Genomic DNA, 91512 nt, shown 5'->3' with positions numbered 1-91512 from the left:
CGCGGGCAAGCCCGCTCCCACCTTTGACTGCATTCCAATGTTGGAACTCGGTCAAATGTGGGAGATTTGCGGTGAATTCCGAGCCGTCTTCGCGGGCAAGCCCGCTCCCACCTTTGACTGCATTCCAGTGTTGGAACTCGGTCAAATGTGGGAGATTTGCGGTGAATTCCGAGCCGTCTTCGCGGGCAAGCCCACTCCCACCTTTGACTGCATTCCAATGTTGGAACTCGGTCAAATGTGGGAGATTTGCGGTGAATTCCGAGCCGTCTTCGCGGGCAAGCCCGCTCCCACCTTTGACTGCATTCCAATGTTGGAACTCGGTCAAATGTGGGAGATTTGCGGTGAATTCCGAGCCGTCTTCGCGGGCAAGCCCGCTCCCACCTTTGACTGCATTCCAATGTTAGAACTCGGTCAAATGTGGGAGCTGGCTTGCCTGCGAAGAGGCCATCAGCAGCGCTGAAAAACTTACTTCTTCTTACGCGGCCCGGTATTGAACACCGGCACCTTGCGCACCGGCTTGATCGACGGCTCAGCCGGCGCGACGTCGCCGCTGTCCACCCACTTGCCCAGGTTGCGCTTACCGCCCCCACCCGACGCTTTAGGCTTCTTCGGTTTTTTCGGTTTCTTCACCACCTGCCCGCTGGCATCGGTGTCCGGCACACGATGCTCCGGCTCGAAGTCCGGCTCCATCTTGCGGGTCAAGGTCTGGCGCGTCAGCATTTCGATGGCCGACAGCATGTTGACTTCATCGGCACACACCAGGGAAATCGCTTCCCCGGTGTTACCCGCACGCCCGGTACGGCCGATGCGGTGGATGTAGTCTTCGGCCACGATCGGCAAGTCGAAGTTGACCACCAGCGGCAGGTCTTCGATATCCAGGCCACGGGCCGCCACGTCGGTGGCCACCAGGATCTGCACTTCGCTGGATTTGAAGCGGTCCAGCGCACGCTGGCGCGTGGCTTGCGGCTTGTCGCCATGGATGCCGTCGGCATTGATGCCCAGGCCCTGCAACTTATCCACCAGCGCATCCACGCCGTTACGGGTCTTGGCGAACACCAGCACCTGCTTCCAGCGGCCTTTGCGCATAAGGTGCACAAACAGCTCCGGCTTGCGCTTCTTGTCCACCGGCACCACCCACTGCTTCACGGTGTTGGCGGCGACGTTGCGCGGGCTGACTTCGATGCTCAGCGGGTCGTTGAGCATCTGCCCCGCCAGCAGGCGTATGTCATCGGAGAAGGTCGCGGAGAACAGCAGCGTCTGGCGCTTTTTCGGCAGCATGCGATAAATGTTCGCCAGCTCTTCGGAGAAGCCCAGGTCGAGCATGCGGTCGGCTTCGTCCAGCACCAGGGTTTGCAGCTGGTTGAGCTTCAGCGCGTTCTGGCGGAACAGGTCGATCAGGCGGCCAGGCGTGGCGACCAGAATGTCGACGCCCTTGCGCAGCTTCATCATCTGCGGGTTGATGCTCACGCCGCCGTACACCGCGTAAGTGGTCAGCGGCAGGTGTTGCGCGTACTCGGCAACGCTGGCGTGAACCTGCTCGGCCAGCTCGCGGGTCGGGCACAGAATCAGCGCGCGCGCTGAGTTGGCGGCGACTTTCGGCCCTTCCATCGTCAGCAGCTGCAGCAGCGGCAAGGCAAAACCGGCGGTCTTGCCGGTGCCGGTCTGGGCCGCAGCCATCAAGTCGCGACCGGCCAGCACTGCCGGTATGGCTTGCGCCTGCACCGGCGTAGGGGTCTGGTAGCCAAGCGTCTCAAGGGCGCGCAGCAAGGGTTCGATCAGGCCAAGGGTGGCGAAAGTCATGTGTTTACCGTAGGAAAAATTCAGCGCAAGGGCGTAATGCGCCGCAGTTTACCTTATTTCCGGCTTGGGCTTGCGCCACTGGGGCAGGCTGATCAACAGCACGGCGCTGATGATCACCAGCATGGCCAACGCCTCTTCCAGGCCGATGGTCTCGCCGATGAACACGATCCCCAGCAACACCGCGACCGCCGGGTTGACGTAGGCATAGCTGGTCGCCGCCGCCGGGCGCACGTGCTTGAGCAGGTACATATAGGCGTTGAAGGCGATGATCGAGCCAAACACCGTCAGATAGGCCAGGGCCAGCCAGCCTTCCAGCGGCGGCGTGGCCTGCAGGCGTTCACCGGAAAGCGCGCTGACGAACAACAGCGCCACACCGGCGACCAGCATCTCCGCAGCACTGGCCATGGCGCCCTGGGGCAACGGCAATTGCCGGCTCCACACCGAACCAAACGCCCAGGAAGCCGCCGCCACCAACAGCAACACAGCACCCATCGGGCTCGACTGCAACGTGCTGCCCATATTGAGCATGGCGATGCCGATGATCCCCAGAATCACCCCCGCCCACTCCAAGCGAGTGTTGCGCGCGCCCCAGAAATACCCACACAGCAAGGTGAACAACGGCACCGTCGCCACGGCCAGCGCCGCCACGCCGGACGACACCCCCATGTGTTCCGCCACGCTGACACCGCCATTGCCCACGGTGAGCAGCAAAAGACCAATCATCCCGGCTGCTTTCCACTGCGGCCACGTCGGTGCCGGCACCCCACGCCAGCGCAGGAAGCCATACATCAACGCCCCCGCCGTGCAAAACCGAATCCCCGCCAGCAACAACGGCGGCCAGTACTCCACGCCGATGCGAATCACCAGATAGGTGGAACCCCAGATCACATACAGCGCAAAAAAGGCGGCGATCAACGGTAAGGGAAAGCGACGTGGGCCAGGCATTGGGCGGCTCTATGGCAGGAGATGGGAGGCTTATTCTAAAAAGACAGGTCGTTAAACATAAGTTACAAAACCTGTTTAAAACGCCAATACACTTTTCAAAGCATGGTTGTGAAGGCTATAAACCGTGTTTTCGAAAGCCACGCGCAACTGGAGCCTTCTCATGGACAAATACGACCGCATGCTCCTCAGTGCCCTGCTCGAAGACGGCCGCGCGTCCTACGCGCAACTGGCGCGCACGGTAAACCTCTCCGCCCCCGCCGTGGCCGAGCGCGTGGCCAAGCTGGAGGCCAGCGGCGTGATCACTGGGTATCAGGCCAAGGTGGACCTGTCCAAAGTGGGGTTGCCGATCCAGTGCGTGATTGAACTGCGGCTGACCAATCATGGCAGCCAGAAGGTGTATGACGCGTTGGCGGAAATTCCCGAGCTGACAGAGTGCCATCGGGTGACCGGCGACCCGTGCGTGATCATGCAGGCAGCCGTGGGGTCGATGCCGGAGTTGGAGAACCTGATCAACCGGGTGGCCAAGTTCGGGTTCAGCAAGACCTCGATTATTTTGTCGAGTGCGATAGCGCGGCGGGTACCGTTGGGGCAGTTGGAGGGCAATGGGAAAAATGGTGGCTGAACCGCCGCCATCGCAGGCAAGCCAGCTCCCACAGTTGAAATGCATTCCAACGGTGGGAGCTGGCTTGCCTGCGATGACGTCAGTTGCATCAAAGCCTGCGCCCCGGATGCGCCCCATTTCATTCTGAACGACAACCTGAGCTTCGAAGACGCCCTCGCCCATGCGGCCGATTTGCTGCATTGCGCGGTGGAGACGGCGCATGCGTCGAGTGAGGCGATGAAGGCGCAGCAGCGGGCGGTGATGCATTTGGTGGGGATGGCGAAGGGCGTGGTGGATCGGGCGTTGGAGTGTGTGCAGCCACACTAGCTTTGTGGTGAGCGGGCTTGCCCCGCGCTGGGCCGCGAAGCAGCCCCAATTAAGGGCGCCGCGTTCTTTCAGTTAGAACGGAGTGTCAGGTTTTGGGGCTGCTCCGCAGCCCAGCGCGGGGCAAGCCCGCTCACCACAGAAGCCCGTTCACCACAGAGAAGACCGGGCCCACAGGAGATTGTGGCGAGGTCAGAACCCGCGATGCTTCTCCAGGTGCTCATTGATCTTCGCCGCCGGCACTTTCTGCAAGGTGCACAGCAACTCATGGGACAGTTCGCGCAAGCCGTGGGTGCGGCGCAGTTCCTGGGCCAGGTGGGCTGTGAGGTTAGCTGCCATTTCCGCATCTGCCATCGCTCGGTGAGCCTTGCCGGTGTGGGGCAGTTGCGCGTAGGTGTTGAGGGTGCCGAGCTTGTGGTTGGGTGCAGCCGGCATGAGGCGGCGTGCAAGAAGCAGGGAGCAGGCGAATTTTTGCAGGCGGGTACGGCGGATCAGGCCCAGTTCGTAGTCCCAGAACTTCTGGTCGAACGCGGCGTTGTGCGCCATCAGTGGCGTGGTGCCGACGAACTCGTTGACCTCGTTCATCACTCGCTCGGCCGGCGGCGCGCTGCGCAGCATGGCGTTGCTGATGCCGGTGAGTTGCTCGATAAAACCCGGCACGCGCACGCCGGCGTTCATCAGGCTCTGGTAGCGGTCCACAATCTGGCCACGTTCGAGGATGACCACCGCGATTTCAGTGGCCCGGCAATGGCTGCTCGGGGTGATGCCGGTGGTTTCAAAGTCGATGACCGCTATACGTTCCAAACCTGTTCCAACTCCGTCTTAGCATTTATTTGAGCAACAACGCGCCTTCAATCGGCACGTAGCGGCTGGCGGCGCGTATCAATGAATTGGCCGTCAGCCCCGGTACACCATAGGCCACGGCCTCGACGCCATGCTTGTGGATAACCCGGTCGAGCAACATGTCGAAATCACCGTCACCGGAGGCCAGCACGATTTCGTCGACGTGGTCGGCGGCGTCCATGATGTCGATGGTGATCCCCACGTCCCAGTCGCCCTTGGCCGAGCCGTCGCTGCGCTGGATGTAGGGCTTGAGTTTTACCGTGAAACCCAGGTTGCGCAGGATCTGCTGGAATTGCTGCTGTTTGCTGTCGCCACGGTCGATGGCATACGCGTACGCCTCGACGATCTGCCCGCGCGCGCTGATATCAGCCCACAACGCGGCGTAGTTGAAGTGGCAGCCATAGGCCTGGCGAACGGTGTAGTAGAGGTTTTGAACATCGGCGAACACTGCAATTTTCTTCACCGCACTTCCTCATGACAGCCAGGCGCCAGGGCCCGGAAAGGGTGCCAGTATGCCAGCCGCGAGAACGTTTCCGGGAAAAATCAGACCGGGGCGGCGAAGCGCCCCGGCCGAGGTGGGTCAGACGAAGGAATCGTCGTCGCCGAAGGAAGAAGAATCGTCGGAATAATCGCTGTCGGTGAAGCTGTCCGAGTTGTCACTGCCCCAGCTGTCATTGCCGGCGTACTTCTGGTCATCGCCGCCCCAGCCGCCCTGGTCACTGGCGGGCGCCGGCTGTTCGATGATTTCCTCGACCACCTGCGGTTGCTGGTTGTGATGGAACAGGCTGCTGATGCCTTCGGCCAGCAACACACCACCGGCCACGCCGGCTGCGGTTTTCATCGCGCCGCCGAGGAAACCGCTACCTATCGGGGCTGCCGGCGCTTGTTGCGGCTGTTGGTAGTTCTGCTGGGGCGCGCCGTAGTTCTGCTGCGGCGCAGGCTGGCTGAACCCAGGCCGCCCCGGTTCACGCCAGCCGCCACCGGAAGACGGCGGGGCGCTCTGCGCAGATTGGGGGTCGCGGGAACCACCGCCAAAGATGCTCGACAAGAACCCACCGCTGCTCGCCGGAGCGGCTGGCGCGGATTTCGCCCGCTGCAGCTCATCCTGCAACTGCTGGATCTGCTGCGCCTGCTCCTTGTTTAGCGCGTCGAGACTTTTGAGCGCGTGCTCTTGCACCAGGATCGACTGGGTCATGTAGTACCCGGCTGCCGGTTGGCGAGTCATGTGCTCCTTGATCCGCGCTTCGGCCTGGGCGTCGCGGGGGGCTGAGTCCGTTTCGGCTTGTTGCAACCGTGAAAACAGTCCATCGATCAGGGTTTGCTCTTCGCTGTTCATGGCGACCTCGTTAGATTGCCGGTAGAAATCGTGGTCTCGCCTGTGATCAGGCGCCGCTCTAGTTATGGGGGTGTTACGAGTTGTTTCAATGGTCTTTACTCAAGGTTTACGTTTGCTTACCGCCCGTGATGATCGGTTAAAGTGTTGCCCTTGCTTTCAGGCCTGCGATGAACTCGATGAATCCGTTAGACGTGCTGCGCGACTCCTTCCGTTTCACCCAACGCAACCTGGGCGCTATCGTCCAGCTGTGTTTGCCGTTGGTGATTTTCGAGGCCCTGCTGCAACAGGTGCTCAACCACGTGGTGGGCCCGGATGCATTCCCTGGCTACAGCGTGGTGGTGGGGTTGCTGGTGTACCCGCTGTACACCGGCGCGTTGATCCTGTTTCTGGATGCCCGCACCCGTGGCGAGTCACCGACTACCAAGGATGTATGGGCCATGGCCCTGACCCTGTGGCCGCGCTTCGCCCTGCTGACGGCCATGAGCACGCTGCTGATCCTGCTGGGGCTGTCGCTGTATTTCCTGCCGGGCCTGTGGCTGATGGTGGTGCTGGCCTTTGCCGAGTACCTGCTGGTGCTGCGCGGCATGCCGGCGCTGGAGGCGATGAAGGAAAGCTTCCGCCTGAGCCGTGGGCATTTCTGGCTGATCCTGGTGTGCCTGCTGTGCGTGATGACGCCACTGTGGCTGCTCAAGGGCGCCAGCGTTGCGGCCTACCCCACGCCTGCGCCGCTGCTGGGCCTGTTTCTGGACAGTGCCCACAGCTTCCTGCAACTGTTTACCAGCGTGGTGCTGTTCCGGTTATTCATGCTGATCGGTGGCGATGCCGACGCGCGGTGATATGCTCCGTGCCACTCCTGAAACGCTATAAGCCGAGCCGATGACCCGTTTATTGCGCATAACCCTGCTGGGCCTGCTGATCATTGCAGGCCTGCTCGCCGCCCTGATCTACAGCCTGACCTGGCGCCCCGAGGCGAAGGAAACCCTGCCGGTGAGTTGTGTCGCGCCCCGTGCGCCCACGCTGCTGCCCGGGCAGGCGCTCAAGGTCATGACCTGGAACGTGCAATACCTGGCCGGCAAGAACTACGTGTTCTGGTACGACACCGCCGACGGCAGTGGCCCGGACGACCGCCCGACCGTGGAAGACATGGCCGCCAGCCTCGACGAAGTGGCGCGGGTGATCCGTGACGAACAACCCGACATCCTGCTGCTGCAGGAACTCGACGAAAACGCCAAGCCCTCCCATTACCAAGACCAGCTTGCCCTGTTGCAAGAGCGCCTGGTCGACCTCTACCCCTGCAGTGCCCAGGCCTTCGACTGGAAAGCCGACTTCGTGCCCGACCGGCATATCTTCGGCAGCGTCGGCCGTAAATTGGCGACCCTCAGCCGTTACCAGATCGAACACGCCGAACGCCTGCAATTGCCGGCCCCCGAGGCGAACTTCATCAGCCGCCAGTTCCAACCCAAGCCGGCCTTGCTGTTGACCTACCTGCCGCTGAGCGACGGTGGCCAACTGGCCGTGCTCAACACCCGCCTGGACGGTGACGCCCCTGGGCGCAGCGCGGTGCAGGAGCAGGTACAAACCACGGTCAAGCTGCTGGATAAATTCGAAGGGCGCGGCACACCCTGGCTGATCGGCGGCGACTTCAACCTGCTGCCCCTGGGCCAATTCCTGCGGCTGGACGCCGGCAAGCGTGGGCAATATTCGCCGGACAGCGAGCTGCATTTGCTGTGGGACAAATACCCGATGATCCCGAGCAACAGCCAATCCAGCGGGATTGACCGTGAGAAGTGGCTGACCCACTTCCCCAACGACCCGAGCGTCGACGGGCCGGACCGCACGCTCGATTACCTGTTCTACAGCCCGCGAATCAAGCGGGTGGAGGCGAAAGTGCGGCAGGAGGACACGTTGCGCATTTCCAACCACCTGCCGGTGATCGCTCGGTTCCTGCTGCCCGCCGCACAATAATCCCTGCCATGGGAGCACGGGCTGTGCGCGTTTATTCGACTCTTTTTCGGTACTCGGTGGTGGTGATTCCCGCGTAGCCCCAGTTATCCGTATCCACCTCTTCGATGACGATGTGAGTAAGGTGCGGGTCCTTATTGAGCACGGTTTGCATGGTGTTGGTTATTTCGGCGATGACCTGGGCTTTCTGCTCCTGGGTCACGCCATCACGGGTAATACGGACGCTGATGAAAGGCATGGAAAAGTCTCCACTTCGCCCCTCATCGACATGATGAGGCGGCAAGTGTGGAGACTTTAGAATGTTGCCTAGGGCGGATAAATGCGGCGGCGGGAACATCATTTGTGATGCCGCGTAATGAATAAAGGCACATCCTGGGGGCGCTGATTATTTACGCGGTTTGATTCGCGCGGTTGCCTCGGCCACCAGCGGGTCATCCGGCCAGTAATGCTTGGGGTATCGCCCTTTCAAATCCTTTTTTACCTCGGCGTAGGTACTGCGCCAGAAGTTCGCCAGGTCCTGGGTCACTTGCACCGGCCGGCGTGCCGGGGACAGCAGATGCAGCTTCACCACCTGGCGCCCGCCGGCAATGCGCGGGGTGTCGGCCAGCCCGAACAGTTCTTGCAGGCGCACCGCCAAGATCGGCGGCTGTTCGCTGTAGTCCAGGCGCACCGACGAGCCCGAGGGCACTTTCACATGCTGTGGCGCCAGTTCGTCCAGGCGCTGGGGCAGCGGCCAGGGCAGCAGGTTGTGCAGGAAGCTGGAAATGTCCAGGTTGGCGAAATGGCTCAAGCGCGAGACTTTGCCCAGGTAAGGCATCAGCCAATGTTCAAGGCTGGCGAGCAACGCCTTGTCGCTGATATCGGGCCACTCGCTGGTTTTGCCGGCGTCGAGGTGCCGCAGCAGCATGACCCGCGCCTGCCATTGGCGCAGCTCGGGCGTCCACGGCAGTAGCTCGAGGCCTTTGCGGCGCACCAGATTGACTAGCGCCTGGCTGCGCGCGGACTCGTCCAGGCCGGTCAGGGGTTCGCGGCTCAGTACCAGCTCGTCGACTTTGCGCTGGCGCTCGGCGCGCAGTACGCCTTCGCGTTCGTCCCAATCCAACTGGTCGACGTTGCGCACTTGTTCGGCGAGCACCGTGTCGAACAGCGCCGGATCAAAGTCCGCCGCCAGGTAGATGCGTTCCTCACGCTGGCCCTGGCGGCTGCCCAGATCGGCGATGACCAACCAAGGCTGTTTCATCAGACTGTCGGCTTCGGCGAACAGCGCCGCGCGGCCGTTGGCCAGGCGGTATTCAGCGCCGCCGGCGCGACGCTGTTGAGCGACACGGTCCGGGTAAGCCAGGGCGAGCAAGGCGCCGAGCCAGCGCGAGTGGTCGGGGTCGGCCACCGGTTGCGTGGCCTGGCCTCTCAAGTAGCCGCGATACTGTCGCGCCAGTTGCTTGGCCCGCTGCACCCCGCCTTGGGTGCCACGCGCACGTGCTTCGCCGGACAACAGCGCCAGGCGACTGTGCAAATCCGCGCCGCCGCCGCGCAGGATATCGCGCTCGCCCAGCAGGGCCGCGACATCGCAGGCGGTGGCAGCCAACCCCAGGTCCTGCCCGCGCAACAGCAGGTGCGCGATACGCGGATGGGCCGGCAGTTCGGCCATTTTCTGCCCGTGGGCGGTCAGTTTGTCGTCGTCCAATGCGCCGAGGCGCACGAGCAGATCCTGGGCTTGGGCATACGCGGCGGTGGGCGGCACGTCCAGCCACACCAGCTGCGTGGGCGTAACGCCCCAGCGCGCCAACTGCAGCGCCAAGGCGGCCAGGTCGGCCGCAAGGATTTCCGCACTGCCGTAGGCGGCCAGGCCTTCATGCTGGTCCTCGGACCACAAGCGATAGCAAACGCCCGGCTCCAGCCGCCCTGCCCGACCGGCGCGCTGAGTGGCGCTGGCGCGGGAAATGCGTTGGGTGTCGAGACGGGTCATGCCGCTGCCCGGGTCGAAACGCGGCACCCGCGCCAACCCGGCGTCGATCACTACGCGCACGCCGTTGATAGTAAGACTGGTCTCGGCGATGTTGGTCGCCAGCACCACTTTGCGTGTACCTGCGGGCGCCGGGTCGATGGCGGCGCGCTGGGCGGCAAGGTCCAGCTCGCCATGCAGCGGGCACAGCAGCACATCACTGCGATCGCCCAAGGCCTCGGCCAATTGCTGGTTGACCCGGCGAATCTCCGCCTGCCCCGGCAAGAACACCAGCACGCTGCCGGTTTCGTCATGCAGGGCCTCAAGGATGGTTTGCACCACACGCGGCTCGATGAATTCACCGGGCTGGTAAGGCCGGCCCCAGCGCATCTGCACCGGAAACATGCGCCCTTCGCTGCGCAGGATCGGCGCGTCATCCAGCAGGCTGGCCAGGCGCTCGCCTTCGAGGGTGGCGGACATCAGCAGGATTTTCAGCGGCTGCTCATCGCGAAACAGCTCGCGGCCGTTCAGGCTCAGAGCCAGCGCCAGGTCGGCGTCGAGGCTGCGTTCGTGGAACTCGTCGAAGATCAGCAAGCCCACGCCGTCCAGCGCCGGGTCGTCTTGCAGACGGCGGGTGAGGATGCCTTCGGTGACCACTTCGATACGGGTGTTGGGGCCGACTTTGCTGTCGAGGCGAATGCGATAGCCGACGGTTTCTCCGACCTTCTCGCCCAACTCACTGGCCAAGCGTTCGGCCGCTGCCCGGGCTGCCAGACGGCGCGGTTCGAGCATCAGGATGGTCTGCCCGGCCAGCCATGGCTCGTTCAACAACGCCAAGGGCACACGGGTGGTTTTACCGGCGCCGGGGGGCGCTTCCAGAACGGCTTCATGGCGAATCGCCAAGGCGTCACGCAGGGCGGGTAAAACTTCATCAATCGGCAACGAATTCATACTGGCTCCAAAGCAGAGCGGCGAGTATAACGGCGAACTGCCAAGTGCCGACGATGGTCTCAGAAACGCCACCCACATCAATTGTGAATGCAATCAAGGGTGGGAGCTGGCTTGCCTGCGATAGCGGCGTGTCAGCCAATGCACTGTTGGCTGCTCCACCGCTTTCGCAGGCAAGCCAGCTCCCACGTTGGACCGGCGTTGTTCAGCTGATCTGGCTTATAGTCCTCTTTAAATCGTGTTCAGGAGAATGTTATGCGTATCGCTTCCCGTGTCATTGGCGGTGTCCTCGCCGTCACCCTGCTGAGCCAATTGACGGCCTGCGGTTCGATCTTCTACCCGGACCGCCGTGGCCAGATCGACGGCAAGATCGACCCGACCATCGCTGTGCTCGATGCCATCGGCCTGCTGTTCTACGTCATCCCCGGCCTGATTGCCTTCGGCGTGGACTTCGCCACCGGCGCGATCTACTTCGAGCCGGGCAAGACCGCCCAGGTCGACCCGCAAAAACTCCACGAAGCCATCGGCGCCGACGGCCAGGTCGACAATGCCAAGCTGCAAAGCATCATCCTGAAAGAAACCGGCCGCAGCCTGCCGCTCGACGACCCGCGCATGATCCAGTTCAAAGGCAGCGTGCAACAACTCGCCACCCTGGGCCTGCAACCCGCCGCTTAAGGATTCGACCCGCCTATGACCAGCAGCCCCGAACACGCCAGGCTCTTGCGCCTGGCCACCCGCGCGTCGGTGGGCGTGGCCTGTGTGCTGATTGTCACCAAGGCCATCGCCTGGTGGTTCAGTGGCTCGGTGAGCATGCTCGCCGGCTTGACCGACTCCCTGCTGGACGGCGTGACTTCACTGCTGAACCTCGTCGCCGTGCATTACGCCCTGCGCCCCGCCGATGACGATCACCGCTATGGACATGGCAAGGCGGAGTCGCTGTCGGGCATGGCCCAGGCGCTGTTCATCGGCGGCAGTGCGGTGTTGATCGCGTTCCAGGCCTACGAGCGCCTGCAACATCCGGAACCGGTGGGCGCGCCGTGGTTGAGCATCGGCGTGATCATCTTTTCCCTGGTGTTGACCGTGGCCTTGTTGATGCTGCAACACCGGGTGATCCGCGAAACCGGCTCCAATGCCGTGCGCGCCGATTCACTGCACTACCGCTCGGACTTGATGCTCAACGGCAGCATCCTCGTGGCGCTGGTGCTGGCGGGCATGGGCTTTCACCAAGTCGACGCCTGGTTCGGCCTGGGTATCGCCGCCTACATTTTGTGGAGCGCGATCCAGATCGCCCGGGAAAGCTTTGCGGTGTTGATGGATGAAGAGCTGCCGCCAGACGTCAGCCAGCACATGCTGGAACTGGCGCGTGGTGTACCGGGGGTGTTGGGTGCGCATGATTTGCGCACGCGCATTTCCGGCAGCCACTGGTTTGTGCAGCTGCATTTGGAATTGCCAGGGGAATTGACGCTGTCAGTGGCCCACGGCATCAGCGACCAGGCCGCCGATGCCATCCACAAGGCCTACCCGCGCGCCGAAGTGCTGGTGCACGCCGACCCGCGGGAAGTGGTCACAGGCAACAAAACCTAGTACTGCACCTGATAACCGCGACTGCTCAGGCAGTTGCCCTGGGCCTGACGGTAGGTTTGCACCACCGCCGGGTCGGGGGCGTAGGTGACTTGCTGCGGGTCGAAACCGCTTTGCTGCACAGCCCAGCGATAACAGTCGTAGCCGTCCTGCTGCACCTGGGCCGGTGACTGGCCGTTGGCGGGGTACGCGACCACGTCATAGCCATTGCCTTGCGGCGCGGGCTGCGGTGCCGGTACGGCGGCCGGCGGTTGCACCACCACGTACTGCTGGGAGCTGCTTTCGTAGGTGTAGTAGGAGCCCGCCGCGAGGAAGAACAGCGCACTGCCTATCCACACTTCACGCGCGTAGTCCGGCAGGTAATGCACGCGGATGCCGTACGGCGGCGTCACCACCACGTAGCGCGGCCCTTGCGGACGGTACCAGTAGCCGCCGGAGTAGAAGTAATCCTGGCCACGGTAAGGCACGCGGTAATTGCGGTCGGGGAAACGGTCGATCACGTAACCCGGACGATGTTGCGGGCCTGGGCCCCAGCCATTGCCATGGCCGTCGGGGCGACCTGGCCAGCGGTTGTCGCCGGGATGGCCATTGTTGAACCCGCCGCCATTGTTACCGGGCCGAGAGCCTGGGCCGCCGGCTTCCCAATGCTGGTTGCCGTCGTTGCGTCGCGGGATGTCACGGTAATAGCCCTGGCGCGGTTCCTGGGTCTGGCGCACGGTGTCGGGGCGACTCTGGATCGGCAGGTTGTTAGACGGCTGTGGTTGCGGTGGCTGCACGGGTCGCCCCTGCTCATTACCCTGGGGACGTCCCTGCCATTGGCCACCCCCGTTCTGGCCTCCGCGATCGAAGTGTTGGTTCTGTGGGCGCGGCTGATTGTTTTCCGGCCTTGGCTGGTTATTCTGCGGACGCGGTGGGTTGTTCTGCGGGCGTGGCTGTTCACTTCCCCCTGGCCGTCCGCCCTCCGGCCCTCGTTCATGCTGACCACCGCCTTCACCGCGCGGCGCATTTTCACGCTCGTCGGCCACTGCCTGGGCGCCAACGGTGACCATCAGCAAACCTACACCTGCCAAACGCCAGATGCGCTTCATGCTATTCCTCACTGCGGATTAGGGCCTGTCCATGAGACTGGAAAAGCAAGGCCCGGTTCTCGCACAGGTTATCAGCAGGCAAAAGAAAAGGGGTGACCCGTCGGCCACCCCTTGAGAACTTCGTCCTGGCTCAACGCTTTTGACGTTGGCTCACCTCACGCCGTCTTGTGGACAGTGTGCAGCCTGGAGGCCGGCTCAACCCTGCTGGGGTGGCGGCCGCTGCGGGCCTGATTGGGCTCGCTGCAAGTGGACTGTTGTCCAGGCGGTGATTCTGTTGATAAAGATACCCGCCAGCGCCCGACAGATGATTGCGAAGATTGCGTCAATAAACAGTGCTTGCGCAATTTTTAACCCTTCATGGATAATTCACCGCAATAGTTACGACAAAGGCCAACCCAATGAGCAAGCTTGACCGATACGACCTGAGTATTTTGGCGGAATTGCAGCGCGACGCGAGGATCTCCAACCAAGAGTTGGCCGAACGCATCGGCTTGTCGCCATCGCCGTGCTCGCGCCGCGTCAAGCAGTTGGAAGACGACGGCTACATCGCGCGCCAGGTCGCCTTGCTCGACCGCAAGATGCTCGGCCTGAGCCTCACGGCCTATGTGCTGATCGGCATGGACCGCCACACCCCCGAGCGTTTCGAGAACTTCGAAGCGGCCATCCGCACCCTGCCCCAAGTGCTGGAATGCAGCCTGGTGACGGGGATGGATGCTGACTATCAGTTGAAAGTGGTGGTGCCAGACATGGATCACTACCAGAAACTGCTGCTGGGCCACCTGACCCGCATTGAAGGCGTGACCAGCGTGCGTTCCAGCTTTGTGTTGAACCAGGTACTCAACAGCACCGAGTTGCCGCTGACTCACCTAAGAACCTGAGATCACCACTCAACAATGTGGGAGCTGGCTTGCCTGCGATGCAGGCAGCTCGATGTGTCAGCAAAACCGAGGTGATGCCATCGCAGGCAAGCCAGCTCCCACATTGACCGCGCCGACTCAGGTCAATGTTGCGCCTCAGACGCTGCCTTATACTGCCCGCCTGCCTTTGTCGGAAAATTCGCCATGAACAACATCGACCCCGCCCTCTTTGAAGAATGGATGATGACCGGCCTGGTCACTGTCCTGATCATTTTCATGGGCTTTATCGTCTGGGACCTGGCAAAGAAGTCCAAGGCCGGGCGCTTTGGCTCGTTCATCCTGTTCTTCGTGCTGGGCCTGGGCGTGGCCGCGTTCATCATCAAGAGCGTAGTGATCGGCCTGATCGAGTCCGGCGCTTTATAAGCGCGCCGGCACTTCCTTCCACTGGCCTTGATCCAGGCCATCGATTGTCCAATCGCCAATCCGCACGCGCACCAGCCGCAACGTGGGCAACCCCACGGCGGCGGTCATGCGCCGTACCTGGCGGTTGCGCCCTTCACGAATGACCAGCTCCAGCCAGTGCGTCGGGACGCTTTTGCGAAACCGCACAGGCGGGTTACGCGGCCACAACTCGGGCTCACCCAACGGCCGCGCTTCGGCGGGCAAGGTCTTGCCGTCGTTAAGCTCCACGCCCTCGCGCAAGCGTTGCAGCTGCTCTTCGGTCGGCTCGCCTTCGACCTGCACCCAGTAGGTTTTCGCCAGCTTGTGCTTGGGGTCGGCAATTCGCGCCTGCAGCTGGCCGTCATTGGTCAGCAGCAACAGGCCTTCGCTGTCACGGTCCAGGCGGCCCGCCGGGTAGATGCCGGGGATGTCGATGAAATCCTTGAGCGTCGCACGCCCGCCTTCGTCGCTGAACTGGGTCAGTACGTCGAATGGTTTATTGAACAGGATCAGCTTCGGCTCGGCAGGCGGTGCCTTGGCGACACGCCGCGCAGCGGAATACGGGGGTTTCACGCCAGGGCGGCGCGAATCGGGACGGGTGGGACGGGACATGGCAAAGGAACATCTAACGGTCAGGACCGACAATGCTAGTGGCCTGACCGTTAAATGACCATCCCAACCGCTTAGCGGAACGGCGGCTCGTCGAAGCTGCGCAGTTTGCGCGAGTGCAGCGAGTTGAGTTCGGTGCGCAGCAAATCCACCGCTTCGATGCCGATCTTCAAGTGCTGGCTCACCGCACGCTCATAGAACGCGTTGGCAGAGCCTGGCAGCTTGATTTCGCTGTGCAGCGGTTTGTCCGACACACACAGCAAAGTGCCGTACGGCACCCGCAGACGATACCCCTGGGCGGCGATGGTGCCGCTTTCCATATCCACGGCCACCGCGCGGGACAGGTTGATCAGCGGGCGTTCCTGGGCCCAGCGCAGTTCCCAGTTGCGGTCGTCATAGGTCAGCACGGTGCCGGTGCGCAGGCGCTTTTTCAGCTCTTCGCCTTTTTCGCCGGTGACGTTGGCGGCTGCCTGCTGCAGCGCCAGCTGCACTTCGGCCAGCGCCGGGATCGGGATGTTCGGCGGCACCACGCGGTCGAGAATCCCGTCGCGGCGCATATAGGCGTGCGCCAATACGTAGTCGCCGATGGTCTGGGATTGGCGCAGGCCGCCGCAGTGGCCGATCATCAGCCAGCAATGCGGACGCAGCACGGCCAGGTGGTCGGTGATGTTCTTGGCATTGGATGGGCCAACACCGATGTTCACCAGGGTCACGCCGTGGCCATCGGTGGCCTGCAGGTGATAGGCCGGCATCTGGTAGCGGTGCCACACCACGCCAGCGGCAATCGCCGAGGCCTCGCCGTGGTCCATGCTCTTGTCGATCACCACGTTGCCCGGCAACACCATGCGGATAAAGCGCGGGTCGCTGCGCAGTTGTTCCAGGCCATGCAGGATGAACTGGTCAACATAGCGGTGGTAGTTGGTCAGCAGGATCCACGGCTGCACATGGCGCCAGTCGCTGCCGGTGTAGTGCACCAGGCGACGCAGGGAAAAGTCCACGCGCGCCGCATCGAACAGCGCCAGGGGCAGCGGGTCGGTGTTTTCCCAGTCGTAGAGGCCATCGGCGATGCCGTCGGTGGCCGCCGACAGGTCGGTGCTGGGGAACACACGGGCCAGGGTCGCGGCAGTTACACCGGAACCGGCCAGCTCATCGCCCTGCTCCACCACGTAGGGGTACGGGATGTTTTGCTGGCTCACACCGACTTCCACCGTCACGGTGAAGTCGTGCATCAGCGGCACCAACTGCTCCAGCAGGTATTTACGGAACGCCGCAGGATGGGTGACGGTGACGCTGTAGGTCCCCGGCAACTGGACCTTGGCATATGCCCGGGTAGTCTGTGGGACTTCGCCGTGGCAGTGGTAGGTCAGGCGCAGTTCCGGATAGCGGAACAACGCACGTTGTTCGGCGTCAGGCTCGACGCGGTCTTTGAGGTATTGCTTGAGGGCTTGATTGAGCGCGCCCGTGGCACGCTCATGCAGGGCCGCCAGCCGGTCCACGGCTTCTTCAGCGGTTTGAACGACAACAAAAGCTTCGGTCACGGTAAGCATCCTGTGTTCTGACGTGCAGGCCTTTATCTTGCCTGTATCCCCGTCAGACGCAAACTTTGAATGCAATCAACAAGGTGTGGACCTGGCGACAATCGCCGCCACGTCCACGCCACGCGGCAGGGTGCCATACACCCGACCGGACGCGTCGCCCAACCGGCTGGCGATAAACCCATCGCTCACCGCCGCATTCCCCGCCTCCAGTAGCAACTTGGCCTGCAACGCCACGGCGATGTCTTCGGTGAGCTGCCGCGCGCGGTATTGGATGTCCTGGGTGTCCATAAATGCCGACTTCAGTTGCTCGATATGCCGCGCCAGCAGACGGTCGCCATGCCCATCGCCCAATTCGACAAACAGTGCCTCCAACACACCCGGCTCTTTGGACAACGCCCGCAGCACGTCCAGGCACTGCACGTTGCCCGAACCTTCCCACGTCGAGTTCACCGGTGCCTCACGGTACAGACGCGGCAGGATGCTGTCCTCGACATACCCGGCACCGCCCATGCACTCGGCGGCCTCGTTGATCATCGCCGGGGCGCGCTTGCAGATCCAATACTTGCCCACCGCCGTCACCAGCCGGGCGAACTTGGCTTCCTGCTCATCCCCCAGATGATCCAGCGCCCGGCCCATGCGCAGGCTCAGGGCCAGCGCGGATTCGCTTTCCAGTGCCAGGTCAGCCAGCACGTTTTGCATCAGCGGTTGCTCACTGAGCACGCGGCCACCCACGGAACGATGGGCACAATGATGGCTAGCCTGGGTCAGCGCCTGACGCATCAGCGCGCTGGAGCCGACCATGCAATCGAAGCGGGTCATGGCGACCATCTCGATGATGGTCGGCACACCACGGCCTTCTTCGCCGATCATCCAGGCCAGGGCGCCACGAAACTCCACTTCGCTGGAGGCATTGGAGCAGTTGCCGAGCTTGTTTTTCAGGCGCTGGATATAGAACTCGTTGCGCGTGTCATCCGGGCGGTGCCGGGGCAGCAGGAAACAGGTGAGGCCCTTGTCGGTCTGGGCCAGGGTCAGGAACGCATCGCACATCGGCGCCGAGCAGAACCACTTGTGGCCCACCAGCTCATACGCCTGGCCCGGGCCGCCGGCGCCCACCGGATAGGCGCGGGTGGTGTTGGCGCGCACGTCGGTGCCGCCCTGCTTCTCGGTCATGGCCATGCCGATCGTAACGCCGGCCTTGTGGGCGATGCCGACGTTGCGTGGGTCATATTGGGTGTTGAGGATTTTCGGCAGCCAGGTGTCAGCCAGGTCCGGCTGCAAACGCAGGGCGGGCACGCAGGCGAAGGTCATGGTCAGCGGGCATCCGGTGCCGGCTTCGGCCTGGCTGTGCAAGTAGGTCATGGCGGCGCGGGCCACATGGGCACCAGGCTGCGGGTGCGCCCAGGGCAGCGAGGGCAGACCATGTTCGACGGCAGCGCGCATCAGTTCGTGGTAAGCCGGGTGAAACTCCACCAGGTCGATGCGATGGCCATAGCGGTCATGGCTGCTGAACACGGGTTTGTTCTGGTTTGCCAGGAACCCGGCTTCCATCAACGGCCCGCCGGCCAGTGCACCGTAGGCATCGATGCGTTCCTGCGCCCAGCCGGCGCCAAAGCGGCGCGACCATTCCTGCAGAGGCAGATCGATACGGTACAGGTTGGTGCCATCCAGGGACGGCGGCTGGTTGGTGACGTCGTGGGTTTCGGCAAACTGATGCAGGTTCATGACGGGCCTCCTGAAAAAAGGCCACGTTCAGTTGAGGCCCGAATTTCAGTTAAGCACCGTCATACGGCTTAAAAAAGTGGCATACCCGCCGAATGTCCGGCGCTTTCGCCCTCTACCGGCCCCAGCAACCGGCGCTCCAACACCGCCTGCAGTGCCTCGAAACGCACCGGTTTGGCCAGGCGGTCCGAGACACCGACGCCGTGACAATGCTCGCGCTCCGACACATTCAGCGAGGTACTCAAGGCGATCACCGGCAGCTCACCGCAACCAGGCAGTGCACGAATCTGGCAGCACAACGAAAAACCACCTTCGGGAATATCCAACAGCACCGCGTCGAAATTCCCACTCTGCAAGGCAGCCAAGGCATTCGCGCCGCTGTCCACGGTTTTCACCCGGTAACCCAGTTTGAGCAGCATGCCGCGCACGACCAGTTGGCCGACACTGTTGTCATCCACCAACAGCACCGAGCACTCCTGAGGCGCGCGCTGCCGATGGGGCGCAGGCTTGGACTCGGCCGGCACCGGGCTGACTTCCACTTCCAGTTGGAAGCGGCTGCCTTTGCGGGGCTCGGAATGATGGGTGAGGCGCCCGCCCAGCAACTCGATCAGTTGTCGGCAGATGGCCAGACCGATACCCAGGCCGCCGTACTCGCGCGTGGTGGACCCATCGAGCTGGAAGAAACGCTGGTACAGGGTCGCTTCATCGAGGAAAGCAAAGCCGATACCCGTGTCGGTGACGATAAAGCTCAGGCGCAAGCGACCGTCACTGTGGGGCACGCCGACCACACGCAGGCGAACCGAACCTTCGTGGGTGAATTTGAACGCGTTATCCAGCAGGCAGTCCAGGCATTGCAGCAGTTTGTCGACGTCACCTTGCACGCGGTCTGGCAGTTCGTCCGCCACGTCGATGGAAAACGCCAGGCCTTTGCTCTGGGCGCTGGCGCTGAACTGCTGGCGCAGGGTGTCGAGTGCGCCGCGCAGGCTGAACACCTGGGGCTGGGCGCTCAGGCGTCCGGCCTGCAGCTCGGTGAGGGTGAGGATGCCGTTGACCATGCGCATCATGTCCCGCGCCGAGCCGGCGGCGGTTTGCTGGTACTGCGCCAGGTCCGCATCCAAAGGCACGGTCTGCATCAGTTCGAGGGAGCCGATCACGCCGTTCATGGGGGTACGCAGTTCGTGGGTCAGGGTGGCGAGGAATTCATCCTTGAGCCGGTTGCTGCGGGCCAGTTGCTGGTTGAGCACTTCGAGCTTCTGGCTGGCGTCGAAGAGGATCTGCGCCTGTTGCTCGCGCATGCCGTTGATGCGGTCCGCCAGGGCCAGGGACAGCAGGGCCACTTCGATGGCCGAGCCGATCTGGCTGGCGTACATCGTCAGGAACATATTCGGCAGGTAGCCCAGCACCATCATCGTGTTGACGACCCCGCCCAGCAGGAACGCCGACCAGGCGATGATGAAGTAACGCGCCATACGCTGCCCGCAATACCAGGCCTTGATGGCGGCCACGAAGATGGTCACGGTAAACACCAGCGCCAGGCCAGTCGCCAGGCGCAATGCCAAGGCGTAACTGGTCATCAGCGCCAGCAGCATCACCACGGCGCCGCAGCCCACCAGCCCAAGCAACAGACGATTGATCCAGCGGCTATGCTGGGCGGTGTGCAGGAAGCTGCGCGCAAACAGGCTACCGAACAGCGCTGCCGAGCCAATCAGGAACGGCACCGCGGCGTTGGTCCACCACGGGTTGTTCGGCCAGAAATACTCCGCGGCCACGCCGTTGACCGACAACTGGTACAGGCCGAACGAGGCGATATAAAGGATGTAATACAGGTAACTGGTGTCACGCACGCTCAGGTAGATGAACAGGTTGTAGATCAACATCCCCAGCAATACACCGTAGATCGCTCCCAGCACGTACAAGCGCAGCGGCTGCTCTTCCAGGTACGCGGTGCCGGACCAGAGCGTCAAGGGTGCCTGGATCGAGCCTTGGCTCTGGAGGCGCAGGTAGACGGTTTGCTGTTGGTCGGGCACAAAGTTGAGCTTGAACAAATAATTGCTCTGGCTCACTTGCCGGCTGGAAAACGGCAACGCGCTGCCGGTGCGGGCGGTGAGTCGATAGTTGCCGGTGGTGTCGCGCTGGTACAGGTCCAGGCGGTTCAACGGCGGGTAGGCCAGTTCCAGGAACCAGGTGCGCGGGGATCGCGGGTCTTTGGCCAGGTAATGCAGGTCGACTTTAAGCCAGAACACCGAGTGTGAATAACCGGCATTGAGGGTGGCTTTGTCGTGAGTCTTGAACTGTGCGGCGTAGGTGGGGGATGTGACATCGGCGATGGTCAGGGCATCGGTCGGGTCTTCGAGCACTTGCATGGCTCGGCCCAACGGCAGGCTTCGCGTGTCCTGAGTGAACTCGATGGCGCTGGCGAGCATCGGCAGCCCGCACAACAATAAAATCAGCAAATAGCGCATAGAGCCCCAGCGTGGCCTGTCCGGTTATGTCAAAAAGCCCCCCATTCCTTTTGAGAAGACGTACACCGGCAATACAGTAAGTAGTTTGGATCCACTCTAGCATAGCCACTAAAGGCTATTGGACACCATTGAAATAATTTTTTGAAAGGCTCTAGAACAGGCCTTACAGAGGTTTTTTGACGTTAAGCCACGCGCCAAAAAATCGTCGCCCACCCGGCAAAATTCAACCATCGCCAGACGGCCCCGCCAAAAGCGTTTGGTGGTAAGCTCGCGCACCATGAATATCTACAGCTCTCGCCCTGTTGTCCTCTGTCTCTCCGGCCATGATCCCAGTGGTGGCGCCGGCTTGCAGGCAGATATCGAAGCCCTGCTCGCCCAGGGTTGCCATGCGGCTCCGGCCGTCACCGCCCTGACCGTGCAGAACACGGTCAACGTCAGCGATTTCCGCGTGCTCGACCGCGAATGGGTACTGGCCCAGGCCAATGCCGTGCTCGGTGACTCCGAAGTGGCGGCGGTCAAGCTGGGTATGCTCGGTTCCACCGCGATGGTCGACACCGTGGTCGAACTGCTGCAGGCGCACCCGCACCTGCCGGTGGTGTGCGACCCGGTGCTGCGTGCCGGCGGCGGTGGCAGCCTGGGCAAGGACGAGGTCGGCTATGCGATGCGCGAGCGGTTGTTGCCGCTGTCACTGATCGCCACGCCGAACCTGCCCGAGGCACGCATCCTCGCCGAGCTGCCTGAGGGCACCGCAGACGAATGCGCCGAGAAGCTGCTGCCCTACATCAAGCACCTGTTGATTACCGGTGGCCACGGCGACGAGCACGAAGTGCACAACCGCCTCTACAGCCGCGACGGCACACGCCAGACCTTTACCTGCCAGCGCCTGCCCGGCAGTTATCACGGTTCGGGCTGTACGCTGGCCAGCGCACTGGCGGGTCGGATTGCCCAGGGCGAAGGGCTGGTGAGCGCCGTGCAATCGGCCCTCAACTACACTTGGCGCACCCTGCGTGACGCTGAACAACTCGGCCAGGGCCAGTTTGTACCGCGCCGGTTGCCGCTGGATTTCTGCTCTTAAGACCAAGAGGCCTGCCCGATGAAACTACGTGGCCTTTACGCCATTACCGACAGCCAACTGTTGGCCGGCAAATTCCTTGCCTACGTCGAAGCGGCGCTGGACGGTGGCCTGACCCTGCTGCAGTACCGCGACAAAAGCAGCGACGAAGCCCGCCGGCTGCGCGAAGCAGAAAAGCTGCGGGAACTGTGCTCGCGCTACAAGACCCAGTTGATCATCAACGACGACGCTGAATTGGCCGCGCGCCTTGGCGTCGGCGTGCACCTGGGCCAGACCGACGGCCCACTGACCCCGGCCCGTGCGCTGCTCGGTTCCAAGGCCATCATCGGCTCGACCTGCCACAGCCAGATCGAACTGGCCGAGCAGGCGGCCAAGGAAGGCGCCAGCTATGTCGCCTTCGGCCGCTTCTTCAATTCCAATACCAAGCCAGGCGCCCCCGCCGCCACCGTCGAGATGCTGGCCCAGGCCCGCGCGCGCTTGCATTTGCCGATCTGTGTGATCGGCGGCATTACCCTTGAGAACGCCGAACCCTTGGTGGCCCAGGGTGCCGACCTGCTGGCGGTGGTGCACGGCCTGTTTGGCGCCGACACGACCCAGGAAGTCACGCGCCGCGCGCGCGCGTTCAACGATCTGCTTAAAATTTCAGTTTAGAGAGCCCCATCATGTCCCGTTCCGAAACGCTGTTTGCCAATGCCCAGAAACACATCCCCGGCGGTGTGAACTCCCCCGTGCGTGCGTTCAAGAGCGTCGGCGGCACGCCGTTGTTCTTCAAGCATGCCGAAGGCGCCTACGTCACTGACGAAGATGACAAACGCTATGTGGACTACGTGGGTTCCTGGGGCCCGATGATCCTCGGCCACAGCCACCCGGACGTGCTGGACGCGGTGCGCAAGCAGCTGGAACACGGCCTGTCCTACGGTGCGCCGACCGCCATGGAAACCGAAATGGCGGATTTGGTATGCAGCATCGTGCCGTCGATGGAGATGGTGCGCATGGTCAGCTCGGGCACCGAAGCCACCATGAGCGCGATCCGCCTGGCCCGTGGTTTCACCGGCCGCGACAGCATCATCAAGTTCGAAGGCTGCTACCACGGCCATTCCGACAGCCTGCTGGTCAAGGCCGGTTCCGGCGCGCTGACCCAAGGCGTACCGAGCTCGGCCGGCGTACCGGCCGCGTTTGCCAAACACACCCTGACCCTGCCGTTCAACGACATCGCCGCCGTTGAGCAGATGCTCAGCGAAGTCGGCCAGGACGTGGCGTGCATCATCGTTGAGCCGGTGGCGGGCAACATGAACTGCGTACCGCCAGCGCCGGGCTTTCTCGAAGGCCTGCGCGAGCAATGCGATAAGCACGGCGTGGTACTGATTTTCGACGAAGTGATGACCGGTTTCCGCGTCGCCCTCGGTGGCGCCCAAGCGCATTACGGTGTCACGCCGGACCTGAGCACTTTCGGCAAGATCATCGGCGGCGGCATGCCAGTGGGCTGCTTCGGTGGCAAGCGTGAAATCATGCAGCACATCGCGCCACTGGGCCCGGTGTACCAGGCCGGCACCTTGTCGGGTAACCCGCTGGCCATGGCCGCCGGCCTGACCACCCTGCGCCTGATCAGCCGCCCGGGCTTCCACGCCGAGCTGACCGACTACACCACACGCCTGCTCGACGGCCTGCAACAGCGTGCCGATGCCGCCGGTATCCCGTTTGTTACCACCCAGGCGGGCGGGATGTTCGGCCTGTACTTCAGCGGCGCCGACGACATTGTCACCTTTGATGACGTGATGGGCAGCGATGCCGACTTGTTCAAACGCTTCTTCCACCTGATGCTGGAAGGCGGCGTGTACCTGGCACCAAGCGCTTTCGAAGCCGGGTTCACCTCGATCGCCCATGGCGACGCCGAGTTGAAACTGACCCTTGACGCCGCCGAACGCGCCTTCGCCGCACTGAAATAAAAGGCCGAAAAAATCAGGCACCGGCCAAACGGTGTCTGATTTGCTACTTTGCTTACAGAGATTTCCGAGTTTTTTCGAGAAATCACCTGCAATCCGGCAGATAACTTGCCCAAGCAGCAGAAAAACGAGTAAAGACTTTGTAAGCAGAGGCCTGCTTATTTCATAATGCGCGCTTATTGGATCCCCCGAGGGTCCGCGTGCCCCGTCAGAGGTAAGTCGATTCCCATGAAACGCACCGGCCGCACCCTGGTTCTGGGCTGCCTGTTGCTCCTTCAGCCGCTGCTGGCACATGCACAAGCAGGCGGCAACTCGTTGTTAATCCCAGCGATGGGTCGTTGCACCCTCAATACCCAGCCAGACAGCCAGGCCGAAGCGCTGAGCGCGTGCCAGAAACAGGCCGATGGTGGGGATGCGCAGGCGCAATACGAGTTGGGCGAGTACTTCCACGACAGCAAAAACCCTGCCCGCGACCTCAACAAAGCCTTGAGCTACTTCGAGAAAGCCTCGTTGCAGGGCCACGCCCAGGCGCAATTCGAACTGGGCAACATGTTCTTCAAAGGCGAAGGCGTGCCGGCCAATAACGTCCAGGCCTACATCGTGCTGAAAATGGCCGCGGTCAACGGCGCCGAAGACGCACTGGACACTGCCGACGAAGTCGCCGAGCACATGCAGCGCGATGAGTTGGAAGTGGCCACCCAGGTACTGGGCCAGATTTTCCGCAACTACCTGCAGGAATTGCAGAGTGCCGATGGGCGCTCGCCCTTCTCACCCCTGCCCTGAATTCATCTAGACACTTCTATCGCTATCGCAGGCAAGCCAGCTCCCACACTCGATCGAGTTCCAGCGAAGGACTGCGGTCAGCTGTGGGAGCTGGCTTGCCTGCGATGGGCGCGACGCGGTCTGAAGCCCTACTTCTCAGGCATCGGCATCGGAAACGGCATCACATTGCTGGTGCCCCGTGCCTCGCTGATCTTCGGCGTGCCCAGGCGCTCGACTTCATCGATGCGAACAATCGAATGCATCGGCACAAAACTGCGCACCACGCCTTCAAACTGAGCCTTGAGTTTCTCTTCGCCCGGGTCGACGACCAATTGGGTGCGCTCGCCAAAGACGAACTCTTCCACCTCCAGGAAACCCCACAGATCGCTCTGATAGATCTGCTTGGCGTACATTTCGAACACCTGGCCCTGGTTGAGGAAAATCACCTTGTAGATTGGAGCTTCACGTTTGGTCATGGTGGGCGAACAACACATCGGGGATATAAAAGAGGGCGCGAACTATAGCATGGCACCCGATGCACAACGCTAGGAACCAATGGGCATGCCCCCTATAATGCGCGGTTCTTTACCACCAGTTGACGATCCCCATGGCCAAGAAGCTTTACATCGAAACCCACGGTTGCCAGATGAACGAGTACGACAGCTCGCGCATGGTCGATCTGCTGGGCGAACACCAGGCCCTGGAAGTCACCGCCCGCGCCGAAGATGCCGACGTGATCCTGCTCAATACCTGCTCGATCCGCGAACGGGCACAAGACCGTGTGTACTCGCAGCTGGGCCGCTGGCGCGAATTGAAACTGGCCAACCCGGACATGGTGATCGCCGTCGGCGGTTGCGTGGCCAGCCAGGAAGGCGCCGCGATCCGGGACCGCGCGCCCTATGTCGATGTGGTCTTCGGCCCGCAGACCCTGCACCGCTTGCCGGAAATGATCGACGCCGCACGCTTCACCAAGCTGCCGCAGGTCGACGTGTCGTTCCCGGAAATCGAAAAATTCGACCACTTGCCCGAACCACGTATCGATGGGCCAAGCGCCTATGTGTCGGTCATGGAAGGCTGCAGCAAGTACTGCACCTTCTGCGTGGTGCCTTACACCCGTGGCGAAGAAGTCAGTCGGCCGTTTGACGACGTACTGTCGGAAATCATCCACCTGGCCGAAAACGGCGTGCGCGAAGTGACCCTGCTGGGCCAGAACGTCAACGGTTACCGTGGCCTCACCGACGATGGCCGCCTGGCCGACCTGGCGGAGCTGATCCGCGTGGTGGCTGCCGTGGACGGTATCGAGCGGATTCGCTACACCACCTCGCACCCGCTGGAGTTCTCCGACAGCCTGATCCAGGCCCACGCGGAAGTGCCGGAACTGGTCAAGCACCTGCACCTGCCGGTGCAATCGGGTTCGGACCGCATCCTGGCGGCCATGAAGCGCAACCACACCGCCCTGGAATACAAATCCAAACTGCGCAAATTGCGCGCGGCGGTGCCGGGCATCTGCATCAGTTCGGACTTTATCGTCGGCTTCCCCGGTGAAACCGAAAAAGACTTCGAGCAGACCATGAAGTTGATCGAGGACGTCGGTTTCGACTTCTCTTATTCATTCGTCTACAGCCAGCGCCCCGGCACCCCGGCCGCCGACCTGGCGGATGACACCCCGGAAGCGCTGAAAAAAGAGCGTCTCAATGCCCTGCAACATCGCTTGAACCAGCAGGGTTTCGAGATCAGCCGACAAATGGTCGGTTCCACCCAGCGCATCCTGGTCACCGACTACTCGAAAAAAGACCCGGGCGAGCTGCAGGGCCGTACCGAGAACAACCGAATCGTAAACTTCCGTTGCGATAATCCGACCCTGATCGGCCAGTTTGCCGATGTGCACATCGATGCGGCGCAGCCGCACTCGCTGCGGGGTTCACTGATCAACTGACACAAACGTTCTCAAGATAAATGAGGATCAAATGTGGGAGCTGGCTTGCCTGCGATGGCGGTGTAATAGTCAGCCTCCCTTTTGGATGTGCCGGCCTCATCGCAGGCAAGCCAGCTCCCACAGGGGTTCTTCATTGTTATTGATGTTCGGGGCCAGGATATTTAAGTGCTTTCGCGCACGGGCGGCTGGCGTTATTCTCTCTTTCACCTCAACAGCCAAAGGGCGGCTAAAAGCGACCTTGAACGCACCCACAGTAGAACCCCATCATTTTCTCCTCGAGCCCTTTGAGGCTCGCCGTTTCGCCAACCTGTGCGGACAGTTCGACGAGCACCTGCGCTTGATCGAACAACGCCTGAGCATCGAGATCCGCAACCGCGGCAATCAGTTCGAGCTCATTGGTGAACCTCAACACACCACGTCCGCAGAAAACCTGCTGCGCCGTCTCTACCGCGAAACCAAGGGCAGTGAGCTGTCGCCGGAAACGGTGCACCTGTACCTGCAGGAATCGGCGGTGGAAGACCTGGCCAACAACCCTGTGGCCGAAGCCAGCGTGGCCCTGCGGACCAAAAAAGGCATGATTCGCCCACGCGGCTTGAATCAGCAGAAGTACGTCAAGGAAATCCTCGGCAACGACATCAACTTCGGCATCGGCCCAGCCGGTACCGGCAAGACCTACCTGGCCGTGGCCTGTGCGGTCGACGCCCTGGAGCGCGAGCAAGTACGCCGCATCCTGCTGGTGCGCCCGGCGGTCGAGGCTGGCGAAAAGCTCGGCTTCCTGCCCGGCGACCTGGCCCAGAAGATCGACCCGTACCTGCGCCCGCTCTACGACGCACTCTACGAGATGCTCGGCTTTGAGTACGTAGCCAAGCTGATCGAGCGCCAGGTGATCGAGATCGCCCCGCTGGCCTACATGCGCGGCCGCACCCTGAACAACAGCTTCATCATCCTCGACGAAAGTCAGAACACTACCGTCGAGCAAATGAAGATGTTCCTCACCCGGATCGGTTTCGGCTCCACCGCCGTGATCACCGGCGACGTCACCCAGGTCGACCTGCCCAAGGGCACCAAGTCAGGCCTGGCCCAGGTGATCGAGGTGCTCAAGGACGTGCCGGGCATCAGCTTCACGCACTTCATGCCCAAGGACGTGGTCCGCCACCCGCTGGTGCAGCGCATTGTCGAGGCCTACGAGCGCTTCGACCATCGCGACGACGCGCCGGCCAAGGACGTTCGCCGCGATGCTTGAGCTAGACCTGCAACTGGCCACCGAAGCGCCCGCCCCCAGCGAAGCCCAGTTCCGTCAATGGTGCGCCCTGGCCCTGCGCCAGCGCACCGCCGACTCGGAACTGACTATTCGACTGGTCGACGAGCCCGAGGGCCGCGAGCTGAACCACACCTGGCGCCAGAAGGATTACGCGACCAACGTGCTGTCCTTCCCCGCCGACGTGCCGGATGAACTGCTGGATATCCCCTTGCTGGGCGACCTGGTCATCTGTGTCGAGGTGGTGGAGCGCGAGGCGAAGGAACAAGGCAAGGAACTAGAAGCCCATTGGGCCCATCTAGTCATCCACGGCTGCTTGCATCTCTTGGGTTACGACCATATAGACGATGACGAAGCCGAGGAAATGGAAACACTGGAACAAACGTTGCTTGCAGAATTGGGTCATCCGGACCCGTATGCAGACGACGACGTTTAAAAACACTCAACTGTAACAATAAAGGATTCAGAGTAATCGCTATGAGCGAAGACCGATCGAGCAACGGGCAGAAGTCATGGCTGGGTAAACTGACCCAGGCTTTTGCCCACGAGCCGAAAAACCGCCAGGAGCTGCTTGAGCTGCTGCGCGAGGCCCATCAGAACAAGTTGCTGGACAGCGAAGCGCTGGCCATCGTCGAAGGCGCCATCCAGGTGGCTGACCTGCAAGTACGCGACATCATGGTCCCGCGCTCGCAGATGATCAGCATCAAGGCGACCCAGACCCCACGGGAGTTTCTCCCGGCCGTGATCGACTCGGCGCACTCGCGCTACCCGGTGATCGGTGAAAGCCATGACGACGTCATGGGTGTCCTGCTGGCCAAGGACCTGCTGCCGCTCATCCTCAAGGAGAACGGCGACAGCTTCAACATCAAGGACCTGCTGCGTCCGGCCACCTTCGTGCCTGAATCCAAGCGCCTGAACGTGTTGCTGCGTGAGTTCCGCGCCAACCACAATCACATGGCCATTGTGATCGACGAATACGGCGGCGTGGCCGGCCTGGTGACCATTGAAGACGTGCTGGAACAGATCGTCGGCGACATCGAAGACGAACATGACGTCGAAGAAGACAGCTACATCAAGCCGCTGCCCAGCGGTGACTTCCTGATCAAGGCGCTGACGCCGATCGAGAACTTCAACGAGTTCTTCGACAGCGAATTCTCCGACGACGAGTTCGACACCGTCGGCGGCCTGGTGATGAGTGCGTTCGGGCACCTGCCCAAGCGTAACGAAACCACCGAGATCGGCGCTTATCGCTTCCGCATCCTGAATGCCGATAGCCGCAGGATCCATCTGATCCGCCTGACACCCATTGCCCGCTAAGGAATGACATGCAGCGCCTAACCCGCCCCGGCTGGCCCGGTAATCTGCTGGCCGTGGTGGCCGGCGCCATCACCACCCTGGCGCTGGCGCCGTTCGACCTGTGGCCGTTTGCGCTGGTCGCGGTCGGCTTGTTCTACGTGGGGCTGCGGGACCTGAGCCCGCGCCAGGCCCTGGGGCGTGGTTGGTGTTTTGGTTTCGGCCTGTTCGGCGCCGGAACCAGCTGGATCTACTACAGCATCCACCATTTCGGCGGCGCTTCGGTGCTGCTGGCCGGGTTCTTGATGCTGCTGTTCACCGCCGCGATTGCCTGGTTCTTCGCCCTGCCCGCCTGGCTGTGGGCCCGCTGGTTGCGTCGCAATGAAGCGCCATTGGCCGATGCGCTGACGTTTGCCGCGCTGTGGGTGGGCCAGGAAGCGTTTCGCGGCTGGTTCCTCACTGGTTTCCCGTGGTTGTACTCCGGCTACAGCCAACTCGACGGTCCGCTGACGGGCTTGGCCCCAGTGGGTGGCATGTGGCTGATCTCCTTTGCCCTGGCACTCACGGCAGCCTTGCTGTGCAACCTGCCGCGCCTGCTGGCTGGCAAGCGCAACGCATTTATCGGTGCGGGCCTGGTGTTGCTGGTTGCGCCCTGGGCCATCGGCCTGGCGCTCAAGCACCACGCCTGGACGGCGCCTTCGGGTGCGCCACTGACCGTAGCGGCCATCCAGGGCAATGTCGAACAAAGCATGAAATGGGACCCGGAGCAGCTCAATGCACAGCTCGCGCTGTACCGCGACATGAGCTTCAGCTCCAAGCCCGTCGACCTATTGGTGTGGCCAGAAACAGCAGTGCCGGTGCTCAAGGAGTCTGTCGAGGGCTACTTGGGCATGATGGGCAAATTCGCCGCCGACCGGCACACCGCGCTGATCACCGGCGTGCCGATCCGCCAGGAAGTGCATCACCAGAAGCGCTACTTCAACGGCATCACCGTGGTCGGCGAAGGCGACGGCACCTACCTCAAGCAGAAACTGGTGCCGTTCGGCGAATACGTGCCGCTGCAGGACATGCTGCGCGGCTTGATCGCCTTCTTCGACCTGCCGATGTCGGACTTCGCGCGCGGCCCGTCCGACCAGGCGATGCTGCAGGCCAAGGGCTATCAGATTGCGCCGTTCATTTGCTACGAAGTGGTGTACCCGGAATTCGCTGCAGGCCTGTCAGCCCAGAGCGATCTGTTGCTGACCATCAGCAACGACACCTGGTTCGGCCGCTCCATCGGCCCGCTGCAGCACCTGCAAATGGCACAGATGCGTGCGCTGGAAGCCGGCCGCTGGATGATCCGCGCCACCAACAATGGCGTGACCGGCCTGATCAACCCGTTTGGGCAGATCACCGCGCAGATCCCGCAATTCGAGCGCGGCATCCTTTACGGGGAAGTGGTGCCGATGCACAACCTTACGCCGTACCTGCACTGGCGTTCGTGGCCGTTGATCATTGTGTGCCTGGGGCTGTTTGGCTGGGCGCTGCTGGCGGGCCGGATGTCCAAGACCGTTTGACCGACAGGCACATGACAATGTGGGAGCTGGCGGGCCTGCGATAGCGGTGGGTCAGCCAGCAAATGGGCCGGCCGGCAGTCTGCCATCGCAGGCAAGCCAACTCCCACATTTGCATGTGCGGTGTTATCGGTAGAACAATCGGTAACCTATCTGCCCCGCCGCTTCATTGATCAACTGCCCGCTGCGCCACACCGCTACAAACTCCGGCATCCACCCGCCCAGCGGCCTGGCGTTGTCCACCCCCAGAAACCCCACGGGCGCCGGCACCACGGTAAAGCCGGCCTTCTCGAAGCTCCACACCGAACGCGGCATGTGCCAGGCCTGGGTCACCACCACCACGCGCTTGATCCCCTCCGGCAGCAGAATCTCGGCGCTCATCTGCGCATTTTCCCAAGTGGTACGGCTGCGTTCTTCTTTCCAGCGCACCGCCACGCCGAAGTCCTCCTGCATCGACACGGCCATCAACTCGGCCTCGCTGGGCGGCGTGCCGTAATGCAGGCCGCCGGTGGTCAGCACCGGCAGCCCGGAGGCCTTGGCCAGTCGTGCGGCGTAACGCTGACGCTCCAGGCCGGTACCGGTGGGTTGGTCGGTGCCCCACGCCGGGTCACCGCGCTCACGCCCCGACCCCAACACCACGATGGCATCGGCACGCTGGGCCAGGGTGCTCCAGTCCTCGCGGGCCAGCGGCGGCTCGGTTTCCAGGGCACGAGCCCCCCACTCCACCATCACCGGCAGGCTGATCAGCCACATGCCGCCCAGGCCCAGGGCAAAGCAGCACGCGGCCAAGCGCGGGCGGCTGCGACGAAACCACCAGGCAAGGGCCAACAGCAGCAAGAGAATGCCGGGCGGCAGGAGCAGTTGTTTGATGAAGTAACGAATAGGCATCGGGCATCTCCATAGATGCCCGAAGCCTAAGGTGTAACGGGGTTTAGCGACAATCTTTACGGTGACCTGTCTTGCAGTGACATAGAGCGATGATGCAGTTCAGGGGGGAGTGAATTACTTGTAGCGGGCGGACCGGAGCTTTTCCGGGCCACGACCGGCCGACAAGTCCTTGAGCCACACCACCTTGGCTGAATGCGTAGGCTCCTTGACTGGCGGGGTTGCCACCCAGGGAGGCGCACTGCGCCCATTGCGTTCCAGATAAGCATTGATCAGTTCCAGCTCCGCGCGGCTAAGCCCACGCAGTTCCAACTCAACAGGCCGTTCATCACGCAATCGGCCCGCTGTCCTCGCTGCATCCAATGCACGACCCAATCGGTCGATCAGTCCTTCGTAGATATCCGGTTTCGTTACGATTCGCTGCGATTCAACCATCCCCTCACCTCATTGAAGATATGACTCACTCCCCAATAAACAGCGTAGCCCCCATGGCTGCACCTGCCTGGCGCCGCGACAGACGGCCCTGCCGGCGCAATCAGGGTTTCCCTCGATAGAGTGGGGTCATGTATGCTACGGCGCTTCCTGTAACTCCACTTCCCGCAGGGTTTGGGCACGGACGCGCCGCTTTTTGGTGTCGATCAACCTGAATGTTGCACCGAAGAGGATTAGGCCACCCCTATTCAGTTCAAAAGTAGCCATGCACGAACAATATCAGCCCCGTGAAATAGAAAATGCCGCCCAAACCTTCTGGGACGAGCAAAAGTCCTTTGAAGTCAGTGAACAGCCAGGCAAGGAGACTTACTACTGCCTATCGATGTTCCCTTACCCCAGCGGCAAGCTACACATGGGGCACGTGCGTAACTACACCATCGGCGACGTGATTTCCCGTTACCAGCGCATGCAAGGCAAGAACGTCCTGCAACCCATGGGTTGGGACGCCTTCGGCATGCCGGCGGAAAACGCCGCGATGAAAAACAACGTGGCCCCCGCCAAGTGGACCTACGAAAACATCGCCTACATGAAGAGCCAGCTGCGCAGCCTGGGCCTGGCGGTGGACTGGTCCCGCGAAGTGACCACCTGCAAGCCGGACTACTACCGCTGGGAACAATGGCTGTTCACGCGCCTGTTCGAAAAAGGTGTGATCTACAAGAAAAGCGGCACCGTGAACTGGGACCCGATCGACCAGACCGTACTGGCCAACGAACAAGTGATCGACGGTCGCGGCTGGCGTTCCGGCGCGCTGATCGAAAAGCGCGAAATCCCGATGTATTACTTCAAGATCACCGCCTACGCGGATGAGCTCTTGTCGAGCCTCGACGACCTGCCGGGCTGGCCTGAACAGGTCAAGACCATGCAGCGCAACTGGATCGGCAAGTCCAAGGGCATGGAAGTGCAGTTCCCGTACAACGTTGACTCGATCGGCGAAGCGGGCGCACTCAAAGTCTTCACCACCCGCCCAGATACCCTGATGGGCGCGACCTACGTCGCTGTGGCCGCCGAACACCCGCTGGCCACCCAGGCTGCACAGAACAACCCTGAGCTGCAGGCTTTCATCACCGAATGCAAAGGCGGCAGCGTGGCCGAGGCCGACGTCGCCACCCAGGAGAAAAAAGGCCTGCCGACCGGCCTGTTCGTCGAGCACCCGCTCACCGGTGAAAAGCTGCCGGTATGGGTCGCCAACTACGTGTTGATGCACTACGGCGATGGCGCCGTCATGGCTGTGCCGGCTCACGACGAGCGCGATTTCGAATTCGCCACCAAGTACAGCCTGCCGATCAAATCCGTGGTGCGCACCAGTTCGGGCGACACCAACCCGCCCCCGTGGCAAGACGCCTACGGCGAGCACGGTGAGCTGATCAATTCCGGCGAGTTTGATGGCCTGGACTTCCAAGGCGCCTTCGACGCCATTGAAGTCGCCTTGATCAAGAAAAACCTCGGTGCCTCGCGCACCCAGTTCCGCCTGCGCGACTGGGGTATCAGCCGCCAGCGCTACTGGGGCTGCCCGATCCCGATCATCCACTGCGAAAGCTGTGGCGACGTGCCAGTACCGGAAGACCAACTGCCAGTCGTCCTGCCGGAAGACGTGGTGCCGGACGGCGCCGGTTCGCCATTGGCGCGCATGCCCGAGTTCTACGAGTGCAACTGCCCGAAATGCGGCCAGCCTGCCAAGCGTGAAACCGACACCATGGACACCTTCGTCGAGTCCTCGTGGTACTACGCCCGCTACGCCTCGCCGCACTATGAGGGCGGCCTGGTAGAAAAATCCGCGGCTGACCACTGGCTGCCGGTGGACCAGTACATCGGCGGTATCGAACACGCCATCCTTCACCTGTTGTACGCGCGCTTCTTCCACAAGCTGATGCGTGACGAAGGCCTGGTGAGCTCCGATGAGCCGTTCAAGAACCTGCTGACCCAGGGCATGGTGGTCGCCGAGACTTACTATCGCCGCGAAGCCAATGGCGCCTACACCTGGTTCAACCCGGCGGACGTCGAGCTTGAGCGCGACAGCAAAGCCAAGGTCATCAGCGCCAAGCTGATCGCCGACGGCCTGCCGGTGGAAATCGGCGGCACCGAGAAGATGGCCAAGTCGAAGAACAACGGCGTTGACCCGCAGTCGATGATCGATCAGTTCGGCGCCGACACCTGCCGCCTGTTCATGATGTTCGCCTCGCCGCCTGACATGAGCGCCGAATGGTCCGACTCCGGCGTTGAAGGCTCGCACCGTTTCCTCAAGCGCGTCTGGCGCCTGGCGCACGCCCACATCAGCCAGGGCCTGCCGGGCAAACTGGACGTGGCAGCCTTGAGCGACGAGCAGAAGCTCATTCGCCGCAGTACCCACCTGGCCATTAAGCAAGCCAGCCAGGACGTGGGCCAGAACCACAAATTCAACACCGCCATCGCCCAGGTGATGACGCTGATGAACGTGCTGGAAAAAGCGCCACAGGTCACTGAGCAGGACCGTGCGCTGGTACAGGAAGGCCTGGAAACGGTCACCCTGCTACTGGCCCCGATCACGCCGCACATCAGCCACGACCTGTGGAACCGCCTGGGCCACAGCGACGCCGTCATCGATGCGCGCTGGCCGGTACAGGATGACAGCGCCCTGGTACAGGACACCCTGCAACTGGTGATCCAGGTCAACGGTAAACTGCGTGGCCAGATCGACATGCCGGCCACCGCCAGCCGCGAAGACGTCGAGGCGGCTGCCCGCGTCAACGAGAACGTGCTGCGCTTTACCGAAGGCCTGACGATCCGCAAAGTGATCGTGGTGCCTGGCAAACTGGTCAATATCGTCGCTAGCTAATCGGATCGGGCGCAGGGCTTGAGCCCTGCGCCGAACAAAGCCTTCAGGGCCTCGATAAGGCCCACATGGTTTCAAGGGGAGCAACAAAATGATCAAACGCAATTTGCTGGTTATGGGCCTTGCCGTGCTGCTGAGCGCTTGCGGCTTCCAGCTGCGCGGTACCGGCACCAACGAACTGGCGATCAAGGAACTGGACGTCAGTGCCCGTGACGCCTACAGCGAGACAGTGACCCAGCTGCGTCAGGTCCTGGAAAACAGCGGCGTTCACGTCTACACCGGCGCGACCTACAAGCTGTTCCTGGCCAATGAAAAGCAAACCCAGCGCAACCTGAGCTACGCCAGCGCTGGCCGTGCATCCGACATCGAACTGAGCACCGTGCTCAGCTTTGAAGTCCAGGGCCGCGACCACCTGCCATTGATGAGTGACGACGTCCAGATCCAGAAAATCGTCAGCCACGACGGCAACAACCTGGTGGGTTCGGATTCCGAAATCATCCAGGTGCGCAAGGAAATGCGTCGCGAGCTGGTGCAGCGCATGGTTCTGCGCCTGTCGATGATCACTCCGGAACAACTTGAAACCTTGCAGCAACGCGCTGACGACAAGGCCAAGGCTGATGCCGACGCGCTGAAAGCTGCCAAAGAGTACGAAGACAACACGCCGAAACAGTCGCCTGTTGAAGTCCCTGTCGAGTAAGCCAAACGGGGCGCCCCAAGCGCCCCGTTTACCCTGCCTATGAAACTCGCCCCCGCTCAACTCGCCAAACACCTGCAAGGTGGCCTTGCGCCTGTCTACATTGTCAGCGGTGATGACCCGCTGCTGTGCCAGGAAGCCGCCGACGCCATTCGCACCGCTGCACGCCAGCAAGGTTTCGACGAACGCCAGGTCTTCAGCGCCGACGCCAGTTTCGATTGGGGCACGTTGCTGCAAGCCGGCGCGAGCATGTCGCTGTTCGCCGAAAAACGCCTGCTGGAACTGCGCCTGCCGTCGGGCAAGCCTGGCGACAAAGGCGCCGCCGCCCTGATGGAATACTGCTCGCGACCGGCCGAAGACACGGTGCTGTTGATCAGCCTGCCCAAGCTCGACGGCAGCGCGCAGAAAACCAAATGGGGCAAGGCCTTGGTGGAAGGGGCGCAGACCCAGTTCATCCAGATCTGGCCGGTGGACAGCAGCCAGCTGCCGCAATGGATTCGCCAACGCCTGTCCCAATCCGGGCTGTCGGCGACCCAGGATGCAGTGGAGCTGATCGCGGCTCGGGTCGAAGGCAACTTGCTGGCCGCCGCCCAGGAGATCGAAAAGCTCAAGCTGATGGCCGAAGACGGGCAGATAACCGTCGAGACCGTCCAGGGCGCTGTGGCGGATAGCGCACGCTTTGATGTATTCGGGCTGGTGGACGCGATCCTCAATGGCGAACCCGCCCACGCGCTGCGCATGCTGGAAGGCCTGCGCGGCGAAGGCGTGGAGCCGCCGGTGATTCTTTGGGCCCTGGCCCGGGAACTGCGGGTACTGGCCAATATTGCCCTGCAATACAGCCAGGGCACGCCATTGGACAAAGCCTTCAGCCAAGCCCGGCCACCGGTATGGGACAAGCGCAAGCCGCTGATGAGCAAAGCGCTGCAACGGCACTCGGCGCAACGCTGGGCGCAATTGCTGCTGGAAGCGCAGCGAATCGATGCGCAGATCAAAGGCCAGGCGGCGGGTTCGCCGTGGATGAGCCTGAGCCGTTTGTCGCTGTTGATGGCCGGCCAGCGCCTGACCCTCCCCGCCGAATAACCAACGCCCTCTGTAGGCGCCGGCTTGCTGGGCATGGGGCCGTTGACGGTAACGGTGATCCTAAGACCGCCATCGCCGGCAAGCCGGCTCCTACAGGTGATGCGTGACTTTCCTACCTATCGCCGGGCTTTACAGCAGCCCAACTTCGGCAGATGATTCGCACCGCTTCATCCCACCTGTCGAGAGTACCGATCATGAGCAAAAAGCCATCCAAGCATGGCCCCAACAAGGCCAAATCCATCATCGCCCAGCCACTGTTCCGCAGCCGTCAGGAACGCGCCGGCAAGGGCAAAGGCAGCTACCGCCGCGAAGCCTTCCAGTCTAATAGCTGGGAGGCTTCTTACTTTCTGGCTGCCTGAAGGCAAGCGCCCCTCTGGCATGATAAGGTCTGCACCTGATTTGTAATCCCTGGACCTGTGCATGCCCTCTAGTCTTTCCCGTCGCTGGCACCTTCGCCAATTGATCGCTGCCTCCAGCCTCATTCTGCTTGTCGCCTGCGCGGAGAAACCCACCGCCGCCGACGCTCAACCGCTGCCCAAGCTCCAGACCGCACCAGTGGTAGCGCCCGCTGTCGTGGCCCCGCTGGCTGTGGATAATCTTGATATCCAACCGACCCAGACCTTCGCCGAATGGCAGGCAGCCTTTCGTGTGCAGGCCCTGCAGGCCGGTATCACCCCCGCCGTGTTCGATACCGCCTTCGCCGACGTCACCCCCGATATGGCGGTGATCCGCGCCGACCGCAGCCAGCCGGAATTTTCCCGGCCGGTGTGGGAATACCTCGATGGCGCCCTCTCGCCCGTGCGCGTGCGTAACGGCCAGGCATTGCTGGTCAAGTACGCCGATATCCTGCAAAGCATCGAACAACGTTATGGCGTCGACCGCCAGGCGCTGGTATCGGTATGGGGCATGGAAAGCAACTTCGGCCAATTCCAGGGCAACAACTCGGTGATCCGCTCCTTGGCGACCCTGGCCTACGAAGGCCGTCGCCCGGCGTTCGCGCAGGCGCAGTTGCTGGCGGCGCTGCAGATCATCCAGCACGGCGATATCCAGGCCGACCAGATGAAAGGCTCCTGGGCCGGCGCCATGGGCCAGACCCAATTTATCCCGACCACCTACAACACCCACGCCGTGGACTTCGACGGCGACGGTCGCCGCGATATCTGGAACAGCCCGTCCGATGCCCTCGCCTCCACCGCACACTATCTGCAAAGCTCCGGCTGGCAGAAAGGCCAGCCGTGGGGCTTTGAGGTGAAACAACTGCCGGCGAACTTCGATTACGCCCTGGCCGACGGCGGTATCCGCAAGACGGTCGCTGAATGGCTGAAACTGGGCATCCAACTGCCACCGGGCGCAAGCATGCCGCCCAACGTCGACCAACTGTCCGCCGCCCTGCTGCTGCCGGCGGGTTATCGTGGCCCGGCGTTCCTGGTGCTGGATAACTTCCGCGCGATCCTCAAGTACAACAACTCGTCGTCCTATGCACTGGCGGTAGGCCTGTTGTCGGAACGCTTCGGTGGCGGTGGTGTGATTCGTGGCGATTGGCCAAAAGATGAGCTGCCGCTGAGCCGATCGCAGCGCATCGACCTGCAGACGGCCCTGAGTGCCAACGGCTATGACGCGGGCAACCCGGACGGGATTATCGGCGCCAACACGCGCAAGGCGATTCGTGCGGCGCAGCAGGCGCTGGGCTGGCCGGCGGATGGGTATCCGACGGTGAAACTGCTGGAATCGCTGCAGAACCGGTAAACCGTCGCACGGCAACTACCGTTATCGCAGGCAAGCCAGCTCCCACAGGGGAATATGTTCCAAGTGTGGGAGCTGGCTTGCCTGCGAAGACGGCCTGACAGGCAACCTCAAACTCAAGGCTTAAGCACTACATCCTGCTCCAACACCACCCGCTGCTCCCCCGCATCCAGCCTCACCAACGCGCCCATCGGCAAGGTCAGGTTCGGATCACAATGCCCACTGCGCCAGCCGGCCAATACCGGAACGCCCAGCGGCGCAAAGGTCTGCTTCAACAGCCGCTCCAACGCCACGTTATCCACGCCCGCCACATCCCCCACCAGCACGCCGGCAACCTGCGCCAGCTTGCCCGCCAGACGCAGGTGCGTGAGCAGGCGGTCGATGCGATAGATCGGCTCGTTGACGTCTTCGATCAACAGGATGATGCCGTCGGCGTCGATTTCGTAAGGCGTGCCCATCACCGCGGCGATCATAGACAGGTTGCCGCCCAGCAAGCGCCCGCAGGCGATGCCAGGCTCGGTGGTGGTCAACGGGTAGGCCACCGGGTGCACCAACTCGCTGCCGGCGCCCAGTTGGCCGCGCAGCAGGCTGAACAGGGAGGACTCGGTGGGTTGTTGCTTGCCGCCGAGCAGGTCGGCATTCAGCATCGGGCCGTGAAAGGTCACAAAACCTGCGTAGCGGCTGATTGCCAGGTGCAGCGCGGTGATGTCGCTGTAACCCACGAAGGGTTTGGGGTTGGCCCGCAGCAGGTTGAAGTCCAGGCTGTCGAGCAAGCGTGGCGTGCCGTAGCCGCCGCGCAAGCAGAAGATCGCATCGATTTCAGGGTCGGCAAAGGCTTTGTGAAGGTCGGCGAGGCGGGTTTTATCGCTACCGGCGAGGTAGCCGTCGCGCTCATAGACGCCGGGGAAGATGCGCAGGTCGTAGCCGCGGGCGCGCATCCATTGGCCGGCTTTTTCGACGTCCAGGGTGGCGGGGCCGGCGGGGGCGATCAGGGCGATGGTGCCTTCGGGTCGCAAGGCAGGTACGGCGACAGTCATCCACAATTCTCCTTACCCAACGCAGAACCAAATGTGGGAGCGGGCTTGTGTGGGAGCTGGCTTGCCTGCGATGGCATCACCTCGGTGCATCTGTTGTACCGAGGCGTCTGCATCGCGGGCAAGCCCGGCTCCCACACAAGCCCACTCCCACATTGGATCAGCGGTGTTGCCCGAATCTGTATTACGAAACCAGACTAGCCTTGACCAGCTTGGCCTGCTCGTCCGCATGGTACGAGGAGCGCACCAACGGGCCCGAGGCCACGTTCTTGAAGCCCATCTTGTAGCCTTCTTCGGCGAACCAGGCGAAGGTGTCCGGGTGCACGAAACGCTGCACTGGCAAGTGGCTGCGGGACGGTTGCAGGTACTGTCCCAGGGTCAGCATGTCGATGTCGTGTTCGCGCATGCGCTTCATGACTTCGATCACTTCTTCGTCGGTCTCGCCCAGGCCCAGCATCAAGCCGGACTTGGTCGGAATGTGCGGCATCATCTGCTTGAATTTCTGCAGCAGGGTCAGCGACCACTGGTAGTCCGAACCCGGGCGCGCGGCCTTGTACAGGCGCGGCACGGTTTCCAGGTTGTGGTTGAACACATCCGGCGGCTCGGCGGCGGTGATTTCCAGCGCCACGTCCATGCGGCCACGGTAGTCCGGCACCAGGGTTTCGAGCATCACGTTCGGCGAGAGCTTGCGGATTTCGCGGATACAGTCGGCAAAGTGCTGGGCACCGCCATCACGCAGGTCGTCACGGTCAACCGAGGTGATCACCACGTACTTGAGTTTCAGGTCGGCGATGGCGATGGCCAGGCTTTCCGGCTCGTTGACGTCCAATGGCTTCGGACGGCCGTGGCCGACGTCGCAGAACGGGCAACGACGGGTGCAGATGTCACCCATGATCATGAAGGTGGCGGTACCGCCGGAGAAGCACTCGCCCAGGTTCGGGCAGGACGCTTCTTCGCACACGCTGTGCAGCTTGTGTTTGCGCAGCAAGGCCTTGATACGGTCGACTTCCGGCGAAACCGGGATGCGCACGCGGATCCAGTCAGGTTTCTTCGGCAGTTCGGTGGTCGGAATGATCTTCACCGGGATGCGTGCAACCTTCTCGGCGCCGCGCAGCTTGACGCCGGCTTCCACCTTGGCACGCGGGGCCGGGGCCGGACGCTCGGTAACGTCCAGCGTCGGGATCATGGTTTGCACTGCATCAGTAGTCATAATCAGTCGATTCCGCCCGTAAGGGTCGTCTGCTCAGCATAGTCGAGGTGTTTGACGAGCTGCGCACGCAGCCGGGCACTTACCTCGGCAAATTTAATCGGTGTGGCGTGGTCGCTCAGTTGCGTCATCGCCAACCCGGCATAGCCACACGGGTTGATGCGCCGGAACGGTGCCAGGTCCATGTCCACATTCAGGGCCAGGCCATGAAAGGAACACCCGTGGCGAATGCGCAACCCCAGTGAGGCGATTTTCGCGCCGTCCACGTACACACCGGGTGCATCGGGCTTGGCCGCGGCGCTCACGCCGTAACTGGCCAACAGCTCGATCAGGCAAGCCTCCATACGGCTGACCAGGTCACGTACGCCAAACCCAAGCTTGCGCACGTCCAGCAGCAGATAAGCCACCAGTTGACCCGGCCCATGGTAAGTCACTTGCCCCCCACGGTCGACCTGCACCACCGGAATATCCCCCGGCAGCAACAGATGCTCGGCCTTGCCGGCCTGCCCCTGGGTGAAGACGGGCGGATGTTCCACCAGCCAGATCTCATCGGGGGCCGACGTGCCGCGCTCATTGGTGAAGCGCTGCATGGCGTGCCAGACGGGCTCGTAGTCCATCCGGCCGAGCTCGCGAAAGCCCAGGACGTGAGACATCACAGCACCATGTGCACGAAGCCAGTGGCCCGCAGTTCGCTGTTGATGTTGTAGAGCTGGTCTTGATCAGTCGCAACGATGTGCAACTGGATCGTCGTGTATTTGCCGGTAGAGCTGGATCGCTCATCCACGCGCTGATCGTTGATCGTCGCGTGTTTACGCACGATCTCGAGAATCAGGTCTTTACGGCCGACACCGGTATCGCTGATCACCTTGATGGGATAGTCCACCACCGGGAATTCGATCTTTGGCGCGTTTACTTCTTTATCGGTCATGGCGTAACGGCCTCGTAAGCGTAAGCCGTGGCGACGGGCAAAGCCCCGTGTCGGATCAACACGGGGCTTTGCAGGTGCACACAATCAGTTGAACAAGCTGTAGAAGAATAGACGGATGCTATCCCAGACGCGGCGGAAGATACCACCTTCGTCGACGGCGTCCAGCGCGATCAGGTCGGCACTGTGAACCACTTTGTCGTCCAACTTCACTTCGACCTTGCCGATCACGTCACCCTTGGCGATTGGGGCAACCAATTGCGGGTTCATGGTCATGCTGGCGGCGAGCTTTTTCAGCTGGCCTTTAGGCATGGTCAGGGTCAGGTCTTCAGCCAGGCCGGCTTTGACTTGGGAGGTAGCGCCTTTCCACACGGGCGCGGTCGCCAGTTCAGTACCCTTCTGATAGAAGGTCTGGGTTTCGAAGAAACGGAAACCGTAGGTCAGCAGTTTTTGCGTCTCGGCCGCACGGGCCTGCTCGCTGTTGGTGCCGAAGACCACGGCGATCAGGCGTTGGCCATCACGTACGGCGGACGACACCATGCAGTAGCCGGCTTCGTCGGTGTGGCCGGTTTTCAGGCCATCGACGGTCTTGTCGCGCCACAGCAACAGGTTGCGGTTAGGCTGCTTGATGTTGTTCCAGAAGAACTCCTTCTGGGAGTAGATCGCGTAGTGCACCGGGTCGACACGGATGATCGCGCGCGCCAGGATCGCCATGTCGTGAGCCGACGAGTAGTGCTCTGGGTTCGGCAGACCGGTCGGGTTCATGAAGTGGCTGTTGGTCATGCCCAGGTCGGCCACGGTTTTGTTCATCATGTCGGCGAATGCGTCTTCGCTGCCGGCGATGTGCTCGGCCAGGGCGACGCTGGCGTCGTTACCGGACTGGATGATGATGCCGTGCAGCAGGTCGCTCACGGTGACTTGCGAGCCGACCTTGATGAACATCCGCGAACCGCCGGTGCGCCAGGCGTTTTCGCTGACAGTAACCGGGTCGTTCTCGCCGATCTGGCCGCGACGGATTTCCAGGGTCGCGATGTAGGCGGTCATCAGCTTGGTCAGGCTGGCTGGCGGCAGGCGCTGGTCACCGTTGCTCTCGACCAGCACGTTGCCACTGGCGGCATCCATGAGGACCCAGGACTTGGCGGCCAGTTGAGGTGAAGCCGGCACCATTTCAACCGCCCAGGCGGCCGGGGTGATGATCAGCGAGATAAGCAGGCACGTGCGTTTGGCTAAGGTGGTGATGTTCATCCGTCTCTCGAAATTGCTTATGGAAACTTGCCCTCGCGGGCAAAACTTATTCAGACAGCCCGCTTCCAGACTGTCACGTGTTCGGTTGCCCGCTCACCCCTTGCCCCTGGGTTTTTATTGTTCAACGAGCCAACAACCAGGGTCCGAGCCCGCGCACGAGCTTGAACCATCAATGCTTACTTATTCTGCTGTGACCACGCTGGGCTGCCCCAGGTTGGCCAGGCGCACGCTGTTCTGCACTTGCGCGACCTCGCTCGGCGAGCCGATCGGGCCCATGCGTACACGGTGCAACGTCTGCTGGTTACGCACGATGGAGCTGATAAATACCGGCGCGTTGACCATGCTGCTCAGCTTGGACCTTAACAGTTCTGCCGCATCCGGGTTGGCGAAAGCGCCCACCTGCAAATATTGTCCGCCTGCCAGCGAAGCGCCCTGGGCGGCTTGCGGCACGGCCACGGTGTCCGGGGCGTGCTGCTGTGGCGGTGGTGTCCACTGCTCGACCTTGCCGGCCGACGCGGTGATTTGCGGTTGCGGAGTCTGCGGCTCATTGAGCATCAACGGCGCCGGCTTGCCACGCTGGGCCCAATACTGCGCCGGGTCGATGCCTTCGACCTTGACCCGCGCGGTACCGGTTTCGGCGTAACCGAGTTTCTTCGCGGCGGCGTAGGACAAGTCGATGATGCGGTCCGAATAGAACGGCCCACGGTCGTTGACCCGCAGGATGACCGTGCGGTTGTTATCCAGGTTGGTCACCCGTACGTAGCTGGGCAGCGGCAACGTCTTGTGCGCCGCGCTCATGCCGTACAGGTCATACACTTCGCCGTTGGCGGTGTTCTGGCCATGGAACTTGGTGCCGTACCAGGACGCTGTGCCCGATTGCACGTAGGTCTTGGATTCCTGCAGCGGGAAATAGGTCTTGCCCAGCACGGTGTACGGGTTGGCCTTGTAGGCGCCGGTGTGCAGGGTTGGCGTGGCATCCGGGATCTTCGACACGTCGACGTCCCACCACGGCGCGCCGTCTTTGTGCGCGCGGTTGATGTCCAGGCCCGGCTGGGAACGGACGGCCGTGCCCCCCGACTTCTGCACCGGACCACGGCTGGTGGAACAACTGACGACCAGCAGGGACAACGCGGCGAACGCCACCAGCTTGAGCGGTTGATTGAACGGCGATGCCCGCATTACTTGTTGCCCCGTGCTTGGACCAGCATGTCTGACAGTTGATGCACGGCCATGGCGTACATCACACTGCGGTTATAACGCGTGATTGCGTAGAAATTCTTCAGGCCCATCCAGTATTCCGGGCCGTTTTCGCCTTCGAGGCGGAATGCCGTGACCGGCATATCATCCGGCAGCGCATTCTGACTCGACCAGCCCAGCGCCCGCAACTCCCCGACCGTCTTGGCCGGCTCGATGCCCTGGGTCAGGCCTTCGTCGGCGCGGTCCCCGGCGACATCGGCGCGGATCACCACCGGCTCGCCGGCGACCCAGCCATGACGCTTGAAGTAGCTGGCTACACTGCCGATCGCGTCGTCAGGGTTGCTCCAGATATTGATATGCCCGTCGCCGTCAAAATCCACCGCATAGGCGCGAAAGCTGCTTGGCATGAACTGCGGCAAGCCCATCGCACCGGCGTAGGAACCCTTGAGGGTCAGCGGGTCGACCTGTTCTTCACGGGCCAGCAGCAGGAACTCGCGCAGCTCCTTGCGAAAGAAGTCAGCGCGCGGCGGGTAATCGAAGCCCAGGGTCGACAAGGCGTCGATCACCCGGTAACTGCCCGTATTGCGCCCGTAAAAGGTTTCAATGCCAATGATCGAGACAATCACCTGGGCCGGCACGCCGTATTCCTGCTCGGCGCGGGCCAGTACCGCCTCGTGTTGGCGCCAGAAGTCCACACCTCGTGCCACGCGGGCGTCGGTGAGGAACATCGGGCGGTATTCCTTCCACTGTTTCACGCGTTCGGCTGGGCGTGAGATGGCGTCGAGGATCGCCTGCTTCTTCTGGGCTTCGCGGAACACGCCCATCAGCTGTTCACCGGCGAAACCATAGTCGCGGGTCATTTCACCGACAAACTCGGCGACCTGGGGTGAACCATCGTAGTCACCGGCCTGCGCCTCTTGCGTTGCGCCCAGCAGCCCAATCAGGCCCATCCAGGACGCGTGCCGAGTCGCCCAGCCGCGCATTACTTGCATTGACATCTTCACCTTATTCAAACCTGTGCGATCCATTTGCGATGCGTATGAATCGACATCAAAACCCCAAACGCTGACAGCAATGTCACCAGCGAAGTTCCGCCGTAGCTAATGAACGGCAACGGCACCCCAACGACCGGCAACAGGCCACTGACCATACCGATGTTGACGAAAACATAAACAAAAAAAGTCATGGTCAGGGCGCCAGCCAGCAATTTGCCGAACAGCGTCTGCGCCTGTGCGGTGATCACCAGGCCGCGACCGATCAACAGTAAATAGATCAGCAACAGCGCGCAAATGCCCACCAGGCCGAACTCTTCGCCCATCACCGCAATAATGAAGTCGGTGTGGCTCTCGGGCAAAAAGTCCAAGTGCGACTGGGTGCCCAGTAACCAACCCTTACCAAATACGCCACCGGAGCCGATAGCGGCCTTTGATTGGATGATGTTCCAGCCGGTGCCCAGCGGATCGCTTTCGGGATCGAGGAAGGTCAGGATCCGCTGCTTCTGGTAGTCGTGCATAAAGAAGAACCACATGGCCACGGCCACGGGCACGGCGGCGGCCAGCACGCTGAGGATCCAGCGCCAGCGCAGACCGCCCATGAACAGCACGAATGCACCGCCCGCCAGGATCAGCAGCGAGGTGCCGAGGTCGGGCTGGCGCACGATCAGGATAAACGGCACGCCAATCAGGATCAGGCTGATCCCTACGTGCTTGAGCTGCGGCGGCAAGGTGCGCTTGGACAGGTACCAGGCGATGGTCGCCGGCATCAGAATCTTCATGAATTCCGACGGCTGGAAGCGAATCACCCCCGGAATGTTGATCCAGCGGGTCGCGCCCATGGCGTTGTGGCCCATCACGTCCACCACCACCAGCAGTAACACGCCGGCCACGTAACCGAGCGGCACCCAGCGCGCCATGAAGCGCGGCTCAAGCTGGGCGATCACCACCATCGACAACAACCCAAGGCCGAACGACGAAGCCTGCTTGATCAGCAAGTCCCAGTTCTTGCCGCTGGCCGAATACAGCACGAACAGGCTGCCGGCCGCCAGGGTCAGCAGCAGGATCAGCAATGGGCCATCAATGTGCATGCGCTGCAGCAACGTCGCACGGCGACGCATCACATCCTCACTGGAGAGGATGCGGTCAAAATTACTCTTCACGGGCCGTAACCTCGGTGCTTGAAGGGGGGCCGCCATATTCGGGCTTGAGCCTGCCGTCGTCGGCCAACAGCCAGGCGTCCATCACTTGACGCACCACGGGCGCCGCGACGCCGGAGCCGGACTCACCGTTCTCGACCATCACCGCCACCACGATTTTCGGGTCGTCCGCCGGGGCGAAGCCGACAAACAAGGCGTGGTCACGGTGGCGCTCCTGGACCTTGGTGCGGTCGTATTTCTCGCCCTGCTTGATCGCCACGACCTGGGCGGTACCGCTCTTGCCTGCGATGCGGTATTGGGCGCCAATCGCGGCCTTGCGCGCAGTACCACGGGCGCCGTGCATCACTTGCTGCATGCCATGGTTGACCTTGGTCCAGTCGGACGGGTCGCGCAGCACGATGTCCGGGATCGGGTTTTCGTCCAAAGGCTTCTCGCCTTCGATGGTCTTGGCCAGGTGTGGACGGTTCCAGATGCCTTTGTTGGCCACCAGCGCGGTCGCCTGGGCCAGTTGCAGCGGCGTGGCCTGCATATAGCCCTGGCCAATACCCAGAATCAGGGTTTCGCCCGGGAACCACGCCTGGCGGCGGGTCGCACGCTTCCATTCCCGCGACGGCATCAGGCCGGGGGATTCTTCGAACATGTCCAGGGAGACCTTTTGGCCGAGGCCGAACTTGCCCATGTAGGCGGACAAACGATCGATACCCAGCTTGTGCGCCAGGTCGTAAAAATAGGTGTCGTTGGAGCGCATGATCGCGGTGTCCAAGTCGACATAGCCGTCACCGGTGCGGTTCCAGTTACGATATTTGTGATCGTAGTTGGGCAGCATGTAGTAGCCGGGGTCATAGACTCGACTGGAGGCCGTCACCACACCCGCGTCCAACCCCGCAATCGCCACCGCCGGCTTGATCGTCGATCCCGGCGGATACAGGCCGCGCAGTACGCGGTTGAACAGCGGCCGGTCGATGGAATCGCGCAACTCGGCGTAGGCCTTGAAGCTGATGCCGGTCACGAACAGGTTGGGGTCGAAGCTTGGCTGGCTGACCATCGCCAGCACTTCGCCCGTCTTCGGGTCCAGCGCCACCACCGCGCCGCGACGACCGCCCAGGGCCATTTCCGCCGCTTCCTGCAGCTTGATGTCCAGGCTCAGTACGATGTCCTTGCCCGGCACCGGGTCGGTGCGTTTGAGCACCCGCAGCACGCGGCCTCGGGCGTTGGTCTCGACTTCTTCGTAACCCACCTGGCCGTGCAGCTCGGGCTCGTAGAAGCGCTCGATGCCGGTCTTGCCGATATGGTGGGTGCCGCTGTAATTGACCGGATCGAGGGTTTTCAGCTCTTTCTCGTTGATCCGCCCCATGTAGCCGACAGAGTGGGCAAAGTGCGGCCCTTGCGGGTAATGCCGCACCAACTGCGCCACCACTTCCACACCCGGCAAACGGAACTGGTTCACCGCGATCCGCGCGATCTGCTCTTCGGTCAGCTCGAACAGGATCGGCACCGGCTCGAAAGGCCGGCGCCCCTGCTTCATGCGTTTCTCGAAGATCACCCGGTCTTCCGGCGTCAGCTGCAGCACCTCGACGATCACATCGAGGATCTGCTGCCAGTCGCCGGAACGCTCGCGGGTCATGCTCAGGCTGAAGCTGGGCCGGTTATCCGCGACCACCACGCCATTACGGTCGAAAATCAGCCCACGGGTCGGAGGGATCGGCTGCACATGCACCCGGTTGTTTTCCGACAGCGTGGAGTGATAGTCGTACTGGATCACCTGCAGGAAATACAGGCGGGCAATCAGCACCCCCAACAACGCCACCACCATGATCGCGCCAAACACCACACGCGCGCGTACAAGACGTGCGTCTTTCTCGTGGTCCTTGATGCGGATCGGTTGGGTCATCGGGAGGGGCGCAGATTATTTGTGGTAAGGGTGCCCGGACAGAACTGTCCAGGCGCGATACAGCTGTTCACCGATCAGGATTCTTACCAGCGGGTGCGGCAGCGTCAGCGCCGACAGCGACCAACGCTGGTCCGCTCGCGCGCAGACTTCCGGTGCCAGCCCTTCGGGGCCGCCAACCATGAAGTTGACCGTACGCGAGTCCAGGCGCCAGCGATCCAGTTCCACCGCCAGCTGCTCGGTGCTCCAGGGTTTGCCGTGCACTTCAAGGGTGACGATGCGCTCGTTGGGGCCGACCTTGGCCAACATGGCTTCGCCTTCCTGACGGATAAAGCGCGCCACATCGGCATTCTTGCCCCGGGTATTGAGCGGTATCTCTACCAGTTCCAGCGACAGCTCAGCGGGCAGACGCTTGGCATACTCGTGCCAGCCTTCTTCCACCCACTTGGGCATGCGTGAACCGACAGCAATCAGACGCAGGCGCACAGCCGTTCCTTATTCCTGGTCTTTGTTCAGCTTGTCGAAGTGCGCATGGCCCACTTCCGGGCTGTGGTGCTTGCCATCGGCGGCACGGCTCTGCTCGGCGCCTTTCCACAGACGCTCCAGGTCGTAGAACTGACGGGCGTTGGAGGTCATCATGTGAACGATCACGTCGTCCATGTCCAGCAGCACCCAGTCGCTGTCGCCCTTGCCTTCTTCACCCAGCGGCTTCACGCCCTGGGCTTTGACGGCTTCGCGGACCTTGTCCAGCATCGCGCCGATTTGGCGGTTCGAGGTACCGGTGGCGATGATCATGTAGTCGGTGATGCTCTGCTTGTCGCGCACGTCCAGCACTTGGATGTCCTGGGCCTTGACGTCTTCCAGGGCCGCCACGGCAACTTTTACCAGCTCTTCGCCAGCCAGCTCAGGGCCGGTGTGGGCTTCTACTGGCAGCGGGGCGCTTTTGAACGTGCCTTTGCGCTTAACTTTGCTTACGTCTTTGTTCGTCATATAAAACTCGTTTTGCTCGTATGTTCGGGCGCTCGTTCTACGACTGTGCGTAGGTTCAAGCACGCCTTTTCAGTTCGACGCACGGTAAAGCCCGTGCGCATCGATGTAGGCCAGGACCGCGTCAGGCACCAGGAAACGTACCGACTTCCCGCTGGCCAGCAGTTGACGGATCTGGGTGGCGGACACCGCAAGCGGGGTCTGCCAGACGAATGCAATATTCCCGTTCGGCCCGGTCAGGGCCAAGGGGTCACTTACCGACCGCGCGGCCAGCAGGTTGCGCAAGGCATCCGGCGGTTCGCTGTCGGCATCCGGGCGTTGCAAAACCAGGATGTGGCAATGCTGGAGGAGTTCCTCCCAGCGGTGCCAAGAGGGCAGGCCGCAAAATGCGTCCCAGCCCAAAAGCAGAAACAACTGGTCATCCGCGGCCAACTCGGCGCGCATCAGTTCCAGGGTGTCAACAGTGTAGGACGGTTTATCGCGCTTGAGCTCGCGGTCGTCCACCACCAGCGGCGCTATGCCGTCCACCGCCAGGCGCACCATTTCCAGGCGCTGCTGCGGTGACACCTGCGGCGTATCGCGATGGGGCGGCCGTGCGTTGGGCATCATGCGCAACTCATCGAGCGCGAGGGCATCCGCGACTTCCAGGGCACTGCGCAAATGGCCGATGTGCACGGGGTCGAAAGTACCGCCGAGCAGCCCGATGCGTTTACCCATCAAGTGCGCACATGACCGTCGCCGAACACCACGTACTTCTCGCTGGTCAGGCCTTCCAGGCCAACCGGGCCACGGGCGTGGAGCTTGTCGGTGGAAATACCGATCTCCGCCCCCAGGCCGTATTCGAAGCCGTCGGCAAAGCGTGTCGAAGCGTTGATCATCACCGAGGCGGAATCCACTTCGTTGAGGAAGCGTCGCGCATCGCTGAAATGCTCGGAAACGATAGCGTCAGTGTGCTTGGAGCCGTAGGTGTTGATGTGTTCGATGGCTTCGTCGAGGTCGTCGACAATCTTGATCGACAGGATCGGCGCGGTGTATTCGGTGTACCAGTCCAGCTCGGTCGCCTCGATCACGTCCACGCCCAGCAGCGCACGGGTACGCCCGCAACCGCGCAGCTCGACGCCCTTGTCGCGGTAGATGGCAGCCAGCGGCGGCAGCACGCGATCGGCAATGCCGACGTGCACCAGCAGGGTTTCCATGGTGTTGCACGGGGCGTAGCGGTGGGTCTTGGCGTTGTCGGCGATGCGGATCGCCTTGTCGATGTCGGCGGCCACGTCGATAAACACGTGGCACACGCCGTCCAGGTGCTTGATGACCGGCACCTTGGCATCGCGGCTGACGCGTTCGATCAGGCTCTTGCCACCGCGCGGCACGATCACGTCGACGAATTCCGGCATGGTGATCAGCGCGCCCACGGCGGCGCGGTCGGTGGTTTCCACCACTTGCACCACTTCGGCAGGCAATTCGGCCACGGCCAGGCCCTGCTGGATGCAGGACGCGATGGCGCGGTTGGAATTGATCGCCTCGGAACCGCCGCGCAGGATGGTGGCATTGCCAGACTTGAGGCACAGGCTCGCGGCGTCGATGGTCACGTTTGGACGCGACTCGTAAATGATGCCGATCACGCCCAGGGGCACGCGCATCTTGCCGACCTGGATGCCGGACGGCAGGTAGCGCATATCGCGGATTTCACCGATGGGGTCAGGCAGCTTGGCCACCTGACGCAGGCCTTCGATCATGTCGTCGATACGTGCCGGGGTCAGCGCCAGGCGGTCCAGCAGGGCCGGCTCCAGGCCATTGGCGCGGCCGTTGGCCAGGTCCAGTTCGTTGGCGGCGGTGAGCTCGGAGCGCGAAGCATCCAGAGCGTCGGCGGCAGCCAGCAGGGCACGGTTCTTCTGCGCGGTGCTCGCACGGGCGATCAACCGCGAGGCCTGACGGGCAGCGCGACCCAGGCGGGTCATGTAGTCAAGAACGGACTCAGTCATGGTCAGGGAGTCTTGGCAGGGAGGAAAGCGGCAGATTATAGCTGTGACGCCGCCCGACTGACAGCGGTGAGGGGCGGATGGTCGAAATGAACTGTAAAAACCTGGGGTTCAGCGGTAATTAAGGTGGGAGTTGTTATGATTCCGTCACATTTAGCCGTATTTACCCTGACCGCCATGCCCAGTTCATCGCCGCAACTCCCCGCCAGCGCCCTGCCCGACAGCTTCTTCGACCGTGACGCACAAACGCTCGCGCGCGATTTGCTCGGAAAAGTCATACGCCATCGCGTGGGAGAAATCTGGCTTTCGGCGCGAATTATTGAAACCGAAGCGTATTACGTGGCCGAAAAAGGCAGTCACGCGTCATTGGGCTACACAGAAAAGCGTAAGGCTTTGTTTCTGGATGGTGGCCATATCTACATGTACTACGCCCGTGGCGGCGACTCCCTTAACTTCAGCGCCCATGGGCCAGGCAATGCCGTGTTGATCAAATCGGCCTATCCATGGGTCGATGAATTATCCGGCCCGGCCAGCCTGGCGCAGATGCTGCTGAACAACCCGAATGCCGACGGCAGCCCGCGCGCCTCGCAAAAGCTGTGCGCCGGCCAGACCCTGCTGTGCAAGGCCTTGGGTCTGAAGGTGCCGATGTGGGACGCCAAGCGCTTCGATCAGGAATTGCTCTACGTTGAAGACGTGGGCCAGGCACCGAGCCAGATCATCCAGACCACCCGCCTGGGCATCCCCAGCGGGCGCGATGAGCACCTGATGTACCGCTTCGTCGATGCTGGCTATGCGCCTTATTGCACGCGGAACCCGCTGCGCCGGGGCCAGGTCGAAGGCCGCGACTATTTTTTGATTTGATGACACGACCTGTAAGCGCCCGGCTTGACGGTGAAGGCGGTCCCATGGGGGCCATCGCCGGCAAACCGGGCGCCTACACGGTGTACGAACTTGGATGGAGTGGATTGTATGGGCCAATGGCTCGATAGCATTACCGGCTGGTTGACCCTGAATCCCGAATGGCTGGCGGTCGCGGTGTTTATCGTCGCCTGCGTGGAATGCCTGGCCATCGCCGGGCTGATCGTGCCGGGCACGGTATTGTTGTTTGCCATTGCCGCACTCGCCGGCAGCGGCGCGCTGTCCCTGAGCGAAACCCTGCTGCTGGGCTTCCTGGGCGGGCTCTTGGGTGACGGGGTTTCCTACTACCTGGGACGACATTTCCACCAGAATATCCGGCGTTTACCTGGCTTGCGTCACCACCCCGAATGGATGAACAGCGCCGAAACCTACTTCCACAAATACGGCATCGCCAGCCTGCTGGTGGGGCGTTTCATCGGCCCGCTGCGGCCCATGCTGCCGATGGTGGCCGGGATGTGCGACATGCCCTTCCCGCGCTTCGCGGCGGTGAGCATCGTTGCCGCGGCCGGCTGGTCGGTGGCCTACCTGTTGCCGGGCTGGGCGGCCGGCGCGGCCTTCCGCCTGCCGCTGCCCGAGGGCTTCTGGCCTGAGGCTGGTGTTGTGGCGGCCTGTATCGCGGTGGTGGTGGGCCTAAGCCTGAACAGCAGCCTGCGCGGCCATCGTCGCGCCACCTTGTGGATCGGCTGCGCCAGCCTGACGGTATTGATCGCCCTGTTTATCGGCTACCCCCACCTTAATGACTTCGACCAGGGCCTGAGCGCCCTGGTGCAGGAACACCGCAGCCCCTGGCTGGACGAAGTGATGGTGCGCATCACCCAGTTGGGCGAGTTCAAGAAGATGTTCGTGGCCAGCGCTATCTTTACCGGCCTGCTGCTACTGGCGCGGCAATGGCGTCATGCGATTTTTGTTGGCGTGACCCTCGCCGGTGCGGCGGTAATCAACACCGGGACCAAGCTGTTCTTCGCCCGTGGCCGCCCGGAAATTCTCACCGACCCGCTGACCAGCTTCAGCATGCCCAGCGGCCACGCGTCCGGCGCGTTCGCGTTTTTCCTGGCGCTGGCGATCCTGGCCGGTCGCGGGCAACCGATCCGGCTGCGCCTGACGTGGATGCTGCTGGGCTGCATCCCGGCAGCCTTCATTGCGCTGTCGCGGGTCTACCTCGGCGCCCACTGGCCCACGGACATCCTCGCCGGCACGCTGCTGGCAATGACGGTGTGCGCGTTCAGCCTGGGCATCAGCCAATACCGAAGCCCGCTGCCGGCGATGTCGCAAAAGACCTGGTGGCTGTTGCTGCCGGCATTGGTCGCGGTGCTGAGCTTCATCGCGTTGACCGGTACACCCCATGCTCTGCTGCGCTACGCCTATTAGGTGAACAGTTCGCCCTGCAACTCGTCGAGCAACATCTGGATCGCATCCAACCGCTGCTGCGGGTCGTCGAGTTGCAGCAGGTCGATCTTGTCGGCCTCAGTGAAAGGCAGCAGATACGCCAACTGATTGCCCAAGGCTTGCTGTCCCTCGGCGTGGGCGTCCATGTCCAGCGAAGCCACCATCGGGTGCTCGGCCAATGCCTGCAGCAGCGCCAGCAAGTCGGCGTCCTCTTCCTCCAGCGGCTGGTCCGGCAGTTCTTCGAGCCACTGCACGTCGGCCACCAGCAATTGGTCCTTCTGCACGCCGGCGTCCCGTACCCGGAACCTACGACCGCCTTCGACACGAATGCCCAGCAGGCCGTTGTCCTGCTGCTTGAAGTCGCGAATCAGCGCTTCACAGCCGATCAGCGCGTAGCCGTCCGGGGCCATGCCCACTTCCTTGCCGTCGAGGATGCACACCACGCCAAAGCCTTCGCCCTTTTTCATGCAGCGACTGATCATGTCCAGGTAGCGCGCCTCGAATATCTGCAGGTCGAGGGTGCAACCAGGGAACAGCACGGTATTGAGCGGGAACAGCGCCAGACTCATAAAGGTTTCCTTAAACCCGGTTTAAACGATCACGGACACGGCTAACGGCAGGAACACTGCCGTGGCCACACCCATCAGACTCATGGCCAGCGCTGCAAAGGCGCCGCACTCTTCGCTTTCCTGCAGCGCCACCGACGTGCCGACGGCGTGGGCGGTCATGCCCAGCGCCATGCCGCGCGCCTCGGGGCTGTGCACGCCCAGGCGTGACAGGTACGCCGGGCCGATCATCGCACCGATCACGCCGGTGATCAGCACAAACACCGCCGCCAGCGCGGCCACGCCACCGATCTGCTCGGCCACCAGCATGGCGATCGGCGAAGTCACCGACTTGGGCGCCATGGTCATCAGCATCATGTGTTCGGCGCCGAACCACCAGCCCAGCAGCACACACAGGCCGGTGGCCAACACCCCGCCTATCACCAGCGTAGTAAAAATCGGCCAGAACAATTGGCGAATGCGCCGCAGGTTCAGGTAAAGCGGCACCGCCAGCGCCACTGTCGCCGGGCCGAGCAGGATGCCCATGATCTCGGTGCTCTTGCGGTACTCGGCGTAGCTCAGGCCACAGCTGATCAGCACACCGATCACCAGCAACATCGAGACCAGCACCGGTTGCAGGAAGATCCAGCGGGTTTTCTCGAAGCCAGCCAGCACCAACTGGTACGCACCAAGGGTGATACCGATGCCAAACAAGGGATGGTGAATCACCGCCGTCCACGCGCCGTGCCAGTCGAAGGTCATTGGTCCTTCTCCTTGCGCTTGACCATCTGCTGCATCAGCACGCCGACAAAGCCCATGGCAATCACCAGCGACAGCACCAGCGCGCCGACAATGGCCCAGAAGTCAGCGGCGATGTCCTTGGCATACACCATCACCCCCACCGCGGGCGGCACCAGCAGCAACGGCAAGTAACGCAACAAGCTGCTGGCCGCCAGGCTCAGCGGCTCGCCAACTTCGCCTCGCCACACCAGAAAGCCGAGCATCAGCAGCAGCCCGATGATCGGCCCCGGCAGCACCGGCAACAGCAAATGGTTGATCGCGGTGCCGATCAGTTGAAACAGCACCAGCCAGGTCAGGCCACGTAACAGCATCCGTTCTTCCCCCCCTCAGGACTCGCCCGCATTATAAGCACGCCAGCCCTATGCACCGGCATTCGCCAAAAGCATGGTGGGTTGACCGGGCTGATTGGCCATGATGATCTACATTGGTTCTCTGTAACCCATAAAAACAGCACCGATGAACCAAGGAGAGACGCAATGCCCTATGTACCCGTAGCGCAGCTCAAAGATTATGTCGGCAAGGAACTGGGACGTTCCGAATGGCTCACCATCGACCAGGCGCGTATCAACCTGTTCGCCGAAGCCACTGGCGATCATCAGTTCATCCACGTCGACCCGGTCAAGGCCGCACAAACCCCGTTTGGCAGCACCATCGCCCACGGTTTCCTGTCGCTGTCGCTGATGCCCAAGCTGATGGAAGACCTGCTGATCGTGCCCGAAGGCCTGAAGATGGCCGTCAACTATGGCCTGGACAGCGTGCGCTTCATCCAGCCGGTGAAGGTCAACTCCAAGGTGCGCCTGAACGTGACCCTCAATGACGTCACCGAGAAAAAGCCCGGCCAATGGCTGCTCAAGGCCACTGCCACCCTGGAAATCGAAGGGCAGGAAAAACCGGCCTACATTGCGGAGTCGTTGTCACTCTACTTCGTGTAAGGCCGGTGGCACAAAACCTCACTTGTGGTGAGCGGCCTGGCCCCGCGCTGGGCTGCGAAGCAGCTCCAGAACCTGCAACCTGATGCTTCCTGAAGGAACGAGTTGCCTGTATTTGGGGCGGCTACGCCACCCAACGCGGGGCAAGCTCGCTCACCACAAATTCATGTATGAAACTCGCAGCTGCGGCATACTCGGCGCTCAATTATCCGGATCCCGCTATGCGCCCACTCGCTCCCCTCGCCCTTGCCCTGTTGCTCACCGCTTGCGGAGACGGCGAATCGCTGTTGCCGCCCGATGCGCGCCTGCCCGACGGCGGCCGTTACCGGGGCGATGTGGTCGATGGCTTGCTGCAAGGCCAGGGCCGCGTGGACTACCCCAACGGCAGTTGGTACGCCGGCCAGTTCGACAAAGGCCAGTGGCACGGCCAGGGCGAGTGGCATGGCAGCAATGGCGAAGTCTATAAAGGCCAGTTCCAGCAGGGCCTGTTCGATGGCCAGGGCAGCCTGACCACCGCAGGCAGCCACTATGTGGGCGGTTTCAAGAACGGTCGACGCAACGGCGAAGGTACCCTCAAAGAGGGCCAGATGACCTATCGCGGCGAATTCAAGGACGACCAGTATTCCGGCCTCGGTCGCCTGGAGCTGGCGGACGGCAGCCAGTACCAGGGCCAGTTCGCCCACGGCAAACCGAATGGCGAAGGCCAGCGCAACGACGACAGCGGCAACCAGTTCAGCGGCCATTTCGTCGATGGCCAACTGGAAGGCAACGGCACCTTCAACAGCGCCGATGGCGATATTTATGTCGGCCAGTTCAAGCAGAACCAGCTCAATGGCAAGGGCCGCTACGAGAACGCTGATGGCGACGTGTGGATCGGCCAGTTCAAGGAAGGTGCGCTCAGCGGCAAGGGCGAGTTGATCGGTGTCGACGGCAGCCACTATGTCGGCCAGTTCAGCGATTGGCGCTTTACCGGTGAAGGCCGCCTGAACCTTACTGACGGCAGCTTCTATATCGGCGGTTTCGACAGCGACAGCTACCAAGGCAAAGGCACCCTGGTGCTTACCGACGGCAGCGTGCAGGCCGGCACCTGGGTGAACGGCCTGCGCGTGCGTGACGCCGATGGAAAACTGCTGCCCGACCCACTGGAGATCGGCGTGCTGGCCCAGGGCCGCCTGCTCGACACCGCCCTCGCCGCCGTACCCGCCTCTACCCCCGCCGTCGAGCTGTACACCCTGGCCGTGGCCGGCGATGGCAAGCAGAGCGTGTTCCTGCGCGAAGCCGATTACGTCAGTAACATGCTCGCTACCCGCTTCGGCGCGCGGGGGCAGATTCGCCTGGTCAATCACCGCGACCACATCGCCGACCGCCCCCTGGCCACCCGCGAAAGCCTGCGTCGCGCCGTGCTGACCCTGGCCGAACGCACCGGCCCGGAAGACCTGGTGTTTATCTACATGACCAGCCACGGCACCCACGAACACGAATTGGTGCTGGACCAACCGCGCATGGAGCTGGCCGACCTGCCCGCCGATGAGCTGGCCGCAGTGCTGGCGCCGCTGAAGAACCGCGACAAGATCGTGGTGATTTCCGCCTGTTACTCCGGTGGTTTCATCCCGGCCTTGAAAGATGAGCGCACCCTGATCATGACCGCCTCCCGGGCCGACCGTGTGTCCTTCGGCTGTTCCGAGGAAGCCGACTTCACCTACTTCGGCGACGCCCTCTTCGCCCAAGCCTTCAACCAGACCGACGACTTGCAGCAAGCCTTCAAGCTGGCGCAACTGCATGTGGCCGAACGCGAACAGGCGGACAACTTCGAAGCCTCCGAGCCGCAGATCTGGGCCCCCAAGGGTGTGATCGCCCATTGGCAATTATTACGCAAACAGCAGGCACGAAAGGCGCTCGAAAGCGTCTCAATGAATAGCAAGGAAGCCATAGGCAACTAAGCTGAACTGTGTAACAAGGGGGAAACACCATGTACCTGACGCCTCAGCATATCTTGCTCGCCGGAGCCTCCGGCCTTACCGGCGAACACCTGCTCGATCGCCTGCTCAACGAACCCACCGTGACCCGCGTGCTCGCACCCAGCCGCAGGCCATTGGCCGAACACCCCCACCTGGAAAACCCGGTCGGCGACCCGGCGGTGTTCCTGCCGCAACTGAGCGGCCCGGTGGACCTCGCCTTCTGCTGCCTGGGCACCACCATCAAACAAGCCGGCTCCGAAGCCGCCTTCCGCGCCGTCGACCTGGACATGGTCGTGGCGTTCGCCAAGCGTGCGCGGGAAATGGGCGCGCGGCACCTGATCGTGATCAGCGCGATCGGCGCAGACCCGAAGTCTTCGATCTTCTACAACCGCGTCAAAGGGGAAATGGAAGAGGCACTCAAAGCTCAGGACTGGCCACAACTGACCATCGTGCGGCCATCGTTGCTGTTGGGGGAACGCTTGGAACCACGCCTGGCAGAACAACTTGCCGGCCCGTTGTCGCGACTGATTCCCGGCAAATACCACGGCATCGAAGTGTGCGAACTGGCCCGGGCCATGTGGCGCCTGGCGCTGGAAGAACAGGATGGGGTGCGGGTGGTGGAGTCGGATGAGTTGCGTAAGCTCGGTAAATAATCCGGTTTAACGACCTGACAGACATCCAAGTGTGAGCGCGGGCTGGCTCGCGAAGGGGGCGTGTCAGTCGATGCATGAGCTGCCTGACCCACCGCATTCGCGGGCAAGCCCGCTCCCACATTTGATGGGGTTCACACCGCTCTAATGTGGGAGCTCCACATTGGATGGGATTCACACAGTTCCAAATGGTGGAGCTCTACATTGGATGGGGTTCACACGGTGCCAATGTGGGAGCCGGGCTTGCCCGCGATGAGGCCAGCCCAGGCACTACAACTCTAAAGGCCACCTGTGGCGTTAAACCCAACGCCCAACACCGTCAACACCGACAGCGGTAACAACAGGGTATCGAGCAACGCACTCGCCGGCAGGTCCACTCCCGGATAAGCCGGCGCCTCGGCACCAAATCTGTCCATGGCGCAACAGCCGCCATTCATGGCATACAAGTCCAACCGCGTGCCGGCATACACCACCGGCGCGTTTGGTTTAGCTGCGTCCAGGGTGCGCGCGGTGGCGCAGCCCGTGAGGTGCAACGCCAACACCATCAGCAGCGCCTTATTCATCACTGCTCAAATGGTGTTCGCCCCAACGTGGCAGCATGTCCTGTGGGATGTTCAGCAAGTTGAGAATGCGCGCCACCACAAAGTCCACCAGGTCATCGATGGTCTGTGGCTGGTGATAGAAACCGGGCGAGGCCGGCAAAATCGTCACGCCCATGTTCGACAGCTTGAGCATGTGCTCCAGGTGAATGCTCGAATACGGCGCCTCACGTGGCACCAGGATCAACTGCCGGCGCTCCTTCAAGGTCACGTCCGCCGCGCGTTCGATCAAGTTGTTGCAGGCCCCCGTGGCAATCGCCGACAAGGTGCCCGTGGAACACGGCACCACCACCATCGCCGCCGGCGCGCCTGAGCCGGACGCCACGGGCGACATCCAGTCTTCTTTACCGTAGACCTTGATCTGCCCCGCCGCCGCACCGGTGTATTCGGTGAGAAAGGCCTGCATTGTCTGCACCTTGGGCGGCAACGCGACGTCAGTCTCGGTGGCCATCACCAACTGCGCGGCCTTGGAGATCAGGAAGTGCACCTCACGGTCTTCACGCACCAGGCAATCGAGCAGGCGCAAACCATAGGGCGCGCCCGAGGCGCCGGTCATGGCCAGCGTGACGCGCTCCGGGCCGCTCATTTCAGCGCCTCGGCCAGTTTGCCGTGCAGGCCACCAAAGCCGCCGTTGCTCATCACCACCACGTGGGTGCCCGGTTTAGCTTGCTGCTTGACGTGTTCGATGATGCCTTCAATGGAGTCACACACGGTGGACGGCACCGTGCACAGCGCGGCAATCCCCGGCAGGTCCCAGCCAAGGTTGGCCGGTGCGTACCAGACCACCTGGTCGGCGTCGTTGACGCTTTCCGGCAGGCCGTCGCGGTGGGCGCCGAGCTTCATGGAGTTGGAACGCGGCTCGACAATCGCAATGATCGGCGCGTCGCCAACCCGCTTGCGCAGGCCATCCAGGGTGGTGGCAATGGCCGTCGGGTGGTGGGCAAAGTCGTCGTAGATGGTAATCCCATTCACATCGGCGACTTTTTCCATGCGCCGCTTCACGCTCTTGAACGCGCTGAGCGCGGCGATGCCCATGGACGGCACCACGCCCACATGCCGCGCAGCCGCCAGGGTGACCAAGGCGTTGGCGACGTTGTGCTGGCCAGTCATGTCCCACTCGACAATGCCTTGGGCCTCGCCTTCGAACAGCACTTCAAAACGGGAACCGTCTTCGCTGAGCAGCTTGACCTGCCACTGCCCGCCCGCGCCGGTGGTTTGCACCGGGGTCCAGCAGCCCATCTCGATCACACGCTGCAGGGCAGGCTCGGTGGTCGGGTGGATCACCAGGCCTTCGCTTGGAATGGTGCGCACCAAGTGGTGGAACTGCCGCTCGATGGCCGGCAGGTCGGGGAAGATGTCGGCGTGATCGAACTCAAGGTTGTTCAGGATCGCTGTACGCGGGCGGTAGTGAACGAACTTGGAGCGCTTGTCGAAGAAGGCGCTGTCGTATTCATCCGCTTCGATCACAAAAAACGGTGTGTCGCCCAAGCGCGCCGACACCGAGAAATTCTGCGGCACGCCGCCAATCAGGAAGCCCGGGCTCATGCCCGCATGCTCAAGCACCCAGGCCAGCATGCTGCTGGTGGTGGTCTTGCCGTGAGTGCCGGCGACAGCAAGTACCCAGCGGCCTTGCAGCACGTGGTCGGCCAGCCACTGCGGGCCAGACACATAAGGCAAACCTTTGTTGAGCACATATTCGACCGCTGGGTTGCCCCGCGACATGGCATTGCCGATCACCACTAGGTCCGGTACCGGGTCGAACTGCGACGGGTCGTAGCCTTGGGTCAACTCAATGCCCTGAGCCTGCAACTGCGTGCTCATGGGCGGGTAGACGTTGGCATCGGAGCCGGTGACGTGATGACCCAGTTCTTTGGCCAGAACCGCCATCGAGCCCATGAACGTGCCGCAAATACCGAGAATATGAATGTGCATAGTCGACCTCGTAAAACATCGAGGCAGGTTAGCGCAGGGCGGGGGAAATCGCACTCTTTAGGTGAGCCGCCCACGCTATGCGACGGCTTGTTTATGCGGTGCTGGCACCTTCGTCAGCGCGTCACGTATGGCAGCTATTTTTTTCTCAATTGTATTCAGTCGATCCGCAACGCCGCCGTTGCCCTGACTGACGGAGGCTTCGTGTTTGTACGGTTTGAAAAAAACCTCATAAGCCTGTGCAAGATCAATGGTGAGCTCCTCGAGCAACGCCAGGAAAGCCTCCAACTGGTCGACGACCTGCAGCGGTTCGCTGGACCATTTCGGGATGTCTACCACAACACCCGGCGCCAATTGCAACGACAACGTACCCAACTCACTGGCGCCCCGCGTTGCAGCGTCGAGACGAGCTCGAAGGGCGGGGTCAACGGGTGCAACTATCGGCCCCAGGTCCACTACTTCTACGTCGCCGGGGTTAACACCGCCGTCAGGTGCGGCAGGACGCTCGTAGTGTTTTTGGAAAGCAATTTGCATCTCAATGATAGCAGCGTCTAAGCCAGCATCGGTCACCGCCTCAGTTACCCGGCGCTCGAACGGACCGACAGAAGCGGAAGGAGAGTGCCGGGCAAAGCCCTTCAATGGCGCGCCGTATGGCGTTTGAGTCACAGGGTCGAAGGCATACCATTTTCCGTTGCGCTCCACGGCGATGACGTTAACCGCATCGCCATTAGCGCCCAACGGCCTGTAGAGGCCTTCGGCAATCCCGTGATTGTTGCCTACTTGGGGAAGATCAAAACTGCCGCCGCGCCCGCCAAGACGGCTGACTTTTTTAAAGCCTGCCTTACCCAATTTAAATACACCACGGCCCACGTCATAAATATCTGCTAGAGGGTTAAGCGCCTTCACGCCGGCCTTGCCAAACCCCTTGATGAAGTTCAGCGTTGTACCCAATCCGGCTCTAACACCGTACTTGACGCCTTGGAGCCCGCCTTTTAGCCCCGGAATAAAAAAGCCAAACAAATCCAGCACTAAATTGAAAAAACCTTCAGCGGGCCTGCCATTTATAAAACTTTCAACCGCATTGTAGAAAGGAATCAATCCTAAAAAGAACGCCTTGACGGCCTCTGAACGCGCGCTTTCCCGCTCTTGCTCTGTGCTGCCATTGGCTGTTGTTTTCGCCTCATCCAAGCCTCGCGTGAAATAAGCACCGACAGCGGCTGACAATTCATCGGTTTTAGGCGAAAAAAAAGTCGCCGGCGGGGCGGGATGCTTTCCGGGTATACCGGCCTCCAACGATTTGGAGGGGTAGATACGATAGGCGGAAAAGTCTACCGGGTCGTTTTTCGGCGATGTACTACCGACTGTGCTCCACAGGATAGTGACCGACGGTTCTTTACCGCCCGGCGAATCAGGCAGCGACATCGAGAAGTACAAACGAGAGCCTGGAAACTGCAGGCCAGGCCTGGAAGGGTCGGCATCCTTGATGATTCGGCCCATCGCCGGTGAATACAGATAATGACAAACCGTCCCATCACGTTCAGCCCTGATAAGTACCGCGCCGCTGCGTATATACGCTTGAATTTTATGATCAACGCTGACCGGGCCCTGATTGGCATTGGGCTTCTGGAGGGTGAATGTCGTGACCTTGCCGTACTCAATCAGCCGCCGGTCATCGAGCGGGAGCAATGAGAGCTGATATTTGAACTGCGCGGCAAAACCGTCTTTGAGCCCTTGGGTGTATTTGTCGAAGCTTTCATCAAACTGTTGTTTGATGTTTGGCAACTTCGGAAAGCCTACATTCACTTTCACGGTATTGAAGTCAAGGTCGCTGGATATCCAGAAGTGCTTACCCAGGTCGCCTGACATGTAAATATCCAGCAGCGAATAGGCTTTTCGGCCAGGCGACCCCGGTGGGATATTCGCCAGCAGCTTCTGCTCAAAAAAAGCTTCATTTTCGACGCCATACACGCGCCGCAGCTCAACGAGGGCCAACTCTCGTCGGGTTGGCATCGGCGTGGACAGCGCATCAATGGAATCAGCCAAAGCCTTATGCTGTGCTTGCATGGCCTTCAATGCGCTTTCGACTTCCTGGGGGGGGTACGCATCATCACTTTTTTCAACAATGACGCCGTTGGCAATACCCCAGTCGATAACGGCCGTCATCTGAGCGAGTTGTTGCTGACGCTTTTCAAGCTCCGAAACAGGCGCTATCTCATCGTCTTTCATGATCTGCGCATAGGTTTTCGTAGACGTCGATCCCGGGTCACTCGCCTCTTGGCGAGCCACCGCTGCACTGAAGGTGGCCCATTGGTGGGAACCATACACCAGCGCCGAGGGCAGATCCTTTACCAGAAACTCGGGGGCGGACACCGACAACAGTTGAAAAGCGATGATTTTGGCATTGGCTTCGCCGAACCGGGTGGCCAGATGCGCCTCAAAACGCGTGACAATTTGCGCAGCGCTGTAACCCCAGTTGTCTGGCTGACGCAACGAGTACCCAGCCAGATTATTACGCTCCAGGCCTCCTGCCGAATCCACATCCAACAATAGCGCGCTAAGCAGTACTTCCTGCAGGCTGGTAGCCGTGGGTACTGCGTCGATGCTGTCCTGGAGTAACCTGGCCAACGCAAGACCTTCTGGAGAATCGAGAATGGCTTTAAGGGTTTTTTCAGGTTCATCCTTACCAGACCGTAAAGGTTCAGGAAGGGTAAGCCGCAAGCGTTCGATAAGGCTCGGCACACCGCTGGTGTCATCAGTGCTTACTTTCGGTTGAGCGGCTTTCCAAGTGGCAACTATCTGGCGTAATTTGGCCTGGGCGTCAGCCGCCAAAGGGACGTCTTTAGTTAGCAGCCCACCATAATCAGCCACGTGTGAAGATGAAGAAGACGCTGCACTGCGTCGATAGCGTGAAGGGGGGGAAGTTTTGGATATATCGGGAGGAGTTGCACCCTCAAACTTATTATCTATCGGCGATTCAGACTGAGGGTAGAGCGACATAAAACGTGATGAATCCAGATAATTGGAAATCATAGCGACACCTCCGAAAGCGATTGCGCGTTACCGGGCAATGTTTCAGAAAAGCCTGTCACAGATACTCCATTCAGCGTCAGGCTTATCACCAATGACCGTCGACTATACCTCCCCTATCGACGCTGAGAAATTAACATGCACTGCAAAAGCCAACAGCGAAATCCTGCACTGAGCCGTTCACTCTTTACTGGCAGGCTTGTCCATTTTTAGCAAGATATCAGCCTGTGCCTTATTCAGCTTGGCTATTCGTGCCTCGAGTGTGTCCATACGACTTTCCAGTCCGTCAAGCCCTTGGGCAGCGGGTTCAATAGCCAGATGAGGTTTGAAGAAAACTTCATATTGGTTGGCAACTTCCTTCGTATGCTGTTCAGCGAAGTCCAATAGGTTCTCAAGTTGGGTCATACGCTCAAGCGGATCTTTTGACCAGTTTTGATTCGGCACGAATCCCGTTTCGGTATCCCCAAACTTGAGCGCCATCGACTGATTGGACACCGTGAACGCCAGGACCTGAGCCTCATTCATTCTCGCATAGAGCTTATCGAGGTCAGGGGTCGCCGGCGCCTCTGGACGTTCGACCACTGACTTCCCGCTGGGCGTCGGCGGAATCATGGGTTGAGGCAGATACGAAGCCTTGATTTGTTCGGAAGCGGCCGTAGACCCAGCATATGCCCCAATGTTAATTGGCGCAGACACCACCCCTGTTATCCCAGCACTGATCGCTGCATCGCGCGCGACACGCGCCGCAGATGGCGACGATGGAATCACGCCCGACTTGACCATTTTTTCGGCATTCATCATCCGGGTCGTGGCTTCCGCAATCGTCATTTTAGGCGTAGCAGCGGGCGCTGGCACTTTGTTCTTCCAATCGAGGACCTTTTGGCTGATTGTGGGCGGAAGCAGATGTTCATGAGGTTCGTTATTGCCCTTGACGGCACTGGCCTTATCCCTTGCTACCTTGCCGTTCTTATCGAGCGGTCTTCCAGTGCTATCAATCAGAAAGCCTTCTCGATTGACGCGCTTTCCGTCCCTATCGACCAAGTGCCCCTCAGTATTGACCAAGCGGCCCGAGTGATCGACCAAGCGGCCTTGGGTATCGACGAGTTGATTTTTCTCATTGATAAGCTTGCCTTGGGTATTTATCAAATGCCCCTTTTCATTGATCAAACGGCCCTTATTATCGATCGCCTGACCACTGTTATTAACCCGCTGCCCCTGTGCATTGATCCGCTGGTTATTCGAATTAATCAGATGACCTTGTTTATTAACCGCCTGTCCTTTGTCATTGAGTAACTGACCTTGTTTATTGACCAGTTGCCCTTGCTTATTATAAGAACTGCCTGGAGGCGCGTAATGCGGAATCGCTTTAGGCGGCACCGGCGGAGGTTTGGGCAAGTGAGCGGGGGGTGGTTTGATTAGCGGCATATCGTCACCTCATAATAAACAGGTATTAAACCCAATAGCGAAGCCTTATGACTTCTGTTCATTACGTGGTCACCGGCAGCAAAACAGTTCCCTGCAGCCTGTACAAGCCACAGCCTATTAGATAAATCGCCACTACCCGAGTTAGACAGCGTTACTTCAGGGCACACTTACATTAACTGGATACCGCCACAGGCCGTTTGATTTTATACTTGCGCAATTTCCTATAAAGCGTATTACGACTTATACCCAGCGCTTGCGCCGTGTACGTCATATGCCAGTGCCGTTGCTCTAATGCCGTCAGCAACGTCTGTCGTTCGGCATCATCGAGGGGTGACTCGCTGGCGTGTTGAACAGGGGGGCATTGCACCATAGCGGGCAGATCCAACAACCCTATCCGTCCGTCATCGCTGAGTGCCACCAGTGTGCGCAATACCGTGCGCAACTGACGAACATTGCCCGGCCAGGCGAAGGCCAGCAATGCCTCGCGCGCTGCGGGCTCCACACTGACCGGTTGCTCACCGGCCTCCTCCCCCAGGAGGAAGTCCAGCAGTTGCGACTTGTCACTGCGCTCGCGTAACGCCGGCAAGCCGATTTCCAGGCCGTTAAGACGGTAATACAGGTCTTCGCGGAAGCTGCCGTCCCGCACGCGCTCATGCAAATTACGGTGCGTGGCGCTGATAACCCGGACATCCACGGCTTGAGGCTCGCCCCCGATGGGGACCACTAGGCGATCCTCCAGCACCCTTAATAGACGGGTCTGCAAAGCCAGTGGCATATCGCCGATTTCGTCAAGGAAGAGAGTGCCACCGTCGGCCTGTTGGAGCTTACCGCGCATGCCATCCTTGAGGGCACCAGTGAAACTGCCGCCACGATAGCCGAATAACTCGCTTTCAATCAGGCTTTCCGGAATGGCGGCGCAATTGAGCGCTACAAACGCTTTATCGGTGCGCTGACTGGCGCGGTGCACAGCCTTGGCGAAGGCTTCTTTACCGGAGCCGGTTTCGCCATTGATGAGCAGTGGCACATCACGCTCAAACACCCGCAGCGCTTTGCGAAAGTCATTTTGCAGCGCCGGATCGCTCAGGCAAATGCCGGACAACTGAGGCGGCACCGGCTTGGCCATGGGGGCAGGCACGCTGCGAGACTGACCGCGCAATGCGGCGAACAGTGGCCGTCCATCACGGGTGCGCAGCGGCCAACTGGCCGTGGCATTGGCGCTGGCTCGACCGAGCAGTTGGTCCAGGGAGCAATCGAAAAACGCTTCCACCGGTTGCCCCAGCAAACCGCCGCGCAGTTGCCCCAGCAGGTTCATCGCGCTCTGGTTGACCGCGCAGATCCGGCCTTCACCGTCGAACGCCAACAGCCCTTCGCTGAACAACCCCACCGACTCGGCCTGCAAATGAAAACGCAGCAACCAGTGGTTTTCAAAATGCCGCAGGAAGTAACAACTCTCGATCATCTTCGCCGACAGATTGACCAGCGCCATGGTGTGAAACTGGCTCTGACGCGACACCGCCTCCCGTGCGGATGACACATCCAGCACCGCCAGCAAATCACCATGGGGGTCGAACACCGGGCTGGCCGAACAGGTCAGCCCGGTGTGCCGGCCACGAAAATGCTCATCACGGTGAATCGTCAGGGACTGGCGCTCCACCAGGCAGGTGCCGATGCCGTTGGTGCCTTCGCACGCCTCGCTCCAATCGGCGCCCAGCCACAGCCCGGCGCGTTCGAAGATCTTGCGCTCGGACGGCGCGGTGACACAGTTGAGAATCACGCCCCGCGCATCGGTCAGCAACACCGCATGGCCGGCGCCCGAGAGCTGCTGGTGCAGGCTGTTCATCTCACTGCCGGCGATATGCAGCACCTGTTGCAGGCGCTCGCGGCTTTCCAGCAGGCGCCCGTGTTCCAGCACGGTGGGGGCAATGGTTTGCGCAGGGTCGAGGTGATAGTCCTCCAGACAACGCAGCCAGGAGCGGGCGATGGAGGGATCGCTGGATGGGTCGCGACCATGGGCCACGGTGAGGACTTGCTGGGCATGGCGACTAAAATGATCGTTGTGCATTTCTTATTATTCTCCCTGCGTGAGAACGCCCAGCATCCCCCAGGCCTCCAGCCATTGCAATCCCGGGCAGACTCACCGGTCACCGGCTGTATCAAAGGTGGCACAAACTGTCACACCGCCTGTACCACCCTTGGTACAGCAACGCCTTGCAACAAACCCTAAACCCTTGATTTACCTGGCCCGCAAAGCAGTGGCCCAACCTTTGCTCTACGCTTTATAACGCGCTCGTTGCGCTGCACTCCCAATAAACATAAGAGCCAGGAGATACCCACCATGCGTTACGCACACCCCGGTACTGAAGGCGCCATCGTTTCGTTCAAGGCCAAGTACGGCAACTACATCGGTGGCGAATTCGTTGCGCCGGTCGATGGCAACTATTTCACCAACACCTCTCCGGTCAACGGCAAGCCTATCGCCGAGTTCCCGCGTTCCACCGCCAAAGACATCGACAAAGCACTGGACGCCGCCCACGCCGCCGCTGACGCCTGGGGCAAAACCTCGGCCCAGGACCGCTCGCTGGTCCTGCTGAAGATCGCCGACCGCATCGAACAGAACCTCGAACTGCTGGCCATCACCGAAACCTGGGACAACGGCAAGGCCGTGCGTGAAACCCTCAACGCCGACATCCCGCTGGCAGCCGACCACTTCCGCTACTTCGCCGGCTGCATCCGCGCGCAGGAAGGCACCAGCGCCGAGATCAACGAACACACCGCCTCCTACCACTTCCACGAACCACTGGGCGTGGTTGGCCAGATCATCCCGTGGAACTTCCCGCTGCTGATGGCCGCATGGAAACTCGCCCCGGCCCTGGCCGCCGGTAACTGCGTGGTGCTCAAGCCTGCCGAGCAAACCCCGCTGGGCATCAACGTGCTGCTGGAAGTGATCGGCGACCTGCTGCCACCGGGCGTGCTGAACGTGGTGCACGGTTTCGGCAAGGAAGCCGGCGAAGCGCTGGCGACCAGCAAGCGCATTGCCAAGATTGCCTTCACCGGCTCCACGCCCGTGGGCTCGCACATCATGCATGCGGCGGCCGAGAACATCATTCCATCCACCGTGGAACTGGGCGGCAAGTCGCCGAACATCTTCTTCGCCGACATCATGAAAGCCGAACCTTCGTTCATCGAAAAGGCAGCCGAAGGCCTGGTGCTGGCGTTCTTCAACCAGGGCGAAGTGTGCACCTGCCCTTCCCGCGCGCTGGTGGAAGAGTCGATCTACGACGACTTCATGAAAGTCGTGATGAAGAAGATCGAGTCGATCAAACGTGGCGACCCGCTCGACACCGACACCATGGTCGGCGCCCAGGCGTCCGAGCAGCAGTTCGACAAGATCCTGTCCTACCTGGAAATCGCCAAGGGCGAAGGCGCGCAACTGCTCACCGGCGGCAAGGTCGAGAAGCTCACCGGTGATATGGCTGGCGGCTATTACATCCAGCCGACCCTGCTCAAGGGCACCAACGAAATGCGCGTGTTCCAGGAAGAAATCTTCGGCCCGGTGGTGAGCATCACCACCTTCAAGGACGAAGCCGAGGCCCTGGCCATTGCCAACGACACCGAGTTCGGCCTGGGCGCCGGGGTGTGGACCCGCGACATCAACCGCGCCTACCGCATGGGCCGGGCGATCAAGGCGGGCCGCGTGTGGACCAACTGCTACCACCTGTACCCGGCGCACGCCGCGTTCGGCGGTTACAAGAAGTCCGGCGTGGGGCGTGAAACGCACAAGATGATGTTGGATCACTACCAGCAGACCAAGAACTTGCTGGTGAGCTACGACATTAATCCGCTGGGCTTCTTCTAACTTAGCCTCCTAGCAGGCGACCCGCTCTCCACCTGAAATGAGATCAAGTGTGGGAGCTGGCTTGCCTGCGAAAGCGGTGTATCAGCCAAGTAGGTGTTGGCTGACCAAACGCTTTCGCAGGCAAGCCAGCTCCCACATTTGAACTTCGCAAGTAGCTGCTACCTCATTCGGCACACAGAGGCCGAGTTAAAAACAATAAGAATGGAAGGTACTTTCCAATGCCTAGCGAACCCACTGGATCCTCCGTCGACTTCGAAAAAGTCGGCACCGACTACTTCCAACAACGCGAATTGAAAAAAGGTGCTGCCGGCTGGGTGCTGCTGGTCGGCCTTGGCGTCGCCTACGTGATCTCCGGCGACTACGCCGGTTGGAACTTCGGCCTGGCCCAAGGCGGCTGGGGCGGGATGTTCCTCGCCACTTTGCTGATGGCCACCATGTACCTGTGCATGTGTTTTTCCCTGGCCGAACTGTCTTCCATGATCCCCACCGCCGGCGGTGGCTACGGCTTTGCCCGCAGCGCCTTCGGGCCCTGGGGCGGGTTCCTCACCGGCACCGCGATCCTGATCGAATACGCCATCGCGCCCGCCGCCATCGCGGTGTTCATCGGCGCGTATTGCGAGTCGCTGTTCGGCATCGGCGGCTGGATGATCTACCTGGCGTTCTACATCATCTTTATCGGCATCCACATCTTCGGCGTCGGCGAAGCCTTGAAGTTGATGTTTGTGATTACTGCCGTGGCCGCGATTGCCCTGGGCGTGTTCCTGGTGTCGATGGTGCCGCACTTTAATGTCGCCAACCTGCTGGACATCCCGGTGACCGAAGCCAAGGGCGCCAGCACCTTCCTGCCGTTTGGCTACGTGGGTGTGTGGGCGGCGATTCCCTATGCCATCTGGTTCTTCCTCGCCGTAGAAGGCGTGCCCCTGGCCGCCGAAGAAACCAAGAACCCCAAGCGCGACCTGCCGCGCGGCCTGATCGGCGCCATTGTGGTGCTGACCAGTTTTGCCTTGCTGATCCTGGTGATCGCACCGGGCGGCGCCGGCACTTATGCGCTGATCAAGTCCGGCAACCCGCTGGTGGAGGCGCTGGCCTTGTCCTATGGCGGCTCGACCTGGATGGGCGGCTTCGTCAACCTGGTTGGCCTGGCCGGGCTGATCGCGAGCTTTTTCTCGATTATCTACGCTTATTCGCGGCAGATCTTCGCACTGTCCCGCGCCGGTTACCTGCCGCGCAAACTGTCCCAGACCAACAAGAGCAAGGCGCCCGTGCTGGCCTTGGTGATCCCCGGCATCATCGGCTTTGGCCTGTCGCTGACCGGCCAGGGTGACTTGCTGATCCTGGTGGCGGTGTTCGGTGCGACTATTTCCTACGTGCTGATGATGGCCGCGCACATCACCCTGCGCATCCGTCGCCCCAAAATGGACCGTCCGTACCGCACGCCGGGCGGCATCTTCACCTCCGGCATTGCCCTGGTACTGGCCTGCGTGGCCGTGGTGGCGGGCTTTCTGGTGGATCCACGGGTGGTGATTGGCGCCGCGATCATCTATGGAGTATTAATTGCTTACTTTGCTTTCTACAGCCGGCATCACTTGGTAGCGGGCACGCCCGAAGAGGAATTCGCGGCGATCCAGGCCGCAGAGGCCGCCTTGCACTGATAGCCGTAAACCTCGACGCAGGCGCGTGCCTGCGTCGCCAAGGAGACACTGTATGGCAAGTTTTTCTCACGCGGTGGGTGCTCAAACCTACCGCTTCGACAGCCTCAAGGACGTGATGGCCAAGGCCAGCCCCGCCCGCTCCGGGGACTTTCTCGCCGGCGTCGCCGCACAGAACGACGGTGAACGCGTGGCGGCGCAGATGGCGTTGGCAAATATCCCGCTCAAACACTTCCTGGAAGAAGTGCTGATCCCCTATGAAAGCGATGAAGTCACCCGACTGATCATCGACACCCACGATAAACAGGCGTTTAGCGTGGTCAGCCACCTGACCGTCGGCGGCTTGCGCGACTGGCTGCTCAGCGACGCGGCCGATGAACATTCCCTACGCGCCTTGGCGCCTGGGCTGACACCGGAGATGGCCGCCGCCGTGTCCAAGATCATGCGCGTGCAGGACCTGGTGCTGGTGGCGCAGAAGATCCGCGTGGTCACGCAGTTTCGCGGCACCATGGGCCTGCGCGGGCGCTTATCCACACGGCTGCAGCCCAACCACCCGACGGACGAACCGGCGGGCATCGCCGCGAGCATTCTCGATGGCCTGTTGTACGGCAACGGCGACGCCATGATCGGCATCAACCCGGCCACCGACAGCATCGCCTCGATCTGCGCCATGCTGGAGATGCTCGACGCGATCATCCAGCGCTACGAGATCCCGACCCAGGCCTGCGTACTTACCCACGTCACCACCTCCATCGAGGCCATCAACCGTGGCGTGCCGCTGGACCTGGTGTTCCAGTCGATCGCCGGCACCGAGGCCGCCAATGCCAGTTTCGGCATCAGCCTGAGCGTGCTGCAGGAAGGTTACGAAGCGGGGCTGAGCCTCAATCGCGGCACCCTGGGCCAGAACCTGATGTACTTCGAAACCGGCCAGGGCAGCGCCTTGTCGGCCAACGCGCACTTCGGTGTCGACCAGCAAACCTGCGAAACCCGCGCTTATGCGGTGGCCCGGCACTTCAAACCGTTCCTGGTAAATACAGTCGTAGGATTTATCGGCCCCGAGTACCTGTACAACGGCAAGCAGATCATCCGCGCCGGCCTCGAAGACCACTTCTGCGGCAAACTGCTCGGCGTGCCCATGGGCTGCGACATCTGCTACACCAACCACGCCGAAGCCGACCAGGATGACATGGACACCCTGCTGACCCTGCTGGGCGTGGCCGGGATCAACTTCATCATGGGCATCCCCGGCTCCGACGACATCATGCTCAACTACCAGACCACTTCGTTCCACGACGCCCTGTACGCCCGCCAAACATTGGGTTTAAAGCCGGCACCGGAGTTTGAACAGTGGCTGGCCAAGATGGGCATCTTCACGCAAGCCGACGGCAAGGTGCGCTTCGGCAACAGCTTGCCACCGGCGTTTCGCCAAGCCTTGGCGCAATTGGGATGAAGGAGCCGCCTGTGCAACTCGACCTGCCTGACAACCCTTGGCTGGAACTGCGCCGCCTGACGCCAGCCCGTATTGCCCTGGGCCGCACCGGCACCAGCATCCCCACCAGCGCGCAGCTGGATTTCCAGTTCGCCCACGCCCAGGCGCGGGACGCGGTGCATTTGCCCTTCGACCACGCAGGCCTCAGTAGCCAGTTGGCCGAGCGTGGGCGTGACAGCCTGTTGCTGCACAGTGCCGCCACCGACCGTCACATGTACCTGCAACGCCCGGACCTGGGGCGGCGCTTGAGCGATGAGTCGGCCCAGTTGCTGCGCGATCATGCATCGGCCAACCCCGGCGGCTTGGACTTGGCGGTCGTGGTCGCTGATGGCCTGTCGGCACTGGCGGTGCATAAACACACCTTGCCGTTTCTGACACGCCTGGAGGAACAGAGCAGCGCTGACGGTTGGTCCTTGTCGCCGGTCATCCTGGTGGAACAGGGCCGCGTGGCGGTGGCGGATGAAGTGGGCCAGTTACTGGGGGCCAAGATGACCGTCATTCTGATCGGCGAACGGCCCGGCCTCAGTTCGCCGGACAGCCTGGGCCTGTATTTCACCTACAACCCCAAGGTGGGTCTCACCGACGCCTACCGCAACTGCATCTCCAATGTGCGCCTGGAAGGCTTGAGCTACGGCATGGCCGCCCACCGCCTGCTTTACTTGATGCGAGAGGCGTGTCGTCGGCAGCTGTCGGGGGTCAATCTCAAGGACGAGGCGCAGGTTCAGACCATCGAATCGGATGATCCGGACCTGATGAAAGGCAATTTCCTGCTCAGTTCACCGGATGACTGAACGCTGCACGATTGCGCTTTTTCGCGCCATTAGGCAGCATCGAGTCACGGCCGCTTGTGTGGTCATCCCCCATTTGGAAGTTGAGGCCTGGCATGCGGATTACTCAAGCGACCCTGGAACACCTGGACCTGTTGACCCCGCTGTTCGTCAAATACCGTGAGTTCTACGGCGCCCTGCCCTTTCCGGACTCATCGCGGGCCTTCCTGGAAAAGCGCCTGCGCCGCAAGGAATCGGTGATTTACCTGGCCCTGGCGGATGACGATGACAAGAAATTGCTGGGGTTTTGCCAGCTCTACCCGAGCTTTTCGTCGCTGTCGCTCAAGCGCGTGTGGATCCTCAATGACATCTACGTGGCCGAAGACGCCCGCCGGCAACTGGTGGCGGACAACCTGATGCGCACGGCGAAGAAAATGGCCAAGGAGACCCACGCGGTACGGCTGCGCGTGTCGACCAGCAGCGACAACGAAGTGGCGCAGAAGACCTATGAGTCGATCGGGTTCCGCGAAGACACCGAGTTCAAGAACTACACGCTGCCGATCAGCGAAGATTGATCCAACACCCCATCTAATGTCGACGCAGGCTTCTGTAGGAGCCGGCTTGCCGGCGATAGGATCATCTCGGTCTCAGCTGATACACCGAGGTGCCTGCTATCACCGGCAAGCCAGCGCCTACAGATAATGTTGAGCCTGCGAATGCCTTTGCACGACATCCCCCGCTACAAAACCAACACGCTTTTCACCTCCCAATCCGTATAATGCGGACCTTTCAGGGTTGTAAGAAATGCGGCATACACTTGTAGCCTTATTAACCCGAGCTTCCGCACAGGCCTGCTGAGCCGGGCCATTCACACAGGTGCCATCCATGGATTTCAACCCGCTCGACCTTATCCTGCATCTCGACGTTTACCTCGACCTGCTGGTAACCAATTACGGTCCGTGGATCTACGCCATTCTGTTTCTGGTCATCTTTTGCGAAACCGGCCTGGTGGTCATGCCGTTCCTGCCAGGTGATTCGTTGCTGTTCATCGCCGGCGCCGTGGCGGCAGGTGGTGGCATGGACCCGGTATTGCTGGGCGGCCTGCTGATGCTGGCGGCCATCCTGGGTGACAGCACCAACTACGTGATTGGGCGAACGGTGGGCGAACGCTTGTTCAACAACCCGAACTCGAAAATCTTCCGTCGCGACTACCTGCAAAAAACCCACGACTTCTACGACAAGCACGGCGGCAAAACCGTGACGCTGGCGCGCTTCCTGCCGATCCTGCGCACCTTTGCACCGTTCGTGGCCGGCATCGCGAAAATGCCATACGCGCGCTTCTTCGGTTTCAGCGTGCTGGGCACCATCCTCTGGGTCGGCGGCCTGGTGACCCTGGGCTACTTCTTCGGTAACGTGCCGTTCATCAAGAAAAACCTGTCGCTGCTGGTGGTGTTCATCATCCTGCTGTCGCTGGTGCCGATGATCATTGGCGTGTTCCGCAGCCGTTTTGGTCGCGCGTCGTCCCAAGCCAAGTCGCAGTAAGCGCCCATGTGGTCTCTCAGCGCCTGGCGTCGCCAGCGCTTACTGGCCAAGCACCCAATTGCCGATGACACCTGGCAGCGGGTGCGCCACCACCTGACCTTCCTCGACGGCCTCACCGCCGAGCAGGACCAGTGGCTGCGCGAAGCCTGTGTGGTGTTCCTCGCCGAGAAACACCTCACTGCCTTGCCCGGCGTCGAACTGCACCAGGAACAACGCCTGCTGCTCGCCGCCCAGGCGCAACTGCCGCTGATGAACCTCGGCGACCTCGACTGGTACCAGGGTTTCCACGAAATCGTGCTGTACCCCGACGACTTCGTCAGCCCCCAGCGTCATCGCGACAGCAGCGGCATCGAACACGAATGGGACGGCGAGCACAGCGGCGAAGCCTGGCAACAAGGCCCGGTCATCCTCGCCTGGCCCGGCGTGCTCGCCAGCGGCAATTGGGAAGGCTACAACCTGGTCATCCACGAACTGGCACACAAACTCGACATGCTCAACGGCGACGCCAATGGCCTGCCGCCGCTGCACAACGACATGCGCGTGCAGGAATGGGCCAGCGTGATGCAGAGCGCCTACGACGACCTCAACCGACAGTTGGACGCCAACCCGGACGCCGACACCGAGATCGACCCCTACGCCGCCGAAAACCCCGCGGAATTCTTTGCCGTCACCAGCGAATATTTTTTCAGCGCCCCGGATTTACTGGTCAGCCATTATCCCCAGGTGTACGCCCAACTCAGCCGCTTTTATCGCCAGGATCCCCTGGCCCGCCTCACCCACCTGCAAGCCAGCGACCCGCGTTATCAGCCGCAAGGCGAATGACCGTACGACGTCTGGCGCATGGCATCGGCGGCGGAATGTGCCTATAATCGCCGCCACTTTTAGGCCAATCCGGCCAAGTTTCTTGGCCAATTAACGGGGGCAACGCCCAATGAGCTACAGCAAGATTCCGGCTGGCAAAGACCTGCCGAACGACATCTACGTCGCCATCGAGATTCCGGCCAACCACGCGCCGATCAAATACGAAATCGACAAAGACAGCGACTGCCTGTTCGTTGACCGTTTCATGGCCACCCCGATGTTCTACCCGGCCAACTACGGTTTTATCCCCAACACCCTGGCTGACGACGGTGACCCCCTCGACGTGCTGGTCGTGACCCCTTACCCGGTTACCCCAGGCTCGGTTATCCGCGCACGCCCGGTCGGTATCCTGAACATGACCGACGACGGCGGCGGCGACGCCAAAGTGATCGCGGTTCCACACGACAAGCTGTCCCAGCTGTACGTGGACGTGAAGGAATACACCGACCTGCCGCCACTGCTGCTGGAACAGATCAAGCACTTCTTCGAGAACTACAAAGACCTCGAAAAAGGCAAATGGGTGAAGATCGACGGTTGGGGCAACGCAGACGCCGCCCGCGCCGAGATCCTGAAGTCGGTCGCTGCCTACAAAGGCTGATACCCGCTCCTCATTGCTTCGGCAATTGAAAAAGCCCCGATCATTCGGGGCTTTTTTGTGGGAAAAATTAAACGACAAGTTCAACATTTTATAAACAACGTTTAACTGACTCTTTAATACGACGTATTAGGCTACAACTAAGCAAAGGCCTACACGCGCAACTCAACGCATGGTTTATTTGATCTGTAATTCCGGCCAGTAAACTCTGCGTTTATGAATACATCAGGTGATCGTTTAAAAGCGCTACTACGGGAAGTTCATCTTTCCGCCTCCGACTTCGCCAAGAACCGTGGTGTCACGCCTCAACACGTGAACAACTGGTTCAAGCGCGGTGTACCCATGGGCCGACTCAACGAGATCGCAGAACTGCTGTGCATCTCCAGCCGTTGGCTGCGCACCGGCGAAGGCCCCAAGCACCCACCGGCCAACTTCCTGCTGGAAGGCCCGGACACCCGAAAAGGACTGCCCGCACCCACCCGCGAAGGACGCGGTAACTACCTCGCAGACCCCGCCTGCCCCCCAGGAAAAATCGACGTGGAGATCGACCTCCACCCCTCATTCACCTCCACCGAATGCGTCCGCATCACCCTGCACACCCTCCAGGCTCTCAACGTAAAACCCGACCGCGCCCTGGGCGCCTACATGGTCGACAACAGCATGATCGACATCATCCAACAAGGCGCCACCCTCGCCATCGACCGAGGCCGCACCCAAATCATCGACGGCGAAATCTACGCGGTAGAACACGACGGCATGCTGCGCATCAAATACCTCTACAACCGACCGGGAGGCGGTTTGCGCATGCGCAGCCACAATGCCAGCGAACATCCCGACGAGTACCTGACGTACGAACAGCGCTTCGAACAGAACTTCCAGATCGTGGGCTGGGTGTTCTGGTGGTCCACGTTGAATAACCGCAGGCCGCCCGTGCCGCTGGATGAGCATTTATTGGGCTGGGAAGGCTCTAAATCAGATCCTGAGGTGGGCATTTGAAGTGAATATGGGTATCATGCCGCCCACATTTGGCAGGGGTTGGCTTCGCGCTATCCACCTTGCCTGGCGAAGCGGAGGAGTTCCCGCGGATGCCCTACTATTCAGCCCGACGCAACGTGGGCTGAGCGATTTGAAGGCTGGTGAGGTTTGTCAAAAACAAGCTGAAGCAGTCCCCGAGAAGCCGGCCACAAGCCGGCTTTTTAATGCGTGCTCTACCGTGCTTTTTGGGTTCTGCAGCATCGCTACAACATACTCGCAACCACCTGATCAAAATCAGCAAACCTTTCCTTCAACCGCTCAATCGTCAACCGCCACTTCTGCGTCCTAGGCCTGCAAATAGTATTCTGATTCCCAAACATCCCAGTCTCCCGCACTGCCTGGCCCGCAGGCACGGTCTCCAACCACTCAACCGACACAAAGTAATCACACCGCTCCGGATCATCCACAAACTCAGCGTGATAGTTCGCACGCTTGGCAACCTCAAGCACCGGACGCTCCTCACCGTTAACAGTCACTGTGAATTCGTTCGCCGGGGTCGACTTTCCGCGTACCCTTCCAACGCCAACATAACCCTGCTGCGGAATGTTCACCCACACACGATCACCTGGCGAAAGCAGCTGCAACGTTCTGCTATACCAAGCGCCGCCACCACCTGAAATAAAGCCAAACTCTCTGGCGTCCTCCCATGAGCGCGAAGTTGAATCCCCAAACGAGCAATAGAACTCACCGTTCCAAGGCTCGCTATGTCCCTCGCTCGCCGATACCGCATTCACTTGCGTCTGAACGGGATCAAGCAGCCAGGACCGGCTCAACAGTTGCTGGTCACCCATTTGGAAAATCTGAAAGCACAGCACGTTGATCGGAATATCTCGCTGGCTGAGGTATTCAACAATCCGCTCACTGCTAGCGTCTAGCTCCGTAGCGACAATGACCAGTTGATGGCTTTGATTTAGCTCGTCATCGTCCAGGACACGCCCAAAACGAGCTAAAAAATCAGCGTATAGGGTATTCCCTGGCCTGAATCGCTCGTAAATCGCGCCGATCTCATTAGGCTGCAAACCTTGAACCCACGCAGCGTAATCGAGCGTCTGGGCAACGACGTCCCGAGGTGTGCGGTCGCGTTTGAGCTCAACCAACACGAGGTTTCCATCGGGGGCTATCGCCAGTAGATCAATGCGACCACCGGAACTGGTTTTTTCTTGCTTGCCTATCAGCATCCACTCGTCTGAGAGAATGCCTGGCGAGTTGAGGATCATGTCTTCAAGCAACTGCTCGCTGACCAATCGGCTCAGAGGGAGCTTGCTCGGCGCAATACCGACGGTCCAAACATCCGTTTTTATGGGCAAGTGGCACATCCTTGGCGAGGTAGAATTTCGCGACTTTACCACCGTCGCACGCCATTCTGGCGAGTGGCGCAATTGGGCAGCAGGCTGCTGCACAATTTGGATGGGATGATTGATATGTCGCCAATAGCGACATGAAAGCCGCAACTCAGCCACACGAATGAGTACGCTTAACTACTAGGTACGCGCCTCAACCTACTCGCTCAGAAGGCATCACCCGCGCGAGGTCGAAAATCGCCTTCGCAAAAGTCTCTCCCACACCATTTCGCGAAATTTGTACAACCTCATTCATGCCCGTCACGCTAGAAAATTTCAACTCATCATAAAGACAAACAGGAAGCTCACGATTGTTTTTGAACCTACGATCGGGGCCGCCCTTTTTGTTAACGAATTGCCACGTCCTATCAACTACCTTGGCGTCTCTAGGAAGCGGACCACTTTCGATAAATTGCTTCGCATTGACCTGTAACCGCAGCTCTCCATAGCTAACCGCTCCCACGCCTTTCTCGTCATAAATCAGCACACGGTCAGGGAAGAAATGCAGTGTTTGGCGCCCCACAACCATGGAGATGGTTTCTATATTGGTTTTTACATAAGGAGGTGAAGACCGAGAAATAGTCGTTTTTTTACGACGAACAAGGTTGCTCGCACCAGCGTGATACTTACGATCATGAACGGCACCTTCGGCCTCGATATGCCAGGCTGCAAAAGCTGCTGAAACCTGCTGACCGCTGCTATGCAATGCTTCATAAGCCTCTTCCATCTCGTCGTCAAAATCGTAAAACAGTACAACCGTCTTAGCCATCGCATCGCGTACCGCAAAGGCAATGGTTAGGCTTGAACCAATGATGAGTGCTCCCCATAAAGCGCCATTGGACCAACCGCTACGCAGGCCAAGAAATACTGTGAGCAATCCCAGGACGCCAACCCATGGCCAAATCCGCCATCGTGCCTGCTTCATATTCATCTCATTGAGCAAATCACGTGAGGATGAATCTACGATTTTCGAAGCAGCCGCGGATTCGATCTCGACTAAAGGAGCGTGGGTACCCTCAGATTTCACAGTAGTGTCAATGTGAGGTATAAAAGGCTGGTTACCGTTTGCCCTTGGTAGGGTAACCCGGTAATACAGGCCTCCCCGACCGATATGCACGTAATTACTCCGAGGTCCCGTCCCAATGCGTAAGCCTTTCAACCCAACCGAAACGCCCACGCCCTGTTGGGACAGGTTGAAACGAAACAGCCCTACTCTGATGCTCTTACGAATATAGAAACTCATTACCCTTCCTTGATGCCGCCTGAACATCCACTGTTATTAGCTGACTCACTGCTCGCCAATCACAAGCAGTACATCATCGATATATCGCCCTTCCATACCGTGGGTGCCGTTACGCAAATATCCAGGAATCATCTGCTGAAACTCAATACGGTCTGCTGGGAGAAACTCAAGCAATGCTTCCAGCATCGCAGGCCTCAATAGCCGCTGGTTAATAGGAACCTCTGGCAAATTCGGCCGGATCACATTTTCTTCAAGCCAGAGCAACTTCTCGCGCAGGCTGTAGTTACCCTCAAGGGTAATACGCTCAGCGTGCTCGCTCTGCTCATCTGCCACGTGCTGGATTGAAACCTCTTCAGACTCCTCGCCTATCGCCGCTACCTCTGCAGTTGGCTCGGTTCGCAACCGTGCAAGCTCCTGGAGAATAGGTTCGATTTGCACACGGGCATTGCGGAACCAATCCACCGACCAAATACGGCGAATACTCCAGCCCAATTGCTCCAACACGCTTTGACGCAGACGGTCACGGTCACGCGCGGACTTGGCCGAATGGTATGCGGCTCCATCACACTCAATACCCATCAGATAGCGGCCAGGCTGCCCAGGATCACGGACAGCCAAATCAATGAAGAATCCCGCTACGCCAACCTGGGGTTCGCATTGATAGCCATGGCGCGACAACATGTCCATGACCGCTACCTCGAAATCACTGTCAGGGGCGCGCTCATTTTCTTTGATGTGTGGCATACGACCAGATTCGGCGAAGTGCAGAAAGTCACGCAGTGCCTGAACGCCTCTGCTAGAGGTTCCGGTCACTAAGACATCGGTCGATCCAAACGAGGAGAAGACCTGCATACGTTTCTTGGAGCGGGTATACAGCACGTTCAAACGTCGCCATCCGCTAGCACCGTTAATTGGGCCGAAGCGCTGAGGAACGGTGCCACCTACTTCCATAGGACCGTAAGTGCCGGAGATGTAAATAACATCTCGCTCGTCACCCTGAACGTTTTCCAAGTTCTTGATGAACAGTGGCTCATCCTGACTTTGATTACGGTCCAATGCGACTTGCAGCTGCGGGCTTTGTTTGGCCAGATGCTCAAGCATTCGCTCAATTTGATCAGCCTGCTTAACGTTCATGGCCACCACACCTAACGACTCATCAGGGCGGTGAGTAAGGTGGTGTTCAATTGCCTTGGCGACAACCTCAGCCTCTTCGATATTGCGCTGCTCAACAAAACGCCCACGAGGTACTCTGACAAACTTGACGCCAAATTCGGTTGATTCGCGGTGCGGTGATGGGTAGACCACTAGGTTGCTTTCATAGAAGGCTTTGTTAGAGAAGGCAATCAAACTCTCGTGACGGGACCGGTAGTGCCAACGTAGACGTCGCAGTTTGAACAACGGCATGGCGGCTTCCAAAATGCTTTCTGAGTCCTCTGCCAAGGAAGCATCGGCTTCATCGGCGTCTGTATCGCCACCGTTGCGGGAGAAAAAATTTGTCGGCGGCAATTGTTTCGGGTCACCCACAACCACTAACTGTTTGCCTCGAGCAATGCTACCCAATGCCTCTTCCGGACGCATTTGAGAGGCTTCGTCCATAACGACCAAATCGAACTCGACATGACCTGCTGGCAGATATTGAGCGACAGCCATTGGTGACATCATGAAGCAAGGTTTGAGGCCCTGTAGCGCTTCAGATGCACGGCTCATCAAGCTACGGATCGGCACATGCCGTGTCTTTTTCTCAGCCTCACGTTGCAGTAAGGCCAGTTGCGTAAAGTCTCGGACCGCTCCATGACTATTGCCAGCGGGAATATTGTTCTGACTGATACGTGAGGAAACCTGCTCACGTTGTAGATGCTTGAGCTGCTCGTCTATATCAGCAAACCGGGCGCGGATGGCTTCTTGTTCTTTGCCCGAGAACTGACCCAATGCGGGGTCGAGCTCAAGAATCTTCAACGCCCAGCTGTCGAGAAGGCCGAGCAAACAAGCTTCAATGCAGTGCTCCGACGCCAGTTTTTGCGTTTCGATTGTTTCGACGACGGTCTCGAACCCTAAGTCGACCAGGTGCAAACGTAGGCGACGGTACTCGAACCAATGATCGAGGAGATCCGAATTCTGGGCAGCCCATGCCAAGCGATTAGCAATGGGTTCGAAGTCTGCTTTCTGAATGGACTGCCACCACTGACTGGAAATGACTGCAGCGCTTTGGAAAAAGTCCTCCAATGCTTGCTCCCAAGTATCCACAGCTTGCGCGAGCGTTGCACCTTGTTGACGCCAGTGAAGTATCAGTTCCTCAGCTTCTTTTGGTGTGCACGCCGTCAGCTGCGGAACGAGAATGTCGCGAATTGGCAACGCCAAAATGGGCTGAACGAACGCAACCGTATGCCGCCATGTAGTCAAGCGAGATCGAGCTGCAGAAAGGTTGTCTATTCGAGGGAGCTCCTCACCTAACAAGCAGGTTTTTAGCACTGCGTCGCTTTGCAAGGCTGCCGAACGGGCCTGCCAGCTCTCCACGGATTGAATCAGTTCCAGCAGTTGCCCCATAGTCGGCTTTTCTTCGCTGACTACGGGTAACAAGGATCGTAGGGGAGTTCCGACGTCTCTGATAAGGCGAACATACAGCCCATGCGGGCCAAGCAAATCTTCCGAGCGTAAATCATGACAGTCAAAAGGCAGCAGTTCTTCCAGGTCCAGTCGATGGTCCAGAACATCCATCAGGTAGGATTCGAGCTCCACGGTGTCGCCCAATACACCAGCTAATGAATGCTCATCGACCTGAAGTAGGTACTCCGCAATCCATACCTTCGCACCGAACCCACGTCCACATTCTGTTCTCAAAAGTTTGTACCAAAACCGCAAACGCTTGAGCGCGTCGATCTCGGTATCAAGCCCTTGGAAATGCTCACCCAGTTTTTCGGTTAGCCCTTTGTTTTCCTTTAACTGGCTGTGTTGCTTCAAATAGGCAATGACATCAGGCAAGACCACTAGCAGTTGGTTCAACTTGAGCCCAGGGCGCGCCATGGCCAAAACTTCGGCTTTAGCAGAGCGCCATTGTCCCTTGAACCAGCGGAATAGTGATTTATCTGCAAGTACTCGATTCAAATCCTCAAGTCGCGTATGGTCTGGCAATCGATCCAGCGTGAAATGACTCGCCGCCTGCTCCTGCAACTGTTTAACAGCTGCGAGGTCACTGTCCAGCTCTACGAGCAATCCGTCCAAGCTCTCGTCTTCAAAGCGTTTATGGCGAAGACGAGCCAAATCCTCAGGCATCGCCGAAAGCATTTGTAGAAAGAGCAGCACTTGCTCAATGCCGATAAAATCGCTTCGTAAGCCTTGAACCGCCGCCCCTTCCGTTAACAACTGAATCAGACTTTGAATACGGGGAGCCAACTCCAGTAAATCTTCAGCCTCTTCAATCACATCCAGTAAGACATTAAGTGAAAGGGTCTCATCGCCATTATGCAGACGTATGGCGGCACAGGCTTTTTTGATTGAGGAAATTGCGTCTTCTGAGCCAATGACATCAGCGCGTAACGACCGAGCTAGAACACCTTGCTCGTTCAACAAGGAGTCCATACCCTGCAGCCAAAGCTTCAATGCCTCACAGGACTCTATATCCAAGCGTCCTAACAGATCCCAGTCTTCATCCCCTTTAGGCAGTGCAAGTACCGGAATAGAAGCAGCTAAATCTCGCATCTGTTCTGGGTTGTAAGTTTCCAGTACAGGTACCTGAAGCTGTTGTGCTAATTGAAGACGAGCAGTTGCTAGACGACCCAGCGCCTGCTGAGCCCTTGAGAGGTTTTCCAGAAGTGCAGCGCGCTCAGCACCCGTCACCCGAGTTTTTGTGCTACCAAACCACGGATGCGTTTCAAGCCTGCCTACTTGGCCAGCTTCCTCAGCCGTCTTACGATAAATATGTGCGTAAAAGCCGGCCTGCTCTTGCAAATGCATTCTATCGATTCGCGCCTCGGACTGCGGGTGCAAGTCGGAAGGTTTAATCGACAATGCCTCACGCAAACGCGTTGCCTGCATGAGCACCTCATGAACACTCATTCCCGATTCTTCGAATTGAGTATGTAGATGATGTACGTGCTTGTTGAGCTGCTGCTTCAATCGTTCATAGTTGGAAATCAGATCTGTAAGTTGTTTGGGCGAACGGTAGCCGCCGCTTTTCTGAATCCGTTGCCGAACACTCTCGATAACAGCACTCTTTTGGCTCTTATGACTATGCAATTCCAGACAAAAATCGCCTAACCCCGCCCTCGTCAGCCGAGTTTTGACCACCTCAAGCGCCGCCCTTTTTTCGGCAACAAATAACACTTTTTTGCCTTGGGCCAATGCCGCAGCAATCATGTTGGTGATGGTCTGAGACTTCCCTGTACCAGGAGGCCCCTCGATCACAAGATCATCCCCGCGAATCACGTCTATCAATGCACTGTGCTGAGAGCTGTCAGCGTCATCAATTAGAGGAAACTGCAGATGAATCTGCTCAATATCGTCTATTGAGTGCTCGACGCAAAATGCGCCTTGCTTTCCTGTCGAGTCCGGCGGTAAACCGTCCATCCCTGTTAGTCGCTTAACCAAACCGTGATCAAGCAGTGCTTGATCTTTCCACCGGCCGGGATCAAGGTCGAGGTACATCATCAACTTGCCAAACTCAAATAGGCCAAGCGATGCATAACGATGAACTTTCCAGTCAGGTTTGACTTTCAGTACGGTCTCTACAATCCGCTCAAAGTACTCTTCAGGCGTACTGTCGTCGGTAATACGCGGTAACGCGATACCAAAATCGACGCGAAGCTTTTCTCGCAGCGAAAGGTTGGTAAGAATATCTTCACCGGTAGGGTGTACGCGGTATTCGAAAGTCGCGGTTTGAGGGTTGAGCTTGCCTTTTTCCAAGTTCACTGGCAATAACATCAACGGTGCCAGGCGGGTGCTTTCTTTACCTGCTACCGAGTCATTCCACTCCAGAAAACCCAGCGCAAGATAAAGGATGTTTGCACCCGTCTCCTCAAGAGCTGATCGCGACTGAGCGTGCAATATCTGTAGCCGAGACTCCATCTCTACGGGGTAATAAAGCGTCTGGATCGCATCATCAGAGTGCTTACCAGATTCCCCGCTTTCAGGAGGCGAAGGTAGCTCATAGTTAGTCGACATACCCAGAATTTGTGCCCACACCTCTGCCGTGGGTTGTTTCTTGAGCTCAATGACCGCACCTGTTTTCTCGTCCAGCTTTAAAAACCCGTGAGTAAGCAGTTGCCTTTCCGTTGGCTCAGGCACAGCAGCAAAACGCATAGATTTTTCGTCTGCCAAGGAGTCGAACAAATGATCCGGCAGCTCATCAATGATCCGTACAAAACGCTTGGAGCGCGCGTGTGAGAAATTGAGCAACCGATTGCGAGCACTAAGATCAAGAAGCCTACTTCTCAGTTTCTCCAGACTTTCCGGTATCTCGCTTGGAGGCGTATCGAGGTCGTCCCAGTCGGTAAGTGGCTCTGGATCGATAGGTTTTGATTGCCCCTTGACCTCTGTATCGAACCGATAAACCGATCCCCCGCGACCACTTCCCTTGTTGAGCAACCCCTTGGTAATAAGCTCGTCACGAAGACGCCAGTACTCCTCCTCAGAAACGGAAAAATTCTGAAGTTCAGCTCGCCGATCAATCCGCTCCCTGAGTGACTTGTTACCAACAGCAGTCCCGTCTGCAGGGACTAGTTCCAAAATCCATTGCAGAACAAGTTCATCTCGTTGGATATCCAATGATTCAGGGCCTGAGTTCACGTCGATCACCGCTAATTTTTCGGGTAACTGCCTAATGATTTATCCGGGCAAGGCAAGCCGATGCTCAGCTTCAGCTGGCCGCAATAACAAGAGAGGCTTTTTAGGGGCGCGACAGATTTTTCAGTGCGCTCGAGATGCCATCCTTGGGAAACAGCGGCCTGCCTGGAATTTGATGGATGTCACAATATCCAGCACGCGCTGCAAGGTAAAGGCAAAATGCCTTGACGCGTGCAAGTCTCTGCTTACACAAGGGTTGGAAGAACCACCAAATGCTGCCTGTCTTATGCCAGTGAGAACGGCAGCGGCGGACTGGCTGCTGCCTTGCCCGCCTTTGAAGTGGAGTTATTAAGGCTGCATACACTCCACAGCCCGATCCGCAACCATCTTCGCCATCTCCACCCAATGCATGACCGCCCTCTGCGGAGCAGCCAGCGGCTCCCCAATTACCTGCGACGTAGCCACCGCACACTGCAGCAACTCAGCCACACGCACCCAGGCATCCTCAAAGCTCAGCTCTTCATTAACCGTGAATGGGTAAGTCGCATCCGATGACGGCGAATCCGTGACAATGTTGTCCATAGCAAAACCCCTAGCAGTAAGTGAATACCACCGTCCTTTTGCGACTAAACAATCAGAGGTGGCGGCTGTACGCAGGTTAGTCGACCGGCTGCTAGGCTCCGGCGCACCCGAGGGTGCCCTGCGCACAGCCACCATAAAGTGCAGGCGAGAAGACACCTGTCTTTGAGATGGCGCATGCGCCTAGCGAGGTCCGGGCGACTAAACCCGTTCACTGAATAAGCAGTGACAGCTCGCAGACTAGCCACCCCTTTCCACTGGCGCAATGCGGTTTGAATTCTCTCGGAATCGTCCTGCAAATGAAAGCGATCAGCCCTGCTGGCCCTTCAAACTCGGGCCTCAACCCAATATCAAATGCGGCAAAAACCGGCTCGAATCCTTGGTAATCAAACTATTGTCCTCCCGCACTCCAATCCCCGCCGCCTGATCCCCAATCACCCAAGACCCGATCAACGTATAGCTGTCCCCAAACCGTGGCAGCGGTGCAAATTCCTGAAGAATAAACGGCGCATCCGTATACGGCCCGTCCTCTTTCACAATCAGCCCATCAGCGGTTTGCAATTCAATGTTGGCCCCTTCCCGTGAGAAGAACGGCTTGCGCACCCAACCCTTAGGCACGGCTTTACCCGGTTCATTGTCCAGGTGCGACGCAAGCAAATTCGGGTGCCCTTTGTTGAATTCCCATAGCAGCGGCAGGATGCCTTTGTTGGAGAGGATGGCTTTCCACGCGGGCTCGAAGAACTGTGTGTCGCACTGGGCAATCGCAGCGCCGAAGGGTTCGTGGAAGATGAATTCCCAGGCGTGCAGCTTGAACAGGTGGGGGATCCAGCGATCTTCGAGGTCGACGAAGCGGCCTTCGGCGGTCAGGCCGATGTCTTCGATGTCGATATGGCGGGATTCGATGCCGACTTTTTCTGCGACAAGCCGCAGGTAGTCGGTGGTGCCTTTGTCTTCGACCGAGTCTTTCATGGAGGCGAAGTAGAAGGGCTGGTTGACCTGCAGTTGGGCGAAGGCCTGGTGCAGTTTGGTGTCGATGCTGTTGAATTGGTCGGCGTGTTTGGGCAGCAGGCCGCGTTCAATGCATTGTTCCAGCCAGCCCCATTGGAACGCCGCGGCTTCGTAGAGGCTGGTGGGGGTGTCGTAGTTGAGTTCGAGCAACTTGGCGGGGCCGGTGCCGTTGTAGGAGAAGTCCATGCGCCCGTACAGGTGCGGGTGGCCTTCCAGCCATGAGGTGCGGATCATGTCGTAGAAGGACGCGGGGATGCTCAGGCGGTCGAGCAGTTCTTCGCTGTGGACCACGCGCGCGACGAGGTCCATGCACATGTCATGGATCTCGGTGGTCGGGTCTTCGAGGTCGTGCTCGATTTGCTTGAGCGTGAACTGGTAGTACGCGCTTTCGTCCCAGTAGGGTTCGTTGTCGATGGTGTGGAACAGAAAGCCGAGGCTGTCGGCGGTCTGTTTCCAGTCATGACGTTCTGCGCAGTGGATCTTCTTCATGGCCCGCCTTCCTTAACTGCTCGACCCGCCGCCACCCCAGCCGCTGCGTGCGCTGGCCTTGCTGCCGAAGCCGCCACGGGAGGTGGCCGAAGCGACGGAGCTCGACTTGGCGGAGGTGCGCAGCGTGTTGGTGTAGTTGCTGCTGCCGTAGCGGGCCTGGTTCGAGCGGCCAAAGGTGGCGCCATTGGAGACGCGCTGGTTGAGCGTCGAGGAGCCGTAATTGCCGCGATCGTCGCGGTAGCGATACACCGGCTCGGAGCGGTAGCTGTTGCGATTGTTGCTCAGCATGTTGCCGATCAGCAGGCCGGTCAGCAGGCTGGTGGTGGAGAAGCCTGAGCCGCCACTGTTCGCTTGGGAGTTGGCTTGAGCATTGGCCGCATCGACCTGGGACTGTGTCACCTGGCCTTCGGCGGTCAGTTCGAAACCGCCCAGGCGGGGGATGAACTTGCCGGTGGAGTCCTGCTGGCACCAGTCGGCGACGAAATCGGCATCGCAATCGGCCTGGCTGTCGTACACCGGCGCAATGCGGCGATGCTCGGCCATGGCGGTCATGTAGGCATCCGAGCAGACGTCTACCGGAAGTTTTTCATCGGCGCACTGCTGGACCGACTGGAAGTTGTACTTCTTCTGCAGGTCGTAGGTTTTTTCCGTCGGGCCACAGCCGGATATCGCCATGGCGACCGACGCTGCCAGCGACAGCTGGACGTACTTGCTTCGTTTCATCGGGAGCTCCGGGCGCGATCAGTTCTGGGTAGGCGTCATGCACGCGGCATTCAACATGCCAACGCTGATGGCCACGGCGGCGACGTAGATGCCGGCCGCGAGTTCACCGTTCTTGATGCGCTCGGACGTGCCTTTGAGCACCAGGCTGGTCAGCAGGAACGCCAACAGTTGGACGACGGCGGCGATCACTGCCCAGACCACGAAGTCGAGGAGGTTGATGGAGTAGGCAATCACGTTGCTGGCCGGAATGGCGAAGCCGACGATAGCACCGCCCAGGGCGACCGCCGCAGAGACGTTGCCCGCACGGATCAGCTCGAACTCCTTGTGCGGGGTGATACGGGTGTAGATGAACTGGAACACCGCGAACAACACCGCAGCCCCGAGGATGTAGATGACAAACCCGAACACAGCCGCTTTGTTCAGGGAGATGGAGAGAGCTTCTAGCATGTGTTTCGTCCTTTTTTAGAGCGCGTTCAAGTCGGTTGTGTACAGCGAAATGCCCAGCGACGTGCTCAGGCTGATGGTGCCTTCCGCGTCTTCTTCGACGGAAAACAACAGGAACTCCCGTCGATCGGTCAGGCCTGTGTCACGGGCATATAGCATTGAGCGGTGCTCGACGCTGTAGGAATCCTCGGGGTTTATCACGTGCTCGCTCATTGCCACCAGTTCAGTCTGGCCCTCCTCGCTGCCCCATACGCGCGTGTATTCGACGCCATTGTGGGTGTAGGTCGGCAACCCGATCAGGCTCTGAGGCCCCGCCAGCCGGCGCAGTTCAGCTTCGCTGCTGAGGGTGACGTAACTGAGGTAGTTGAACAGGATGACGGACTCGACCTGCCCGGCGATGTCGCCGGTGGTGTGCACCTGCAACCAGTAATCTTCGTCGTTCATGTAGTAGCGCGACAGCCAGGTCGACTGCCCGAGGTCGACGGTGCCGTTACTCCAGATTTCCTGGGAACCGGGGATCACCACCGAGGTATGCCCGTCGAGCAACAACTTCAGGGTGGTGTCGAACATCACGCCTTTGCCTGGAGCCAGGCCCAGCGGACCGGTGGTCGGCAGGGCTTCAGCGGCGGGCCGGTTCGACTGAGAGTTCGCGTTCGGGGCCTCAAGCCCCATCAACTGTTTAAACCATCCCATTGGAGATTTCCTTGAGGCGGGTGGAGGCGATGTAGAAGAGTTCGCCACCTTCAACACGCGTGGCGCTGGGCGGGTTGATCGACGGTTGCTGGGCGCCTTTGGCGCGATAGCCGATGAGGGTGGCGTTGTGGTGTTCTTTCAACCGGGTGTACAGGTCGCCGAAGGTGGCTTCAAAGGCCTCGGGCAATTTCATCAGGTATTGGGTGGCGCCCTGCCCCACGCACAGTAGCTCATTAATGACCACCGACGAGCCCGGGTCTTGAGAGGCGCGCACCAGCATTTCGATGGCCATGCTGGAAGTGCATTCCAAACGCGGCGCGTAGGAGCTGGCCAGTGCGGCAATTTCACTTTCATTGAAGTGCGCGACCACATGCCCGACAGGATTCAACTGATTCACTGCCAGCACGGTGGCCAGTGTCAGGTCGTCCGACGGGGTGCGCACCAGCACACGCTCGGCGCCGGGTACACCGGCACGCAGCAATAACGCCGTGGAGGACAGGCTGTCACCGCGAATGAACGCCGCTTTGCCCGGCATCGGGTTTTCGTCGAGGGTGCAGTCGCAGATGACGATCAGGTTGTCGTTCGAGGTTTCGTCTTGCAGCAACAACTCAATGACCCGCTCACTGGACGCGCCTTCCCAGCCAATAAGCACCGTATGGCCGACCTTGCCGGTGAAATCGCCTTTGCCCTTCATGCCTTTTCTCCATGCATCGATGACACTGCTGGTGGTTTTGCCGATGGCGGCGGTCAGCAGCGCAATGCCGCCGAGCATGACCCAGGCCGCCACAAACACCCGGCCTGCCGAGGTCTGCGGCGCAAGATCGCCATAGCCGACGGTCAGTGTGGTGGTGAGATAGAAGTAAACAAACGTGGCGGCCGCAGTGAGGTGTTGCTCGCCCAGAAGCACCAGGCCCAGGTAAGCCGTGCTCAGGTGTACACCCAAGGCAATGACCAGGCCTGCCCAGCCGAAGCGGTGAAAGAGGGAGGACGCGTAGAGGCGCAACAGAAGAAAAATCGACATTTCGTCCCTGACTCCCTGGGTACTTGATTCCTGATGACGTCTTCGCCTCGACATCTGGATGCTCAAGTGCGCTCAGCCGGCATTAAACCTGCTGCGTGGTTTGGAGAGAAGTACCTTGGCTGCAATAAATCCGGCGAATGCACCAAACAGATGCCCTTCGAAGGAAACGCCCTGGCGAGGAAGGAAGCCAAAGACCAATCCGCCATACAGTACCGCCACGACACCGGCCGTTATCAGGTTGCTCCAGCTCCGGTGGAACCAGGCGCGCGATAACAGGTAGGCCCACAACCCGAAGACCCAACCGCTGGCCCCCACGTGCACGCCCGCAAAGCCGAACAGCCAGACCAAAGAGCCGCCCAGCAGGATGATGATCGCGCTGACGGTCACGAATCGATTGAGCCCCTCGACAATCACCAGGGTGCCCAGGATCAAGAAGGCAATCAGGTTGGCGCTGAGGTGTGCAAAAGAGCCGTGCAGAAACGGTGAGGCGAGGATGCCGAACAGCCCCTGCAGCGTCCGTGGGACCAGGCCGAAGACCAAGAGGCTGTAACCGGTCGCCACATTGAGCACTTGCAGCGCGACCATGAACAGCGCCAGGCCTGCGATTGTCTTGAAACCCTTCAGGGCGTCCATCCTCACCTCGAGGTCACAATAAATACCATCCGGGCGACCGGTAACCTGTGGCGAGGAGCTTGCGCCCTCGCCACAGGTGCAGTGTTACTCGGCCGACTTTTGCTTCAGGCGCTCCAGAATCGCATTGGCGCTGCCTTCGTTCGGCGTGATGCCGGCTTCGCGCAGCTTGCGTTCCAGGTCGGTACCGGTCGACGCCTCGGCCAGTTCATCCTGGGCTTGCAGTTCCGCAGCACGTTGCTGCTGCTTGGCCTGCAGGCGATTCAGCGTACCGACGGCAGTTTCCAGCTTGCCGTTGGCACCACCGCTGGCGATGGAGGCGCTGACCTGGGCCTTCTGTACGCTTTCGCGCGCCTTGGCCATGTCCACTTGCTGGCGCAGGCTTTTGATCCGGCTTTCGGCCTTGGTGATATCCTTGCGCATGCTGTCGGCGTAGGCGCCGAACTCAGTCGCCTGCTTGTGCTCGGCGTCGC

84 protein-coding genes and 1 pseudogene (1 of these 85 running past the window's edge) are annotated in these 91512 nt (G+C 60.5%); 37 read left to right on the top strand and 48 right to left on the bottom strand.

All coding sequences use genetic code 11. The features are described from left to right. Nucleotides 1–460 (top strand): annotated as a pseudogene (locus tag KHP07_RS27815) (hypothetical protein); the annotation flags it as partial. Nucleotides 461–465: 5 nt separating this feature from the next. Here the strand turns inward: KHP07_RS27815 and rhlE1 are convergent. Next, nucleotides 466–1800 (bottom strand): RNA helicase RhlE1, encoded by a 1335-nt coding sequence (rhlE1, locus tag KHP07_RS27810; protein WP_100492099.1) that lies wholly within the window; start codon nucleotides 1798–1800, stop codon nucleotides 466–468. Nucleotides 1801–1848: 48 nt separating this feature from the next. Continuing rightward, on the bottom strand, nucleotides 1849–2745 hold the full coding sequence (yedA, locus tag KHP07_RS27805; RefSeq protein ID WP_078050302.1) for a drug/metabolite exporter YedA: 897 nt from the start codon (nucleotides 2743–2745) through the stop codon (nucleotides 1849–1851). A 160-nt stretch (nucleotides 2746–2905) separates the two neighbouring features. On the opposite strand from yedA, the gene KHP07_RS27800 reads away from it, so the two are divergent. Further along, nucleotides 2906–3367 carry an Lrp/AsnC family transcriptional regulator gene (locus KHP07_RS27800; RefSeq protein WP_214498400.1) on the top strand — a complete coding sequence of 154 codons (462 nt, stop codon included), beginning with the start codon at nucleotides 2906–2908 and terminating at the stop codon, nucleotides 3365–3367. Nucleotides 3368–3406: 39 nt separating this feature from the next. After that, complete coding sequence (locus KHP07_RS27795; RefSeq protein ID WP_250883743.1) at nucleotides 3407–3673, top strand: DUF6124 family protein; 267 nt, start codon at nucleotides 3407–3409, stop codon at nucleotides 3671–3673. A 189-nt stretch (nucleotides 3674–3862) separates the two neighbouring features. Here KHP07_RS27795 and KHP07_RS27790 read toward each other — a convergent pair whose 3' ends face one another. From KHP07_RS27790 to KHP07_RS27780, 3 genes are all read right to left on the bottom strand, one after another. Continuing rightward, complete coding sequence (locus KHP07_RS27790; protein WP_214498399.1) at nucleotides 3863–4474, bottom strand: 3'-5' exonuclease; 612 nt, start codon at nucleotides 4472–4474, stop codon at nucleotides 3863–3865. A gap of 25 nt (nucleotides 4475–4499) precedes the next feature. Continuing rightward, complete coding sequence (locus KHP07_RS27785; protein ID WP_057024475.1) at nucleotides 4500–4976, bottom strand: LabA-like NYN domain-containing protein; 477 nt, start codon at nucleotides 4974–4976, stop codon at nucleotides 4500–4502. A 117-nt stretch (nucleotides 4977–5093) separates the two neighbouring features. Further along, the gene (locus tag KHP07_RS27780) at nucleotides 5094–5849 is read right to left on the bottom strand and encodes a DUF2076 domain-containing protein (protein WP_214498398.1); all 756 of its coding nucleotides are present in this window, start codon (nucleotides 5847–5849) and stop codon (nucleotides 5094–5096) included. A 176-nt stretch (nucleotides 5850–6025) separates the two neighbouring features. Here KHP07_RS27780 and KHP07_RS27775 point away from each other — a divergent pair, with 176 nt between their 5' ends. After that, on the top strand, nucleotides 6026–6685 hold the full coding sequence (locus KHP07_RS27775; protein WP_078050307.1) for a YciC family protein: 660 nt from the start codon (nucleotides 6026–6028) through the stop codon (nucleotides 6683–6685). A 40-nt stretch (nucleotides 6686–6725) separates the two neighbouring features. Further along, nucleotides 6726–7814 (top strand): endonuclease/exonuclease/phosphatase family protein, encoded by a 1089-nt coding sequence (locus KHP07_RS27770; RefSeq protein ID WP_078050308.1) that lies wholly within the window; start codon nucleotides 6726–6728, stop codon nucleotides 7812–7814. A gap of 31 nt (nucleotides 7815–7845) precedes the next feature. Here the strand turns inward: KHP07_RS27770 and KHP07_RS27765 are convergent, their stop codons facing one another. Together KHP07_RS27765 and hrpB are read right to left on the bottom strand one after the other, a co-directional pair. Continuing rightward, a complete protein-coding gene (locus KHP07_RS27765) occupies nucleotides 7846–8049 on the bottom strand; it encodes a tautomerase family protein (RefSeq protein WP_078050309.1) in 204 nt (67 codons plus the stop codon). A 147-nt stretch (nucleotides 8050–8196) separates the two neighbouring features. Continuing rightward, entirely contained in the window at nucleotides 8197–10704 is a 2508-nt protein-coding gene (gene hrpB, locus KHP07_RS27760) for an ATP-dependent helicase HrpB (RefSeq protein ID WP_214498397.1), read from the bottom strand. Between the two features lie 252 nt (nucleotides 10705–10956). Here hrpB and pmcY point away from each other — a divergent pair, with 252 nt between their 5' ends. Both pmcY and KHP07_RS27750 read left to right on the top strand, forming a co-directional pair. Continuing rightward, the gene (gene pmcY / locus KHP07_RS27755; RefSeq protein ID WP_078050311.1) at nucleotides 10957–11376 is read left to right on the top strand and encodes a periplasmic Zn2+ metallochaperone PmcY; all 420 of its coding nucleotides are present in this window, start codon (nucleotides 10957–10959) and stop codon (nucleotides 11374–11376) included. Between the two features lie 15 nt (nucleotides 11377–11391). Then, complete coding sequence (locus tag KHP07_RS27750; protein WP_099491063.1) at nucleotides 11392–12285, top strand: cation diffusion facilitator family transporter; 894 nt, start codon at nucleotides 11392–11394, stop codon at nucleotides 12283–12285. Here the strand turns inward: KHP07_RS27750 and KHP07_RS27745 are convergent. Then, nucleotides 12282–13370 carry a DUF6515 family protein gene (locus tag KHP07_RS27745; RefSeq protein ID WP_099491064.1) on the bottom strand — a complete coding sequence of 363 codons (1089 nt, stop codon included), beginning with the start codon at nucleotides 13368–13370 and terminating at the stop codon, nucleotides 12282–12284. The genes KHP07_RS27750 and KHP07_RS27745 overlap by 4 nt on opposite strands. A 398-nt stretch (nucleotides 13371–13768) precedes the next feature. Here KHP07_RS27745 and KHP07_RS27740 point away from each other — a divergent pair, with 398 nt between their 5' ends. Together KHP07_RS27740 and KHP07_RS27735 are read left to right on the top strand one after the other, a co-directional pair. Then, on the top strand, nucleotides 13769–14248 hold the full coding sequence (locus KHP07_RS27740) for an Lrp/AsnC family transcriptional regulator (RefSeq protein WP_003194418.1): 480 nt from the start codon (nucleotides 13769–13771) through the stop codon (nucleotides 14246–14248). Nucleotides 14249–14440: 192 nt separating this feature from the next. Continuing rightward, nucleotides 14441–14650 carry a DUF2788 domain-containing protein gene (locus KHP07_RS27735; RefSeq protein ID WP_032884769.1) on the top strand — a complete coding sequence of 70 codons (210 nt, stop codon included), beginning with the start codon at nucleotides 14441–14443 and terminating at the stop codon, nucleotides 14648–14650. Here KHP07_RS27735 and KHP07_RS27730 read toward each other — a convergent pair. The 4 genes from KHP07_RS27730 to KHP07_RS27715 all read right to left on the bottom strand — a co-directional run bounded on the left by KHP07_RS27730 (nucleotide 14645) and on the right by KHP07_RS27715 (nucleotide 20996). Next, complete coding sequence (locus tag KHP07_RS27730) at nucleotides 14645–15280, bottom strand: pseudouridine synthase (RefSeq protein ID WP_250883742.1); 636 nt, start codon at nucleotides 15278–15280, stop codon at nucleotides 14645–14647. The genes KHP07_RS27735 and KHP07_RS27730 overlap by 6 nt on opposite strands. Before the next feature lie 71 nt (nucleotides 15281–15351). Continuing rightward, nucleotides 15352–16824, bottom strand: coding sequence for an AMP nucleosidase (amn, locus tag KHP07_RS27725; protein ID WP_161630243.1), 1473 nt, complete (start codon nucleotides 16822–16824; stop codon nucleotides 15352–15354). 66 nt (nucleotides 16825–16890) lie between these two features. Then, nucleotides 16891–18537 carry an acyl-CoA dehydrogenase family protein gene (locus KHP07_RS27720; RefSeq protein ID WP_214498396.1) on the bottom strand — a complete coding sequence of 549 codons (1647 nt, stop codon included), beginning with the start codon at nucleotides 18535–18537 and terminating at the stop codon, nucleotides 16891–16893. A gap of 68 nt (nucleotides 18538–18605) precedes the next feature. Continuing rightward, on the bottom strand, nucleotides 18606–20996 hold the full coding sequence (locus KHP07_RS27715) for a hybrid sensor histidine kinase/response regulator (RefSeq protein WP_214498395.1): 2391 nt from the start codon (nucleotides 20994–20996) through the stop codon (nucleotides 18606–18608). 277 nt (nucleotides 20997–21273) lie between these two features. Between KHP07_RS27715 and KHP07_RS27710 the strand changes: the two genes are divergently transcribed. The 4 genes from KHP07_RS27710 to KHP07_RS27695 all read left to right on the top strand — a co-directional run bounded on the left by KHP07_RS27710 (nucleotide 21274) and on the right by KHP07_RS27695 (nucleotide 24794). Beyond that, complete coding sequence (locus tag KHP07_RS27710) at nucleotides 21274–22071, top strand: hydroxymethylpyrimidine/phosphomethylpyrimidine kinase (protein ID WP_049711392.1); 798 nt, start codon at nucleotides 21274–21276, stop codon at nucleotides 22069–22071. A gap of 18 nt (nucleotides 22072–22089) precedes the next feature. Further along, on the top strand, nucleotides 22090–22719 hold the full coding sequence (gene thiE, locus KHP07_RS27705; RefSeq protein ID WP_214498394.1) for a thiamine phosphate synthase: 630 nt from the start codon (nucleotides 22090–22092) through the stop codon (nucleotides 22717–22719). A gap of 11 nt (nucleotides 22720–22730) precedes the next feature. Continuing rightward, a complete protein-coding gene (gene hemL / locus KHP07_RS27700) occupies nucleotides 22731–24014 on the top strand; it encodes a glutamate-1-semialdehyde 2,1-aminomutase (RefSeq protein WP_078050318.1) in 1284 nt (427 codons plus the stop codon). Between the two features lie 225 nt (nucleotides 24015–24239). Next, on the top strand, nucleotides 24240–24794 hold the full coding sequence (locus KHP07_RS27695) for a tetratricopeptide repeat protein (protein ID WP_010206766.1): 555 nt from the start codon (nucleotides 24240–24242) through the stop codon (nucleotides 24792–24794). A gap of 128 nt (nucleotides 24795–24922) precedes the next feature. Here the strand turns inward: KHP07_RS27695 and KHP07_RS27690 are convergent, their stop codons facing one another. Continuing rightward, nucleotides 24923–25249, bottom strand: a complete 327-nt coding sequence (locus KHP07_RS27690) for a DUF1820 family protein (RefSeq protein WP_003194436.1) — start codon at nucleotides 25247–25249, stop codon at nucleotides 24923–24925. Between the two features lie 131 nt (nucleotides 25250–25380). Between KHP07_RS27690 and miaB the strand changes: the two genes are divergently transcribed. From miaB to lnt, 5 genes are all read left to right on the top strand, one after another. Further along, on the top strand, nucleotides 25381–26709 hold the full coding sequence (gene miaB, locus KHP07_RS27685; protein WP_099491069.1) for a tRNA (N6-isopentenyl adenosine(37)-C2)-methylthiotransferase MiaB: 1329 nt from the start codon (nucleotides 25381–25383) through the stop codon (nucleotides 26707–26709). 238 nt (nucleotides 26710–26947) lie between these two features. Continuing rightward, nucleotides 26948–27952, top strand: coding sequence for a PhoH family protein (locus KHP07_RS27680; protein ID WP_214498393.1), 1005 nt, complete (start codon nucleotides 26948–26950; stop codon nucleotides 27950–27952). After that, on the top strand, nucleotides 27945–28403 hold the full coding sequence (ybeY, locus tag KHP07_RS27675; RefSeq protein ID WP_078050322.1) for an rRNA maturation RNase YbeY: 459 nt from the start codon (nucleotides 27945–27947) through the stop codon (nucleotides 28401–28403). Before KHP07_RS27680 ends, ybeY begins: the two co-directional genes overlap by 8 nt. Before the next feature lie 41 nt (nucleotides 28404–28444). Continuing rightward, nucleotides 28445–29284: a CorC family transporter gene (locus KHP07_RS27670; RefSeq protein WP_010206772.1), complete on the top strand. Its 840-nt coding sequence runs from the start codon at nucleotides 28445–28447 to the stop codon at nucleotides 29282–29284. 8 nt (nucleotides 29285–29292) lie between these two features. After that, nucleotides 29293–30816 carry an apolipoprotein N-acyltransferase gene (lnt, locus tag KHP07_RS27665; RefSeq protein ID WP_214498392.1) on the top strand — a complete coding sequence of 508 codons (1524 nt, stop codon included), beginning with the start codon at nucleotides 29293–29295 and terminating at the stop codon, nucleotides 30814–30816. A gap of 123 nt (nucleotides 30817–30939) precedes the next feature. Here lnt and KHP07_RS27660 read toward each other — a convergent pair whose 3' ends face one another. Continuing rightward, a complete protein-coding gene (locus KHP07_RS27660) occupies nucleotides 30940–31701 on the bottom strand; it encodes a YdcF family protein (RefSeq protein WP_214498391.1) in 762 nt (253 codons plus the stop codon). 114 nt (nucleotides 31702–31815) lie between these two features. Beyond that, entirely contained in the window at nucleotides 31816–32133 is a 318-nt protein-coding gene (locus KHP07_RS27655) for a hypothetical protein (protein ID WP_078050325.1), read from the bottom strand. A 262-nt stretch (nucleotides 32134–32395) separates the two neighbouring features. Here KHP07_RS27655 and leuS point away from each other — a divergent pair, with 262 nt between their 5' ends. The 5 genes from leuS (at nucleotide 32396) to KHP07_RS27630 (ending at nucleotide 38519) form a co-directional block, all read left to right on the top strand. Further along, nucleotides 32396–35002 (top strand): leucine--tRNA ligase, encoded by a 2607-nt coding sequence (leuS, locus tag KHP07_RS27650; protein WP_214498390.1) that lies wholly within the window; start codon nucleotides 32396–32398, stop codon nucleotides 35000–35002. A gap of 88 nt (nucleotides 35003–35090) precedes the next feature. After that, on the top strand, nucleotides 35091–35696 hold the full coding sequence (locus KHP07_RS27645) for an LPS-assembly lipoprotein LptE (RefSeq protein WP_099491074.1): 606 nt from the start codon (nucleotides 35091–35093) through the stop codon (nucleotides 35694–35696). A 39-nt stretch (nucleotides 35697–35735) separates the two neighbouring features. Further along, nucleotides 35736–36773 (top strand): DNA polymerase III subunit delta, encoded by a 1038-nt coding sequence (gene holA, locus KHP07_RS27640; protein ID WP_078050328.1) that lies wholly within the window; start codon nucleotides 35736–35738, stop codon nucleotides 36771–36773. A 194-nt stretch (nucleotides 36774–36967) separates the two neighbouring features. Next, the gene (gene arfA, locus KHP07_RS27635; protein ID WP_003176285.1) at nucleotides 36968–37132 is read left to right on the top strand and encodes an alternative ribosome rescue factor ArfA; all 165 of its coding nucleotides are present in this window, start codon (nucleotides 36968–36970) and stop codon (nucleotides 37130–37132) included. A gap of 61 nt (nucleotides 37133–37193) precedes the next feature. Then, complete coding sequence (locus tag KHP07_RS27630) at nucleotides 37194–38519, top strand: lytic murein transglycosylase (RefSeq protein WP_078050329.1); 1326 nt, start codon at nucleotides 37194–37196, stop codon at nucleotides 38517–38519. A 113-nt stretch (nucleotides 38520–38632) separates the two neighbouring features. On the opposite strand, the gene KHP07_RS27625 is transcribed toward KHP07_RS27630, so the two are convergent. The 13 genes from KHP07_RS27625 to KHP07_RS27565 all read right to left on the bottom strand — a co-directional run bounded on the left by KHP07_RS27625 (nucleotide 38633) and on the right by KHP07_RS27565 (nucleotide 51133). Next, the gene (locus KHP07_RS27625; protein ID WP_214498389.1) at nucleotides 38633–39553 is read right to left on the bottom strand and encodes a S66 peptidase family protein; all 921 of its coding nucleotides are present in this window, start codon (nucleotides 39551–39553) and stop codon (nucleotides 38633–38635) included. Nucleotides 39554–39734: 181 nt separating this feature from the next. Next, nucleotides 39735–40736, bottom strand: coding sequence for a lipoyl synthase (gene lipA / locus KHP07_RS27620; protein ID WP_162163623.1), 1002 nt, complete (start codon nucleotides 40734–40736; stop codon nucleotides 39735–39737). Nucleotides 40737–40762: 26 nt separating this feature from the next. Beyond that, the gene (gene lipB / locus KHP07_RS27615) at nucleotides 40763–41410 is read right to left on the bottom strand and encodes a lipoyl(octanoyl) transferase LipB (RefSeq protein ID WP_010206783.1); all 648 of its coding nucleotides are present in this window, start codon (nucleotides 41408–41410) and stop codon (nucleotides 40763–40765) included. Beyond that, nucleotides 41410–41685 (bottom strand): DUF493 domain-containing protein, encoded by a 276-nt coding sequence (locus tag KHP07_RS27610; protein WP_078050331.1) that lies wholly within the window; start codon nucleotides 41683–41685, stop codon nucleotides 41410–41412. Before KHP07_RS27610 ends, lipB begins: the two co-directional genes overlap by 1 nt. Before the next feature lie 84 nt (nucleotides 41686–41769). After that, nucleotides 41770–42927, bottom strand: a complete 1158-nt coding sequence (locus tag KHP07_RS27605; protein ID WP_078050332.1) for a D-alanyl-D-alanine carboxypeptidase family protein — start codon at nucleotides 42925–42927, stop codon at nucleotides 41770–41772. Between the two features lie 180 nt (nucleotides 42928–43107). Then, the gene (locus tag KHP07_RS27600) at nucleotides 43108–44106 is read right to left on the bottom strand and encodes a septal ring lytic transglycosylase RlpA family protein (RefSeq protein ID WP_078050333.1); all 999 of its coding nucleotides are present in this window, start codon (nucleotides 44104–44106) and stop codon (nucleotides 43108–43110) included. Next, the gene (mltB, locus tag KHP07_RS27595) at nucleotides 44106–45116 is read right to left on the bottom strand and encodes a lytic murein transglycosylase B (RefSeq protein ID WP_078050334.1); all 1011 of its coding nucleotides are present in this window, start codon (nucleotides 45114–45116) and stop codon (nucleotides 44106–44108) included. The genes KHP07_RS27600 and mltB overlap by 1 nt, the downstream gene beginning before the upstream one ends. Before the next feature lie 17 nt (nucleotides 45117–45133). Beyond that, a complete protein-coding gene (gene rodA, locus KHP07_RS27590; RefSeq protein ID WP_042570827.1) occupies nucleotides 45134–46237 on the bottom strand; it encodes a rod shape-determining protein RodA in 1104 nt (367 codons plus the stop codon). A gap of 31 nt (nucleotides 46238–46268) precedes the next feature. Next, on the bottom strand, nucleotides 46269–48167 hold the full coding sequence (mrdA, locus tag KHP07_RS27585; protein WP_078050335.1) for a penicillin-binding protein 2: 1899 nt from the start codon (nucleotides 48165–48167) through the stop codon (nucleotides 46269–46271). Between the two features lie 15 nt (nucleotides 48168–48182). Further along, entirely contained in the window at nucleotides 48183–48650 is a 468-nt protein-coding gene (gene rlmH / locus KHP07_RS27580) for a 23S rRNA (pseudouridine(1915)-N(3))-methyltransferase RlmH (RefSeq protein WP_003176297.1), read from the bottom strand. 9 nt (nucleotides 48651–48659) lie between these two features. Then, complete coding sequence (rsfS, locus tag KHP07_RS27575; protein ID WP_010206793.1) at nucleotides 48660–49154, bottom strand: ribosome silencing factor; 495 nt, start codon at nucleotides 49152–49154, stop codon at nucleotides 48660–48662. 69 nt (nucleotides 49155–49223) lie between these two features. Further along, nucleotides 49224–49868 (bottom strand): nicotinate-nucleotide adenylyltransferase, encoded by a 645-nt coding sequence (gene nadD, locus KHP07_RS27570; RefSeq protein WP_078050336.1) that lies wholly within the window; start codon nucleotides 49866–49868, stop codon nucleotides 49224–49226. Next, nucleotides 49868–51133, bottom strand: a complete 1266-nt coding sequence (locus tag KHP07_RS27565) for a glutamate-5-semialdehyde dehydrogenase (RefSeq protein ID WP_214498388.1) — start codon at nucleotides 51131–51133, stop codon at nucleotides 49868–49870. Before KHP07_RS27565 ends, nadD begins: the two co-directional genes overlap by 1 nt. 174 nt (nucleotides 51134–51307) lie before the next feature. Between KHP07_RS27565 and KHP07_RS27560 the strand changes: the two genes are divergently transcribed. Then, nucleotides 51308–51991 (top strand): DNA-3-methyladenine glycosylase, encoded by a 684-nt coding sequence (locus tag KHP07_RS27560; RefSeq protein ID WP_078050998.1) that lies wholly within the window; start codon nucleotides 51308–51310, stop codon nucleotides 51989–51991. Between the two features lie 108 nt (nucleotides 51992–52099). Continuing rightward, nucleotides 52100–53416: a bifunctional DedA family/phosphatase PAP2 family protein gene (locus KHP07_RS27555; RefSeq protein WP_214498387.1), complete on the top strand. Its 1317-nt coding sequence runs from the start codon at nucleotides 52100–52102 to the stop codon at nucleotides 53414–53416. On the opposite strand, the gene KHP07_RS27550 is transcribed toward KHP07_RS27555, so the two are convergent. The 3 genes from KHP07_RS27550 to KHP07_RS27540 are packed head-to-tail and all read right to left on the bottom strand — an operon-like array spanning nucleotide 53413 to nucleotide 55091. Further along, entirely contained in the window at nucleotides 53413–54003 is a 591-nt protein-coding gene (locus tag KHP07_RS27550) for an LON peptidase substrate-binding domain-containing protein (protein ID WP_078050339.1), read from the bottom strand. The two genes, KHP07_RS27555 and KHP07_RS27550, sit on opposite strands and share 4 nt — an antisense overlap. A 21-nt stretch (nucleotides 54004–54024) precedes the next feature. Further along, nucleotides 54025–54741 carry an LrgB family protein gene (locus tag KHP07_RS27545; protein WP_078050340.1) on the bottom strand — a complete coding sequence of 239 codons (717 nt, stop codon included), beginning with the start codon at nucleotides 54739–54741 and terminating at the stop codon, nucleotides 54025–54027. Next, nucleotides 54738–55091, bottom strand: coding sequence for a CidA/LrgA family protein (locus KHP07_RS27540; protein WP_015886074.1), 354 nt, complete (start codon nucleotides 55089–55091; stop codon nucleotides 54738–54740). The genes KHP07_RS27545 and KHP07_RS27540 overlap by 4 nt, the downstream gene beginning before the upstream one ends. Nucleotides 55092–55256: 165 nt before the next feature. Between KHP07_RS27540 and KHP07_RS27535 the strand changes: the two genes are divergently transcribed. From KHP07_RS27535 to KHP07_RS27525, 3 genes are all read left to right on the top strand, one after another. Beyond that, nucleotides 55257–55712: a MaoC family dehydratase gene (locus tag KHP07_RS27535; RefSeq protein WP_010206803.1), complete on the top strand. Its 456-nt coding sequence runs from the start codon at nucleotides 55257–55259 to the stop codon at nucleotides 55710–55712. Nucleotides 55713–55930: 218 nt separating this feature from the next. Beyond that, on the top strand, nucleotides 55931–57649 hold the full coding sequence (locus tag KHP07_RS27530; RefSeq protein ID WP_100492085.1) for a C13 family peptidase: 1719 nt from the start codon (nucleotides 55931–55933) through the stop codon (nucleotides 57647–57649). A 29-nt stretch (nucleotides 57650–57678) separates the two neighbouring features. After that, nucleotides 57679–58320 carry an oxidoreductase gene (locus KHP07_RS27525; RefSeq protein ID WP_078050342.1) on the top strand — a complete coding sequence of 214 codons (642 nt, stop codon included), beginning with the start codon at nucleotides 57679–57681 and terminating at the stop codon, nucleotides 58318–58320. Between the two features lie 275 nt (nucleotides 58321–58595). Here KHP07_RS27525 and KHP07_RS27520 read toward each other — a convergent pair whose 3' ends face one another. From KHP07_RS27520 to KHP07_RS27495, 6 genes are all read right to left on the bottom strand, one after another. Then, nucleotides 58596–58880, bottom strand: a complete 285-nt coding sequence (locus KHP07_RS27520; protein ID WP_078050343.1) for a YceK/YidQ family lipoprotein — start codon at nucleotides 58878–58880, stop codon at nucleotides 58596–58598. Further along, a complete protein-coding gene (ubiX, locus tag KHP07_RS27515; protein ID WP_028618086.1) occupies nucleotides 58873–59502 on the bottom strand; it encodes a flavin prenyltransferase UbiX in 630 nt (209 codons plus the stop codon). The genes KHP07_RS27520 and ubiX overlap by 8 nt, the downstream gene beginning before the upstream one ends. Beyond that, entirely contained in the window at nucleotides 59499–60848 is a 1350-nt protein-coding gene (mpl, locus tag KHP07_RS27510; RefSeq protein WP_078050344.1) for a UDP-N-acetylmuramate:L-alanyl-gamma-D-glutamyl-meso-diaminopimelate ligase, read from the bottom strand. Before mpl ends, ubiX begins: the two co-directional genes overlap by 4 nt. A 75-nt stretch (nucleotides 60849–60923) precedes the next feature. Further along, nucleotides 60924–63875, bottom strand: coding sequence for a hypothetical protein (locus KHP07_RS27505; protein ID WP_214498386.1), 2952 nt, complete (start codon nucleotides 63873–63875; stop codon nucleotides 60924–60926). Between the two features lie 177 nt (nucleotides 63876–64052). Next, a complete protein-coding gene (locus tag KHP07_RS27500; RefSeq protein ID WP_143523122.1) occupies nucleotides 64053–65297 on the bottom strand; it encodes a hypothetical protein in 1245 nt (414 codons plus the stop codon). A gap of 172 nt (nucleotides 65298–65469) precedes the next feature. Then, the gene (locus KHP07_RS27495) at nucleotides 65470–67359 is read right to left on the bottom strand and encodes a sigma-54-dependent Fis family transcriptional regulator (RefSeq protein ID WP_214498385.1); all 1890 of its coding nucleotides are present in this window, start codon (nucleotides 67357–67359) and stop codon (nucleotides 65470–65472) included. Nucleotides 67360–67632: 273 nt separating this feature from the next. Between KHP07_RS27495 and exaC the strand changes: the two genes are divergently transcribed. The 9 genes from exaC to KHP07_RS27450 all read left to right on the top strand — a co-directional run bounded on the left by exaC (nucleotide 67633) and on the right by KHP07_RS27450 (nucleotide 77052). Continuing rightward, a complete protein-coding gene (exaC, locus tag KHP07_RS27490; protein ID WP_034109459.1) occupies nucleotides 67633–69153 on the top strand; it encodes an acetaldehyde dehydrogenase ExaC in 1521 nt (506 codons plus the stop codon). 218 nt (nucleotides 69154–69371) lie between these two features. Beyond that, a complete protein-coding gene (gene eat / locus KHP07_RS27485; protein ID WP_078050349.1) occupies nucleotides 69372–70805 on the top strand; it encodes an ethanolamine permease in 1434 nt (477 codons plus the stop codon). A gap of 52 nt (nucleotides 70806–70857) precedes the next feature. Further along, nucleotides 70858–72252, top strand: a complete 1395-nt coding sequence (locus KHP07_RS27480) for an ethanolamine ammonia-lyase subunit EutB (RefSeq protein WP_099491085.1) — start codon at nucleotides 70858–70860, stop codon at nucleotides 72250–72252. After that, on the top strand, nucleotides 72249–73082 hold the full coding sequence (gene eutC / locus KHP07_RS27475) for an ethanolamine ammonia-lyase subunit EutC (RefSeq protein ID WP_214498384.1): 834 nt from the start codon (nucleotides 72249–72251) through the stop codon (nucleotides 73080–73082). Before KHP07_RS27480 ends, eutC begins: the two co-directional genes overlap by 4 nt. Nucleotides 73083–73174: 92 nt before the next feature. Further along, entirely contained in the window at nucleotides 73175–73633 is a 459-nt protein-coding gene (locus tag KHP07_RS27470) for a GNAT family N-acetyltransferase (RefSeq protein WP_017528964.1), read from the top strand. 310 nt (nucleotides 73634–73943) lie between these two features. Beyond that, nucleotides 73944–74600, top strand: a complete 657-nt coding sequence (locus KHP07_RS27465) for a DedA family protein (protein WP_078050352.1) — start codon at nucleotides 73944–73946, stop codon at nucleotides 74598–74600. 6 nt (nucleotides 74601–74606) lie between these two features. Next, nucleotides 74607–75422 carry a M90 family metallopeptidase gene (locus KHP07_RS27460; protein WP_078050353.1) on the top strand — a complete coding sequence of 272 codons (816 nt, stop codon included), beginning with the start codon at nucleotides 74607–74609 and terminating at the stop codon, nucleotides 75420–75422. Nucleotides 75423–75531: 109 nt separating this feature from the next. Beyond that, nucleotides 75532–76059: an inorganic diphosphatase gene (ppa, locus tag KHP07_RS27455; protein WP_003219382.1), complete on the top strand. Its 528-nt coding sequence runs from the start codon at nucleotides 75532–75534 to the stop codon at nucleotides 76057–76059. A 213-nt stretch (nucleotides 76060–76272) separates the two neighbouring features. Then, a complete protein-coding gene (locus KHP07_RS27450; RefSeq protein WP_214498383.1) occupies nucleotides 76273–77052 on the top strand; it encodes a LexA family transcriptional regulator in 780 nt (259 codons plus the stop codon). Between the two features lie 242 nt (nucleotides 77053–77294). Here the strand turns inward: KHP07_RS27450 and KHP07_RS27445 are convergent, their stop codons facing one another. The 11 genes from KHP07_RS27445 to KHP07_RS27400 form a co-directional block, all read right to left on the bottom strand. Then, the gene (locus KHP07_RS27445) at nucleotides 77295–78398 is read right to left on the bottom strand and encodes a DUF8606 domain-containing protein (RefSeq protein WP_214498382.1); all 1104 of its coding nucleotides are present in this window, start codon (nucleotides 78396–78398) and stop codon (nucleotides 77295–77297) included. Nucleotides 78399–78585: 187 nt separating this feature from the next. After that, a complete protein-coding gene (locus KHP07_RS27440; RefSeq protein WP_214498381.1) occupies nucleotides 78586–79674 on the bottom strand; it encodes a DUF4236 domain-containing protein in 1089 nt (362 codons plus the stop codon). Between the two features lie 45 nt (nucleotides 79675–79719). Continuing rightward, a complete protein-coding gene (gene hhe, locus KHP07_RS27435) occupies nucleotides 79720–85434 on the bottom strand; it encodes a DUF4011 domain-containing anti-phage protein Hhe (protein WP_250883888.1) in 5715 nt (1904 codons plus the stop codon). Nucleotides 85435–85800: 366 nt separating this feature from the next. Next, complete coding sequence (locus KHP07_RS29635) at nucleotides 85801–86034, bottom strand: hypothetical protein (protein ID WP_250883741.1); 234 nt, start codon at nucleotides 86032–86034, stop codon at nucleotides 85801–85803. Between the two features lie 336 nt (nucleotides 86035–86370). After that, nucleotides 86371–87528: a glutathionylspermidine synthase family protein gene (locus KHP07_RS27430; RefSeq protein ID WP_078050355.1), complete on the bottom strand. Its 1158-nt coding sequence runs from the start codon at nucleotides 87526–87528 to the stop codon at nucleotides 86371–86373. Nucleotides 87529–87540: 12 nt separating this feature from the next. Beyond that, complete coding sequence (locus KHP07_RS27425) at nucleotides 87541–88251, bottom strand: DUF1190 domain-containing protein (protein ID WP_078050356.1); 711 nt, start codon at nucleotides 88249–88251, stop codon at nucleotides 87541–87543. Nucleotides 88252–88269: 18 nt separating this feature from the next. Then, nucleotides 88270–88698, bottom strand: a complete 429-nt coding sequence (locus KHP07_RS27420) for a DUF350 domain-containing protein (RefSeq protein WP_078050357.1) — start codon at nucleotides 88696–88698, stop codon at nucleotides 88270–88272. Between the two features lie 15 nt (nucleotides 88699–88713). Next, nucleotides 88714–89388 (bottom strand): DUF2491 family protein, encoded by a 675-nt coding sequence (locus tag KHP07_RS27415; RefSeq protein WP_099491088.1) that lies wholly within the window; start codon nucleotides 89386–89388, stop codon nucleotides 88714–88716. Continuing rightward, nucleotides 89375–90409 (bottom strand): ion channel, encoded by a 1035-nt coding sequence (locus KHP07_RS27410; protein ID WP_078050359.1) that lies wholly within the window; start codon nucleotides 90407–90409, stop codon nucleotides 89375–89377. The genes KHP07_RS27415 and KHP07_RS27410 overlap by 14 nt, the downstream gene beginning before the upstream one ends. 72 nt (nucleotides 90410–90481) lie before the next feature. Beyond that, the gene (locus KHP07_RS27405) at nucleotides 90482–91042 is read right to left on the bottom strand and encodes a rhomboid family intramembrane serine protease (RefSeq protein ID WP_214498380.1); all 561 of its coding nucleotides are present in this window, start codon (nucleotides 91040–91042) and stop codon (nucleotides 90482–90484) included. 84 nt (nucleotides 91043–91126) lie between these two features. Then, nucleotides 91127–91512: the 3' portion of a PspA/IM30 family protein gene (locus KHP07_RS27400; protein ID WP_078050361.1), read on the bottom strand. It continues 313 nt past the right edge of the window; only the last 386 of its 699 coding nucleotides appear in the window; its start codon lies off the right edge, out of view; the stop codon is at nucleotides 91127–91129.

Source organism: Pseudomonas sp. VS40 (assembly GCF_018587885.1).
GTDB classification, from domain to species: Bacteria; Pseudomonadota; Gammaproteobacteria; order Pseudomonadales; family Pseudomonadaceae; genus Aquipseudomonas; species Aquipseudomonas pergaminensis.
This window is presented reverse-complemented; position numbering and strand designations above follow the sequence as displayed.

Coding starts and splice junctions, on each gene's coding strand:
- rhlE1 (WP_100492099.1), bottom strand. CDS start 1,800: ATGACTTTCGCCACCCTTGGCCTGATCGAACCCTTGCTGCGCGCCCTT.
- yedA (WP_078050302.1), bottom strand. CDS start 2,745: ATGCCTGGCCCACGTCGCTTTCCCTTACCGTTGATCGCCGCCTTTTTT.
- KHP07_RS27800 (WP_214498400.1), top strand. CDS start 2,906: ATGGACAAATACGACCGCATGCTCCTCAGTGCCCTGCTCGAAGACGGC.
- KHP07_RS27795 (WP_250883743.1), top strand. CDS start 3,407: ATGCATTCCAACGGTGGGAGCTGGCTTGCCTGCGATGACGTCAGTTGC.
- KHP07_RS27780 (WP_214498398.1), bottom strand. CDS start 5,849: ATGAACAGCGAAGAGCAAACCCTGATCGATGGACTGTTTTCACGGTTG.
- KHP07_RS27775 (WP_078050307.1), top strand. CDS start 6,026: ATGAATCCGTTAGACGTGCTGCGCGACTCCTTCCGTTTCACCCAACGC.
- KHP07_RS27770 (WP_078050308.1), top strand. CDS start 6,726: ATGACCCGTTTATTGCGCATAACCCTGCTGGGCCTGCTGATCATTGCA.
- KHP07_RS27765 (WP_078050309.1), bottom strand. CDS start 8,049: ATGCCTTTCATCAGCGTCCGTATTACCCGTGATGGCGTGACCCAGGAG.
- hrpB (WP_214498397.1), bottom strand. CDS start 10,704: ATGAATTCGTTGCCGATTGATGAAGTTTTACCCGCCCTGCGTGACGCC.
- pmcY (WP_078050311.1), top strand. CDS start 10,957: ATGCGTATCGCTTCCCGTGTCATTGGCGGTGTCCTCGCCGTCACCCTG.
- KHP07_RS27750 (WP_099491063.1), top strand. CDS start 11,392: ATGACCAGCAGCCCCGAACACGCCAGGCTCTTGCGCCTGGCCACCCGC.
- KHP07_RS27745 (WP_099491064.1), bottom strand. CDS start 13,370: ATGAAGCGCATCTGGCGTTTGGCAGGTGTAGGTTTGCTGATGGTCACC.
- KHP07_RS27740 (WP_003194418.1), top strand. CDS start 13,769: ATGAGCAAGCTTGACCGATACGACCTGAGTATTTTGGCGGAATTGCAG.
- KHP07_RS27730 (WP_250883742.1), bottom strand. CDS start 15,280: ATGTCCCGTCCCACCCGTCCCGATTCGCGCCGCCCTGGCGTGAAACCC.
- amn (WP_161630243.1), bottom strand. CDS start 16,824: ATGCTTACCGTGACCGAAGCTTTTGTTGTCGTTCAAACCGCTGAAGAA.
- KHP07_RS27720 (WP_214498396.1), bottom strand. CDS start 18,537: ATGAACCTGCATCAGTTTGCCGAAACCCACGACGTCACCAACCAGCCG.
- KHP07_RS27715 (WP_214498395.1), bottom strand. CDS start 20,996: ATGCGCTATTTGCTGATTTTATTGTTGTGCGGGCTGCCGATGCTCGCC.
- KHP07_RS27710 (WP_049711392.1), top strand. CDS start 21,274: ATGAATATCTACAGCTCTCGCCCTGTTGTCCTCTGTCTCTCCGGCCAT.
- thiE (WP_214498394.1), top strand. CDS start 22,090: ATGAAACTACGTGGCCTTTACGCCATTACCGACAGCCAACTGTTGGCC.
- hemL (WP_078050318.1), top strand. CDS start 22,731: ATGTCCCGTTCCGAAACGCTGTTTGCCAATGCCCAGAAACACATCCCC.
- KHP07_RS27695 (WP_010206766.1), top strand. CDS start 24,240: ATGAAACGCACCGGCCGCACCCTGGTTCTGGGCTGCCTGTTGCTCCTT.
- KHP07_RS27690 (WP_003194436.1), bottom strand. CDS start 25,249: ATGACCAAACGTGAAGCTCCAATCTACAAGGTGATTTTCCTCAACCAG.
- miaB (WP_099491069.1), top strand. CDS start 25,381: ATGGCCAAGAAGCTTTACATCGAAACCCACGGTTGCCAGATGAACGAG.
- ybeY (WP_078050322.1), top strand. CDS start 27,945: ATGCTTGAGCTAGACCTGCAACTGGCCACCGAAGCGCCCGCCCCCAGC.
- KHP07_RS27670 (WP_010206772.1), top strand. CDS start 28,445: ATGAGCGAAGACCGATCGAGCAACGGGCAGAAGTCATGGCTGGGTAAA.
- lnt (WP_214498392.1), top strand. CDS start 29,293: ATGCAGCGCCTAACCCGCCCCGGCTGGCCCGGTAATCTGCTGGCCGTG.
- KHP07_RS27660 (WP_214498391.1), bottom strand. CDS start 31,701: ATGCCTATTCGTTACTTCATCAAACAACTGCTCCTGCCGCCCGGCATT.
- KHP07_RS27655 (WP_078050325.1), bottom strand. CDS start 32,133: ATGGTTGAATCGCAGCGAATCGTAACGAAACCGGATATCTACGAAGGA.
- leuS (WP_214498390.1), top strand. CDS start 32,396: ATGCACGAACAATATCAGCCCCGTGAAATAGAAAATGCCGCCCAAACC.
- KHP07_RS27645 (WP_099491074.1), top strand. CDS start 35,091: ATGATCAAACGCAATTTGCTGGTTATGGGCCTTGCCGTGCTGCTGAGC.
- holA (WP_078050328.1), top strand. CDS start 35,736: ATGAAACTCGCCCCCGCTCAACTCGCCAAACACCTGCAAGGTGGCCTT.
- arfA (WP_003176285.1), top strand. CDS start 36,968: ATGAGCAAAAAGCCATCCAAGCATGGCCCCAACAAGGCCAAATCCATC.
- KHP07_RS27630 (WP_078050329.1), top strand. CDS start 37,194: ATGCCCTCTAGTCTTTCCCGTCGCTGGCACCTTCGCCAATTGATCGCT.
- KHP07_RS27625 (WP_214498389.1), bottom strand. CDS start 39,553: ATGACTGTCGCCGTACCTGCCTTGCGACCCGAAGGCACCATCGCCCTG.
- lipA (WP_162163623.1), bottom strand. CDS start 40,736: ATGATCCCGACGCTGGACGTTACCGAGCGTCCGGCCCCGGCCCCGCGT.
- lipB (WP_010206783.1), bottom strand. CDS start 41,410: ATGTCTCACGTCCTGGGCTTTCGCGAGCTCGGCCGGATGGACTACGAG.
- KHP07_RS27610 (WP_078050331.1), bottom strand. CDS start 41,685: ATGACCGATAAAGAAGTAAACGCGCCAAAGATCGAATTCCCGGTGGTG.
- KHP07_RS27605 (WP_078050332.1), bottom strand. CDS start 42,927: ATGAACATCACCACCTTAGCCAAACGCACGTGCCTGCTTATCTCGCTG.
- KHP07_RS27600 (WP_078050333.1), bottom strand. CDS start 44,106: ATGCGGGCATCGCCGTTCAATCAACCGCTCAAGCTGGTGGCGTTCGCC.
- mltB (WP_078050334.1), bottom strand. CDS start 45,116: ATGCAAGTAATGCGCGGCTGGGCGACTCGGCACGCGTCCTGGATGGGC.
- rodA (WP_042570827.1), bottom strand. CDS start 46,237: ATGCGTCGCCGTGCGACGTTGCTGCAGCGCATGCACATTGATGGCCCA.
- mrdA (WP_078050335.1), bottom strand. CDS start 48,167: ATGACCCAACCGATCCGCATCAAGGACCACGAGAAAGACGCACGTCTT.
- rsfS (WP_010206793.1), bottom strand. CDS start 49,154: ATGACGAACAAAGACGTAAGCAAAGTTAAGCGCAAAGGCACGTTCAAA.
- nadD (WP_078050336.1), bottom strand. CDS start 49,868: ATGGGTAAACGCATCGGGCTGCTCGGCGGTACTTTCGACCCCGTGCAC.
- KHP07_RS27565 (WP_214498388.1), bottom strand. CDS start 51,133: ATGACTGAGTCCGTTCTTGACTACATGACCCGCCTGGGTCGCGCTGCC.
- KHP07_RS27560 (WP_078050998.1), top strand. CDS start 51,308: ATGCCCAGTTCATCGCCGCAACTCCCCGCCAGCGCCCTGCCCGACAGC.
- KHP07_RS27555 (WP_214498387.1), top strand. CDS start 52,100: ATGGGCCAATGGCTCGATAGCATTACCGGCTGGTTGACCCTGAATCCC.
- KHP07_RS27550 (WP_078050339.1), bottom strand. CDS start 54,003: ATGAGTCTGGCGCTGTTCCCGCTCAATACCGTGCTGTTCCCTGGTTGC.
- KHP07_RS27545 (WP_078050340.1), bottom strand. CDS start 54,741: ATGACCTTCGACTGGCACGGCGCGTGGACGGCGGTGATTCACCATCCC.
- KHP07_RS27540 (WP_015886074.1), bottom strand. CDS start 55,091: ATGCTGTTACGTGGCCTGACCTGGCTGGTGCTGTTTCAACTGATCGGC.
- KHP07_RS27535 (WP_010206803.1), top strand. CDS start 55,257: ATGCCCTATGTACCCGTAGCGCAGCTCAAAGATTATGTCGGCAAGGAA.
- KHP07_RS27530 (WP_100492085.1), top strand. CDS start 55,931: ATGCGCCCACTCGCTCCCCTCGCCCTTGCCCTGTTGCTCACCGCTTGC.
- KHP07_RS27525 (WP_078050342.1), top strand. CDS start 57,679: ATGTACCTGACGCCTCAGCATATCTTGCTCGCCGGAGCCTCCGGCCTT.
- KHP07_RS27520 (WP_078050343.1), bottom strand. CDS start 58,880: ATGAATAAGGCGCTGCTGATGGTGTTGGCGTTGCACCTCACGGGCTGC.
- ubiX (WP_028618086.1), bottom strand. CDS start 59,502: ATGAGCGGCCCGGAGCGCGTCACGCTGGCCATGACCGGCGCCTCGGGC.
- mpl (WP_078050344.1), bottom strand. CDS start 60,848: ATGCACATTCATATTCTCGGTATTTGCGGCACGTTCATGGGCTCGATG.
- KHP07_RS27505 (WP_214498386.1), bottom strand. CDS start 63,875: ATGATTTCCAATTATCTGGATTCATCACGTTTTATGTCGCTCTACCCT.
- KHP07_RS27500 (WP_143523122.1), bottom strand. CDS start 65,297: ATGCCGCTAATCAAACCACCCCCCGCTCACTTGCCCAAACCTCCGCCG.
- KHP07_RS27495 (WP_214498385.1), bottom strand. CDS start 67,359: ATGCACAACGATCATTTTAGTCGCCATGCCCAGCAAGTCCTCACCGTG.
- exaC (WP_034109459.1), top strand. CDS start 67,633: ATGCGTTACGCACACCCCGGTACTGAAGGCGCCATCGTTTCGTTCAAG.
- eat (WP_078050349.1), top strand. CDS start 69,372: ATGCCTAGCGAACCCACTGGATCCTCCGTCGACTTCGAAAAAGTCGGC.
- KHP07_RS27480 (WP_099491085.1), top strand. CDS start 70,858: ATGGCAAGTTTTTCTCACGCGGTGGGTGCTCAAACCTACCGCTTCGAC.
- eutC (WP_214498384.1), top strand. CDS start 72,249: ATGAAGGAGCCGCCTGTGCAACTCGACCTGCCTGACAACCCTTGGCTG.
- KHP07_RS27470 (WP_017528964.1), top strand. CDS start 73,175: ATGCGGATTACTCAAGCGACCCTGGAACACCTGGACCTGTTGACCCCG.
- KHP07_RS27465 (WP_078050352.1), top strand. CDS start 73,944: ATGGATTTCAACCCGCTCGACCTTATCCTGCATCTCGACGTTTACCTC.
- KHP07_RS27460 (WP_078050353.1), top strand. CDS start 74,607: ATGTGGTCTCTCAGCGCCTGGCGTCGCCAGCGCTTACTGGCCAAGCAC.
- ppa (WP_003219382.1), top strand. CDS start 75,532: ATGAGCTACAGCAAGATTCCGGCTGGCAAAGACCTGCCGAACGACATC.
- KHP07_RS27450 (WP_214498383.1), top strand. CDS start 76,273: ATGAATACATCAGGTGATCGTTTAAAAGCGCTACTACGGGAAGTTCAT.
- KHP07_RS27440 (WP_214498381.1), bottom strand. CDS start 79,674: ATGAGTTTCTATATTCGTAAGAGCATCAGAGTAGGGCTGTTTCGTTTC.
- KHP07_RS29635 (WP_250883741.1), bottom strand. CDS start 86,034: ATGGACAACATTGTCACGGATTCGCCGTCATCGGATGCGACTTACCCA.
- KHP07_RS27430 (WP_078050355.1), bottom strand. CDS start 87,528: ATGAAGAAGATCCACTGCGCAGAACGTCATGACTGGAAACAGACCGCC.
- KHP07_RS27425 (WP_078050356.1), bottom strand. CDS start 88,251: ATGAAACGAAGCAAGTACGTCCAGCTGTCGCTGGCAGCGTCGGTCGCC.
- KHP07_RS27420 (WP_078050357.1), bottom strand. CDS start 88,698: ATGCTAGAAGCTCTCTCCATCTCCCTGAACAAAGCGGCTGTGTTCGGG.
- KHP07_RS27415 (WP_099491088.1), bottom strand. CDS start 89,388: ATGGGATGGTTTAAACAGTTGATGGGGCTTGAGGCCCCGAACGCGAAC.
- KHP07_RS27410 (WP_078050359.1), bottom strand. CDS start 90,409: ATGTCGATTTTTCTTCTGTTGCGCCTCTACGCGTCCTCCCTCTTTCAC.
- KHP07_RS27405 (WP_214498380.1), bottom strand. CDS start 91,042: ATGGACGCCCTGAAGGGTTTCAAGACAATCGCAGGCCTGGCGCTGTTC.